Raw genomic sequence first — 115,343 nt, 5'->3', positions numbered from 1 at the left:
AAGTTAAATTAGAACGCACAGCGAAAGAAAAATCGTTTACCCTGAATTTATAATCGAGCGATAAATCCATTCCCCGAGAGCGTGCCTCGCCTACGTTTGCACCGATGCCCGATTCCAGTCCTAATGTAGTAGGCAAATTGGTACGTGGCATATAAATGTTGTAACGGTAATTGTTGTAAAACTCAGCAATCAGGCTCAGATCTTTAAAAAGTGTCGCCTCAAGTGCTACGTTAGTCTGTCTCGAAGTTTCCCAGGTTACATCTTTGTTCTCGTAATTATTAATAAAAACACCATTACGGTTGGCAGCGCCATTAAACCCGAACTGGGCATAATTTCCGCCACCGTTTAAGTTAACATCCGAAATATAGAAGAAACGCTGTGCACCAATAGCATCATTACCCACAATACCATAACTGGCCCTTAATTTTAAGCGGTTAACCACATTGGCCAGTCCACCTGTCCAGAATTTCTCGTTAGAAAGTACCCAGCCTGCACCAATGGTTGGAAAAAATCCGAAACGGTGATTCTCCGAAAACCTTTCAGATCCGTTATAACCAAAATTCGATTCTATAAAATAGCGGCTTTTATAGGAATAGGTTAAACGACCAGCCAAACCTAAGTTGCGGTAAGGAAGCGAGTTTTGCAATGAACTGGCATTGCTGTAAACCGATTGCTGTGCTGTACCAATTAAAGTACCGCTAACATTATGATTACCAAAGGCCTTATCGTAATTTAAAGAAGCCTGCGCATATAAAAAGGTATTGATATTGGTACCTCCCGGATAATATGACAAATATTCTTGCGCAATGTTAGGCGCACCACTCGTTACAGATGAGTTGAGCCAGCTTAACACATAAGTATTGCTTTGTTTATCGTACGAACCGATGTTATAATAAAATGGAGAATAAGCACGCTGCGAATCGAAATAAGAATAGCGGTTGGTACTAAAAATGGTTTTAAATGAAAGCCCTTCGGTAAAGAAATCGAGTTTCTGATTAAGCTCAAACTGAGCCGACATACGCGATTCGGACGAATTTTTATGACCGCGCAACATGGCTGCATAAGGGTTATTGTCTAAAATACTGTTTTGTCCGGATCCACCTCTGTTACCAAATAAAATGTGTTGTGCATTTTGGTTGGCGGCATCGGCAGGGTAAAATGCCGGAAAAGAAACCGGACTGGTATGCACAGCTATGTTATATAAATCGGTAGAAAAACCACCATCAGTAGCTAAAGGACCATTATATTCGCTAAAATTACCCGATAAGCGCACCACCATTTCGGTTGTTTTACTTAAATCGATATTGATGTTAGAACGTAACTGATAATTACGGAATTTGATGTTATTATCGTTGTTATTGCGCGAATCTTCTTTCAGCACACCATTATCTAAATTATACGAACCTGCAATGTAATAACGGGCAACACCGCCACCACCGCTGATACCTAAATTGGCCCGTTGTGTACTGGTACGTTTTTTAAAGAGCATATCCAGCCAATCTACCGCGGGATAAACATATTCGTTGTACCCCGGACTTTTATTTACCGTGGCTTGTGTGTTGATGATCTGGTTTGGCGTAAACATGGGATCCATGCCCCTTCCAATAGCTGCTTCATTAAATAACCTCATGTAGGTAATCGGATCGGCCAGTTCTAAATTTTGTACCGATTGGGAAGCAGATTGCTCCAGCCTGAAACTGATTTTGGCTTTCCCCTCTTTACCTGATTTGGTAGCCACCAGAATTACGCCATTTGCACCCCTTGCTCCATATAACGCAGTAGCACTGGCATCTTTCAATATCGAAAAACTCTCGATATCATCAACCTGAAGGCGGGCCAGATCTGAACTGGTTAGCTCCACATTATCAATCAAAATGAGTGGATCTCTTTTATATCCGAAAGTAGTAACCCCGCGAATAAAAAACTGCGAGTTATCCTGTCCTGGTTGTCCGCTGCGCTGGTAACCAATTACACCCGCTATCTGACCAGAAAGTGCATTGGTTAAATTGCTTGAGGGAATTTTAAGATTGCCTACTTTCACTGTGGTTACCGATCCTACCAGTGCTTCTTTGCGTTGCTTCTGACCAAGGGCAGTAATCACCACTTCTTCTGAAAGCAAATTTTCTTCTGCCAGTTTAACGTTAATCACGTTAGCTGCGCCCACAATTGCACGATGCTCGCGATAGCCCACATAAGAAAAGCGCAACTGCTCGCCCGGGGCCACATCCAGTACATATTTACCGTTGTTATCGGTTTGTGTACCCACATTTACTTTATTAACTACCGCTACGGTAACCCCCGGAAGTCCAACCCCGAGTGTATCGGTAACTTTACCGGTAATGGTTTTCTTCCCGTTTTGAGAAAAGCCTTCGAGAGGAAGAAAAACCAGAAAAAACACAAAGATTGAGCCCGTCAATAACAATGTGTTTTTTAATCTGCCAGGTACTGAAAAGCACCCGCACAACAATAATTGCTTCATTTGCCAATTAGCTTTTAATGAGTAAATTAAATAAGATCAAAAAAGGTAGATAGGGAATAAGTCTTTAATGGCCACTTGCCTCTGGCGGCATTTGAATTTTGGCAAATACTGGGAGTTGTTGCTCCATTTTGAAGTAAATTGTAAATTTTCTCATATATTTTGATTTGGTTTGGTTAGCGGAAAATCAAGGGTTAAGCAAAGCATTTTAGGAAATTGAGTGGTTGTTTATCATTTCAAAGCGCTTGTGCTTATCCGTGCTGGAATACAAACAACTAACTACCCTATCCTATACTATCCTATTTATTCTGTTTACAATGATAAACAAAATATTTTATATTCCAAATTTTCGAAAGTTGATTCGTTCAATGGTTCACTGGCCATTAGTTCAATAGTTCCATCCTCAGCCTAAATCTTTCCGCCTGCACAAATCCCGTCTGATAATTGGATGTTGGTCATTAGTTCATTTGTTCATTCGTCTAACCCACAGCCTAAATCTTTCCACTTGCACAAATCACGTCTGATAATTGATTATTGGATATTGGTTATTAGTTCAACAGTTCATTTGTTCATTGGTCTAACCCACAGCCTAAATCTTTCCACTTGCAAAATCATGTCTGATAATTAATTATTGGATATTGGTTATTAGTTCAACAGTTCATTTGTTCATTAGTCTAACCGCTTCCTAAATCTTGCTATTTGTACAAATTTCGTCTGATAATTGATTATGGAACATTGGTTATTTCGAATTGACAATTGCCAACTGTTAACTGAAAACTGCCAACTGTTAACTGAAAACTGGTAACCCCTAAGCCAGCATGTAAGAAGAGAATATAAAAAACACCAAAGCCATTAGTGCAATTAAAACCACGTGGTAGTAGTGCCTGCTGCGCCAGGGAATGATCTCGATCTGGTTATCGAGTACCAGCGTATAAGAATTTTGGTTAGGGTACAATCTGGAAATAGCCAGCATTAGTAAAATGGTGATGATAAAAATGATGGCCAGCGTGTGGAGATAATGCAGCTGAATAGAAAATACCCATTCACTCAGTACATAACAGCTAATAAAGAACAGCATCCCTATTTTAGCGGCAATTGGCGGCATCTTTTTGGTAATAAAGCCAATAAAAATGATGGTAAAAATGGGCAAACTAAAAATGGCACTGATTTTTTGCAGGTACTCGTAAAAACCATTTCTGGAAAAAATAATAAAAGGTGCAAATGCCATTGCAAACAACGATACTGAAATCTGAAACAATCTGCCGGTGCGCAACAAGCTTTTATCAGATAATAGTTTGCCCTTTTTCTCCATATAAGGTTTATACAAATTAAGGAGGAACAATGTGCTGGAGCTGTTTAAACCGGCATTAAAAGTGGTAATGGCCGCACCAAAAAGCACACAGGCCGAGAGCCCCATTAAAAGTGGCGGCAATACATCTTTAATAAGCAAGGGAAACACCTGGTTGGTATTGGTTAAAACCGGGTACAAATGCACAGCAATTAAGCCTGGTATATTGATCATTAAAGGACAAAGCAATTTGGCAAAACAGGTTAAAGCAATCCCTTTTTGTCCATCAGCTAAACTTCTGGCGGCCAGCACCTGCTGAATAATGTATTGTTCCATTCCCCAGTAGTACAGGTTGATAATGAGCATGCCAGTAAATAAAGTAGAAAATGGAACCGCATCCTTACTGTTCCCAATGGCATTGAGGTGTTCTTTTTTAGTGGAGAGTACGGTAGAAAGTCCGCCGAAGAAATCGCCGTGACCAAGGTAGCGTAAACCATAGTAAGGCAGTGCCACAATCAGGATAAGCATGCCTGCGCTTAACACCGTATCTGAAATGGTGATGGCCTTAAAGCCGCCCAGAATGGTATAAACGGAACCAATTAGCCCCATAATCCATACAAATACCCAGATACTTTCCCAGTAAGAAAGGTGCAGGGCCGACAGATCGATCAGGTTGCTGAAAGCCACTGCCCCACCATATAACACCGATGGTAAGAGGTTAATGATGTAGCTAAACAGGAAAATAACCGAAACCAGTGTTTTGGTTTGCGGATCGTAGCGCTTTTCTAAAAAATCGGGAATAGTACGAATACCCGTTTTAAAATATATGGGGATAAAAAATTCTGATACGATAATCATGGCCAGGATAGACGAAATGCCCCAGCCAATAACCGACATATTATTGATGTACACCGATTCATTTTCGCCGATAAATTGATTAGCACTGATATTACTAAAAAACAGCGATGCCCCGATGATTATAAAACCATTGCTCCTGTTGGCAAAGAAAAAACCGGTAACAGTTGAGCGCTGACTATGGCGGGTTTTAAAGTAAGAGATTGTTGCGGCCAGAACCGTAAACAAAATGAAACTGATAATTGCTGTCGTTCCCACGCCTTTGCTGCTAAAGTGAGTTTCTTCTGATCAGTTTATTCTCCATCACATGCTTAACTGGGTTTAGGCTCAATACAAATTCGGCAGCCAAACGCCCCATTTCGGCAAAGTCGATTGAAAATGTGGTAATTCCGTCGAAAATGATCTCTTTCACGTTATCATCGTTATGCGAAAGAATACCCAAATCTTTGCCCACTTTAAGGCCTTTTACTTTGGTATCTTTTAGCATTTCCCACAGTTCGAGGTTGTGGATGGTAAAGTAAACCTTATCCGGCTCAATGCTTCCCGGTTCGTAATGGTTTTTAATTACCCCGTTAATGTTAAATTCCTTAATAAAACGCTTAAATGAGGTCAGTACTTCGTTAGGTTCGGCTGATGAAGGTTTAAAAAAGAAAACAAATTCAGCAAATTCCTTAATGCGCGGTGCCAGTTCCAGAAAAGCATTGTAGGATGCGTTTTCAAACTCCTGTACAATGTAAGAGTACTCCCCTTTTAACGCCACATAGCGATCCACGATAAGCAACTTTTCTTTAGGTAATTGCTCAAGCACTTCTTTGGCCTCATTACTTTCTATCGGGGCAATTACATACAAACCATACTGGCCTTTATTGCTGTTGATGATCGATTCGAAAACACTGAAATTATTGTGGTGGAAGTATACATCAACCTGGATATTTTCGCCCAGGTGATCGCGGAAATTCTGATAAAAGGTTTCCTGAAAGGTATCGAAGGCATAAATCAACAGGCATACTTTCAGATGTTGTTCGGTATCGTCGGTCGCTACAAAATATCCTCTCCTATTTTTCGATTCAACAATCCCCCTGCTAATCAACTCTTTGTAGGCTTTACCAATCGTTTCTTTGGCATAGCCTGTTTCGCGCATCAATTCGTTAACCGATGGCAGAATATCGCCTTTAGCAATGTATTTATGGTTTAAACTGTTGATAATTCCCTGCACCAACTGTTCGTGTTTCGAAAAAGCATTGATGATGCTTAAATCTTTGATTTCGTTGAACAGTTTTTCCTTATTCATGCAGCGTTATGGAGTTGGTAATCGTTTTAGTTAGGGTAATTTTGCTCGAAATATAAAAATTTAATGGTGATTATCTATAAAATTTAATTTATCGGCGTGCAGCAAATTCGCCACGGAGGCACAGAATGCACGGAAAATCCGGTTATTATATCTATACTCAAATCTACTATCCCAATGCGTACGTATCACGGCAAACTTTATAGTATATTTGAAACGCATGAAAAAGAAAACATTTAAGATCCCGCATAAAGTAATATGGCTGAGTTCTTTTTTGCTGGGGGTATTAACCTCTATCCCCAAAATTGCCGAACATCGCTTTAATATTTACGAAGCGCTTGCCGATGCAACTGTAACCTTTCTTTTTGCCGTAATCATCTGGTATTACAATGTATTTACCCTCCCGGCCTATACCTCGCGCGATGTAGCCAGCGGTTTTTCGACCATGCGGCTCATTAAAGGACTTTTCTTCGGGATACTTTTAATGTTTTTACTGTCCTGCCTGCAGCAATATTTACTCAGCTCCATTCATTTCGGTCCGGTAATGCTCATGTTTGAAGTAAGGGGAATTCTGGTAAACATCACCTTTTACATGTTCCTGAACCTGCTTTATCAAAATTACCAGAACCAGCAGGTAGGGATCGAACTGGAGCGTACCAAAGCCGATAACCTGGGCGCCCAATATGAACTGCTCAAGCAACAGGTTAACCCGCATTTTCTGTTCAACAGCCTCAATACGCTGAAATACATGGTTGAAAGCAGCGATAAACACAGCGTAGAATTCATACTCAAACTTTCTGATTTCTACCGGTTTACGCTCGAAAGCCGCAAACATGACCTGATAAAACTTTCGGAAGAACTCGATATTTTAGCTGCTTATCTTTTCCTGTTAAAAGCCCGTTTCGAAGCAGGTATCCAGCTGAGCATTGATATTGATAAAAGCTACCAGCAATCGCTCATTCCACCTTTTACCTTACAGCTTTTAATCGAAAATTGCATTAAACATAACGTGGTTTCGCTGTACAAACCCCTGCACATTCAGTTATATGTTGAAGATGATTTTATTGTGGTAGAGAATAAAATCCAGCCCAAACGCACGCCTGAAGCATCAACCGGAATTGGTCTCGAAAACATTAATCAGCGTTACAGCCATTTGCTCAACAAAGAAATTATCATTAACAAAACAGACACCCATTTTAGTATAAAACTTCCCCTTATACATGAAGATTATCATCATTGAAGACGAGCTGAAGGCCGCGAAGTCTTTAGCCAGCCTCATTAATAAAATACGTCCGAAAGCTCAGGTAGTAGCCAACCTGCAAAGTATTGACGATGCCATACACTATTTCACTGAAAATGAGCACCCCGACCTGATATTTATGGACATCCAGCTATCAGACGGACTTTCGTTTGAAATTTTTCAATCGGTAAAAATCAGTTGCCCGGTAATTTTTTGTACCGCTTACGGCGAGTATGCCATGGATGCCATTAAAGCGAATGGTATTGATTACCTGCTAAAACCTTTTTCGCAGGAGGATTTGGAGAAGGCCTTTCAAAAAGTAGATCAGTTTCAGAATTTCTTTCAGCAAAACCAGTTGCCGGATATGGATGAACTGCTGAAAAGGATTGGCCCAAATGAGGGAAAAAAGAGTTTCCTGGTCTTTAAGCACAACAAGTACACTACAGTACCCACTGAGCAGATTGCGTTTTTTTACATCCGCAACGAATCGCCTACCATTATGACGTTGAAAGAGGAAGAATATACCCTGAACCAATCGATGGATACCATACAGGGGCAGCTTTCGGCTTTGCAGTTTTTCAGACTCAACCGCCAGTACATTGTTAATTTTAGTGCCATTAAAGAAGTAGAGCACTATTTCGATCGTAAACTATTTGTTAAACTGGTCATTCCCTCACCCGAAAAATTGCTGATTGGGAAAGAAAAAACTACTGCTTTTTTAAACTGGCTGGAGAACAGGTAATTAATTAGAAAACTGTTGTTCAAGAATATACCTAATTTCCTCCCGAACTTCCTTTTGTTCGCTGGTTTCATTGGCAATTATGGGTAAAGGGAGGCTTATTTCCCTGTTGCAGATATCGAACATTACAACCGATAATGCCGCCATGCAGCATAAGGTAACATCGGGGTTTAAAGTTAAATTGATCATTTTCTGATAAAAAAAGCGGAGGCAGATTTAAACTTCTCCCTCCGCGGTTAAAATGTTATACTAAGTTAATTTCGACCGGGATATTGCCTCTAGTGGCTTTTGAGTACGGACAAGTTTGATGTGCGGTATCGGTTAGCAATCTGGCTACCTCTGTCGATAAACCAGGTAAGCTTACATTTAACCTGGCTTGCAAACTGTAAGCACCATCAGTTACACAAAGATCAACCTCTGCATCAACTGCCAGACCGGCAGGAAGCGTAATTTTGTGTTTTGCCGCAGCCAAACCAATTGCTCCGATAAAACATGCCGACCAGCCTGCAGCAAACAGCTGTTCGGGGTTGGTGCCTTTACCGTTCGAACCTGGCGAAGAAAGTGCGATTTCTAATTTCCCATCGTTACTTTTTGCATTGCCATCTCTGCCACCAGTAGTATGTGTTTTACCTGTATAGAGTACTTTTTTGTTTGAAGCCACAGTAGGGTTTCCGTTTTGATTATTTTCCATTTTATTGTGTTATTTAAATTTGTTATTCAAAATTATTGTCTGATGAGTGATTAAACGACCTTAATCCGGCGACCTGGACAGAATAAGTGCTGAGCCGGACATTTGCCGGGTTGATTTTTTCGTTTACTCTTCTCCATCCAATTGAAAGCCATTTTTCTTTTTCCGCGATATTTCCATCACCATTTCGCACTGTTGTACATTTCTTTCGAATGGTGGAGTAAGCAGAAATAACATGGAGAGCATTGATGAAAGTGTCAGCATAAATCTGCTATGACTTTTTTGAGGGGTATTTTCCATGACGTTTAATATTTAGTGTGTTAAATTAGCATCAGTATTTTGTTCAAATCTGGTTGCTTTTGTAGCTGCCACAAGTTGTCCGGTGTTTTGATTTTGGAGCAAACCAATAATTTCCCAGTCTTTTTCGTTGTAGCCTTTTGGTAATAAAATGGAAACGGCTCCTATTCCATTGGCGCTGAGCTTTTCGCTTTGTAATTGGCGTACAATCTGCACGTGCGAGAGGGTCCTTCCTTCGTTTTCACCCCTTGCTACCCGGGTACTGGCCGCTTTTTGCACCACTGCGATTAACAGGTTACGGCCTTTTGTTGCGCCAGATGTTTGATAATGCACTTTAAAATTCTGTCCGGTTTGGTGCCATTGAAGTTTAAGTGCTGCGTTTGCCTGGATACTAAGTTGAGTTGAGATGGCATTGCGGATACGGCCTTCTTCTGAGCCAATAAATTCGTTTGTACCGTTAACAATAACCTGCGGCGTATAAATTTGCGGCAAGCCTAACCACTCGCCATATTTCGCCTGTCTTTTAGCATATTCGGGATTACCAAAGGTGTCTTTCCAGCCTAAGCGATCGAAATAATCGACATGATAAGCCAATACAAATAAATCTTTTCCAGCCGATTCTTTTTCCAGTTTAGCCAGCAGTTCATCGGCAGGCGGGCAGCTCGAACATCCTTCTGAAGTAAACAATTCGACCACGGCAAAGCCTTTTCCGGGCTTGCTAACAGCGGCATTTTTTAATGGAACTTGATACATGGCTGCGAAAGCCGTAATGGAAAGGGTAATGACGAGGAAGAAATTAGCTAACCATAAAATTTTTGTTGTTTTCATAATATTGTGTTTTTTGTTGCTCAAAATTATTTTAAAAAACGCCCCTGGCAGAGCAGAAAACAGGTTAACCGGGCGTAATCAGACTTGAAATAGGAAATGGAGGGATTGAAATGGACAGGGCGGATTTGGAGATTCTCAAATTCATCCCCCTGCCCCTTCAAAGGGGGACGAGATTAACCCGGCATCCCCAGCCGTCATGCTGAACTTCCGCCTGGCTGGTCGGACGGGTGTTTCAGCATCTCTCCTGTTACACCATAATCTCAATACACTCAATTCATCCCCAGCCGTCATGCTGAACTTGTTTCAGCATCTCTCCTGTTACACCATAATCTTAATACCACTCAATTCATCCCCCTGCCCCCTTCAAAGGGGGACGAGAATAACTCAATTCAATAAAAGCAAATATTTTTCGTTTTATTAAAAAGTTGCAACTGGAAGCTCGGCCTGTAACAACAAGAAGGTTAAGCTGTCTAAAACTTTTAACTACCAGAAAATGTTTAACTAAAAACAAAAGAAAAACGACATGGGAATTTTAAAAACAGCAATTATTGGTGCCGCGGTTTATGCAGGCGTGAAATATATTACCAAGAAAGACCCTATTACGGGCCAATCGATAGTAGACGATTTAATGAACAAAGCGCCTCAATGGGCAGATAAAGCAAAAGATTACACTCAGGATCTGAAATCGAGATTCAGTAATGCAGCCGAAGATTTGGCCAGATGAATACCGGTAAAAAGGAAGGAAACTGAACAGGTTTACCTTTTTCTTTGATCGTTAAAAAAACAAAAAGTCCCTATTAAAAACCGGGACTTTTTTCGTGATAAGCGTCAGATGGTAACATCTGACAGCACTTAAAAAAAGGATGCACACAGATATAATCCGTGTTTATCTGTGTGCATCCGTGGTTAATCGTTTTTAACTTAATAGCATTGTCTCATTACATTAAAAAGCATCAAACCACAGTTTGGTGGTTAATAAATCGGCACCCTGACTGCTTACCGCATTTTTATAATTTTGGCCGTTTAGCGATTGTTCTGTGCCCGGATAAATAAAACGTACCGGAATTTTTCCACTTAACACGGTATTTACAGAAGCAGTTAACTGTGGATAATCTAACCTGCGTTGCTCTGCCCAGGCTTCTAAGCCCTGACCAAATAAGGCTATCCATTTTTGCTCGCCGATAGATTTTTTATAGTTCGCAGCGTCATATTGCACTGCGGCTTGACTGATATAAGTATCAACTGCTGTTCCGCTGATGTTGTATTGCGCAAATGATGCCCGGATGGCTTGTTTATATAAATCTTCGGCATTTTCGGTCGTAAAACCTCTGGCAGCTGCTTCAGCGCGATCGAAAAGCAATTCGGCATAGCTAAAAATTACGGCTGGTGCTTTGGCATCAAGAAAATAAGTGCCTGGTTTAGATGAATTGGCCAAACCTATAGCACTTGCCTCTGAGTTGGTAGAACCATTGGGAATGCCCACATAAGTTTGTGGAGTGGTATTTTCCGTTTTGCTGGCATATACTGGTAATCTTGGGTCGTTTAATGCAAAAAGTTTGTCTACTATGGTTTTACTGATCCGGTAATCGTTCCGCGTTTCGAACGACGCTGCAACGGGATTTTGCTGAGGCGAAACATCGTATTTTAATTGCGCATTTTCTGCGTTGCTGCTGATGTAAGCTCCTCCTTCTGCCTGTAATTCATCAATCACCTGTTTCGCTTTGGTTGCATCCTTATCTGCAATACGTAAAGCAATACGTAATCGCAGCGCATTGGTAAATTTCTTCCACGATGCGATATTATTACCATAGATTACATCGCCGGCAATGGCTTTTGAAGCAGGATCAAGTGCTGCCTGCGCAGCTTTCAAATCGCTTAAAATGCCATAATACACATCTTTTTGTTTATCGTAAACCGGTGTAACGAATTGTTTAATTTTTCCGGCCTGCGAATAGGGTATATCGCCATAAGCATCGGTAAGCAATAAAAACACCCACGAACGCAACACCAAACCTACACCTTTATAGTTCGGATTGCCTTGCGCATCGCCCTGTTCGATAATTTTATTAAAACCTGCAATACTTTGCGCATAACCGGTAGACCATAGCGCGGTAAAGCTACTGTTAGAGAAGATAAAGCGATCTTCTTCGGTGTACTGCACTTTAGCCCACTGCTGAGCAAAAAGTAAGCTCGAATTCATGTTGTTGGTTACGCCCCAATAGGTATCAACCGTGGTTTTGGTAGTTCCGGTAAGTAAATAATCAGGTTGAGCAACTTCAGGTGCATTCGGGTTAATATTGATCTCATCGAGCTCTTTTTTGCAAGATGAAAATGCAAGGGCCAAAAAAGCCAGTATATAGAGTTTATTATTTTTCATGATGGGCATAATTAAAATTTAACATTCAGGTTAATACCATAACTGCGGGTACTTGGGTTAGAAAGGCTTTCCAATCCCTGACCATTCCCGGTATTAAAAGCCACTTCGGGATCAATATCAACGGTATTGCGGTGAATAATCCACAGGTTACGGCCAACCAGCGATACCGAAACGCCTTGTAAACTTAGCGGACGCAACCATTTGGCAGGCAGGTTATAACTGAGTTTCACTTCGCGGAGCTTAACATAAGAAGCACTGAAAATATTGGCTTCATCGATATTTCTGAATGATTTGTAATACTGCTGGGCTGGTAATATCTTGTCGTTGCGTTTGCCATCGGCCGTTACGCCATCAAAAATAATCCCGTCATCGTACACGGTTTCTCCTGCAGGAGCAGCTCCGTTTAAGCGCACGGTTCCTTTTGTTTTATCGTTGCCCGGATAATAGTATGAAATACCGCCATATTCGGCTGCCCTACCCGGCAAAGTAGAAGCTAAAACACCGGTATAGGTACCTGTGGCATAAGTACCGTTGTAAATAGAGCCGCCAATGCTGGCATCAACCAATACACCTAAACTAATACCCTTGTAAGAAAAGGTATTATACACACCACCAATCCAATCTGGCGTATATTTACCCAGTACTTGTTTGGTAAGGTTAGTGGCAGGTGCACCGGTAGCATTTACAATGATATTTCCGTTGCCATCTCTTAAAAACGCGGTACCAAATAACGAACCATAAGGTTGTCCAACAGTTGCAATTACCTGCGCCGAGTTAGAAGCAACCACATAATTGGTCAGCAATTTTTCGGCATCGAGTTCAATTACCCTGCTCCTGTTTGCGGCAAAATTGAAATCAACATCCCAGGTAAAGGCTTTTTTAACCGGCGTAATGCCCAACTGCGCTTCAATACCTTTGTTATTGATTTTTCCTGCGTTAAGCAATTTAGAACTGAAACCAGTACTCTGACTTACATCGGCAGCCAAAATCTGGTTGTAACTATTGGTATTGTAAGCACTTAAATCGAAACGCAACCTTTTGTTAAAGAATACGGCCTCAACACCCAATTCGGTAGAAGTGGTGGTTTCGGGTTTCAGGTTAGGATTCAGATCGATAGCTCCTGTATTAAGCTGCGGATTACCATAAAATGGCGCACCGAAAACATAAGTATTAATTAAACGGTAAGGATCTGCATCTTTACCAACTTTAGACCAACCGCCACGTACTTTTAGGTAGTTAAGGGCTTCACTTTTAATATCAAAAGCTTCTGTTGCTACAAAACTTCCGTTAAACGAAGGATAAAAATATGATCTGTTCTGCGCAGGCAAGGTAGATGACCAATCGTTACGGGCAGTAATGTTGGCAAAAAGGTAATTTCTGAAACCCAGTTGCCCCGACGCATATATACTATACGATTTTAAGCGCGACAGGTTATTGGATGATACCAAAGGATCGCGCGAGTTTTTAAGCGTATACAATCCGGCAATGGCCAGTTTAGGTGCACTTTGATCGTTTTGCTCGATATATTGCCTGCGGATATTTCCCCCACCCAATAACTCGAGGCTAAAATCGTCGTTCAGCTGTTTGTTAAAGTTTAAAGTTGCATCGGTATTGTTTTCGTTAACCGTAAAAGCACTTTCGGTGTACGAACCAAATGGCGTTCCGTTGGTACCGTAGGCGATACGTACTTTACGCCTGTCGTTATAATAATCTGTTCCTGACCTGAAATTTAAATCCAGTCCGTCAATAATTTTATAATTCAGGGCTAAACTACCAATAATGCGGTTCCGGTTTTGCGATACCGTATTCTCATAAGCTACCCAATATGGATTGCTGTAATAGCTGTTGTTCCAGTTAAACGTTTTTCCATTCTCATCCAAATAATTTTTAAGCTGGTTAATATCAACCTGACGGCCAAACCAGGTAAATTGCAACATGGTGCTGGTAGAACGCGAACCACCTGTTCCCGGCAGATTATCAGAATTCAGGCTGCTGTAATTGGCATTAGCAGTTAAAGTTAATTTTGGGGTGATTTTAAGGCTGGTATTCAACACAAACGAATTTTTACCCTGCCCTGAGTTAGGTACAATACCCACCTGTTTTAAATTGTTGTAAGAGATTCTGTAATCGTATTTTTCGCCGGCATCAGCCACAGATATACCATTGTTTAATGAATAACCGGTCTGGAAAAAATCGCGCACATTATCAGGGTGCGCCTCAAAAGGAACGGCCACACCTTTAGAGAAAAACTGTGGAATTAACCGTCCATCCAGTTTAGGTCCCCAGCTCTCATCTACCCCATCATTTAAACCTTTACCCGCACCATCTACGTAGCTAAACTTACCTTCAGAACCCTGACCAAAAGCATTTTGATATACCGGAAGGGTAAGCAATGTTTCTAAAACAGCATTAGAGTTCACGGCGATCCCCAATCCTTTTTTCGATTTACCGGTTTTGGTTTTAATGAGGATTACCCCTGCCGCAGCGCGGGAACCGTACAAAGCCGCTGCATTTGGCCCTTTTAATACACTCATCGATTCAATATCCTCCGGATTAATATCCGAAATGGTATTGGCATAATCTCTGGCACCGGCTGAGTTTAACTGCGAGTTATCTACCGGAATACCATCTACCACAAATAAGGGCTGGTTATTACCGGCGATAGAAGTTTCGCCCCTGATAACCACGCGCGAGGAACCCATGCTCCCCTGACTATTGGTTACCCGAACACCGGCAATTTTACCCGCAAGCGCATTTACCAGGTTCGATTCTTTGGCTTCTGCTACCCGGTCACCTTTCAATTCCTGAACGGCATAACCAAGTGATTTTTTCTCCCTTGAAATGCCGAGCGCAGTAACCACAACTTCATCAAGGGCATTATCGCTCGATTGAAGCACTACTGCAATCGGGCTGCCCTTAATAACGGGCACTTCTTGTGTTTTAAAACCTATATAGGAAAATACCAGAGTACTTTTCTCGGGGGCATTAATGCTAAAAGCACCTTTCCCATCGGTAATGGTAGCTTGTTTGGTTTCTTTGATCAAAACAGAAACGCCGGGCAGTGTTTCGCCTTCGGCCGATTTTACCGTACCGGTAACCGCCACATTTTGCGCCAGTAGCTGCTGCGCCGTAAAGAGCAGCAAAATAAAGGCTATTGATTTAATTTTCTTGAACATGTTGTGTGTAATAATTAGTTAATAGGGATAATAATTTGGGCAATACCTTTCCATCGCGGCTATAAACCGCGTTTTTTGTTAAAACAGGAAAGAATTGGTTAGCTTGGAAGCCCGTTAAAATGAATGCATCTTAACAGGGCATGCGCATTCGGAAATACGTCGTTTGGTTTAAATAAATAGGTTTTAGTACTTGTCTTTTTTTCATCTGGAAATGAGCTTTAGTAAATCAGTTATCTAAAAAAATGCGGCACAAAAAAAGCACCTCCGCCAAAGTCAGAAGTGCTCCATATGAATAAGGATAACGCAAATTGCTGACTTAACTAGCCCGGATTCATCCGGGATGGAATTAGCACCATTTCTAAAATTTAGCTGGTTGCTAAGGTTTCACAGGGCCATTCCCTCCGCCTTTCTTGATAAGCATTTTAAAATAACTGAGGCAAAGGTATAATTAAATCTAGTAATCCTATAGTTTTTATATATTTTTATGTAAATATTTTTTCTTGCCAGATAGGAGCCGTATATTTGTCGACTAATTTAGTCGATTAAATATATCCCATGAAATTGAAATTAATTTTAACAGCCGTTTTGGCCATATCAACCACAATAACCTTTGCACAAGGTGAAACCGCATTTGCAAACCATAACACAGCAAAAGCCGGAAAAGAGAAAAAACATGCTTTTGTTGCATTGGGCAGCTGGCGCGCAGTAGCCCAGGTGAAAGAAGGGCTCGAAATTCCTTTCAATTTCGAAATCAACGAAAAAAGTGGTCAGCAGAAATTATATTTCCGCAATGCCGAAGAAAGCTTTGAAGGTGGCCTGGTGAAACAAACTGCCGATTCGCTTTTTGTAAAACTGGATCAGTTTGATAACGAACTGGCCTTTGCCATAACTGGCGATCAGTTAACAGGTACTTTAAGAAAACAAGGACAGGCTGGCAAACCTTTAGCCATTGTAGCGGAACGCAAAAACTACCGTTTCGAAACCAGCGGTAAACCCGCAACTGCCGATTATTCGGGCAGCTACGATGTGGTTTTTAAATCGCCAAATGGCAAGGAAGAAAAAACCGTAGGTTTATTTAAGCAAACCGGCAATAAACTTACCGGTACTTTTTTACGCGTAACCGGCGATTCGCGTTTTCTGGAGGGTGTAGTAGAAGGTAACCAGTTTCAATTATCGAGTTTTATTGGCTCCTCTCCTGCTTATTACAAAGGTGCTTTTCAACCTGATGGTACTTTAAGCGGTGAGATTTTAGGTGCCAGGGGAAGTCAGCCTTTTACAGGTGTTAAAAATGCCAATGCTGCCCTGCCCGATGCCTATAAACTTACCTATCTTAAACCGGGCTACAAAACCCTCGATTTTAGCTTTCCGGACGTAAATGGTAAAAAGATCTCGCTTAAAGACGACAAGTATAAAAATAAGGTGGTTATTTTAACCATTACCGGCAGCTGGTGCCCTAACTGTGTAGATGAAGCTACCTTTATTGCCCCATGGTATAAAGCAAACCAAAAACGCGGTGTAGAAGTTATCGCTTTGCATTACGAACGCTCTACCGAGCCCGAATATGCTAAAAAAGTAATGAGCCGTTTCCGTGAGCGTTTCGGTATCGAATACGATCAGGTGATTGCCGGTACTGCCGATAAACAGGTTGTTTCTGAATCGCTGCCAGCTTTAGATTCATTTTTATCTTTCCCAACAACCATTATTATCGATAAACAAGGCAATGTTGCACAAATCCATACCGGTTTTAATGGTCCGGCTACCGGAAAGTTTTACGATGAATTTAAAAAAGAATTTAACGACGAGATTAACGGCTTATTAAAGAAATAAGCATAGCTTAAACCTTTGCCGGGCTACTAAGCTGTAGCCACCATCTTTTTATAATCGCGCGGGGTTACCCCTTTTGCTTCTTTAAAAAAACGGTTAAAATTAGAAAGGCTGTTAAAACCACATTCGTAAGCCAGGTTACCGATTTGCCTTTCGCCATCGGTAATCAGCTTGCAGGCATGGCCAATGCGCACTTCATTTACAAACTCAACAAAGGTTTTTTGGGTACGACTTTTAAAATAGCGACAAAAAGCCTGTTTGTTCATGTTAATCAGTGCGGCCACATCATCCAGCTGCATATCGGTAGCAAAATTTTCAAATACATATTTAAATACCTTATCCATCCTGTCGTTATCTTTTAGCTGGTAGGTGTTGGTATAGCCCTGACTGGCCAATAAATGGTATTCTTTGGTATGACTCAATACCTCGAGTATCTTAAACAAGGAAATCATTTTCGGGAAATCTTCTTCTTCTTTAACCAGCTGCACCAGTAGTTTTTTTAGCTGCGATTTGGTTTCTCCATAAAATTTCATTCCCCTGCCGGCGATCTGCAACACGGTTTTCATTTTCTGCATATTGCCCAGTTGCTCCAGCAAACCGACCAGCTTATCCGGATTAAAAAATACCGAAATAGAACGGGCGTGTTTCTGGTTCACCTTATCATCAAAATAAGCTTCACTGTTGTACCACACATGCGGAATATTAGATCCAAGCAGGATCAGTTCGCCTTTTTCGAAATTTTCAATGCTATCGCCAATAATCCGCTTCCCTTCACTCTCAACCATATAAGTAATCTGGCATTCGACATGGAAATGAAAAGCAGTAGAAAAATAAGGTTGGTCTATTACCTTCGTTTTAAAAACTTCGTTATCCAAACCTTCCAGTATTTTGGCAAAAACCGGTTTCATAGGCGTATTTTTATAGCATTTATATTTGGTTACAGGCCAATATCACGCTCAGGTGGTGATATCAAGCTTTGCTCAAATATACGCTACATTATCAAAATAAAACAATCAAACCTCAATACTTGCTAAAATAACATCAAATTTAGCAAACAGAGCTTTAGAATTTAGGTTTTCATCCGCCTAACTTTGAGTAATTACCTATACTAACCAAATCAATAAAATCTATCCTTAAGCGGAGCAGATTAAATTAAAAATATAAAATGAACGAAAATTTACACCAAAAAGTGATCCTGCTAACAGGTGGTGCCGATGGTATTGGCTGGGAATGTGCCAAAGCTTACAGCAATGCAGGCGCGATAGTTTGCATAGCCGATAAAAATCCCATTGCAGCTCAAAAATTAAGCGAGCTGGTTAAGCCCGGAACCTTTATCCAATGCGATGTAAGCCGGGAAGCAGAGGTAAAAGCCGCAATTGATACGGTGATTGCCAGATACAATCGTTTAGATGCCATCCACAACAATGCGGCTATAGCCAGTCCTTCCAAACCTTTAGACCAAACCAGCGATAACGAATGGGATTTGCTCATGAACATTAACCTGAAAAGTATTCTATTTACCACCCGTCACGGACTGCCACATTTAAAAGCCACAAAAGGAAGCATACTCAGTACAAGTTCGCTGGTGGGCAGCATTGGGCAGGATAACCATGCCGCTTATGTAGCCACCAAAGGTGCGGTAAATGCCTTAACCAAAGCCATGGCTTTAGATTACGCTCCGTTTCAGGTGCGGGTAAATGCCGTTTCGCCTGCTGCCATAAACACGCCAACATTACAGGCATGGAGCAACGAACAACCCAATAAAGCAGATTTAACACAATATCTTAACCAATTGCAACCTTTGGGTAACATGCCCAATGGCGATGTAATTGCCGATGCCTGCGTGTTTCTATTGAGCGATGCCGCGCGATTTATAACAGGTACCATTTTGCCGGTAAGTGGTGGTGCAGAATTAGGCTACAGAACCATTATTTAAAATATGATCAACAAAATTAATATCCTCGACAAAAGATTTGAACTGGCTACTGGCGCTGGTAGCGATGCCATACATAAAGATCCACAATACTCGTATGCGGTTGCCCAACTGGGCGATGAAAGTGGCCTTACCGGCAATGGACTGGCTTTTACCCTGGGCGAAGGGAACGACCTGGTTTGTAAAGCAGCATCGTTTTATGCCGATAAAATAAAAGGAAACGATATCGAAGAACTGATGGCCGATTTTGGTCAGACTTTTAAAACTTTATCCAATGAGCAGCAATTCCGCTGGTTAGGGCCGCATAAAGGCGTGGTACATTTGGGTTTAGCGGCTGTTACCAATGCCTGTTACGATTTATGGGCCAAGAAACGTGGCGTACCGCTTTGGAAGTTGCTGATTGATTTAACCCCCGAACAAATTGTAAATACACTCGATTTATCCTACCTGGAAGATGTGTTAACCAAAGCAGAAGCCATTGAGCTTTTGAGCGCTCAGGTAGATTCGAAGAAAAGCAGAGAGGGTATTTTAACTACTGGTTACGCCGGCTATGATACTTCTGTTGGCTGGTTTAATTATGATGACGAAAAAGTACGCGAAAATTGCAAAAAAGCCATCGACAATGGTTTTACGGCCATGAAATTAAAGGTAGGCTCAGCCGATCCCCAAAGAGATATCCGCAGGGCCAATATTGTGCGCGAGGTGGCTGGCGAAACTTCAAAAGTAATGCTCGATGCCAACCAGCAATGGACTTTACCTCAGGCGATTTCGATTTGTAACGAACTCAAAAACATGAATCCTTATTGGGTAGAAGAACCCACGCATCCAGATGATGTTTTGGCCCACCAAACCCTGGCCAAAACCATTGCCCCCATCAAACTGGCCCTCGGCGAACATGTACCAAACCGCATTATCTTTAAAAACTACCTGCAGACCGGCTGCGTGGGCTTTGCACAGGTAGATGCCGTACGCGTTGGTGGCGTAAGTGAGTTTATCACCATTAGTTTAATGGCCAAAAAATATGGTGTTCCGGTAGTGCCACATGTTGGCGATATGGGTCAGCTGCACCAGCACCTGGTATTGTTTAATCACATTGCCATGGGGCACAAAGCATTATTTTTAGAACATATTCCGCACCTTAAAGCACATTTCGTAAATCCGATTAAAATTGAAAACGGCGTGTATGTTACCCCTCAGGAAGCCGGATCAAGTTGCGATTTAAAATAACAGCTTATGATTAGTACTATAGATATTGTTATTACCATTGCCTACGTTCTGTTTATTGTAACCATAGGCTTATGGAGCGGACGCCGCAAAAAGGAAAAGACCGAAAGTTCATCTAACGATTACTTTTTGGCAGGTAAAACCCTGAAATGGCCCATGATTGGCCTGGCACTTTTTGCAACCAATATTTCGTGTTTGCATTTGGTAAGTTTGGCCCAAAGTGGTTTCGATAGCGGTTTGCTTAACGGTAATTTCGAATGGATGGCGGCCTTTACCCTCATTTTGCTGGCTTTATTTTTCATTCCTTTCTACATTCGCTCGGGTGTTACCACGTTACCCGATTTTTTAGAAAGGCGCTACAATAAAGCCTGTCGCGATTGGCTGGCTTTTGTTTCCATTATTTCGGCCATTATCATCCACATTGCCTTTTCTTTTCTGGCAGGAGGTATTGTGCTCGAAACCCTTTTCGGCATTAACATGTACACCAGCATTGTAATTATTGCCGCACTTACCGGGCTCTATACCATTATTGGCGGTTTGCGTGCCGTGGTGGTTACCGAATCTATCCAAAGTGTGGTGTTGATTGCGGGTGCGCTGATTATCACCTATTTCGCCTGGAACAAAGTGGGTAGCTGGGATCATTTAACCACGGTGTTGCAAAACAATCAGGCAGCTGACAAATTAAGTATGATCAGGCCTGTTGGCGATAAAAGCGGATTATCATGGGTGGCTGTATTTTTGGGTTATCCCATTCTAGGCATCTGGTACTGGTGTGCCGATCAAACCATCGTACAACGCGCTTTAGGTGCAAAAGACGAAAACCACGCCAAAGCCGGCGCACTTTTTTGTGGTTTCATTAAAATTTTACCCGTTTTTATTTTCGTGTTGCCTGGCTTGTTTGCCTACGTATTGTACGAAACCAATGCTATAGACTTAAGCAGCTTACAGCAAGCTGGAGCAAATGGGACAACCTTAAATACGAAAGGCATTTATACACTCATGATTACGCAATTATTACCGAAAGGTTTGATAGGTATCCTGGTAGCTGCCTTATTATCGGGTTTAATGAGCCAGATTGCCGGTGCATTAAACTCAATTGCTACACTGAGTAGTTTTGATCTCTATAAAAGATATCGACCAGATACCAGCGATGTCAAACTGGTAACGGTAGGTCGGCTATCGGCTGCAATTGCTTTAATGGTTTCTTTAGCATTATTGCCCTTACTTAACCAATACACCAGTTTGTTTGAAGGTATAAACGATGTAATTGCCCACATTGCCCCTCCTATTACCTGTGTATTTTTACTGGGTGTTTTCTGGAAAAAAGCTTCAGCAAAATCGGCCCAATATACTTTATGGCTGGGTTCCTTACTTGGCGTTGCTGTTTTTGCTGTCAATAAGTTCAATCCCGAAACCCTCATCGGTCAGATTCCTTTCATGATGATGGCTTTTTACCTTTTCTGCGCCTGTATGCTTATGCAGATCGGATTCTCGTACCTCTATCCTGTTCAGCACACGGCAGAAAGTAATAAACTCTACTGGAAATCGTTTTGGGAGCCCCTGCAAGTTAAGGGCTGGAGTGGCATTGGCAACTATAAAACCTTATCAGCTTTGCTGCTGGGCATTATGGCCGTATTGTACTGGGCCTTCAGGTAATTTGAAACCTAAATTAAATTGATAACAACAACCAAATATAAACCACATGAAACACACCAAATTTATTTATCTCCTGCTGTTTGGCCTGCTGAGCAATCTGGCCATTGCACAAACCAAAACTAACCCGGCCGTAATGAAAGATTTTATGGATAAGCGCTTCGGCATGTTTATCCATTGGGGGCCGGTAAGTTTACGCGGAACCGAAATTGGCTGGTCGAGAGATAAACAGGTTGAGAAAAATGACTACGATAACCTATACAAAGAGTTCGATCCTACCCTGTTTAATGCCGATGCCATTGTAAAAACCGCTAAAGATGCAGGTATGAAATACCTGACCATTACAGCCCGTCACCACGATGGTTTTTGTTTATGGCCTTCTAAATTTACGGAGTACGACATTGCCCATACTCCTTATAAAAAAGATATTGTGGGTGCTTTAAACGAAGCCTGTAAAAAACAAGGTATCAAATTCTGCATCTATTACTCGGTACTCGATTGGCATCATCCCGATTACCCCATTCATTCTTCTGCCAGCCAAACCATCGACCCCAAAGCAGATATGAGCAAATACATCAGCTACATGAAAAACCAGCTGAAAGAATTAATTACCAATTACGATCCATACATGCTTTGGTTTGATGGCCAGTGGGAAAAACCCTGGACAGATGAAATGGGCAAGGATTTATACAGCTACCTGAAAGGCTTAAAACCTGATGTAATTATTAATAATCGGCTGGGTAAAGAATTTGCCGCGATGGAAAATAAAAAAATAGACCATTCAAAAATGGTTGGCGATTATGATACCCCCGAGCAAACCGTTGGCCGTTTGAATATGGATACCCCCTGGGAAAGCTGTTTCACCATCTGTAACCAATGGGCCTGGAAACCAAACGATAAAATGAAATCACTGAAAGAATGTTTAGCCATTCTTTCCAAAACAGCTGGAGGTAACGGAAACTTGCTGCTAAATGTAGGCCCGATGCCCGATGGTCGCATTGAAGCCCGTCAAATTACACGCCTTAAAGAAATTGGCCAGTGGCTAAAAATCAATGGCGAAGCGGTATATGGTACTTTGGGTGGCCCATATCAACCTACTGATGCTTATGCAACTACCAGAAATGGGAATAAAATTTTTGTCCATGTACTTAAAACCGATGCTGGTGCCATTAGCTTAAAAAATATTGCAGGGCGAAAACCGCTAAAAGCCTATGTTTTAGGCGGAGAAAAAGTTTCGCTTGAGCCAGGTACATCAGATTTTAAGATTAACCTGCCTAAAACCCAGTCAGGAGACTTACAATATGTTATTGCGATAGAAATGGATGGTGATATTGAAAAAACAGCAGTTATTGATTAAAGATTGGCTATGAAAAATTTAAAAAAGGGATTTTTGATTATTTCAGCAGGTTTACTGTTACTTACGTCCTGCAACCAGAGTAGTAAAACGGAAACGGCTACAGCGGTTGAAACACCAAAAAATGTAAAACGTTTTGGCTCCGTAACTGGCCTAAAGCCAGACCAGATTGCCTATTACAAAAAACTGCATGCAGCGGTTTGGCCTGGTGTACAACGAAAAATAACGGAATGTAATATCCACAATTATTCTATTTATTTAAAGGAGATTGACCACAAGTTTTACCTTTTTAGCTACTTCGAATATACCGGGAAAGATTTTGAAGCCGATATGAAAAAGATGGCTTCAGATACCACTACCCAGCGTTGGTGGAAAGAAACTGCACCCACGCAGCTTCCATTACCCGATGCGGCTGCAAAAAATGAAACCTGGAGCAGTATGGAAGAGGTTTTTCATCAAAATTAAATGGATAAAACCGGAGCATGATTTCTGTACCATGCTCTGGTTTTTCTTAAGTTGTTCGACTTATTAAGGCCGCATAAGCCAAAATAACGATACATAAGCATGAAATAACGGTCCTGATGCTGTGATATAAATTCCAGGCAGGCTCGAATTTATTTCTGAGCGCACTTAATTCGTTAGCATTCATTTTCTCTAAACTGGCACCATCTAAAATATCATTTAAAGGCACATTTCCTACCATAGTTACCAGAAAAACACCACCAGCATACAACAGCGCAGCTGCCAGTAGCAAATAGAAAAGCAGAGATGTATTCTTCTCATAAAAAAGCCATGTACAAACGGGTAGCAAGATCAAAGTGCCCATAAAGCTGATAAAAAACAAGGGATTTAAGATGGCCCGGTTAATGGATTGCATGGCTTGTAAAAAGGAAAGATCGTTTAATCGGGTAAGGCCCGGTAAAACAGAACAGGAATAGGCATAAAAAAGCCCGCCAATAAGTGCGGTAGAAACGGTACTCAGCAAAAGTACCAGGTTTTTCATCGTCATAAAGCTGTTTTTAAATTATAGATAGCGTGTAGCCAATTTAAATAAATTTTGCCGGAATAGCATTCAATTCTGGATATGAATGCGACATGAAGAAAGCGGAAAGGATCAAAACCTGTCGATACCATATCTAATTAGGAGCGTTAATTTAGATATGGAAGAGCGTTAATCAGATAAAGACAGGTATAGGTAGATGTAGTATTAAACTGAACGGGAAGATATTGCCTTATTTGTTACAATATATCCCTAAGGTCGTATTCGTAAACCATTCTACAAACCAAATTACATAGATCGGTCTGTTTTCGTTACGGATAGGCTTAATTACGGGTTGGTCTCCGTTGCAATTACGACAATATCGGTAGCCCTGCAACCAACATTTCCCTTTTCCAGATTAAACTTAACCTTCGTCCCTACCTCCAGTAAAGGCTTAAATAGCCCCTTTAATTGCTGATTATCTGCATAAATCATTTCTGTGCAGCCTTCAGCAGCGATAAATCCGAACCCACGGACCGGATTGTACCACTTAACCACTCCTGTATAAATCATAAGGCATGTTTTTACAATAATTTAGTCAACTTTAATACAATCTGAAAGAAAACTGTATGAATAGTTAGATTTTCGTGATGAAAAGGTGTAATTTCGTTATATATACAAATGCTAGATTAGGAGATGATTAAGTGTATAGCTATAGATGACCAACAGAGCTCGATTACGGGTCTGGAAAAATACATAGAGGAAACACCCAATATGAGATTAATAGGGAGTTACACCGACCCGCTAACAGCTTTAAGGGAACTGAAGAAGTTAGATCAGGTTGATGTGATCTTTATGGACATTCAAATGCCACAGATTTCTGGCCTCGAACTTTCTAAGGCTGTACGCGCAAAAACCAGAAAACTGATTTTTACCACTTCGCATACCGAATATGCTTTTGAGGCTTTTGAAGCCGATGCTGATGCCTATTTATTAAAACCTTATGGTTATGCCAAGTTTGCCCTCACCTTGAACAGGCTATTTGGTGAAGAAATGGAAACGGGTAGCGAAGATGCTTATTTTCTGGTTAAGAATAAATCGGAGGAACATAAAGCTGTAATGGTGCGTTACACCGACATTATTTGCTTTGAAAGTTTTCACAACTACATTAAAATACACACCAACGATAAGGTAATTATTGCCTACCTCAGCTTAAAAGATGTAAAAGAGCAGCTGAGTATTAAAAAGGGCTTTATACAGTTGCACAGGGGTTATATCATTGCCATCGATCATATTTTGCATATTGATGGTACGCGGATTACCCTGAGCAACCACACCAGTTTTACCGTTGGTGATATTTATTACAACGATTTTAAAGCATTTTTTACAGATAAATTAATCATCAGCAGCCGCAAAAAATAACGGCTGCTGTGGGTTTAATAATTAATAGAAAGCTACACCTGACGTGCCCATGGTAAACGTTGTACCCGTTGGATCTGAGGAAGTAGATAATAATAGTTTAGTGCTATTATAATTGTTTTTTTTAAATGTAAATAGTGTCCTGGAGATCAATTTGCGTGTTTTCATATTTGTTTTTTTCGGAAAACTAGGAGCGCAAATGCCCTGTAACACCAAGCATTACATAGATGGTAATATTATCATGACAAATAGTCTAAATTGGAAAAATAGTGTAGTCAAAAATTGGCTGGCAAAAAACAGTACCCACTTCATTGCATGGACCTGTTTTATATTTTGGGAATCGGTGCTTGTTGGGTTATTTTATGGAGTATTCGGAAAACTGGGGAATTATGTTGTCCATTATATAATTAATATCGCCATCTTTTATACCCATGTTTGGGTGCTACAAAAAGCAACAGAATCAACTCGCAATTCTTATTGGAAAGTTCCGCTTTTCTTAATTCTGGAACTAATTATTTATGTTGCATTTGTTTACGGGGTCGACGACTTGCTTAAGCACTACACTGACTTTTTAACTGGAGAACAGCCGCCATTCGCAAAGCGGATGGTCAATCTTTCTTGGCGTGCATCATTTTTCATGTTGTTCTCAACAGGTTACTTTTTTTTAAAACGTTACTTAAGCGAAAAAGCCGAAAAAGAACGTATCGAAAAACAACGTTTCCAAATGCTGATTGATAAAGAAAAAATGGACAAAGAGCTGGTAATGGCCAAAAATGCATTCTTGAAAGCACAGATTAACCCCCACCTCCTCTTCAATACCTTTGAGTTTATTCACCAGAAAATAAGACAACATTCGCCCCAAGATGCACAGGTAATGGTTTACCTTTCGGATATGATGCGTTTTGCAGCGGCCACCGAACACAACGAAGGTTATGTAAAACTGAGCGACGAAATAACGCAATGCCAGAACTTAATTAAACTTCATCAGCTTACCCAGGGGCAGGTTTTTATTGATGTGGCTTTCTCGCCCGATGTTTTAGAAATCAGGTTAATTCCGCTGGTATTGTTAACCCTACTCGAAAATATGTTTAAGCACGGGCATCTTTTTGATCAGGATAACAAAGCAACGATTGATGTATACCTGGTTGATGGGATGTTGAGAATTGAAAGCAGAAATCTGCCCGGACTGGTTAAAAGCAATATTGGTTTTGGGTCAGGCTTAGACAATATCCGTACCCGCCTGGATTATACATACAGTAATGGTGCCGAGATGAATGCTTTTATGGATGAAGATGGTTTTTATTGCCTGACAATTACCATTACCCAAAAATCACTTTCAACCACATCCCCAACAATATCTTCACCCGCAACCTTCGCTTAGTAGAACAATCGGGTAAGCCCGAAGCACCTTACTACCTTTCAACAAATATCCTCAAGAGAATTAATTCAAACTTGAAGTAAAAACCATTTTGTTTTTGTTTAGCTATTATTAACTTAGCGGCAAAATACTAAACAACAACGTTTTATAACTCATTAAACTATTTAGCACTACATATGACTTAAAAACCATTTAAAAATCCAACATAAACCTCATGAAAAACAAAAATTTCTTTATCAAGCCATTATTTTACGGCTTGTTCATTACTATGGCAGCAAGTGGATGTCAGAAAAAAGACCTAGAGCCTGACGATCAAAAACAGGCAATTAGCGCAGAATCACAGCTGAGTCCTGCCGGTAAAACCCGAAAAGTGTTAATTATTGGTATTGATGGCTGCTTATGGCCGGTGTTTAGTTCTACCAATTCTCCAAACATCCAAAATCTGATCAATAAGGGATATTTTTCTTCCAATACCCTTAATGAATTACCTACCTCAAGCGGACCAAACTGGACAACCATTTTAAATGGAACCGTGGTAAACAAACACCAGGTAACTGACAACAGTTTTAGTGGAAATGCCATTGCCACCTATCCTTCTTTTTTTAATGCAATTAAAGCAAATCAGCCAGCCAAACGCAGCGTATCTTTTGTAAGCTGGGCTAGTATTAACGATTATATTGTTAATACTGGTGATGTAGCAGTAAAAGTTTCTTCAGTGGATTTAAGCGGAAAAACCAGTAACAATTCTGGATATGACGACCCCCAACTGGATGCCAACACCAAGACCAATATCGTTAACGAATTAACAAACAACAATCCGGATGTAATTTTCAGTCATTTCGACAATATGGACCACGTGGGGCACAATTCTGGCTTTTCGACTACCAATACGGAATACGTAAGCGCTATTAAGGTTATTGATACCCATATTGGCGATATCCTTACTGCTTTGCGCAAAAGGCCTAATTATGCCAACGAAGACTGGTTAATTATACTCACTACCGATCATGGTGGCGTGGGTACCACTCATGGTGGAGCGAGTTACGTTGAACGAAACTCATTTATTATCTTAAATAATGCTGCCATTAGTCCAACTTTAGTAAATGCAACACCTACCACCAGCACGCCAAACTCGGTATCAGCTTTAGGTTTTGCCGATAATATTTACGGCAAGTTGCCCACCCTATCAGGTTTTGATTTAGCCGCCACAAACAGTTTTACTATCGAATTTAGGGTTAGAGCTACGAGTGCTACAGGCGATCCCGTTATTATAGGCAACAAAGACTGGAGCAATGGTTACAACAAAGGCATCATTATTTCAAACCTGAACGGAAAAATAATGGCCAATTTTGGCGATGGTAGTAACCGGCTGGATTTGAATGGTATTGATTTAACAGACCAGAACTGGCACTACGTATCAATTGTAGTAAACAGAAGTACACAAACCGCAACCATGTACGATGCAGGCGTGCAGGTTTCACAAGCTAGTATCAGTGCTGTAGGTGATCTGGAAAGCACTTTGAATTTTTACATCGGACAAGATGCCACAACCAGTTATACCCCATATTTTAATGGTAATATTGCAGGTATACGTCTATTCAATGCAGCATTAAGCACAGCAACTATTAAAAGCAATATTTTTCAAGATATTAGCAGCACACACCCGAACTATGCGAACTTAAAATATGAAGCAAAAGGAAGAGACGGTTCTGGAATGCAATATGCCGGAAGTTTTGGAAAATCTGCCACTACAATTCTGGTTAAAAATAGTGCGACAGCAAGCTGGAATACTCAGAATGCCCCTATTTATTTAAACGATACTGATTATCACAATGCACCACATACATACGACATTGCAGCTACTGTATTAAATTTTTTAGGTATAGCCAAACCAGTCGGCTACGACGGCAATACGCTGATTAGTTTTTAATCAGACTAATGCCGACGATAATATCGGAAACAACAAAGGCTTATCTGATACGGTAAGCCTTTGTTGTTTAATCCAATACACTTAATAAAAAAATACCGGAACAAAAATGCTCCGGTACAAATCGAGACGGGTATTGATTTAAAAATTATTTTATTGGCAAGCTGGCAAGGTAGTAGACCAATCGGTACTCTCCATATTGGTTAAAGTAGCGGTGTGCCCATTGCCTGTAGCATCGGCAGCAGTAGTACCACTGGCTTCGTTAAATTTCCAGTAAGCCTCCAAACCAGTACTGTTGGTTGCGACTGAACATTTATTATTCTGAATTTGTGTTTGTGTTAATGCTGTTTTCCAAACCCTTAGCTCATCAAACAAACCATTAAACCCACGATTGGCATCGTAACTTCTCGAAATCTGGAATGTTCCGCTGGCGGAAATGGTACCCGTTGCTGATAAACTGGCATCGAGTACGCCATTAATGTAGATTTTCATGGTTGCACCATCGTAAGTAGCGGCCACATGATACCAGGTATTTGCACTCAATGTTGTTGCCGAATTGAGTTTCTTAGCGGTAGTGCCTCCTGTATTTAACACAAACTGAAGTTTATTATTGGCTAAAGAAGCATCGCCCAGACGTAGTAAAGCCACATTTGCATCACTTACTTCAATCCCCATAATGGTAGAAATGTAGGGCGAAGCACTTTTGAAGGCGTTAGGTCTTATCCAGCCCTCTAAAGTTAAACCGGTACCAGCCAGGTTAAAGCTGTTCGAATTTAAATACTCATTGGTACCATCAAATAACAAGGAAGTATTGCCATTGGCAGGCGGCGTGGTGCCATTGCCATCAATACAATTGGGTTTAACAGCCGTTGCCGAGCTATACAGCGAATTGGAAACAGACGAAAGTTTGGTTTGCGAGTTATTGGCTACATTATACACCATAACACTGGCCAGACCATTGTTTTTAACATAGTTGGCTACGGCTGTCTGATCGCTGTTACCCAAATCGGTGCCTAAACCAAGTTTAGCTTTGGGTACACCTGCATTAATGTAAGGTTGTAACCTGCCGGCGTAATTGGTAGAGAAATAAGTTTGCTCAAAAACATAATCGAGTATATCTCCCAGTTTCTGCCCATTGTAAACACTGCTAAAGTAATTGGCCTGGTTAAAGGCTGCCATGGTAATCAGTTTAGTAGTACCCAACCTGGCTCTCAAAGCTGCAGCAGCAAGTACCAACGAACCATCGTTTGCGGTACAGGTAGAATACTCATCGTCGATATCAATACCATCCAAACCGTACTGCTGTACCGCATTGGCGCATTGCACGGCGAAAGCATCGGCCTGGGCGTAGGTGGTAAAACAACCCCATCCTGCGTTTTGATGGTTTCCCAACACATCGAGCAATACATTTATACCCAGCGATTGCAGGTAAGCTACTTTACCAGAATTAAGCACATCCTGCACCTGTGGGTTAAAACTCAAGGTAGGTACCCCGTTAACTGAATTGATATTTGCCGCAAAAATTACCGAGATGCCGAACAGCTGTTTGGCCGGCGAACCATAAGTATAACAGCCAGGGTTTACAAAATTGTTGCTGTTTACTTCCACATAGGCAGTAACAAAAGGACCGGAATTCAGGGCAGAAGCATTGGTCAATGCTTTTAAATCTTTTTTAGTACTAAAGGTACTGGCTGCCTCATTTTGGGTGTTTGCTTTTTTACAGGCGTAAAAAATAGTGAAAACGGCTAGAAGCGCCATTCCCATGATCATTAGTTTTCTCATAATTTTGATGTTTTTGGTTAGAAATTGTTTTTATTGGTTACAAAAAGAAAAGGCAGACAGGGTTTTAAATCCTGTCTGCCTGCTCTTTAAAAATTGGCTTTATTAACATCCCACCATAATCTGGTTCCTCCGTTATCTGGTCCGCCAAGTAAGGTAACTGCTTTACGTACCTCATCTTTGTTGCCATTGCCATATTCTGCTGTTGGATAAGGCAATCTGCGGATTTGAGTTTGTGTATCTATTGTACCGCCGCTGTAATTGTTGGCTACAGTAAATAGTTTAGGATAACCTGTTCTGCGGAAATCGGCCCATGCCTCTGCCCCATCAGGAAAAATAGCGATCCATTTTTGTGTAATAATGCGTTCTAATTTTACTTCGTTCGATGCTGTTCCATCCCATTTAACGGTAATAGTGCTCACAGCCGCTGCGTTATTGGCCGGGTTTTTCGGATCAACATAAGCCGTTGGTTTGCTTACGGCATCGGCCAAATAAGTACCTGCAGCAACATTCCACTGTTGCATTGACGTGTTTATACCGGTTTCGTAATTGGTTTGTGCATCGCCAGCACCTGTCCAGCCACGTAAAGCAGCTTCGGCTTTTAAAAACCATACTTCGGCAGCGGTCATTAAAATTTGTGGTGCTTTCTGACCAATCGGAGCCCTTGCATTATCAGGCGTAGTAGCATTTAAACTCGAATAGGTTTTATAACCTGCTTTGCCTAAACCATTAAAAGAAGTGTTGGCTCCAGAGCGGATTCCAATGTACTGACCTGCAAATAAAGGATCGGTTGCAGGTGTACAATATACCGGCAAACGCGGATCTGAATACCCTACCAGGTACGATTGTAAGGCCGCGCCCATGGCATTATCGCCTTCGTAGTTGATGGTTACATTCCAAAGATCGTTATTTCTGTTACCCGATTGAGCCACTGCAGCATTGTCGCTGGCAGTAGTCATTAAACCACCCGTTGCAGCCATCGCTTTTTCTGCCTGTAGCTTTGCCGTAGCCGGATCAACTTTAACAATACGCATGGCCAAACGTAACCTTAACGAGTTGGCCAGTTTAAGCCATTTTGCAGCATCGCCACCGTAAACCAGGTCGCCTGAATCGAAATAGGCTTTTTTGCCCGGATTTGCAGTAATAAAAGCCTGCAGATTATTGGCTGCTGTATCAATCTGCTTGAAGAATTCAGTGTAGATTGTTTTCTGGTCATCATAAGCCTGCGAGATCAACGATTTACCAGCCTGTGTGTAGGGGATCGGGCCAAATTTATCGGTTACCCGGTCCATGGCAATTACCTGTACCAAAAGTGAGATCCCCCACGATTCAGGAGCCGTTGTTTTTAATGGAGAGATGGCAATTTTAGAAATGGGTGCCATTACATTGGTATACTGATCGTTAAAACCAGCTTCGTTCCAGCCATTGTTAAGGGCATAGTTCATGTTATTGATACCGCCTCCAAATGGTGTTGGGGCCATCATGTAACCACTGTATGCATCCGAACTCAGGTTCTGTGCAATCTGGTAATTGGAAAATATATTCTGCTGAATCGGGCCAATTGCCGATTTCAACAAAGCTAAACTTTGCTCTGTTGTAGGTAAGTTATCGTTGGTATTAAAACTTTCGAAGTTCTTTTTACAACCCGAGTTCAGGGCTGCTGTAGCCAATAAAACTAAAGATAAACCTTTAATCTTATGATATGCTGGGTGATATATCGATTTCATTTTCGTTCTGATTAAAATAAAACATTAAGGTTAAAACCAAAGCTTCTGGTAACAGGCTGGTTAAATACATCGATACCAGATAAACCATTACCGGTTGACATGGTAACTTCCGGATCGTAAGGTGCTTTTTTGTAGAAATAGAATAGGTTTCTGCCAATTAGCGATAAACGCATGCTTTTAAATGTTCCCTTTAAAGGAAGGTTATAGCCCAATGAGGCTTCGCGTAAACGCACAACAGTAGCGCTGTAAACATACTCGCCGGTTACACCATTTCTATCGCCCAGGAAAGAATAATAGCTTTGTGGGTTAATAGTTGCAGAAACTGCTTTTCCGCTGGCATCAACACCATCAATTTTAACACCACCTTGTGCCCTGGCATCGCCGGTTACTTTTGAGGCACCCGCCTGATCCATAAGTGCTTCGGTTAACGAAAGTACTTTACCACCAAACTTACCATCTACTAAAAAGCTTAAACTGAAATCTTTATAGTTAAAACTGTTGTTCCAACCCAATTGGAATCTTGGATTTGCATTGGCAATTAAACTGTAATCGGCACTTTTAATTGGAAAATATGGATTAGCTGTAGTTCCGTCGCCGCTGAATACGATACGGCCGCTGGCATCTTTTTGTAAGGTATATCCGTAAATATCACCATAAGAGCCACCTGCAGCAATGCGCGAAATGTAAGCATTGTTACCACCTCCGGTTAAATCGATTGAATTTAAACCTTGTGATGCAGCTACATCAATAATTTTGTTTCTGTTTAACGATCCGTTAATGGCGGTGTTCCAGTTCAGGCCATCGCCTTTTAACACATCGGCACCTAAAGTAAACTGTAAGCCCTGGTTCTGCACATCACCCGCATTTAAATAACCGGTTGCCACAAGGCCCGATGGTGCAGGTTTAACCGGAATGTACTGGTTTTTGGTGTTGGTTTTGTAATAGGTAAAGCTAAAGTTTAAGCGGTTAGCCAGGAAACGCATATCAGTACCAATCTCGAACGATTTTGTTCTTTCTGGTTTTAACTCGGCAAATGCCCTGTTGGTGTTAATGGTAAGTGCACCGCCGTTACCCAAAGTATTTTGAATAAAAGTTAAATAAGCTGGCACAGTGTTACCTACCTCGGCATAAGTACCCCTGATTTTAGCAAAAGTAATGGCTTCTGGTAATTTAACCATCTGCGATACGATAAACGATAAACCTACTGATGGATAGAAATAAGAAACATTAGGTGTAAAAGAAAGGTTCGACGACCAATCATTTCTACCGGTTAAGGTTAAGAAAGCCCAATCTTTGTAAGAAAGGTTGGCGTTGGCAAACACGGCCTGCAACTGACTGTGGAAAGCATCGCTGGCTTTTGTTGTACTTAAAACATCAGATGTGTAGTTACCTGCGGTTGCTACAATGGTATTGTTTGGCGTAAATAAATCAACTGCAGAAAGATCGCCAGCTAATGATAAACCTGAAGTTTTCTGATCGTTAATGCTACCACCAATTAAACCGTTAATTTTAAAGTCAGAGTTTTTCATCGGTACCGTAACATTTAAAATCGCATCGGCGTATTTCTGAACAAAAGTTTGGGTGTTTTGCGATAAATAACCTCTTCCGTTAGAGTTGAAGTTTCCGTTAATACCTGAATAACGTCTGTTTTCAAAATCATCTGTACTGCGGTCGATATTACCCCTTACCTGAAGGTTTAACCAGGATGTAAATTCATATTTTACGTTTCCACTTAATAAAAAGCGGTTTCTGATTGCTGTATTCGGATTCATATTGGTTAACCACCATGGGTTCTGGTTAATATCGGCACTTCCACCCAACCAGTTCTGACGTGCGGTACCCACATTATTTGCCAACAGGTAATTGTCTTTATATGGAGTAATATCTACACCGCGCGGGAAAAGATACAAACCTACTAAAGGATTGTTGTATAAACCAATTGAAGGGCTGTTGTTAATCCTTTGGTTGATGTAATTCACCGTTCCATCAACCGTTAATTTGTTGTTTAAAAACTTAGCGGTTTCGCGCAGGTTAATGTTATGCCTGTTTAACTTGTTACCTTCCTGAATGCCGCTTGCATAAGTATTGGCATAAGAAAAATAAGTTTGGGCAATTTCAGAGCCGCCCGAGAAATTAATGGAATTGGTAGCGTTTGTACCAGTTTGGAAAAATTGATCCAGATTATCGGTGCTGTTGTTAATGGCAGCACCCCAGCTGTCCCTTGTGGTGGTAGATGCAGGGCCATAACTATTTTGAAATTCAGGTTTGTAGGCAATTTTATCGAAAGTTAAACTCGAAGAAAAACCGATTTGTGTTTTACCTTCCTTACCTTGTTTGGTGGTAATTAAAATCACCCCATTTTGTGCCTGACTACCGTATAACGCAGCTGCCGAAGCACCTTCTAATACAGTTAAGCTCTCAATATCGTCGGGATTCAGGTTTGAAATACCATCACCGCCATCTTGTCCGCCACCAAATACACTGTTTTGCTGGGCATTGGCGTTACCATTATTGCTGATTGGCACCCCATCAATTACATACAAAGGCTGGTTGTTACCACTTACCGAACGGCTACCCCTTAATATTACCTTGGCAGAACCACCTACACCCGAAGTGCTCGGACTGATGGTCATCCCAGCCACTTTACCGTTTAAACTGTTTACCAGGTTAGGGCTTTTTACTTTATTCAGTTCTTCGCCACCAACCTGTTGCGTGGTATAGGTCAAAGATTTTTCTGAACGTTTAATACCCAGTGCGGTTACCACAACTGTTTCCAGTTCTTTCGAATCGTTAGCCAGGGTTACATCAATGGTAGTTTGCGTACCTACAGTAACTTCTTTGGTTTGGTAACCAACAAAAGTGAATACCAATACATCGCCGGTTTTGGCTGCAATTTTATACTCGCCATTGGCGTTGGTTTGCGTATTTACCTTGGTACCTTTAACGTTAACGGTTACCCCAGGCACAGTTAATCCTGTGCCATCTTTTACAATACCCTTAATCGGTTCCTGATAATGCGCACTAATCGAATTTAGCGGCAATGCATTATTTGCTGTTTCGGCGGCATATAAACCAGCCGATGCATACAGCAATAAGCATGTGAGTTGTAGTGATCTTTTCATACTCATGGTGATAAGATTTATTATTATTTGGTTAATTGTTATTTGTTATGATAATTAGTGTTAGTTAGTTCATTTATTTTAACTGGTTACAGCAAGGTTTTCCCAGCAGCTTGCTGCACCGGCAATAGCAGCCCGTTCATTTAATTCGGAGATCCGCACCGGCATTTCGATGTCGTTCGCTTTAAATTCTTTCAATACATTGGGTAGAAATTTAGCCGAGGCATTACTGATGTTACCACCAATTACAATGGCATCGGCCTGGTTATCTTGTAAAAACAGCATTAAAAAGGCTGCCAGATGCTGCGAAAATTCTTCGAATATGGTCCTGATGGTTTCGCTTTCATCATACAATCCGGTTAAACTTTTTACGTCGATCATATTTACACCAGTAAGCTGGTAATAGCGCTTTAAAAACCAGCGCGTAGAGAGATAATCTTCGGCTATGCCATCCAGAAACGAACTGCACCAAAGGTTGGCATCGCGTGTATTGCCATAAGTGGCCACAGCCGAACCCAGCCCCGTACCTAAAGTAATACCAATTACATTGGCATAATCTTTTACGGCGCCGGCAAACATTTCGCCGGCTAAGAAGCAGGCTGCATCATTTTTCATTAAAATATTAGCGGCATCAATACCCAATGCAGCAGCCAGCATATTTTTTACGTTTAAGCCATAAAATGCTTCATATTTATCGTTCCCGGCAATGTGCGAGATCCCGTTTTCATAATCGAATGGGCCCGGCATGGCAATCCCAATCTTATCCACCTCCAGCCCAGCTTTATCATAAGCCTGCTCAATTGCAGCTTTCCAGTTATTGATAATGGTTTCGGGTTTCCCATGGGCATCTATCCAGCATCGCGTGTAAGATTCTTCGATGATAAGCCTGTTTTCCATATCCACCACAGCCGCGGTAATGTGCGAGCCACCGATATCTACACCCAGAACATATTTATTTGTTGTCATTTATTGAGTTTAATGAGATAAGCAATTAAAAGTTTTAGCACCTTTGGTAAATCCTTTTACCTGTAGAGCGCCGATGTGACTTGAACGATTAGTTTGTGCTTTATACATGATTAAGAGGGGTTTATATTGGTTAAAACAGTTTTTAAGGTTAATTAACTGGTCGAAAAATATTACGGCCTTATATCAATGATCTGTTTTTCTGAAAAACTGCCTACAGGCAAATGCATTTTTTTGATAATTATTTTTATTATTACTTTTTATTTAACCAAATAGCGTTGCAGAGTTGAAAGTAGCCAAGCCAGATTTTGTTGTTTTATGGACCAGGATTTGCCTCGAAGATGATATTAAATCTTTCGAAGTGCTTTATCGCTACCTGTATAACAGCCTGCATAAGCTTGCGCTTTACTACGTGCGCGAGCAAGAGGTTGCTGAAGACATTATAGCCGAAATTTTTGTAAGGTGCTGGGAAAACCGGAAAGAAAGCACACACATACAGCAACCCGAAAGTTATTTCTTTGTGGCGGTTAGAAACCAATCGTTAAAATACCTGAAAAAAAAATCGGGTACTACCTTTATCGATCTGGCCGAAAATGAAGCCGAACATCCGGTTGAGGCTTATACGCCCGAAAGTTTACTGGCACGAAAAGAATTACACCATAAGCTGGATAATGCCATAGAAACATTGCCTGCACAAGCCAAACTGGTATTCAGGTTAATTAAAGAAAACGGTTTAAAATATAAGGAAGTGGCCGACATCCTCGAAATTAGTCCTCGGACGGTACAAACCCAGCTATTCAGGGCCATTGCCAAACTCAGGTTGGTTTTAAAAAGTGAAAAGCCAAGCGGTTTCAATGCTGAAATAGGCGAAAAGCTCATCAGTATGGTTATCTTACTGGGAATCATCACTTTTTTCAAATATGTTGTAGGCAATTTTTAAATCTTTAAGTACTATATTAATACACAAGGGGTAAAACATACAATGACAGATCAAAGATTTACAGAATTGCTTGGCAAACAACTGGCTGGAGAACTTTCACCTGAAGAATCGACTGAATTTAAATCGCTGCTGGCTGCTAATGCAGGTTACCAGCAGGAATATCAATCTTTAAGCACCTATTTTTCGAAAAAAGAAGCACCAGGCCAAAATATTGATGAAGTTTTTGAACGCATTACTACCAGGATTAGCCCTATTGAAGAAACTGAGGCACAACCCTTAAAAACCCAAGCAAATTACAGCATCTGGTTAAAAATTGCTGCTGTAATCGTATTAGCCACATGTGGATTTTTAATTTACAAAACATTTTTAACCACAAGTCAACCCGCAAATGAGTTGGTTTGGAAGCTGGCCAGTACGCCAGCAAAATCGGTTAAAAAACTAACGCTGGCCGATGGTACCACCGTAACGCTTAATGCAGTTTCCGGATTAAAATATCCCGCAAATTTTACAGGCAATACCCGCGAGGTTTATTTAAGTGGAGAAGCCTTTTTTGATGTAAAAAAAGATGCAGCGCACCCATTCATTATCCATACAGATAAGATACAGGTAAAGGTTTTAGGAACCGCTTTCGATGTGAAAGCCTACAAAAACGATGCTTTTACCGAAACAACCCTAATTAGAGGCCGTGTAGAAATTCAGCTAAAAAATAACACCAACCAGAAATTCATTTTGCAGCCTAAAGATAAATTTGTGCTGGATAACCAGAAAAATGAGGGGAGTATGCAACGACTCACTTACTACGCAGGCGAAGATCCCAATACAATTATCGAAACCTCCTGGACAAATAACAGACTCACTTTCAAAAACAGTGATTTCGGATCTATTTCCAAACAATTTGAAAGATGGTATGGCATTACAATCGCTTTCGAGAGCGAAAAGTTGAAAGATTTGAAATTTACCGGTCAGTTTACCCAGGAAAATATTACCGAGGTGTTAAATGCACTCCAAATGATTGAACATTTTAATTATAAAATAAAAGATCAAACTGTTTACATTTACCGCTAATGTTGTTAAACCAGTGGTGACAGGTTACTATGAGGCTGATTTCGAAATTATTTTTTTTATTATGCCTGTTCTTTTGCCTCAATAGTTATGCGCAAACCCGCATTAGCCTTAATGTAAAAGCGGTAAGTTTCGAAAGTATAATCGATTCTATTCAGCATCAAACCAAATACCGTTTTGTCTTCAGCGAATCGAAAATTCCGCAGCGCCTCATTACCCTAAAAGTACACGATGCCGAGGTTACCCATGTTTTAACTCAGCTATTAAAAAATACCGGCTATACCTATGCCGTATTACCCGATCAGCTGATTGTAATCAGGCAGCTCGAGAGCCGACCTGCTCTGGTCGATACTGCAACGAACCTCAAAGAGGTGGTCATAACCGCCCTCGGCATTAAAAAAGATAACCGCAAAATTGGCTATGCCGTAACTGTAGTACCCGGCGAAAGCCTCACCCAGGCGCGTGAATCTAACTTTATACTTTCGCTGCAAGGGCTTGTTGCCGGTTTAAGCATTAACAGCACTAACGGCGGCCCTTCTTCTTCGGCACGGATTTTACTGAGAGGAGCAGCCAGTATGAGTGCTGCTTCGCCCCTGTTTGTTATTAATGGTTTGCCCATCGATAACAGCATTCGTGGTAGTGCCAATGAGTACGGCGGTGCCGATTACGGCGACGGGATCAGCAACATTAACCCTGATGATATAGAAACAGTTACGATCCTGAAAGGTTCGGCAGCATCTGCATTATATGGTGCCAGGGCAGCAAACGGAGTAATCCTGATTACCTTAAAAAGCGGAAAGGAAAATGCCAATTCATCCTTTGAATACAATTCCAATCTTGCTTTCGATAGCCCTGTAAATAACACTGATTTTCAGTATGTGTATGGGCAAGGTGCACAAAACAAACGTCCGGCCGATTTTTATGGTGCTACCTCTACAGGCATTTCGAGCTGGGGCGAAAAGATGGATGGCAGGCTTTCACCACAGGTAGATGGCTCATCCAAACCTTACCTTCCTGCTAAAAACAACATCACCAATTTTTACCGCATTGCACCTGCCTTTACCAATACCCTTTCATGGGTTGGCGGCACTAAACGAAGTATTTACCGTGTTTCGGCTTCTAACCTCGACCACAGCTCAATTTTAAAAAACGGCCACCTGAACCGTAAAACCTTTAATATCTATGGTTCTTTCGATCTGTCGAAAAAGCTTACGGTAAGTTTTAACAGCAATTATATTTACGAAAACAATAAAAATAAGAGCTACCTCAGCGACGGGCCTTTAAACGCCAATTATGGTATTGCTGCACTGGCCACGAGTTTAGACGAATCGCTGCTGGCACCTGGCTACGATGAGTCTACAGGCAACGAAAGTCGCTGGAATGCCGATGAATATAAAACCAATCCCTATTTTCTGCTTAACCGCCAAGCTGATTACGCCAAACGCAACCGCTCCATTTCGTCGGGTTCGGTAAAGTACCGTTTTAATAACTGGCTGGCTGCACAAGGCCGGTTGGGTTATGATGTAAGCAGTGATCAGCTGCTCAGTATTTTACCAACCGGAACCGCTTTTTCGGTAAATCGCCAGGGCGGCATCAACAAACTCGATACTTTACATACCTCAGAATTTAATACTGACCTCTTACTTACGGCCAACCGCAGTATCAGCGAAAGCTTAGATTTAGATGTTTCGCTTGGGGCGAATTACCGCGAAAGAAACGGCTCTACGGATAAGATTGTGGGATCGCAGTTTATTATCCCATATTTGTACACACCCGAAAATCTGATCACCAAAAACAGTACACATAGCATTTCGAAAATTGTAACTGAATCAGCATACTTTACTGCCGACCTGGCCTACAAACAATTGCTAAACTTCTCTTTAACGGGCCGTTACGACGTTTACTCCACCCTTCCCACAAACAACCGGGGAATATTTGTTCCAGGTATTTCGGGCAGTTTTATCTTTTCAGACTTGCTTTCCATCAAAGGATTAAGTTTTGGTAAACTTCGCCTGGATTATGCCCGAACCAGTGGCGAGCCCACTACCCCATACACCACGCAAATTTACTACGCCTCGAACGATAATATTAATGGTGTGCCATTAGGCGATTTCGCTAAGGACTTGCCCAATTACAATTTAAAGCCCTTTACCCTGGATGAATATGAAGCAGGACTAAACCTGAAGTTTTTTGAAAGCAGGCTTACCTTCGATTTAACCTACTACCACCGGGTAACCAATAACGAAATTATCAATGCCAAACAATCGGTTACTACTGGTTTTACTTCAGCTTACGTTAACTTGGGCAAAACACGCAACAGCGGAATAGAAACGGCTATTACCTATACACCTATCCTTCAAAAAGATAAGAAGTGGGATATCGATTTTAACTTTACCTACGTTAAAAACACTTTGTTATCAATAGATGGCAATAGCAATTATACCTTAACAGGTGCTTACCGCCCTTTAAACGCTAATACGGCCCTGGTGGTTGGCAAGCCGATTACACAAATCATGGCCTATGATTATAAGAGAGATGCATCAGGTAATATTATTGTCGGCACAGATGGCATTCCCAAACGCGGCGATTTTGTTCCCATGGGTACCACTATCCCACCCTTTTATGGCGGGCTCAATAATCGTTTTACCTTCAAACAGTTTCAGCTCTCTTTCCTGATCGATTTTAGGTTTGGCAACAAGATTTTATCGGCGACAGAAAATTACTCGTATGTAAACGGCCTCAACAAAGCCACACTGCCCGGTCGCGAAACGGGTATAGTGGCCGATGGTGTTTACGAAAATGGCACCAAAAACAACACTAATGTTCCTGCTTACAGTTACTATCCCGAACTGGCCAGTAACATATCGGCCTTATCAGTATTGAATGGTAGTTTCATCAAATTCAGGCAGGCTACGCTGGGTTATGTTTTTAGCCCTAGTGCGCTGCTCAAAACCCCGTTTAAGAGCATTTCTATTGATTTAGTGGGCCGAAACCTGTTTACCTTGCTCAAATACACTAAAAATATCGATCCGGAGTCTGAATTTTCGCCTATACTGGCCTATGCGGGCATTGAAGGTGCTTCGTTACCTGCTACGCGTACATTCGGAATCAATTTTAACTTTAAATTTAAATAACAGATGAAAAATAACCTGATTTATATCGCATTTATCATCTGCTTCTGTTTTATAGGATGTTCGAAAGCACAGCTCGATGAAATTAACACCGATACCACAAAAATTCCAGAGAAAGACTATGATCCGAACGAACTGCTTTCTACTGCACAATTAAAATATGCCAATATTGGCTATTATCAGCTGGTTTACCAAAGTACCATGATGCAACTGCTGGCTTCGACCTATTTCTACTACAACAACGGAGACAAATACATTAACGTTGCCAATTTTACAGATTACCAGGGCCGTATTTTCGAAGAAGGTTATTTGCAACTCTCCGTAGTGCGCGAAATGCAACGTTTAGCGAGCCTTAAAAACCAGGAAACCAATAGCAACCTCATTAACATTGGCGATATTATGGCCATCCTGATTTTGCAGCGCATAACCGATACTTACGGCGATGTACCCTATTTTGATGCTGCTAAAGCCATGCAGGGCATTAAATATCCGCGTTACGATAAGCAGGAAGACATTTACGATGCCATGCTAACCGATCTGGAAAAAGCCATTCAAAATCTCGATCCGCAGAAACCAAAACCTACCGCCGATCTTTTTTATAAAGGTGATATCCTGAAATGGAAAAAACTGGGTTATGCTATTTTGCTGCGCATGGCCATGCGTTTAACCAAGGTTAATCCCGAAAAGGCTAAGATGTGGGCCGAAAAATGTGCTGGCAATACTTTCACCGATATTAGTGATAATGCCATTATTGTTACCGACGCGTCGTCTTTTAACAGTCAAAACGGAACTTCGCTGGCTTTAAGAACTTTTTCTGATTACCGGGAAGTGCGTTGGAGCAAAACGCTGATCGATCAGCTCCGCAAAACCAACGATCCCCGTTTAGGTGTTATTGGCGAGGTGCCCCAGCCCGGACTGGCCAATAATGCCGATCAGAAATTATCGGGCAATAGTGATCCTGCGGTTCAGTTGGGTCTGCCCAATGGCCTCGACCTGCAGGAAGGACCAACAGATGTGCGCAACTCTATCGGTTACCCGGGTGGTACGGGTACAGGAGCTGATTTTGCCCCACTGGGAAAATACTCCAGACCCAAAACAGCATTGTACCTTAAGCTGGGTGGTCCGATTTTTATCATGACCTATGCCGAAACAGAGCTTTTACTGGCCGAAGCCAAAGCAAGGGGCTGGAACATACCTGGTACGGCCACAACGCATTATGCAAATGGGGTGACAGCGGCACTACAATCGCTGGCACAGCTAGATCCTACTGGAAAAATACCACAGGGTACAATTGAAAGTTACGTTTCGCAAAATCCTTTGGATGAAAGCAATATGCAAAACAGCCTGAATGGCATTAACACTCAATATTGGCTGGCTACCGGCACCAATTTTAACTTTATCGAATCGTGGTTAAACTGGAAACGAAGTGGTTATCCAGTCCTTACACCAGTAAATTATCCAGGTAATACCACCAATGCAACCATTCCGCGGCGCATGATTTACCTCTCGACAGAGATTTTAAACAACACCAGCAACTATAAAGAAGCAGTGAGCCGTTTAAACGGAGGCGACATTTTAACCGCAAGGGTATGGTGGGATAAATAAATTTAACATTTGGGATATTAAACCATAAGGTTGTTCTGTAGTCAGACTTATTGTATTAACAGATTACCTATGGATTACATGTTAAATTGGAGCAAGCAGAAACAGGAAAATATAGCGGAGGATAGCGAAGATAAGCAGGAAAACAGTGAGTTTAAACCGATGATTATTTTTATCCTGGTGATTTCTGCTTTACTGATTGCGGGGCTTTTGTTGCGGTAAACGCCCCTGGCTTAACCCCATAAGAGAAGAAAATATAGCCTTATATATTATATCAATTCTTTCGGCGGCATACCAATGTCAACTCAAATAATATGATCGTCATTTCGACTGTAGCCAATCGGCTTTTTCCGATGGCGAAATGGAGAAATCTATCTTACAGATTTCTCGACTGCGTTGCACTCCGCTCGAAATGACGATCCCATTAGAGCTCTCAGGCATGTCGGAACACCTAATTATAATCGCTAGCTAAACGCCCAGGCTTCCGACTCCGGACATCTGACCTCCGACTTTTTCAACCACCTCAGACAGCTAAGCACACCTAAGCAACGAGCGATAAATTAAGCACCCAAACTTCCGTCTACGGACGTCGGTCCTCCGACTTTTTCCGTACCTTTCGTCCATGCCTGCTGTACCGCATTTTCCAATCCTGGATATCAATGAATTTTCGCCTGACCAAAACCTCGGGAGTGATTTGCTGTACCATTATATTGAAGGTGAAAGGCATATCGAAAAGCCCCATAAACATGATTTTTTTCTGTTTATGCTTTTTGAACAAGGGAGCGGAAACCATAGCATTGATTTTGTAGATCACCCGGTTGAGCAATACCAGTTGCACCTGCTTTTTCCGGAGCAGATACACAAATGGGATTTGGGGCCCGATACGGTTGCCCATCAGATTATGATTAACCGGCAAATGTTTGAAACGCTGGCCAGCTCGCTACGGTTTTCGTTAATGCTGTACCAAAATTATCCGGTAATTAAGCTAAGTAAGACATCATTTGAGCAGATTTTACACGAAATGATACAGGTAAAGGTCGAAATGGAAGGTTCAAACCGTTTAGCTGAGATACTTACCGCCAGGCTCAGGCTTATTGCTTTAATGATTAGTCGCGAGGCAGAAACCATTTTTAACAAGCAAACCGTTTACCAAAGCAAGCCTGTTTTGTTTAAATACCTGGGGCTGATAGATAAGCATTATAAAAGCGAAAAACTTGTTTCTTATTACGCCGACCAGCTGAACATTTCTGCCAACTATCTCAATATCCTTTGCCAAAAGCATTTTCATGTTTCTGCTACTGCATTAATACACGAAAGGCTAATTCTCGAAACCAAACGGATATTACTCACTACCGAAAAACCCATCAAGGCTTTAGCTTTTGAGCTGGGCTTTTATGATTTAGCTTATTTCTCTAAATTTTTCAAAAAACATACTCGGAGTACGCCAAAGCAGTTTAGGGAACAATAGAAAGGTAAACCCAATCACACCTTATCAATTACCAACAACCAATAAACAATTTTCAGACGGTTTTGTGAATATGTAAAATTTAGACTATGGGTGTGACCAATGAACGAATGGCTAATGAACCAATCATGAATTACACCTTACAACCTCACCAAATACACAACAAACAATCTTCAAAAGCATACACTTTTAATAAATGATACAATTTTTAAGATAAATATTACGCTAATAAAAATCAGCGGTGTGTTATGTTTGTATTTCAGATTTTAACCACTATGATTCCACAATCCATCACCCGAAAAAACTTTATTAAAAGCTCTTCTATTTTATTGGCAAGCAGCTGCTTGCTTGCTACCGGAGAAGCCGATGCTGCTGAAAATTCGCTTAGCAAACCTGCGGGTAAAAACTATACTTTAAAAAATGTAAGGCTCGAAACTGGTTTTGAATATGACGGCGAAGATGTGATTCATACCAAAACCGAATTGTTTACTATTGAGATTGAAGACGGTAAAATAAAAAATATTACACCCAACCAACCCAATGCAAAGGCTATAGATGCCAAAGGCTGGTTAATGCTACCTGCATTTAAGGATATGCACATCCACCTCGATAAAACTTATTATGGTTTAGCGTGGCAGGCTCACCTGAAGAAAAACAGAAGTGTAAAAGATATGATTGCCTTTGAGCAGCAGATCATCCCGGATTTGTTAAAAACCTCAGTTACGCGTACCGAAAAGCTGATCGAACTCCTGCAATCATACGGAACAGGTTATGCACGTTCGCACGTAAATATTGAGCCTACATCCAAGCTCGACTCTTTAAAGCACCTGCAAACGGCTCTTGAACATAAAAAAGATTCGTTTGAGACTGAGTTAGTTGCTTTTCCGCAACATGGGCTTTACTATACACAATCGACCGAACTGATGAAAGAAGCGGCCAAAATGGATATCGATTTTATTGGCGGTCTCGATCCTACCAGTATTGATGGCGGCATAGAAAAACACATGGATTTTGTGATCCAGCTGGCACTCGATCATGGTAAAGGAATTGATATCCACTTGCACGAATCGGGCGAACCAGGTATTAAAACCATCGAATACCTGATTGCCAAGGTAATGGAAAACCCGGTATTGAAAGGTAAAACCTTCGTAAGTCATGCTTTTGCTTTACGTTACCTGGATAAAGCCAAAACAGAAGAAATTGCCGAAAAACTAGGCGCAGCTAAAATGGGAATTGCTTCGACCATCCCAATGACAGGCACTCCGATGCCGATTCCAACGCTGTATAAATATGGTGTAGATGTTGTGGCGGGGAATGATTGTATTGTAGACCATTGGAGCACTTTTGGCACAGGCAGCATTTTACAAAAAGCAAATGTTGCAGCTCAGGTTTATGGTTACCGTACTGAATTTGATCTTTCGCGAATTTTAAAACTGGCTACAGGTAATATTTTGCCATTAAGCGATAAAGGTGAAAGGCAATGGCCAAAAGCAGGCGATAAAGCCAATGTAGTACTGGTAGATGCCAGTTGCTCTGCTGAAGCGGTATCAAGGGTTTCGCCTGTTAAATCGCTGATTCAGGGAGGGAAAGTGGTATTTTAGAGAAGGTCAGTTGGCAATAAACAGTTGGCAGTTAGCAATAACCAATTCACAAGTACCAATAATCAATGACTAATACTCAATAACCAATTAACAATGACCAATGAACTAATGACCAATGAACCAATGAACTAATGACCAATGACCGATAATCAATGATTAAACTAAATTTAGAGTTGGGCGTTGTGTATCAGTTAACCAGTTTAAACAATTAACCGATTAAACTAGTTAACAGTTGGCAGTTTGTAGTTAGCAATAACCAATTTACAATTACCAATAATCAAATTGCAATAACCAAATGGGTGCATATAAATAGATTGCCACGCTGGCAAAAAAGCCAGTTCGCAATGACGATGGAGGTACAAGTGTAGTGGCTTGAATGGTTTAAAGTAATAGTTGTTCGCGAGAGATTTTGATCAGCTCGAGGGCGTTTTTTACGCCGAACTTCTGCATCAGGTTTCTGCGGTGGGTTTCGATGGTTAAAGGACTTACAAAGAGTAAATCGGCCATCGCTACTGTGGTTTTACCTTCTTCAATTAGTTTTAAAATCTGTTTTTCGCGTTTGGTAATTTTGGGTCGCGTACCCAGTTCGTTAACTGATGGCTTCAGCATAATGGCTTTTACTTCTTTGCTAAAAGCCATTTCGCCTTTTAAACAATCTTTTATACCGTTAATAATCTCATCAATCGGCGCATTTTTAAGCAGATAACCAGAGGCTCCGTTTTGCAACATTTGCATCATCAGCATCCTTTCCGTATGGTTACTTAAAGCCAGCACATCACATTGTGGTAAAAGCGACTTTATTTTTAAACAGAGGTCTACCCCATTTACATCAGGTAGCGAAATATCCAGAATAACAATATCGGCCTGGTTTTGCGCTAAAAAGGCCAATCCCGCCAGGCCAGAAGCAAAAGTGCCAATTACTTCAAAATCTTCTTCCCTTGCCAACAGGCTCTCCAATCCGGCTGATACTAATGGGTGGTCATCTATAATTATAATTCTGGTCTTTCTTACAGTATCAAACATCAAGCTCTATATTAATGGTAGTGCCCTCGTTTATGGTCGATGCAATATCGAAGCGCCCATTAAAATACTCGACACGCTTTCTGATATTAGCCAATCCGAGGCCATTTTTGAGGTTACTGCTTTCCACATCAAAACCTTTGCCATTATCTTCGGCTGTGATGTAAAAACGATGTTGGTTTTCGCTGCATTGCAATAAAATTTCGGTTGCTCCGGCATGTTTTAAGATATTGGCTAGGATTTCCTGAACAATGCGGTAAATACTTATCTGTTGCGACAGGCCAATCTCTTTACTGATATTAATGGCCTGAAAATCAACTTCCAGATCGCGATCCATTACGCTTTCGCAAAGCTCTTTCAAAGCAGCTTCCAAACCATAATTTAGCAGTGTTTGCGGCATCATATTGCGTGCAATATTCCTCAGCTCGTTTACTGACCCATCTAACTGGCTGATAATGCGTTGTAATTCAAAATCCTGTGTTTCCATATTTTTATTATACTTTGCCCAGCTTAATAAATTAATTTTTACACCTGCCAGCATTCCGCCTAATCCATCATGCAAATCGCGGGCTACCCGGTTGCGCTCATTTTCTTCGGCATCCAGCATGGCACGGGTAACTTCTATCTGTTGTTTTTGTGCCAGCTCGGTAGCCTGCTGTTTCAGGTTTATTTCGCGTTGCAAGGCCAGTTTTTTATAACTCCGGTAGTAAAAGAAAATGAAACCTGTAAGCACCAGTAACAAAACAATAGCCGCCGTAAGCAACCAGTTGGCTAAACGCTGGTTTTTTAAGGTGAGCAGATTTTGTTTCTTTTCAGCACTTAAACCGGCAATTTTCTTCTGATTTTCGGCCGCATGGTATTTAATTTCGAGCGTATTGATATCGCTTTTCAGTTTACTTTCATTAATACTATCACTTAGTGCCTTACTTTTTTTAAGCCAGTTATAAGCCTCCTTCATATTACCAGTTGCCTGGTAAAAAGCAGATAGCTTATTGAACGTAATCAGCCGGTTATCGGCCAGCGCATGAATTTCTTTTTGTCCGACCAGATGCAGTAATAAGCGCTCTGCCTCTGCATATTTATGTTGGGCGAATAACACGTCGTAGCGGTTAAAGGCCAGAGACTGTAAAGTATATTGATCTTCGATTTTAGTAGCCAGTTCAGTACCCTTTTCAATATTAGTCAGCGCAGCATCGTATTGTTTGATGGCAATGAGGTGCCAGCTCAAAACTTCGTGATATTTAAGCCAGAAAATTTCCATGTTGGAATGCGAAACCACACGAGCTGATTTGTTCAGCACAGCTTTGGCCAGATCGAGGTACCTTTTTGTTTGTGCAACATTATCCAGGTGGTAATAACTTTCGGCAGTGGTGAGGTAAGCGTTTACGAGTAAGTAAAGCTGGCCTGGTGGCGTGTGCTGAAAATATTTAATACCTGCTTCCGAATACTTTGCAGCCTTATCGTACTGCTCCAGGTTCATAAAAATGGTAGAGATAGAGATATATTCGGTACCGAGCTGTATATTATCTCCTCCTTTCTCAGAGAGCGGAAGCACCCGTTTAACCAGTATTTCAAGCGTAGCTTTTAAATCGTCTTTGTGCTGCTGTAATAAGGCGTAGTTATGCCACAGCATGGCGCGTTGCTTATAAGCGCGTTTGGTAGTAAAAACAGCGAATTCTTTATCGGCTTTTAAATAGTTGCTTTCGGCTTTGGCAGGGTCTTTCGCAGCATAGTAATCGGCCAGCAGGTAATAATAACGCCCCCTTAAGTAACGATAAGGCTGCCCGTATTTAATCCCTTTATTCAGGTAAGATAGCGTTTTGATCGAATCGCGGTCAACCCAATAATCCGAAAGTGTAAAGTAAATTTCGGCCCGCACACTATCCGATTGGGTTTTAACCGCAAGCTGGTTCAGGCTATCGAGGTATTTTTTATCCTGTGCCGGTAATTGCGCAGCTAAATGGAGGCTGAAAAGCAGAAAAGCAATCAGCCAGCTTATTTTTCTCATGCGCATAAAATTGCAGCCTTTAAATGGCAAACTAAAATTTCGTTAAAAAATACAGGAATACCAGTAGAAAAAAATACTGTTTTATGTCGATTGATGTGTTTTTGCCTATTGCCTTACTTTGTATCGATAAGTATAATTACTGTAAACATTACCATTTGATTAACAATTAAAAACAAAAACCCATGAAAATCCAGAGAAAAATAACACAGTTTGCATTGGCCATGATAGCTGTAACCGTGCTATTCTCATGTAAAAAGAAAAGTGATGATCCGGCAGCAAATGGCGGTAAAAAGGCAAAAATTACCATTACCCTATCAAGTGATTTTAAAAAAGCAGAAGGCGATTATTTTGATGTAGATGTTGCCGCTGGTCGCTCAGATGGTTCATCAATTGACTGGTTGGTAAACGGAGTAACCAAAAAAGGCACCGTAATTACCGTAGGTACCGATGATTTTAACGGCGGTAAAACCATTGTATTAGAATCGGCCAGTAATTTGTTTGCCGGTAGTGTTCAGTTTGGTGGTTTCGAATTCGGTGCAACTCCTTTTACAGTTGATTATAAAATCGAAGTAGATGGTAAAGTAATCGATCAGGGAACAGAAAAAATTGTAAAAGACAGAAGCCCTGTTTATACCAAATCATACCAGCTTTAATATTTAAGCGCTTTCATATGAACCGGTTCATTAAAATGGACCGGTTTTTTTATGCCTTTTACACCAAATTTATTTTGCTAATTGTTCCAGCCGGTTAAGGATAGCCAATTTATTTCTTAAAGCCTATCCTTTCGTTTGCCTAATAATTCACATAACTTTCCTCAAAAGTTCCATCGGCAAAAAGATCAATCAGGCCATAACCCGGTGCAGTTTCCCGTCTGTTTCCCTTCCACCAGGCACCCGATACGGCTCCATTACACAAATAGGTAACTCCATTGTAAATTACTTTATCGCGCATGTGCAGGTGACCACTTAAACAAAGCTTTACATTGGGATGCTGATAAAAAAGATTAATGATTTTGGCGGTATCGGTATGCATATCTCCGCCAAGCATGGTCCACTTATTTACAATATCATCTTCTATCATCAGTAAAGCCGTAAGTATGGGGATATGCGACATCACCAACACGGGTGTTTCTTTCGGCGTAGCCTTCAGTTCTTCACTCAGCCAGTTAAACTGCTCCTCGCCCAATTTGCCAATGTACCAGGTATTGTCGATATCCAGATGGGTGCTATCTAACACAATAAACTTCCAGCCCGCTTTTAAAAAACTATAATAAGGTTTGGCCAGTTGAAGCTTATCCATTGCGTATTTCTTACCGTAAAAGGCATCACCTTTGCTGTTTTCATTCCACCAGATATCATGGTTACCCAGGCAATATTGTGTTTGGATATTCGATTCGTTCATCACGGTATCCATAAACAATCTCCACTGGTCGTTTATTGTACTGATATTCTCTTTATTCATGTCGAATACCATATCTCCCCCATTTAAAACCAGGTTTACTTTTGGCGATTGTTGCTGGAGGTGGTGCAGGCATTTGCTAAACTTTTGTGGCGCACCAAAATCATTCTTTAAATGAATATCGGTTATATGTGCTACACGTAAAACTGGTTTCTGCTCCGCTACCGTTACTGCAGTACTTATTGATGGTAATAGTAAAAGTCCTCCTATATTTCTTAATGCTGTTCTTCTTTGCATGTATGTTGTTTTTGAATGCTGCAAATTTAAGTTCCGAATGTGTATTGAATGTTAATTCGAGATCGGTTTAGGCTAAAATAGCCACGGAAGCACAGAAAAACATTATTTTGTGTGCCTGGTGCCTTTGTGGTAAAAAACTATATAGAACCACCAAGACACAAAAGCACAAAGAAATTCCACGCTTCCGTGAGCTCCGTGCATCCCCCGCCTGAACGGCTGGGCAAGCGTGGCAACCTATAAAAAAATAGCCACGGAGACTCAGAAAGCACGGAAAAACAATAATTGGTGTGCTTCGTGCCGTTTTTAACGCAAAAAAGCGTTGCAGCTTTACTTGCAACGCTTTTCTAAATAAAACTATAGTTCTATTTCAGCTGATAAGCCTTAATAATCTTATCAAAAATGGTATTGTTTGGATATACGCCCATAAAAGCTTTAGCGCCCGGGCCATAAGCAAATACAGGCACCATAATATTGGTATGATCATCGGTACTGAAATTACCCCTCACCATTCCTTTTTGGTAGGAAGCATCGAGCAACGACAACCCACCTGTTTCATGATCGGCAGTAACAATAACCAATGTTTCTCCATTCTGGTCGGCAAATTTAAGCGCCTCGCCTACTAAACGGTCAAAATCCTGTTGTTCGGTTACGGCAAACGGCAAATCGTTGGCATGACCGCCATGATCAATTTGTGCCCCTTCAGCCATAATAAAGAAACCTTTTGGGTTAGCAGCAAGCAGTTGAATGGTTTTCTGCAGTGAAGTTTGCAGCATGTTGCCTCTACCATCTAGCACTTTTCGGGTAGCCGAATCGGCCAAAAGTACCAGTTGTTTACCAGTTTTAGCAGTTGCAAATTCATCCAGTGTAGAACGGTAGCTGTATCCTTTTTGCGCCAGCTTATCCATTAACCCGGCATCGGTATTGGCAATAAAACTTCTGCGGTTAGATCCTACTAAAATATCTACATGGCTGTTTTGCAAATCGGCAGCAATCTCCTTGCTCATGGTTCTTTCTATTTGCTGTGCGTAAAAAGCAGCAGGTGTGGCATCGGTAATGTCGCCGCTGCTAATAATACCGCTTTTTATCCCAAACCTTGCCAAAGTATCCGGAATACGGGTTAGTTTACGCCCCTGGGCATCTAAACTGATGTAACGGTTATTGGTTTTATGACCGGTGGCCATCGCCGTAGCGCCCGCAGCAGAATCGGTAAAATCAGAATTCGCGGCTTCGGTACGTGAAAAACCAATATGTTTCAGGTTAACCAAATTGGATAGGCCAAAGTTAGCACTAAGCCCTGCCTGAATCTGCGCCAGCCCCATACCATCGCCAATTAAAAGGATTACATTTTTGGCCTTTTTGGATGCACCATCGCTTTTGTAGTTAGGCTGATAAGGGACATAAGCCTTAGGACTGGTGTATTCCAGTTTAGGACGGTTCTGGTAAAAAGATTTTAAAGCATCAGGATGATCGGTTCCAATCCAGTCAACCCCCATACGTTCAAGTTCTTTCCAGGTATTCGGACTATCTTTGGTATTCCAGAAGCGGAAAGGTTTACCCATTTGATGCACCTTAGCCACTACAGCAGTAAGTTTTTGCAAATCTGGTGGTGTTGGCGTGCCTTTACCATTCCAAACGGTGTAATGCGCCAGATCTTGGCTAATCATCGCTATGCGCGCCAGTTGAGCAGTATTATACGTTTTATCCGGCCGGCCATCGAAAGAAATGATTTCAGCATAATCACTAAAATGATCGGCAGCTGGTACATCACCACTAATTACCAGTTTAATGGCATCGGGGTTTTGTTGCCAATCGAACAGGTTACCGTAAGCTTTAACAATTTCGATCAGTTTACTAAGGGCATGCTCGTGGTCTTCTTTAATGTCGATTACGAGCTGAAGCCGTTTTTTTGCATCGGGATAAGGGTGATTACCATTTTCTTTGTACAATGCCGCCAGCGGATCGAGATACAATTTCTGCAAGGTACGCCCGGGTTTAATTTCCGAGCGCTCGTGTGCAACAAATAATTCGCCATCGCGATAAAAAATATCAGCCTCAATTGAGCCCATACCCGCATAATATGCAGTTAGCAAGGGGATTTGCTGTTTATAATCGTTGTGGCTGTGTGCCTGGTTAGCGGTTAGTTTTTGCTGCGCATAAAGCGGCTGAATGCTTAAACCAACCATGCCCAGCAGGCACACTAAACTAAGTCTTTTTACCATCCTGCGTTTTGTTTAATCGTTCCCGCACTGTTATCAATCTCTCTTTGCGGAACTGCCCATACATCATGCACCTGTGGATTGAAACTTCTGGCTGGCCAGATTACAGTTCCATCAAAATCGTGCAAAGGTTTGGCGTAAGTAGCCTGTGCATCGCCCCAACGTACCAAATCACGGTGACGGTCTGCCCATTCTCCGGCCAACTCATTACGTCTTTCGCGTTTCAAATCATCAATCGTCATACCCGATTTGGTAGCAAGTCCTGCCCTTAGCCTGATTTTATTCAGTTCGGTATCACCCGCACCTGCACCGCTTAAATTAATTGCGGCTTCGGCTTTAATTAAGAGTACTTCTGCATAACGCATTAAAGGTACGTTTAAATCGGTTGTTCCGTTATCACCATTCGGGTTAACGTGCGTAGGGATTGGATTGGCATAAGAGAAAGGCTCCATGTATTTTTTAAACTGGTAGTTTGACGTTGCCCCTGCATCTTTGGTAAAGCTACGTTCGCTGCCAAAAAACATAAACTTATCGCCCGGTTTTAAAATGGTAGCCTCGCGACGCTGATCGCCTGCTTCGTACGAATCGTAAAGCTCTTTGGTAGGCAGATAATACCCCCAGCCATTGTAAATACCCCAGGCTTTATTGGTTAACATTACACCAGGCAATTTACTGCCCCAACCGGTACCACCACCACTTGGTGTACAAACTACCGACCAGATATATTCTTTAGACCAGTTATTTGAGGCTTTAAATACATCAGCAAAGCCGGTCATAATTAAATCATGCTGACCTGAAGTAATAACCATATCGGCATATTTTGCGGCATTGGCATAATCTTTTTTATACAAATATACCTTCGATAAATAAGCCCATGCAGCAGTTTTATGTGCCTTACCGTAATCGGTTGCTTTCATATCTTTAAAATACGGCAGGTTATCGGCAGCTTTTAACAGGAGCCCGATAATGTAATCGTAATTTTCGTTTACATTTTTGGCGCGTGGTACGGCAACAGCCGGATCAGCATCAGGTGTTACAATTGGTACACCAGCTTTATCGTTACCGTAGTTTGCTGCCAGCTGGAAATAAACCAAACCAGCATTAAAATAAGCATCGCCGACAATCTGTTTTTTAAGCGTTTCATCCATGTTAATCCCAGGCACATTGGTAATGATATCGTTAGCCCTTTTAATAATGGCATAACGCATACTCCACTGCGATTCGGTATAGCCACCGCCTATATAACTCCGGTTAAAGTTTTTGATGTTATCGGCCTCAGGCTTGTTACGGCCGGTTACCATGTCATCGCTGGCATTGATAAACCAGAACATACCACGGCCATAATAATCTTCTTCGTTATATTTTTCGAACATGCCGGCTTCTGCTTTAATAGCATCTTCTTTGGTTTTCCAGAAGTTTTGCGCCGATGGTGAACCCTCAGGTACGATATCGAGCTGTTTGGTGCACGAGGCAAAAAGGGTTGCAGCAACTACTGCCAGGTATTTTATATTCGTTTTCATTTTTTTGTGTGAGATTAAAGATTAACACTTAAACCAAGGATAAAGCTTCTGGCTTGCGGGTAACGGCCTACATCTAAACCATTGTTGTCCATCCCGATTTCAGGGTCAAAACCTGAATAGTTGGTAATGGTAAACAGGTTATTGGCAGTTGCATATACCCTGATAGCACCTGTCCTGAGTTTACTGGTTAATTGTTTTGGCAAGCTATAACCCAGGGTTACGTTACGGATACGCAGGTACGAGCCATCTTCGATATAAAAATCAGAGGCATTAAAGTTACCATTGCTATCGCTGGTCGAGATAATTGGTACTTTGCCACCCGGGTTTTCTGGCGACCATGCATCTAAAATACCTACCAGTTTATTGTACGATGGTCCGCTGGCACTATAAGTAGTTCTTTTTACGGCGTTGAAAAGCTTATTGCCCTGAACACCTTGCGCAAAAATGTTAAAGTCGAAGTTTTTGTAGCTGGCGTTAAAGCTTAATCCATAAGAAAAATCAGGATAAGCACTACCTGCAAAATAACGGTCTTTACTATCAATTGAGCCATTACCATCTAAATCTGCAAATTTGAAATCACCAGCTTTTGCATTGGGCTGTATTTTTTGTCCGCTGGCGTTTTTATAGTTATCCGCCTCGGCCTGCGACTGGAAAATCCCTTCGGTTTTTAATACATAGTAGCTGTAAAGCGGTTGACCAACATTGATTGAAAGTGGTGCAAGCTCGTTACGGAAATTGGTACCTACTGCAATATTCTGCAATCCATCACCCAGGTTAATTACTTTGTTGTTTATTTTAGTAAGTGTTGCATTAACAGAATAGGTAAAAGCTGCATTTTTATCGCTGTTATAAGTTAAGCCTAATTCTATCCCTTTATCTCTAACTTTACCGGCATTAATGGTTTGCGTACCTAAACCCGCTGTACCCGGAAGTGTGCGGGTTAAAATCATCTTATCAATATCTTTAATAAAATAATCAGCTACTAAACTCAACCTGTTTAATACGGTAACATCCAACCCGAAGTTAGTTTGTTTACTTTCTGCCCATGTTAAGCCAGGGTTAGCCAATATGGTAGATACATAACCTGTTTGTAAGGTTGGCGTTTGTCCGAAATAACTTTGAGTTGCAGCCAGTAAAGGATTAACAGCCGATTGCGGAAGACTACCCAGATTACCTAATATGCCATAGCTACCCCTTAATTTCAATTCGTTTAACCACCCTGTATTTTTAAGAAAATCTTCTTTAGTGATTAACCATCCTGCCGAAGCAGAAACATAATTGCGGGTCCTGTTATCTTTTGATAATAAGGATACTCCATCACGGCGACCGATTAACGACAACAGGTATTTTTCGTCATAGTTATAGTTGGCCCTTAAAAACAGTGATGACACTGCATTGGCATTATAATAACTTGATGAAGGCTGGATGACAGTTGCGTTAGCCAGATAGCGGTACTGTGGCGATTCATCATCAAAACCTGCGCCCGAAGTACTCAATCCGCTATTCTTTGTTTTTTGGAAAGTATATCCACCGGTAGCATCTAAGCTGTGCTTACCGAAAGTTTCTTTATAACTCAATACCTGCTCGGTAAGAAAATCGGTCGATTGATCGCTGCTTTGCTGCAGGCTATTGCTCAAAACCGGTTTACCTACTTCAGGTCTTTTAGGCGTAAAACTCTTATAGCTGGCATCTCTTTTGGTAATGCTCAGGTTTGAACGGAAAGTTAAACCTTTGGCCAGTTTAAGGGTAGCATAAGGATTTACCACCAATACATTAACCGGGTTATTTACATCAATACGCTGTAATTCGGCAACAGGGTTAATGATATCGCCGTAATCGCCTGCATACTGACCGCCAGGTAAACCTGCAAAACTACCATCGGCATTGTAAGGCGTACCATTGGTTGGATAATAAATAGCTGATAAAAGCGCACCGGTATAATCGCTGCTGGTATTGGCACCATTACCATTGGTACTGCTGTATGATAGGTTCTCGCCCACTTTTAACCAGGATGCCAGCTCATGCTCAGAATTGATTCTAAAGTTGTAACGCTGGGTTTTGGTGTTTAACACAATACCTTCTGCGTTGCGGTAATTGAAACTCAGGTAAAAGTTCGATTTTTCATTTCCACCATTTATGGCTGCGTTATAATCCTGTAACAAGCCATCTCTAAACACTTCATCCATCCAGTTGGTACGCGTAACCTGTCCGTCAGGGTATTTACTGGCATCAAAAGCCGGTAATATAGTTGTACCACCATTTTTAGCTGCTGTTGCGGCTACCTGTGCGCGTTGCTCGGCATTTAAAGGTTCTAATTTTCTCCAGGCACTTTGCTGACCTAATTTGGCATCAAAGCTGATCTGCATTTTACCGCTCTTTCCTTTTTTTGTGGTGATTAAAACCACACCACCCGATGCGCGTGCGCCATAAATGGCAGCTGCTGCATCTTTTAATACTGAAATCGACTCGATATCATTCGGGTTAAGTTGTGGGGTACCTAGAAAGATAGATCCGTCAATTACATACAATACACTCTCCCCGTTAAGTCCGCCAGATCCTCGGATATTAATACGCGGCGTAGACGTTGGATCGCCCCCTTCGTTGGTTACAATTACGCCCGGCGATTTACCTGCAAGCACATCGCCAACACTGTTTACCGAACGTGACGATAACTTATCTAACGACACCACACTCACGGCACCGGTTAAAGTTTCTTTCTTTTGCGTACCGTAACCTACCACCACTACCTCACCAAGGTTTGATCGTTCTTCAATTAACGTAACATTAATTACCGGGTTTTCGCCTACGGTTACTTCTTTAGTGCGGTAACCAATCATAGAGAAAGAAAGCACGGTTTGCGCACTGGCTTCGATCCTGAAAGCACCATTGGCATCGGTAATGGTACCGCTTTGTGTACCTACAACTTTTACCGAAACACCCGGAAGTGTAAGCCCGGTCGAATCTTTTACCACACCGGTAATGATGCGATCGGGTTTATTAAAAGTAGTATTATTGAGGATAACGTAATCGCCCTTTTCTACTACGCTCAGGCCTAACTTATCTAAAAGTGAACGTACAGGTTCCATTTTAAATTCGCCGCTAACTAAGGTATTTCTTTCCTGAAGCAGATCGGGATTGTACACGAAACTTAAACCCGATGCGGCTTCTATTTCTTTTACAATTTCGTTAAGCCTGCGGCCTTTACTAATTTTTAGGGTTACACTACTTTTTTCGAGGCGTTGGGCCATGCCCGCCGATGCCAGCAGTGAACTGCAGAAGATGCAGATGATTGAAAATGTTAAGCATGAATATTTCATGATCCGAATAAGGGGTGATGTCCTCTTGGCTGAGGTTGTTTCCATTTGTTTGATTGATTGTATTGTTTAAAATGTGTTTTAAATTATTTCTGGCCTGAACATGGTTGCAAACCAGCATGCTGTTGGTTTTATGTATTCATTATGGATATATTTTAAATGTTTTATGGTTTTTAGCGGCACTGAACCGGATGTGGTGCAGACTGCACAGGATATCGAGGATTTCTTCGGGCCGTTGTTTGCTCGTAAAGCTGGCGCGACATTTCAACTTTTCGATAGTTTTATCGGCCAACACAATTTTAATACCGTAGATATAACCGATTTTACGTGCAACCTCAGCCAGCGTTTCGCCATCAAAGCTGATTTTGACATATTCTTCATGTTTGGCTTCGTGAATCGCCGTACTCCCATTGCTTTTATTGTATTCGAGTTGCTGCCCCTTTACCAACGTACCCAGCAACTGCTGTTGTTTACTAATGGCTACCTTACCCGTTGCCACCGTAATTTTCACCTTCGGATGATTGGCATAGGCACTTACTCTGAATGAAGTACCCAGTACCTTAACATCAAGACCAGATTTAACCTGTACGGTAAATGGCCGGTTCTCTTCGTGTGCTACCGAGAAAAAAGCTTCACCCTCTATCAGCGAAATTTTACGACTATTGCTGGCAAATTGTTTGGGATAAACCACCTTTGCCGAAGGACCTAATGTAATTTCAGAGCCATCGCTCAATAAGATTGTTTTTTGCTCGCCGGCTTTGGTGGTCATTACTACCAATGCCTGAATTGGAGGTGTATGGTTTAATTTCCAGATCCCAAAACCAATAGAAATTACTACGGCCAGCAATGCCGCTACACGCCACCACATTGTCCGGGTAAATAATTTACGGGTTTTGGTTTCGCTGTTCATAGCTGCCCTGAGGTTAAGCAGCATTTCTTCGCCAATGGCGGCTTTACGGTCAACAGGTAAACTGAGTTCTTCCTTTTGCAAAAGGTTGTACCATTCTTCTACCTGCCTGGCCTCTGCCGGATCAGCGTTTCCGTCTAAATATTTTTGCAGCAATTGCTTTGCCTGTTCTTCTGTCATTTGATTAGATGTCAATCCAAATGCAAAAGGGTACTAACCAAAGATGTTATGAGTAGGTTAAGTTTTGGTTAAGGATAGTAATCGGTTAACTGTTGAAACTGGTTAATCGGTTAATTGTAGCGTATCGAGTAAAAAGATTTGCTTTGGGATCGAACAGTTAACCAGTTTATACAATTTAAACAATTAACCCAATTAAGAAATACTGCCCAGTTAACCAGTTTAAACGATTTAAACAGTTAACCAAAGAGAAAGGCTAGAAACAAAATATAAGAAAGGTTTTTCCTTAAGATTTTCATCGCAGCCGTAATCTGGTTTTTTACGGTTTGAACGGATACATCGAGCTCGCTGGCGATTTCTTTAATGGTTTTATCTTCTTTGCGACTCATGGCAATAACCAGTCGCATGCGGTCGGGTAGCTGGGCCAGCGCCTGCTCCACTTCCCTGTCGGCATCTTGCCTGATGAGTTCCGAATCTGCTGCAGCGGTATGCTTTCCTTCCATTAAAAGTGCGAATTCTGTCTGGTGCCCGTCGCGCATGGCTACCGACCTGAAATGGTTAATCACGCGGTACTTTACTGCACCATGCAGATAAGCCCCCAATTCGCCCTGTATTTCGATGGTTTTACGGTTTTGCCAAAGGGTGATAAAAATCTCCTGAACAATATCCTGTGCGATGTCTTCATCGCCAACCCTTTTAAATGCAGCATCGAAAACCGATTCCCAATGGGCATGGTAAATCTGCTCCATGGCCTGGCGGTTATCTTCTTTCAGCGATAAGAACAGTGTATTACTCAAGGGTGCAGGTTTTACCCGGCAAAACTACCAGCCCTATATTCACTTAATATTAATAAATCTTAAACACTGCGGTTTGGTTAGTTATAGTGGTTCGTGCAGACATGCATTAAGATTGCCAGTCAAGCTGGCAATGACGGTTAGTGCTAAATAGATCGCAAAAGATGTGCTTCGTAACAGGTCGTCACCCTGAACTTCCGCCCGGCGGGTCGGACGGGTGTTTCAGCGTCTCTTATTCCCCTGTCATACTAAATAATACGCCTTTATCAAATGAGATGCTGAAACAAATTCGGTAGCTATCGGATCGGACGATCATCTTTTCTGTGCATCCCTGCCTGAACGGCTGGGCAGGTGTGGCAAAACGTATAAATCAGCCACGGAGGCTCAGAAAACACGGAAAAATGAACTTTGCTGTAAAAATTAATCACTAAGACTCCAGGAAACATTAAACCTTCCGTGGGCTCCGTGCATCCGTGGCTAAAACATATAGAGTCAGTCACAGAAGGCAAAAAAAACTTTGTGCAATTTGTGTTTTTGTGGTAAAACAAACTATTAAAATAATGATACCAACCTATAACTCATCCTATTTTGATGATAGCAGCATTATTCCAAATTTTGCCTCATCAAATTCAAAACAACATCAAAATGGAATACAGAAAATTAGGAAATACAGATTTAGCCCTATCAGCTATCGCTTACGGCGCATTTGCCATAGGTGGCACCATGTGGGGTGGTAACGAGAAAAAAGACTCTATTGAAGCCATTCATGCTGCAATTGATCAGGGCATTACCACTTTAGATACCGCCCCTTTTTACGGTTATGGCCTCAGCGAAGAACTAATTGGTGAAGCACTAAAAGGAAAAGACCGCAGCAAAGTGCAGGTTTTAACCAAATTCGGACTGGTTTGGGATGGCAGCAACAACGGAAAAGGTGAGCATTTTTTTGATATGCAGGAAGATGGCAAAACCATTCCCATCTATAAATTCTCATCCAAAGCCAATATCATTAAAGAAGTAGAAGAATCGCTTACACGCCTGAATACCGATTACATTGATCTTTTACAACAACATTGGCCTGATGCCACTACCCCGATCGACGAAACCATGGAAGCCATGGAGGCGCTGATTAAAGCAGGAAAAATCCGTGCAGCAGGTTTATCAAATGCAGCTGTTGAGTTAATGAAAGATGCCGGCAAAACATTTACTCCGGCTTCGAACCAGGTTTATTATAGCATGTTACACCGCGATATTGAGCAGGAATTGGTGCCTTATGCTATCGAAAACAAAATCGGTTTGCTGGCTTATAGCCCGATGGAACGTGGGCTTTTATCAGGAAAGTATTTCGAAAATAACCAGTTAAAAGCCGATGATCATAGAAACGGGTATTTCAGTCAGTTCGACCTTAAAAAAGTAGAAAGCTTTTTGACCGGTATCCGCCCCATTGCTGAATCGAAAAATGCCACTTTAGCACAACTGGTATTGCGCTGGACTACCTTACAAAAAGGCATTACCACCGTACTTGCAGGTGCCAGAAATGCAGAACAAGCTATAGCCAATGCACAGGCCATGCAGTTTGATCTTACAACTGAAGAGCTTGCATTTATTGCAACTGAGCTGAATAAGTTTTAATGCTGGTTACTATATAAAACAATCGTCATTGCGAGGAGGAACGACGAAGCAATCTTACAACGAACGCTAGTTGAAATGGAATTGCTGCTTTTACCTACCTAAAGTAGTAAGATTGCTTCGAACCTCGCAATGACGATCGCGAAGGTGCTGTCATTACGGGATGACAAGTTACAGGCTTATGAGTAAAGAACAGCCTTATTTTACTTTGATTTGTTGCCACCTATGGTGGGAAGCTTTCAAAGTAACTATGATTTGTTGCCACCCATGGTGGGGAGCTTTCAAAGTAACAATGATTCCTTGCCACCCATGGTGGTGAACTTTCAAAGTAACAATGATTCCCTGCCACCTATGGTGGGAAGCTTTCATTGAATTTTACTACGCATAAAAATGCCCCCGCAAAGTATTTAACTTTTTGGGGGCATTGTATTTAAGATTTGGCTCTTTGTTTTTTTATGATTTGGCTTTTGCCTTATCAATCATCATACTCAGCTCATCAACAGCGGCTTCATTGCTGCCATCAAAACCGGTTAATTTAAACCTGATGTTACCGGCAGCATCAATTACAAATTTGGCCGGGATACCGTTTACCTTATAACTGCTTACCACTTTGTTTACCTTGGTTTCGACATCTTTAACATCCATCAATACTTCGAATGAGTATTTCATGCCTTTAATGTAATCGGCAGCATCTTTAACCGGATCGGCTACTTTTTCCCAGGTATGGATGAAAAGGAATTTCACGTTTTCATCGTCTTTGAATTTGTTTACCGCCATTTGCATTGCAGGGAAAGAGGCCTTGCACGGACCGCACCAGGTTGCCCAGAAATCGAGGATTACAATTTTACCTTTATAATCGGCCAGTGAAACCTGTTTACCATTTAAGTCGGTTAAAGTAAAAGCCGGAGCTTGTTCATTCACCATATCTTTGGTCAATTGTTTACCCAGGTTTTCCAGATATGCTTTTCTGATGGCAGCTGCATACGCATCGAAACCACTTTCACTACCTTTTACTTTTACATAAAGCTTTTTGAAATCGGCAGCCATTTCCGGTGAAGCCTTACCTGCTTTAACCACTTCTTCCAGTTTATCGTAAGCTTCCTGGTTTCTGTTTAATCCCATTAAAATTTGCGCATAACGATAATTTAAGCTGGGACTTAGACTGGTTGATTTTTTATAGGCAAGTTCCGAATACTTCAATGCCTCGGCATATTTTTTCCTTTCGAATAAAATATTGGCATAGGTGCTGGTTAAGCCCGGGTAGCCTGAGGCTGAAAATTTGGCCCAGTTCTCATTGCCTTTTTTGCCATCCGTATACGAAAAGGCATTATCCATCCCTTTTTTGGCATAAATTTCAGCATTGGCTAAATCGCCGTTTTTGTAAAAGGCATTGGTAATACCCGAATAAGCATTGCCTTTCCAGAAATCAACTTCAAGCATATTGGCATATTCGTTGGCTTTGGCTACATTTTTTTCGGCGGCAAATTTACCGGCAATCATGGCCCTTTGATAATCGTAAGCCAGGCGATCGTCTACCTTGGTATTCTCATACATGGTTGGCGGAAACTTTTTAACCCAGGCTTTGTAAGCAGCTTCGGCTTCGGCAGCAGTTTTAAGCTGATAAAAATCTTTCGAAGCAGCATTTCTCGCCTGTGTACCCAAAGGGAAACGTGTAGCAATATCGCCGTAAATGGCTTCCGATTTTTTAGCATCGCCTATGCGATAATAATAATTGGCCGCTGTTATGACTTCCTTTTCGGTTTTAGCATCCGATAAATTGGCTAATTTGGCTCTTAACAAAGTTTTATCGGCCGAATCTTTAGAAGCTACCAGTTTATCCAAATATTTAACCAGGGTATCGGCTGGTTTAGTGTTTTGTGCCTGTGCTGCATTTATGGCAACTACCGATAACAGTACTGAGCAGGCAGTTTTTAATAATTTCATAAGGTTTTATATTTTAATTTTTTTTAAAAGCTAGAGATTTTCTTCTCGCAATGAGAACACGTCATTGCGAGAAGGCCTTTTCGGCCGACGAAGCAATCTTTATAGCAAGGATCGCTAGCAGTAAAGATTGCTTCGTCGTTCCTCCTCGCAATGACGTATTAATTATACCCAGGATTTTGAGTTAGTTTATTATTCAGCAAAATCTGATCAGCACCAATTGGCAGCAATTGCGCAGTGGTTTTCCAGGTTGGTTTTAAGGCCCCTAAAACGGCATCGGCAGTTCCGGTACGTTTTAAATCGAACCAGCGGTTGGCATACTCACCAAAAAGTTCGAGTTTGCGTTCTTTGGCAATAGCTGTTAACAAGGCGCTTTGCGTTGCGGCAGTCGTATTGCCCAAACCTGCACGGGTACGGATCACGTTGATATCATCCTGCGCACCGCCAATGTTCGATTGCTGTGCCCTGGCTTCTGCCCTGATCAGGTATTGTTCGCCTAAACGCAATAACACGGTATATTCGTTACCTAAGGTAGCCGCCGTTGCCGATTGTACCTTGTACTTATTAATCCGGTAGTATTTAACGGCATTAAAAGTGGTCGAATCAACCCACGAAGTTTTACGGTTATCGTTCAGTTCGAAATCTTTGGTAAAGTTGTTATACAATACATAAGTTGGTGGCGCTACGTTAGCAGCAGAACTGGTTGTGCGGTAAGTGCTAAAAGCCGATGCACCAAATAATGTTGACAATTGCAAAATGGTTTCGCTGCTGGTATTGATAAAAGCATTTGACAAAGTAGCCATACTATAAGTGCCTGAGCCGATTACTTTGGTGGCTTCGGCTTCGGCATTTGCATACTCTTTGTTGTACAGGTAAACCTTAGCCAGCAATGCTATGGCCGCCCATTTGTTTACCCTAACCTTTAATGCTGCACTACTACCCACATAAGTAGCTGGTAACAGGTTTTGTGCATCTTTTAAATCGCTAAACACCTGCGCATAAACCTCTGCAACTGTTGCCCTTGGTTTAAAAGCATTATCCAGTTCGGTTACTTCAGAAGTAATGGGCACACCACCATAAAAATTTACCAGGTTAAAATACATTAGCGCCCTGAAAAATTTAGCTTCGCCACTTAACTGGTTTTTTACGGGGGTAGTCATTCCGGTAGAACGACCAATACCATCCAGAATCAGGTTGCAATAGCGGATGGTTTGATAAGCATAGCCCCATACATTATTTGTAGCAACAGCATTGGTTGGTACCACTACATTTTGCGAGAACTGGATTAAATCGGCATTTGATTCCGTATTCTGCAACTCATCGGCCAGTAAACCACCCAATCGGGTACTAAAACGTAAATGATCAAGTGTTGAATAATAAGAGTATAGCGATAAGGTAGCGCTGGTAGCCGAATTATCGGTATTAAAAGCATCTTCTTTGGCGATAAGGTTATTGGCCAGATCGGCTTCAACAAACTTTTTGCACGATGACATTGCCATTAAAACCAAGCCCAATGCCATTATTTTTTTGAAAAATATAGAGTTAATTTTCATGATTTCCTTGATTAAAATGAACAGTTTAAACCGAATACAATGGTACGCACCTGCGGAAAAGCAATGTATTGCCCTGTACCCAAACCAGGTCCTGTGCCCGGTAAAGTAGTTTCAGGATCGTAAGTATATTTCTGTTTTGCCCAGGTATACAGGTTTTGGCCTTGTACATAAACACTCAGGTTAGACAGTTTTAATTTACTGGCCATTGCTTTAGGGAAAGTATAGTTCAGACTTACCGTTTTCAATTTTAAGTAAGATGCATCACCCCAGTTGATATCTGACGAAGTTAAGTTTCCGTAAGATGGGTCATTAACCGTAGAAGCAGCCGGAAAAAGCGCTACATCGCCCACAGCACCCCAACGATCTAATAAAGCCGTACTCATGTTGGTATAGTTAAAACCAGCCGGACTAGAACTTAAAGTAGAATTTAATACGCCGTAACGGTGATTGTACTGGAACATAAAATCGAGTGCAAAACCTTTATAACTCAAGCTGTTGTTCATACCGGCAAAGTAAGGGTGACCGTAATAGCCCACGTACCTATCGCCCGCAAAACTAATGCTGCCATCGCCGTTTAAATCCTGGTAAGTTGGCAAGCCTGTAGCCGGGTTAACTCCGGTGTATTTATAAAACTTCCGGATATCTGTTGGCTGACCGATAATGTAAGAACTGGCATAAAAAGTATTCTCCAGGTTATCAAAAGCCAGTAATTTATTGCGGCTAATGGTTAAATTCAGGTTGGTATTCCATTTGAAATCGCCGGCAATTACGTTAATGGTATTCAATTCAAATTCAAAACCTTTGGTTTGTACCGTAGCATTTAAATTGGCGGTATAACCCGTTGAACCTGTTTGCGATGGAATGGTAATGAAGTTTAACAGGTTAGAAACGCGGTTGCGGTAATAATCTGCTTTTAGCAAAATCCTGTCGTTTAAGAAACCCAATTCTACAGCAATATCCAGTTTCTTGTTGGTTTCCCACTTTAAATCGGGGTTTTGAATATTAGAAGGAATGTAGGTACTGGTACCATCGTAGTTGTAACTTGATCCAGCTGACGAATAAAGGGATAGATATCCATAATTCGGGATCTGATCGTTACCGGTAATACCATAACTCGCCCTTAATTTACCAAAGCTTAAAAAGCTCAGGTCTTTCATAAAATCTTCCTGGCTAAAAATCCACGAAGCGCCTACGGCACCAAAATCTCCAAATTTGTTGTTACCACCAAAACGTGATGAACCATCTCTTCTGTATGTTCCATCAACAATATATTTACCTTTCCAGTTATAGTTCAACCGGCTGAAAAAGGCTGTATAACTATAAGTGGCATCGGCATTGTAACTGGTAACCACAGCCGAAGCACCTGCCAACGAGTTAATCAGGTTTTCGTTATTATAGCCTGTACCGGTTAAAAAGATTCCGGTTGCTTTGGTACGCTGAAAAGTGGTACCGATTAAAGCTTCCAGGCTACCTTCACCAATTTTTGTGGTATACACTGCCTGCGGCTCAATAATGTAATTGTTGTTATCGTTATCGGTATACCTTAAAGAGCTTACCTGTGCAGTGGCCGGATTTTGCGAACTGGCCGGATTAATTTGCTGCTGCTTTAAACGGGTTGAAGTATAACCCAAATTGGCTTTAACCACCAAACCATCGATAATGCGATACGAAAGGTTTACATTACTGAACAAGTTAGTAGTTTGTGCATTGGTTGTTTTCGGGTTGTAAGAAAGTGGGCTCGTAGCTGTCCAGTTTACGCTACCGTTGGCATTGTACAAAGGATAGTTTGGTGCCAGGTTGTAAATGGTACTCAAATCAGTAGATGGCAACAGGTTCTTCATGTAGGTATAGTTTACCGAACCATCGATATTAAAACGGCCATCGCTGCTTTTATGACCAGCGTTTAATCTGCTCGAAAAGGTAGTAGAGCCAAAATCGCCTTCGAAAACGGTACTTTGCTTGCGGTAAGTTGAAGAAAACAGGAAAGAATTTTGCGCATTACCTCCCGAAACTGATCCGGTAGCATTAGTGGTATGGCCTGTATGGCCGATAAAATATTTCTGCCAATCGGTATAGGCATTTTGATCCCATACGGTTAAATCCAGGGCATTAGCTGCTGTTGGGGTAACACCGGAGCGTGCAAAGGCAGCCCTGCGGGTAGCCAGATATTCCTGCGTATTCATCATCGGAATATAATTGGCCACATTGGTTACCCCTGAGTTTACGTTGAAATTAAAAGCTGTTTTACCTTTGCTGCCTTTTTTGGTGGTAATTAATACCACACCATTCGATCCGCGCGAACCATAAATGGCCGTTGCATCGGCATCTTTCAGGATATCGATCCGCTCAATATCTTCAGGTGCAATGATACTAAAAGGACTTACGCCACCGTTTGCAGCGCTCACGCCGTTTGCATTCAGGTTGTCGGTAGCGGGCTGGGCACCATTAAACAAAGTAAAAGGCACACCATCAATAATGTATAATGGAATATAACCGGCACCAGATACGCCGGTATATGCACCGCGGATGTTCATCCGGGCACCCGCACCTGGCAAGCCGTTATCTTGCGTAACCTGTACACCGGCAATGCGGCCCTGTAAAGCCAGCAAAGGGTTTTCTACCGTTTGTTTGCCAATTTCTTCGGCAGTGATCGAACTCACAGCACCGGTATTGTTGCGTTTGGTGGTGCTGCCATAACCAATAATCTGCACCTGATCTAATGATGAAGCCGAAGGGCTTAATTTAATATCGAGCAAACTGGCTACACCGCTCTGTAACAGGCCTCGTGTTATTTTCAGTTCTTTGGTTTCGTAACCGATGTAAGAAATAACCAAGACATCATTTTCTTCCAGATCGAGCACAAAAGAGCCGGTAGATCCGCTTACGGCATACTTTTTACTGCCTTTAACGGTAATGGTTGCACCAACAAGCGGCGTATTGTTTTCGTCTACAATCCGCCCGTTAAAACGTGAGGAGGTAAAAACCGAAGCTATTTTATCGATAAATGAGCGTTCCTGCTTCTTTATCAATACCGTATTTTGCTCAATGTTATAGGTTAACTGCTGGTCTTTTAACAGGTACTCGATTACCTCTTTGAGTGGCGTATTTTTAAAGTTTACGCTCACCTTTGCTGCATCGTTCAGCGTGCTGGTGGCGTACAATACCCTGTAGTTGGTTTGCTTTTCTATTTCTTTAAAAACCTGATCTACGGTTATGTTTTTAGCCGCATAGGTAAGTTTTTGAGAGAAACTACTGGCACTAACATGCATGAGTAAAGTCGTCATGATGATGATGGTGAGTTTCATAATTAACAGGATTTTTTTAGGAAGGCACGCCAAATGCCTTCCTTGATAAAAAGGATAAATATTCATACTTTCGTTTGTTTGGGTTAATGCGTAAATGGACCTCAGAATTCGTTTTTAAAGGGTTAACTCAGATCATGGCCATGGTTGTGCTTCCAACACTTCCATGGTTTTTTCTTCTAAACCTATCGTGCTATTTAACGCTGTTCCGGTAGTGGTTTCTTCATTTTTTTCTGGTTTTTAGTTGATATTGATTTAAATTAAAACAGCGTGGTTAAGGCTGCTGGTGGTATTACTTTACGGTTACTACCTTACCGTTGATATAAAATTTAATATTTCCTGTTTCTTCGAGCATTTTAAGCACTTCAGAAATGTTGTCAAAACGCGATACCGAGCCCGAAAAAGAGGGCATTAGCTCATAACGCACATCCATTACAAACTGTACTCCATACCACCGCGATAGTTTCTGCATGATGCTGGGTAAACTTTCGTTTTTAAACCTGAACTCACCGTTTTTCCAATCGATAGCGAATGCCGGGTCTACTGCATTTACCTGAATGGTATTGCCATACAACACCGATTGCTCGCCCGGGGCAATTACTTTTTCGCCGCCAGCTCCTTTTATTTTTACCGAGCCTTCTAAAAGTGTTGTTTTGGTGCCAATATTATTATCATAGCTATCAATATTGAAATGGGTACCCAAAACTTCTACCTCCTGCTTCTTGCTTTTAACAATAAACGGATGGTTTTTATCTTTACTCACTTCAAAATAGGCTTCCCCATCCAGTTCTACCGATCTGTTTTTGCCGTTAAAATGACTAGGAAAACTGAATTTCGTTTCTGCATTCAACCACACCAGGGTACCATCGGGCAGGTTTACCTGGTATTGCCCACCTGAGGGGGTTGTGATGGTATTATTTTTTCCTTCTTCTTTTGCAACTCCGTTATCAATAACCGAAAAAACCAGCAAGCCATTTGCCGCCTTTTTAACGTTCAGTCCGTTTGTAGTAGCCAGTTCTCCGGTTTTACTGCCCGATAAATCGATCCTGCGGCCATCGGCAAGTGTTAAAATGGCACGGTTACCCCCTGGTGCTACATCGTTGGCATAACGTTCGGTACGGTCTTCAGTCCTGTTCTTTATCGCAAACAAGCCACCTATTACACACAAGGCCAGCACTGCAGCCGAAGCGGCAATAATCCACAGGCGCCGGGTAATAGTTTTAGGCTTTGCAACCCTTTCACCAGGCTCTTGCTTCTTTAATCTCTCTGCATCAATCCGGGCTTTCAATTTTTCGCCAAAAGCTGCTTTCTGTGCTTCATCTGCGGTCCAGGTGTTTTCCAATAGCTGCTGCTCTACAAAAGAATCAACCAGATGCACTTCTTTAGCCGAAGCCGTTCCATCTAAATAATGCTGTATTAATTGTTTTGCCTGTTCGGTTTTCATAGGTTTTTGAAGCGCATTGAGCGTGCCTTACAAATAGATATTCCGAAAAAGCAGTTTTGGTGGTAGATTTATTTTAAAAAAAATAAAAAAAAATTTTTCATCACTTTAAAAGGTGTAAAAATATGGCCATCATAGTAGCCGAAAGCTTGCCGTTTAAAGAATCGGCGATTATTTTGAGTGCATTGCTTACCTGTTTTTTAACTGTTCCTTCAGCAATATTTAATTTTTCGGCTATTTCGCGGTACGACAACTGTTCATCACGACTCAACAGATAAACTTCGCGCATTTTTTTCGGCAATTTGGCAATCCCCAGATCAATATTTTCCTGTAATTCTTTTAAAGAGATGCTTTCTTCAATGTTCAGGCTATTATCAACCGCTTGTTCGGTTATTTTATCTAAAAAATCGCCGGTATGGATATTTCTTTCAATATACCGTAAGCACAAATTGCGGGTACTGCGGATAAGATAAGCCCCTAAAGTACTTTTAACCGTTAAGGTTGTCCTTCTGTTCCAGAGCGATACAAAAATCTCCTGCACAATATCGGCAGCTTCCTCTTCTGATTTGGTTAACCTCACGGCATAAGATGCCATTTTTTCCCAATAGCGGTTGTAAATTTCCGTAAATGCCTGCTCCTCTTCCTGGTTTATCAGCAAGATCAGTTCAAGATCCGGTACATGGCTTAGGGATAGCATAGTTTGTAGAAACGAATATAGAAGAAAATATAAAATAATCTGCTGTAAAGATGCAATAACGTAGTTATAACGTTTACAACCTGGCCGACTACTATCTACTAAAGCTCAGGTACTCTTTTTTTAATCTCATTTTAAGATGGTATCCTTATTTTTGCCTTATGCAAAAAATTGGCATAGCTGAAGATGACCCGAAAATAGCCTCACTTTTACAAGCCGCGCTCGAAGAAAGCGGCTACGAGGTACTTACCGTAAATAATGGTAACGAGGCCCGTAACCTGTTTTTGCCGGGCGAATTCAATCTGTTTATTTTCGATATCATGATGCCGGGATTAAACGGTCTTCAGCTCTGTAAATACATTCGCGAGCAAGGCGATAATACCCCCATTTTAATGCTTACCGCTATGGGTACTGTCGAAGACCGGGTAAACGGCCTCGATACCGGTGCCGACGATTATCTGGTTAAGCCCTTTCACCTGAAAGAGCTTTTAGCCAGGGTTGCGGCACTGTTAAGGCGCCAGGGAACCAATACAGCAAAAGTAACCGAGCAGCTTTGCTTTGAAGACCTCTGCCTGGATACGCGTAGCAAAAGTGTAACCCGTGCAGGGCAACCAATAACACTAAGTGCTAAAGAATTTACCCTGCTCGAGCTGTTCCTAAATAATCCCAACCGGCTTTTATCACGTCAATACATTGCCGAAAAGGTTTGGGATATTCATTTTGAAACCGGTACCAATGTTATCGATGTGTACATTAATTTTCTCCGCAATAAAATTGAAAAAGGTTTTGAGCGCAAGCTAATCCACACCAAAATTAACATGGGCTACATCCTTAAATAATGAAAATAAAAGACCGCATTGCACTTTATTTTACACTCATCAGCACTTCGATGCTGCTGGCTGTGCTCTGCGTAATTTATTTCACCTTTATGCGGTTTTTAAAAGCCGATTTTTTTGAGCGCCTTACCGACCGCACAATGGTTACCGCCAAACTGTACCTCGAGGCCGATGAAATTAGCCGTGATGCGCTGAGCAAAGTTCGCCATCAATACTTGCAAAAACTCAACAGCGAAGTCATCAGGATTTATGACGGTAAAGACAGGGCTACTTTTATTGGCGATTCGGCACAATACTGGGCCAAACAAACCATAGAAAAGGTACGGCAACTCAAACGCCTGCAGTATACCGATGGCGAGCGCCAGGTGGTAGGCATTTATTACCGCGATAACCAGGGTAATTTTGTAATCCTGGCTTCAGCCAGGGATCAGGGCTCGCAAAACCGATTGGCCAAACTGCTCAAAATCATGATTGTTGTTTTCATTTTGATCTCGGTTATCCTCTTGTTACTGAGCAGGTGGATTGCTGAAAAAATGCTCAAACCCTTAAACAGCTTTATGCAGGAAGTGCAGCAAATTGGTTCGGGTAATATGGAAGCACGTGTGGCCACCACCGATAATAAAGACGAAATTAATCTGATTGCCCAAAGTTTTAACCACCTGATGGAAGAGCTTGAACATGCTTTTATCCTCCAAAAAACCTTTGTGGCAAATGCTTCGCATGAACTGAGAACCCCCATTACCCGGATGATGATGCGCGCCGAACTGGCGCTCTCCAAAGAAAGAACGACAGCAGATTATCAGCAAGCGCTTGCTGAAACGGTAGCGGATTCAGAAAAAATGGATCATATCATTAGTGGTTTGCTGGCTTTAGCCAAAATGGACCTCGAACTGATCAATTCGCAGCTTTCGCCTATTGCACTGGATGTTTTGCTCGATAAAATCAGCCAAGACTGGCAAAACCAGAAACAGCTTAGCCTAAGTATACAAAAAAAACTGGTCCACCAAATACAACCTGTGGTACTGGCCAATGCTGTCTTACTGCAAATTGCATTGGACAACATCATTGCCAATGCCTTTAAATTTTCGCAGGAACAGCAGGTTAAAGCTCTACTTACCGGTAGCGACGATACTTTACAGATTTACATTAGCGATAAAGGTCCTGGTATTCCACTTGCACAACAGGCAGAAATTTTTAAACCATTTTACAGCAGGGCAAAATATATGGGTCTCGAAGGCGAAGGCATGGGGCTTTATATGGCGCAAAAAATTATCGGTCTCTTTAAAGGATCTATTGAAATTGATCAGCAAACTGATCAGGGCTGTACATTTATCCTCACCCTACCTCGAATTAATCCCGTTTTAATTTCGATTTAATTCCGCTTTAATCCGGCAAAAATAGCTTTGCCGCATGAGCAGAATTTACTTGTTATTCCTTTCCTTTTGGCTGTATGCCATGCCCGTTACTTTCGCCCAAACCGATACGCTTAAACTAGACCTTAAGCAGGCAGAGCAGCGCTTTTTAAGCCAAAATTACGATTTAATTGCAGCCAATTATGAGATAGATCGTGCCCATGCCGATGTAATTACCGCACGCCTTTTTGATAACCCGGAACTGGAGTACGAAAACCTGTTTTATAACCACGAAACCAAAAAATTCTTACAAACCTCTTATCAATACGGGCAATATGCAGCCTCCTTATCACAACTTGTAAAACTTGCCGGTAAACGCAATAAAAACATTAAACTGGCACAAACAGGCACTAAACTATCAGAATTGGCCTATTTTGATTTGCTCCGCAGCCTCAAATTCGAATTGCAAAGCACCTTTTATCAAAGTTATTACGCTGCCTTATCCGTTGCCTTGTACGAGCAACAAATCCAATCGACCGGACAACTTTTAAACGCATACGAAATCCAGTTGAAAATGGGTAATGTGGCCGCTAAAGATGTAATCCGCATCAAATCTTTACTGATTGGACTGAAAGCGGAATTAGCTGCGCTTTTAAATGAGCTCGAAGACAATAACAAAGACCTCAAACTGCTTTGCGGCATTCCCGCTGCTACGCCACTTAACCTGATTTTACCAGGCGATGCAATAAAAACACCCGGCCCTGAACAGCTACCTTACAACCAGTTGCTCGATTCGGCAAGGGTAAACCGGAGCGATTTAAAACTGGCTAAAACCAATCTCGAATACAATGAGCTCAACCTTAAACTGCAAAAGGCAATGGCCGTACCTGATGTAGAAATTTCACTCAGCTACGATCTCAAAGGGAATTACCCTGAAAAATATACTGGTTTAGGCCTCAAAATCCCCATTCCACTTTTCAACCGCAACCAGGGCGAAATTAAAAAAGCCAAAGTAGGAATCGACGATGCAACCGCCAAACTCCAAAAACAGGAGCTTCAACTCGAAAATGAAGTATTTAATGCCTACCGTACCGCATTGCGCAACGAAAAACTCTATCAGGAGATTGATCCAACGTTTAGCGGTGATTTTAATACCCTCATTACCGGGCTGATTAAAAACTTTAAAGCACGGAATATTAGCTTAATCGAATTTCTGGATCTCTATGATGCTTATAAAACCAATACGCTCCAGCTCAATAAAGTACAATTAGAACGGATGAACTCCAGGGCTGAACTGAACTACGTAACCGGCAGTAACATTTTTAAATAACGTACCGATATGATGAATAAAAACTTTATAAAAGTGATCATTTTTCCGCTTTTAGGTTTAAGTATGGCTTGCAGCGAACATAAAACCGAAGCCCCGAAAGAGAAATTTACCATTACCGATTCTTTGCTTAAACGCCTGCTGATTGATACCGTACAACAAGCTAATGGCAAAACCGACCTCATTTTTTCAGCAAAGATCAGCGCCAATGAAGAACGCCGCTCGGAGCTTTTCCCGATGGTAAGCGGCACCGTAAACCAGGTAAATGTAAGGCTGGGCGACCGGGTAAGCAGCGGACAATTACTAGCCAGGGTAAACAGTGCAGAAATGGCTGGTTTTGATAAAGAAGCTGTATCGGCCGATGCCGAGTTGCGCAGTGCAAACCGCACTTTAAAACAAGCCGAACAACTTTATGCCAGTGGTTTATCATCAGCAAAAGAGCTCGAAGATGCTAAAAACGAGTTTCAGATTAAACAAGCAGAACTAAAAAGGGCCAATGCCGTACTTAGATTAAACGGTGGCAATAAAAATGGTTCCTACGCCATCAAATCACCCATAAATGGCTTTGTAATCGAAAAAAACGTAACCGAAAACATGCAGCTCCGCGGCGACAACGATAAAAGTTTATTCACCATTGCCGACCTTTCGAGCGTTTGGGCCATGATTAATATTTACGAATCAGATATTTCGCGCATACAGGCAGGCAATTTGGTTAGCCTCTCCACCCTGGCCTATCCTGAGCAGGTTTTTACCGGTAAGATCGAGAAAATATACAACCTGGTAGATCAGGATAGCAAGGTGATGAATGCCCGGGTAGTTATCGCCAATCCCGACTTTTTGTTAAAGCCTGGGATGTTGGGTACTGTTAAAGTTTCGGCCAGCTCAGTGGTAGATCTTCCCGTGGTTAATTCGCGGGGCGTTATTTTCGACGAAAACAAAAATTATGTGCTTTTGCTGGATGCAGCGAACAAAGTGCATATCCGTGAAATTGAAATCGGCCATAAAACTGCCGATAAAACCTACATCAAAAAAGGCATTAGTGCCGGCGACCGTGTAATTGCCTCAAAACAAGTCTTTCTGTTCGAAAGCCTTAAGGCACAATAAGATTTTCATCCTTTAGCTTTTCCCTAAATGAATAAACTCATTAAAAATATCATCGGCTTTGCCTTAAAAAACAAATACTTCGTTTTTTTTGCCACTTTTATCCTCATCCTGGCGGGATATTTCAGCTTTAAAAACACCACTATAGATGCATTTCCGGATGTAACCAATACCAATATCATTATTATTACCCAATGGCCTGGCCGAAGCGCGGAAGAAGTGGAAAAATTTGTAAGTCGCCCGCTCGAAATCGCCATGAACCCAACCGAAAAGCGAACCAGTATCCGCTCTTCTTCCCTGTTCGGCCTTTCGATTGTAAAAGTGAGCTTTGAAGATGATGTAGATTATGCCACAGCAAGGGTACAGGTAAACAACCATCTTGATGAAGCCGATCTACCCGATGGTATACAACCTGAAGTGCAACCACCATACGGTCCAACAGGCGAAATTTTCCGTTATACGCTCACCAGTGATAAAGCATCGGTACGGGAACTAAAAACCTTACAGGATTGGGTTGTTAAACGCGAATTGTTATCCGTTTCTGGCATTGCCGATGTGGTTAGTTTTGGTGGCGAAGTGAAAACTTACCAGATTACGGTCGACCCACAAAAAGCCATTCAATACGGTGTAAGTGCTACCGAACTTTTCGAAGCCGTTTCTAAAAGCAATATCAATGTAGGTGGAGATGTAATTGTACAAAGCGGACAAGCCTATGTGGTGCGTGGTATCGGCGTGCTGAACAATATCGATGAAATTAGAAATGTGGTGGTAGATAACATTAACGGTACGCCGGTTTATGTAAAAACGATTGCCAATGTAGCCGAATCGGCCTTACCGAGACTTGGCCAGGTAGGCCGGGATCAGGACCCGGATGTGGTAGAAGGCATTGTTGTGATGCGTAAAGGTGGTAACCCGAGCGAGGTTATTGCCAGACTTAAAGAAAAAATAAGTGACATTAACCAGAACCTGTTGCCCGGTGACGTAAAAATTAAACCCTTTTACGATCGCGAAGACCTGGTAAACTATTCGGTACATACAGTGATGGGCAATATGCTTGAGGGGATTTTGTTTGTAACCTTAATTGTATTCCTGTTCATGGCCGATTGGCGTACCACGCTAATTGTATCCATCATTATTCCGCTGGCCTTACTTTTTGCCTTTATCTGCTTAAAAATAAAAGGTATGCCGGCCAACCTGCTCTCAATGGGAGCTATCGATTTTGGGATTATTATCGATGGTGCAGTGGTAATGGTTGAGGGAATTTTTGTGGCACTGGATATGCGGGCTCAAAAAGTGGGTATGGCCCGTTTTAACAAAATGAGCAAGCTTGGTTTCATTAAAAAAGCCTGCATGGAAAATGGCAAAGGTATCCTGTTTGCCAAACTCATCATCATTACCGGCTTGCTTCCTATTTTCACTTTCGAAAAAGTAGAAGGAAAAATGTTCTCGCCATTGGCCTGGACACTCAGTTTTGCCTTACTTGGAGCATTGATCTTAACCTTTACGCTGGTACCCGCCATGGCCAGTGTGTTACTAAAGAAAAATGTAAAAGAGAAGCACAACATCTTTTTAACCTGGATGACCAAAGCCACCCTAAAGTTTTACGATGCATGTTTCGGTAAAAAACGTTTGGTATTTGCCATCTCCATTGTAGTGTTGGTGCTTGGGGCTTTTAGCTTTAAGTTTTTGGGTACCGAATTTTTACCCAGTCTGGATGAAGGCTCCATTTATGTACGGGCAACAGGTCCGCTAAGTATTTCGTTGGATGAAACCAAAAAACTCTCTAACGAGATGCGGAAAATCTTTTTAAGCTTTGAAGAAGTAAAACAAGTCATGTCGCAAACCGGCCGGCCGAATGATGGTACCGACGCAACCGGATTTTACAACATGGAGTTCCACGTAGACATTTACCCCAAAAAAGAATGGAAGCGCAAGCAAACCAAAGAACAGCTCATTGAGCGCATGCAGGAGAAGCTGAAAAGTTTCCCGGGCATTAGCCTAAATTTCTCACAGCCCATTTCAGATAATGTGGAAGAAGCCGTTTCCGGGGTAAAAGGCAGCATTGTGGTTAAACTTTTTGGCGAAAACTTCGAGTACATAGAACAGGAAGAAGAAAAAATTGAAAAGATCCTGAAAACAGTTGACGGAATTGCCGATCTGGGAATTTTGCGCAACCTCGGTCAGCCTGAATTACAGATCAACCTCGACCAAAAAAAGATGGCCCTTTACGGCGTAAGCACGGCCGATGCCAATGCGGTAATTGAAATGGCTATTGGTGGTAAAGCTGCTACGCAGATTTTTGAAGGCGAAAAGAAATTTGATCTGGTAATCCGTTATCCCGAAGATTTCAGGAACGATGAAAGTTCGATCAGCAAACTGCGTATCCCTACCCTTTCTGGTTCTAATGTACAATTGGGCGAGATTTCGAGCATCAAAAAAATCACCGGTCCCAGCATGATTTACCGCGATAAACATAAACGCTACGGCGCCATTAAATTCTCAATCCGCGGCCGCGATATGGGCAGTGTAATTGCCGAAGCTCAGGCTAAAGTAAATGCACAGATTAAATTACCCAAAACCTATCAGCTGGAGTGGGCCGGCGATTTCGAAAACCAGCAAAGAGCTGTTTCCAGGCTATCGCAGGCGGTGCCCATCAGTTTATTGCTTATCTTTTTTATCCTCTTTGTACTCTTTGGTAATATTAAAGATGCTTTGCTCGTACTAAACAATGTTCCTTTTGCCATGATTGGCGGCATATTGGCGCTTTTGGTTGCAGGGGTAAATTTCAACATTTCGGCTGGTATCGGCTTTATTGCCCTGTTTGGTATATGTGTACAAAACGGCGTGATATTGATTACCAAATTTAAAACCAATATAACCGAATTAAAGCACCACAGTAGCTGGACCTTTAATGATGCCATGCGCGATGGCATTGCCAGCAGATTCAGACCTGTATTAATGACAGCCTTGATGGCCGCAATTGGCTTAATGCCAGCGGCACTTTCTACAGGCATTGGATCTGAAGCATCTAAACCTCTGGCCATAGTGGTTATTGGCGGACTTATTACCAACACCTTGTTTAACCTCTTTGTATATCCCATAGTTTTCTACTGGGCTTATCAAAAGAAAGCGAAAGCAGAATTGTCGACAATTTCAAAGATTAATCCAATAGCTTAAAAAAAACGGCCTGGTAGAATATTTTGCCAGGCCGAACTAAAACTTTAATCAATTGTTGTTCAAAAATTCCTACATCACATAAAACTTATTGAAACACCTATAGCATTTATATCGCTTTACTGTAATAAACGGTAATATGGTTTTAAATAAAAACCCGCGTGGCACCCTATCTGTCTCAGGGTTTTTACACTTGGGGCATTTCGGACAAGTTTTTACACCTGGCAGCATTGGGAACGTGGCATTCATAATTATAAGATAATAAGGAAGTATTTGGTTGGCAAAACTAATTTATTGCGCCTTAAATATATAGAATTAAAACTACAAAAAAGATATTTTCATCTACTTTTTTCATGCTTGTAGATTTAATCATTCACTAATATTCCCTCCATTTAGCATCTTAATTTCCAACTAAATAATTAATAAAAAAATTTTACCCTATTAAATGAATGAATATTTATTTATTTTTGTAGCCACATGAGATTAAGAGATACAGAAAAAGTACAGCTTGTAAAACAAAAAGCCATCGAACTGATTGTAAAAGACGGTTTAGAAGGTTTTAGCATGAATAAACTGGCCAAAGCCTGCCAGATATCAGTCGCTACGCTATACATTTATTACAAAGACCGCGACGATCTGATTGTTAAAATCACCATCGAAGAACTCGAATCGATGACGCAGGGCATCATGAAAGATTTTAGTCCTGAAATGTCTTTCGAACAAGGGCTTCATCAACAATGGGAAAACCGTTATACATTTGCCAAAAATCATCCGCAAATGAACCTGTTTTTTGATCAGCTACGGAGTTCCAGCTACCAATCAACACTTCTATCTGATTCTATTAGCGCGTTTAAAATGACCATGGGCCAGTTTATGACCAATGCCATTGAACGGGGAGAAATTGAGGAGATGCCCCTTGATGTATACTGGTCTATTGCTTTTGCCCCCTTATACAACCTCATCCGTCTCGATCAGGAAGGTAAAAGTTTAGATGGCAGCCCTTTCAAAGTAACCGATGCTGTATTCTGGAAAACTTTTGATCTCGTGGTAAAAGCACTTAAAAAATAAGATTATGGACCCCGAAAATTTCAATCACATTCTGTTGTTCAAAACCAATATCACTTCAGAGATGGCAAATCCATCGCTATGCAGCTTATTGAACAACAACCCGGGCATTAATTCCTGGACGGTAGACCACGAGGATATAGACCGCGTACTTCGCATTGTATCTTATACCCTCTCGCATGCCGAAATTATTCATCTACTTACCAGCCATGGCTACGAATGCTGTGAGCTTACTTAACAAAACATGGAAAATACGCCAAAGGCAGCCCTAAGCGGCTACCAGAAACTCGTTATATTTTTACTGGCCGTTACCCAATTTACGGTCATACTCGATTTTATGGTGATGTCGCCGCTTGGCGATATCCTGATGAAATCGCTTAACCTTAAACCTGCCAATTTCGGTATTGCAGTTTCGGCCTATGCCTTCAGTGCAGGTATTTCGGGCCTGCTTACTGCCGGTTTTGCCGATAAATTTGACCGCAAGAAACTCTTACTGTTTTTTTACATCGGTTTTATTATAGGTACCGTTTTCTGCGGATTGGCTCATACCTATGCCCTATTGGTTGCTGCACGCATCATTACCGGCCTGTTCGGCGGCGTAATCGGTTCTATATCTATGGCCATTATTACCGATATCTTTTCTTTGCAGCAACGTGGCCGGGTAATGGGTTTTATACAGATTGGCTTTGGTGCCAGCCAGGTACTGGGCATCCCGATTGGTCTTTATCTTGCCGATGCCTGGGGCTGGGAAGCACCGTTCTGGATGATTGCAGCTTTAAGTATCGGTATTGCATTGCTCATTGCCGCTAAACTCCGTCCATTAACCCAACATTTACTGGTACAAACGGATAAATCGCCTATTAAACATTTGTTGCATACCGTTACTAAGGCCGATTACCGCATTGGTTTTACGGCTACTGCACTGCTTTCTATTGGTGGCTTTATGATGATGCCTTTTGGGAGTGCATTTGCAGTAAATAACCTCAAACTTACCGCACAACAACTGCCGTTGCTATTTATGGTATCGGGCGTTTGTGCTTTAATTATTATGCCGCTGGTTGGAAGACTGAGTGACAAGATTGATAAGTTTAAAATCTTTGCGGGAGCTTCTGCGTGGATGATGATCATGTGTGTAGTTTATACCAATTTAGGTCCTACGCCTTTTTATCTGGTTATATTTTACAACGTATTACTGATGATGGGGGTAATGAGCCGCATGATTCCCTCTTCGGCCTTAACCAGCGCTATACCTGATATGGCCGATCGCGGAGCTTTTATGAGTATCAATTCTTCGTTGCAACAAATTGCCGGAGGGATTGCTGCCGGTGTAGCCGGATTGATTGTAACGCAGCCTGCCAAAGGTGCACCGCTGCAAAATTACAATGTTATTGGCTATCTCATTGTGGTCATCTCTATCATTGGTATTATTTTAATGTCGAGAGTGAGCAACCTGGCAAAAAAGAAAGCTAAAATAACCACAGCTCCTGTTGCCGATGAACCCATACTGCACGAAATGGCTTAAAAAGAAAAAAAAGCAAATACGGTAACGATTTTATACTATGTTAAATTGATCTGATACAAGTATTTGCATTTTTTGGTATATTTAATATCTTTTTCTCGCTCTGATATGATGATTACCATAATTAGCGTTGAATAGATAATGGAAAACAAATATGCAGTCACTTTAAGCTTACTTGTTCCTATTGGGCTCCATACGTATGGATCATTTTTTCTGGGAACAGACCGCAGGGAGGCCAAGAATATTTTCGGCATGCTCAAAGGAAAAACTGAACCCATTCAGGGCTGCTGCATCCAGATGGAACTTTGCGAAGAAATTAGTGGCATTTCCATATCCATAGCGGTATTGCATTGCTGCAGCGAAAATCTTAAAGATAATATTGCGGTTATTTCCAGAGAAGTTTTCAGGATTTCGCAACTGGAGCGTGGCCATGGTTAACCCTTAAATCAATACTGGCAAAGCACCAGGCAAGCCATCCTCAATTTTAAAAAGGTAAAAATAACAGTTTGTCATTGCAATACTATAATGAGCTATATTAGGCCAGTTGAGTCTGATATATGCCCCTCACCATACCGATTGCATTTCTAAAATTATTGCGACAGCGCAAAAGGTAATCCAGATCTTCAACATCATCTGATAATGTCTGCTGAACCACGCTGTCTGTTGCCGTTCCATTAAAGATTACGATCTCCAAATCTCGCTCAGGAAGATCAGCAGCGTTCGCTAAATTTGGGTAGTTTTCCATGTTCTCCTAAAATTACACTAATTTACCCATTTGATTCCAGTTACAGATAAACTCAATATTAAATTTCGATAAGCAACAAATTATTTACATTTAGCTTTTCAGAAAAGTAAGCCTGCCTTTTTTTATTCTGTTCATCATACCTGTTCTCGTTTTTTGCTTTGGTATTTGTTTTTTATTACTTTTAAACTGGTAATGAACTACTTAAATGAAAAGAAAATTATTAGTTTTTTGCAGTTTCCTGCTTTTGCTCTCAAAAATTGGTTATGCACAGGTTATTACAGGTGCCGATCGCGATAAGCATGGCTGTATCGGTTCGGCCGGTTATACCTACTCCCAGCTTAAAAAGGATTGCATCAGGGTTTTTGAGCAAAAAATCAAACTACATCAGGTCGATTCTACAGCAAATTACAAAGCCATTGCTGCTGTTATTTTTAGTGCCGATAATAGAAAAGCCGAAGTTTTTTTAGCCAGTTATCCGGAAAGCCTGATTTTGATCAGAACCCTAAAAAAGGGAAAATACATCTGGAAAAAAGGAAAATTCGAACTCAGTAACCAGAATGGCTATAAGCTTAAAGAAGCAAAAAAGCTGATTTATAGCTCGTAACCTATAAAAAACATTCAAAAGCAATTTGTAACACACTTGATAGTACAATAATTGCTGATTTTAAACACATCTGGGTATATTTGCCGTGTGAATAAAATCTGTCTGATTTTTCTTTTACCAATATTGATTTTTAATTCCTCTTTTAGCGAGGTATTGAAGGTACCTCAACTGGTTTCACATTTTATTAAACACAAGGAGCTAAATGCCAATATTGGTTTTGTAACCTTTATTGAAATGCATTACCTCGGAAAAGACATTAACGATAACGACCAGGAAGAAGACATGAAACTCCCCTTCAAAAAAATTGACGGGCATCACATGTTCTCACTCGGCGTACCACAAGGCAAAACCAGGCTGATTGCGGCACCCGCTAAAAAAATATCTTCCAAACAGGTATTTCGTTACCAGTTATTTGTTCCAAATCCTTACACCACCAGCCTGTTGCGCCCCCCTACCGCATAATAGCGTTTTAAATTTTATTGTTTTTTTTTGGTTGCGCTTTTCTGCTGCAACTAAATTTTCTTGTCGATCCTTTTTAAATAAGATATTATGTTAAATAAGATTATCGGCTTTTCCATCAGGAATAAGCTGATTGTTGCTTTGTTTGTATTCGCCCTTATTGGCTGGGGTACTTACGAAGTAACGAAACTACCCATTGATGCCCTGCCCGATATTACCGATAACCAGGTGCAGGTAATTACCGTTTCACCCTCATTAGGCGCTCCGGATATTGAGCGTTTAATCACCTTCCCTATCGAGCAGGCTTGCAGCAGCATTTCGGGGATGAAACAAATCAGAAGCTTTTCCCGCTTTGGACTTTCTTTGGTTACCATCGTTTTTAACGAAGAAACCGATGTGTACTGGGCCAGGCAGCAAATTGCCGAACGCCTGCAACAGGTACAGCAGGAAATACCAGAAGGGATTGGTGCACCGCAAATGGCTCCCGTTTCTACTGGTTTGGGCGAAATTTACCAGTACGTAGTCCGCCCTAAAAAAGGCTATGAAGGTAAGTATGATGAGCAGGAATTGCGTACCATGCAGGATTGGATTGTACGCCGTCAGTTATTAGGAACTCCAGGTGTAGCCGAAGTATCAAGTTTTGGCGGTAAACTTAAACAGTATGAAATTGCGGTTAGGCAAGATCAGCTTAAATCGTTTGGTTTAACCATTTCTGATATTTTCGACGCGCTCGAAAAAAATAACGAAAACACTGGTGGCGCCTATATCGAAAAAGGCCCTACTGTGCTTTATATCCGAAGTGAAGGTTTAACCACCAGTCCCGAAGATATTAAAAAGATTGTGGTTAAAACCCTTGGCAACGGTATGCCTGTATTAATGGCTCAGGTTGCCGATGTGCGTTATGGCTCAGCGATCCGTTATGGTGCCATGACTTACAACGACCAGGGTGAAGTAGCCGGTGCGGTGGTAATGATGCTCAAAGGCGAAAACTCGTCCGTAGTGGTCAAACGGGTAAAAGATAAAATTGCCAAAATACAGGAAATGTTACCTGAAGGGGTGGTTATTGAACCTTTCCTCGATCGTACCAAAATGGTTGATAATGCGATTAGCACGGTAGAAACCAATTTAATGGAGGGTGCGCTTATTGTAATCTTCGTATTGGTATTTTTCCTGGGTAATCTGCGTGCTGGTTTAATCGTATCGTCGGTTATTCCGCTATCCATGTTATTCGCCATAATTTTAATGAATAAATTTGGTGTGGGTGGTAACCTGATGTCGCTAGGTGCGATAGATTTTGGTTTGATTGTAGATGGATCTGTGATTGTAGTCGAAGCAATTTTACACCGCTTTTCGCATTCTAAAAAATTCAGGAGCCTGAGCCAGGTCAATCAGAACCAGATGGATGAGGAAGTAGAAAAATCGTCGGGATCGATGATTAAATCTGCCGTTTTCAGTCAGATTATCATTCTCATTGTTTACCTGCCTATTCTCTCGCTTGAAGGTATTGAAGGAAAAATGTTTAAACCTATGGCCTTTACCATTGCATTTGCCATTTTGGGTGCCTTTATCCTTTCTATTACTTACGTACCGATGATGTCGGCCCTGTTCCTGAACAAAAAACTATCGCATAAGAAAACCATTACAGACAGATTTGTGATCTGGCTGGAGCGTAGGTATCTGCCGCTGCTTAACCGGGTGTTACAATTTCCAAAATCTATTTTAGCTGTTACCCTTTCGCTTTTTGCAATAGCCGTTTTGGTAATGAGTACTTTAGGTGGCGAATTTATTCCGCAGCTGGAAGAGGGAGATTTTGCTGTAGAAACGCGTTTGCTAACCGGTAGTAACCTGAACAACACGATTGAAACCACGCAGAAAGCATCTAAAATCCTGTTGGATAGCTTCCCGGAAGTGCAGAAAATTGTAACCAAAATTGGTAGTGCAGAAATCCCTACCGATCCAATGCCGTTTGAAGCAGGTGATATGATGGTGATTTTGAAGCCCAAAAAAGAATGGGTTTCGGCCAAATCATTCCCTGAATTAAGTGCCAAGATGACCAAAGCTGTTGAGGTAATCCCCGGTATTACCGTGGGCTTCCAGTTTCCGGTACAAATGCGTTTCAACGAGCTGATGACGGGTGCCAGACAAGATGTAGTGTGTAAGATTTTTGGCGAAGACCTTGATTCGCTGGCCAGCTATGCGAAAAAACTCGGAGGCATTATTGGTACGGTAAAAGGCGCCATTAACGTTTACGAAGAGCAGGTTACCGGTATGCCACAGGTGGTAATTAGCTATAACCGCGATGGCATGGCCAAGTACGGGCTAAACGTTACCGATATTAACCGCGTGGTAAATACAGCCTTTGCCGGGCAGGTAGCCGGACAGGTTTACGAAGGTGAAAAACGTTTCGATATGGTGGTGAGACTATCAGAAGATGCCCGCAAAAACATCAAAAATGTGCAGGATTTAATGATTGCTACGCCTGCAGGAAACCAGATTCCGTTAAGCATGGTGGCCAATATCAGCGAGGTGGAAGGTGTAAACCAGATTCAACGCGAAGATACCCGCCGTAGGATAATTGTAGGTTTTAACGTAAAAGACCGCGATGTTCAATCAATAGTAGAAGAATTGCAACAGAAAACTGGAAAAAACCTTCAGCTGGCAAAAGGTTATACCATTTCTTACGGTGGCTCTTTCGAAAACATGACTGCGGCAAAATCGCGTCTGGCTATTGTTGTGCCGATTGCCCTGCTCCTTATTTTCCTGCTGCTTTATTTCGCTTTCAGCTCGGTAAAACAAGGTTTACTCATTTACACTGCCATCCCCCTATCGGCAATTGGCGGCATATTTGCCTTGTGGATGCGCGATTTACCTTTCAGTATTTCTGCTGGGGTTGGTTTTATTGCCCTCTTCGGCGTTGCGGTACTAAACGGCATCTTACTCGTTTCTGAATTTAACCGTTTAAAAAAAGAAGGCTGGACAGATGTGAAACGCATTGTAATCCACGCCACCAAATCAAAACTACGCGCGGTTTTAATGACAGCCCTGGTGCCTTCGCTGGGCTTTATTCCTATGGCCATTAGTACAGGCGCCGGTGGTGCTGTACAGAAGCCTCTGGCTACTGTAGTAATCGGCGGTCTAATCTTTTCTACCCTCTTAACCCTTTTTGTATTGCCTATGCTTTATATCCTTTTCGAAAAAGGTTTCGGTTATTTTAAACCTAAAAAAATGCTTGCTGCAATGGTGTTGCTAACTGGCCTTGCCGCGACAAGTGCTCAGGCACAGGAAAAAATAACCTTACAGGCAGCCCTTGATACGGCCGTTAAAAACAGCTATACCCTACAGCTGGCGCGAACTGATGTGAATTACAACAAGGCAATAAGCAAAACCAGTTTCGATTTGCCAAAAACAGATGTAAACTTCGAGTATGGTAAATTTAACAGCCTGGCCAACGACAATAAAATTTCGGTAAGTCAGGGGTTGGAGTTCCCTACGGTTTATGCCAAACAATCGGCAGTTTACAAAACGGCCATACGCATAAGCGAAATGCAGCTGCAAGGCAAGGAAATTGATATCCGTTATCAGGTAAAAACCAACTATTTTGGTTTGTTAATCCTGGCCGAAAAGCGGAATTTATTGTTAAAAGCCGATAGCATGTATACTGCTTTTCTGGAAAAATCAAAGTTGCGTTTTAAATCTGGCGATGTGGATGTTTTGGAGCTCAGAACTGCTGAGAACCAGAAGCAACAAATCGGCAACCAGCTGCAGTTTTTGGAAACCGATTATACCCTGGCTTTAAACCGTTTCAATCTCCTGTTAAACAGCAGCAATCGGATGGTCCCGGCGGGTGGGGCTGTTTATCAGTCTACAGTTTCTTTACTTGATGGCACAGCCGAGCACCCGGTTTTGAAGCAGAAAGCAGAAGAAATCACGCTGGCGGCCAACGAAAAATCGTTAGCGCAAAGCAAATTATTGCCTACCCTCAATTTCGGTTACAACAATTCGAGCATCATTGGCTGGCAAACCAATGCCTTGGGTACCGATCAGTATTTCGATAAATCCAAACGTTTTTCTTCGGTAAATATTGGTTTGGGCATTCCCCTGTTTTTTGGCGCACAACAATCGCGCATTAAAGCCGCAGGCTTAGCTGCTGTACAAAAACAAACCGAACTGGAACAGACTAAAAAAGAGCTGAACAGTGCTTACGAAAATGCACTTCAAAGTTACAACCGGTACAATAAGCTGGTTAACAATTACCGGCAAACCTTGCTGCCCAATGCAGATGACATTATCCATACTTCGACCTTAAAGCTCAATGCAGGCGAAATTGGTTATCTGGACTGGGTAATCCTGATCAACCAATCGGTACAACTTAAAAGCGAGTATTTCGATCAGGTAGAACGGTATAACGAATCACTTTTCGAAATAGAAAGATTAAAGGGAATTAAATAAATAGCAACAATGAAAATCAATCAAAATAGTATAATCATAGCCCTTTTTTCAGTCTTCTGCCTGGGATGTGGAGGTCAAAAGCAGGAAACTGAAGCAAGTACAGCCAAAAAAGAAAACGTTGAAGCTACTGATCAAGTGAGCTTAAGTGATGCGCAACTTAAAAATGCAGGCATTGTGGTTGGCAGCCCCGAAACTAAAAGCATGTATAAAACCCTGAATGTAAATGGTGTAATAGATGTACCACCCGAAAACATTTACTCGGTTAGCGTACCTATGGGCGGTTACATTTCCAGAATGAACCTGATTCCAGGTATGCTCGTTAAAAAAGGAAGCGTGCTGGCTAGTGTTGAAGATCAGCAATATATCCAGCTTCAACAGGATTATCTGACCGCTAAAAACCGTTTAAAATTTTCGGAAGCTGATTATGTGCGCCAAAAAATGTTAAACCAAACCAAGGCTACGAGCGATAAAATTTTTCAGCAAACCGAAAGCGAGTTTAACAACCAAAAAGTACTGGTAAGTGCTTTGGCCGAAAAACTACGTTTAATCGGGTTAAATCCAGCCAGATTAAACGAAAGCAACATTTCCAAAACTATTCACATTTATGCACCAATTAGTGGCTACCTTTCAAAAGTAAATGTAAATACCGGTAAATATGTAAATGCTACCGATGTGCTTTTCGAACTGATTAACCCGGGTGCCCTGCATGTAAGTTTAACGGTTTTTGAGCAGGATGCAGCCAGCCTGAAAATCGGGCAAAAAATTGTGTGTACCACCAGCAGCAATCCCGATAAAAAGTATAATGCTACGATTCATCTCATCACTCCGAATATTGAGAACGACAGGACTACCAGCGTACATTGCGATCTGGAAAACTTTGATCAGAACCTGTTGCCAGGTACCTTTTTAAATGCAGCCATCCAGTTAAACGGTGCTGAAGTACAGGCTGTACCCGATGATGCGATTGTGAAATGGGAAAACCAGTATTATGTTTTTGAAGAAAAAGCAAAAGGCCAGTTTAAAATGATTGGCGTAGAAACCGGCGCCAGTTTAAATGGCTTTACGGCAATAAAACCCAAATCAACCCTTCAAAATATTGTAGTTAAAAATGCCTATGCGGTTTTAATGAAACTTAAAAACAGTGGTGATGAGGGTTAACAACTAACCAAACCCTATCATTTTACTTGTGAGGGAGCCGGAGTTTTAAAACCGGCTCCCTTTTTGTTTAACTGCCTGACATAAAAAGAAAGCATTGTCACACTAAAAAATGACCAGTATCACTTTTTGAAACCTGCGGGTTACGTTATTTTGTTGTTAAAACAAATCATGCCGCATACCTTCCATATTCCCGTTCTAGGCCTCGCCTACTCTGTTGATACCCCTTTAAAAGTTGCCCAGTTTGGCATCTCTTCTGTTGTTTCAATCGTTGATGATGAACTTTGTGAACGGATGCGTAAATACCACTGTGAACTAAACTACTTACCTTATACATCCATCGATAAAACCGTAATTGATAGTCGCGCAAAGCGGATTACCGCATACCTTAATTTAATGCAGCAACTGATTCATAGCCAGATTGCAAACCTGAAAAACCAGGTCTTTGAAGCAGGCACAATGATAAGCCGCTATTTTGAATTACAATGTGAAAGCAGCCCGCTAAGCAAAACTTACAAAGAAATGCTTAAAAACCCTGCAGGCAGAAAAAGAACAATGCTGGAAAGTCAATTGAGGAAGGCGGTTGAAGCAGGTAACATTGACGTAAATATTATGGCCAAGGTAGATAAGGTAAATTTTGTTGATGATCTGGATCTGGGTAATGAAAATACCGATGCATTGGCGGCATTAAGGGGTTTTGCAAATAGCAGGCTCAAATCGGCTGTGGTTATTTCGGCCGGACTTAACCCGCGCTTGTTTACCTACCTCGAAAACTTTGCTGGTTTTTATCCCGATGAGAACGGGCATTTCAGTAAAAAAATCATTTTAAAAGTGAGCGATTACCGCTCGGCTATGGTACAGGCCAAAATGCTGGCAAAAAAAGGCCTATGGGTAGCTGAGTTCAGGATCGAATCGGGTTTAAACTGTGGCGGACATGCTTTTGCCACGGAGGGCTTTTTACTTGGCCCCATTTTGCACGAATTTAAAGCAAACCGCCTTGCACTCAGCGAAGAACTCTGGGCGATTTATACCGCAGCCTTGCAACAGAAAAACATTTACTGTGCCACTAAACCTATCCAAAAAATAACCGCTCAGGGTGGTATCGGTACTGCTGCCGAGCACAACCATTTATTACAGTCCTATGGTTTAGACGCTGCTGGCTGGGGAAGTCCGTTTTTACTCGTTGAAGAAGCCACCAACGTAGATAGCGAAACCTTAAAAAACCTAACTGAGGCCACCGAAAGTGATTTTTATTTGAGTAATGCTTCTCCCCTGGGTGTTCCATTCAATAATTTCAGAAAAAGTACAGCCGAGCAGGAAAGGCTCCATCGCATTGCAAAAAGCAGGCCAGGCAGTCCCTGCACTAAGAAATACCTGTGTACCAATACCGAATTTACCGAACAGCCCATTTGCACCGCTTCCAGGCAATATCAGCATTTAAAAATCAGGGAAATAAAGGCTTCTGCTACTTCGCCTGAGGAACAAAAAAAACAGATTGATGCGGTAACAGAAAAGACCTGTTTATGCGAAGGGCTTTGCGCTTCGGTTTACCTTAAAGACGAGATCCTGAAACCGAAAGAAAGCAAAGCAGTAAGCATTTGCCCTGGACCAAATCTGGCCTATTTTTCTAAAAAATACAATTTAAAAGAAATGGTCGATCATATTTATGGCAAGGTAAATCTGCTCGAAGGTGTAAACCGGCCCAATTTATTTGTAAAAGAACTTGGCCTTTACATCGATTATTTTAAAAAAGAGCTGCAGCATTTTAACGAAGATTTCAAAACAAATGTTCAGCAGCTGCACCAGAAGAAACAGGTTTACCTTACCAGATTCTACAATCAGTTATTAAATGGTGTTGAATTTTACCGTACAGGTTTCCAGAAAGCCGATGCCGATTTAAAGATTTGGGGTAAAGAACAGATTGAACTTTTCGAAAAAGCTGTACTAAATATCCAAAGCATAAACACACAATCGTTAAATTTAGGTGCAAAAGTTTAGGTCAAAATCGTACCTAAATGATTAATATTACCAGATTGGTTTATGGAAAGAGCAAAATTACTGAGCGCCATCATCGAAAATGCGATAGATGGTATTATTACGATAGATGACAAGGGCATTATTGAGCATGTTAATCCGGCTGCTTTAAAGCTTTTTGGTTTTGAAAGCCATGAACTGGTTGGACGGAACGTGTCGGTATTAATGCCCGAGCCTGATAAAACACAGCACGATACTTACATTAAAAACTATCACGATACTGGCAGAAAGCGCATTATTGGTATCGGCCGCGAGGTAATTGGCCAGCGTAAAGATGGCTCAACCTTCCCTTTCAGGCTTGGGGTAAGTGAAGTAAAATTCAGCGACCGGAAAATCTACACCGGTTTTATCCACGATCTGAGCAAACTTAAAGAAGATGAAGCCCGCATTAAAAGTTATACCGAAGAACTGGAAGATAAAATCAGAGAGCGTACCCGCGATCTGGTGAAACTGGTTGGAGAATTAGAATCGGCAAAGGAACATGTAAACGCCCTGTTCATCAAAGAAAAAGAACTCAATCAGCTTAAAACCCGGTTTGTTTCTATGGCTTCGCACGAATTCAGAACACCACTGAGCTCCATTCAGCTGTCGGCCACTTTAATTGATAAATACACCCCAAAACACGATACCGAAAATATCGAAAAGCATACCGGCAAGATTAAAAATGCCGTAGGTAACCTCACTACTATATTAAACGATTTCCTCTCGCTCGAAAAACTCGAAGCCGGCAAGGTTGAAGTCACCCCCAGCTGGTTTAATATTGTAACTTTTGCAGAAGAGATTGTTGAAGAAATGCAACTCATCAGCAAGCAGGATCAGCACATTATTTACGAGCACCAGGGAGTTTCGGCACAGGTGTACCTCGACATGAACTTACTTAAAAACAGTATCATTAACCTCATTTCTAATGCGGTAAAATATTCGGGAGAGAATACCATGATCCAGTTTAACAGCATTTTAAAAGATGATGAGCTGATTATTGAGATTAAGGATAACGGAATCGGCATTCCTGAAACCGACCAGCATAATCTTTTCGAGCCTTTTTTCAGGGCACATAATACCGGCAGTATTCCCGGAACCGGCCTTGGACTCAACATTGTGAAGCGTTATGCCAGTTTAATGAATGGTACCGTATCATGCGAAAGCGCCCAAAATGTGGGTACCACTTTCCTGCTAAAATTTCCCTTTACCCCTTAACCTATTCCCCTACGCATGAAAAAGAAAGTATTGATTATTGAAGATAATGACGATATCCGCGAAAGCACAGCAGAAATTCTCTCGCTAGCCGATTACGAAACTTTTACTGCAAGCAATGGAAAAATCGGGGTAGAGCTGGCCATTAAACATCATCCACATCTGATTTTGTGTGATATTATGATGCCTGAACTGGATGGTTACGGCGTGCTTTACCTCTTGCATAAAAATCCACAAACGGCTTCCATCCCTTTTATTTTTATTACCGCCAAAAGCGAACGTGCCGATATGCGTAAAGGCATGGAAATGGGTGCCGACGATTACCTCACCAAACCTTTTGATGACATAGAACTGCTTAATGCCATAGAAGGCCGACTCAAAAAAAGCAAAACCAGCGGTAATTTTAACGGAACAGATATCGATACGCAATCACTGTTTACCGAATTGATTAAAAAAGGGAAAAGTCGCGTACTGGCTAACAAACAGCTTATTTATGTAGAGGAAGATGAGCCAAACCATGTGTATTACCTGAAAAAAGGACAGGTTAAAACCTACAAACGTTTTAAAGATGGCCGCGAACTTTCTTCGGCACTTTACCAGGCAGGCGACTTTTTTGGTTATGAAAGCCTTTTTACGGAACGTACCTACGAAGATAATGCGGCAACCCTTGCCGATTGTGAACTCATTTTAATCCCCAAATCAGCATTTACAGATTACCTTTACCAACACCAGCCGCTGTCTGCAGCTTTTATCCGTTTACTATCGGGCAGTGTTCGCGATAAGGAGAACCAGATGCTCCAACTCGCCTATTTTTCGGTACGCAAACGCGTGGCTGATGCCTTGATACAGGTTGCAGAAAAATTCAGTACAATCGAGAATGACAGCGCCACAATTAAAATTTCGCGCGATGACCTCGCCGCCATGGTAGGTACTGCCAGCGAAACCGTAAGCCGTATGCTGGCTGATTTTAAAGAAGAAAAACTAATTGAAAAAAGCGGTAATGCGATAAAGATTACGGCTGTATCTAAACTAAAAAATATTAAGCAATAATACTGTTGTCGCCATGGCTGCCATGGTCAGTGTCTGCACTGACCATCAGATTTTGGTTTTATGCTTGCGCGGGTTTCAAACGCGTGCTTAAATAGCCAAACGATTGTATCGTTTTAGCCGCCATGGTCAGTGTCTACACTGACCATTAAAAACACCGCTATTGTTTCACAAAGTCAGGTGTTACCACCTGACTTCACAAAAAAATATTCCGTGTTTGCCGTACCTCCGTGGCAAACCAACACAACCGCCATGGTCTGTGTCTGCACTGACCATTATTCAACTCCTGACTTCACGAAAAGAGATTCTTCACTGCGTTCAGAATGACAGGATAACCATGGTCTGTGTCTGCACTGAACATCATAAACTCATATTCAGTGTGCTTCTCTTTCCTGATCAAAATCATTTTTTCAGCTGACTAACCTCATCTGCCCCGCCATTAACAAATGATAGTTTTGAGCACTAAAAATTTGTTTATGAAAGCCATTGCTTACAACATTAAGCCCGACGAAAAAGAATGCCTGGTTCTGGCCAATCACAAAAAGCACGATATTACCATTATCGCCAACAGTCTCTCGGCCGAAACTATTGCTTTCGCTGCCGGGAAGGAAACTTTACTTGTTTTCAATAACGATACGGTAGATCAGTCGCTCATTCAGCAGCTCAAAGCACTCGGGGTAAAATACATCGCGACTTCTTCCTTTGAAACCAGTCATCTCGATTTAAAATCGGCGGCAACCGCAGGTTTTAAAATTGCCAATGTGCCCTTAAAAGAAGGCCAAAGCGCTTTAGACCGTATGCTGCAGGTAATTAAAAATCTCGATAACTGGGCAGCTGGTAAATGCGTGGGCAGTGCCTGTTGCTGCCAGAACAACTGCTCCGTTCCGAAAACCTTAAATAAAGCCTGATGGATACCTTAAACCTGCTTAAAAAGTACAATGTAGCTGCCCCAAGGTACACCAGCTATCCTACCGTACCATTTTGGGAAACCGATCGTTTTGATGAAGCACAATGGCTGCTTTCGGTAAAAAATACCTTTACCGATTATCAGAGCGAAGGCATTAGCCTCTACATTCACCTGCCCTTTTGCGAGAGCCTGTGCACCTACTGTGGCTGCAATACCCGCATTACCAAAAACCATCAGGTAGAAGAACCTTACCTGGATGCGGTGCTTAAGGAATGGGAACTGTACCTGCAGGTTTTAGGCAACAAGCCCAAAATAAGAGAATTGCACCTCGGCGGTGGTACCCCCACTTTTTTCAGTGCCCACAACCTCGAAAAACTGATTAACGGAATCATGCGCAAATGTGAACCCGCCATTGATGCTGAGTTTTCGTTTGAGGCACATCCTGATAATACCACTGAAGCGCATTTAACCACCCTTTTTAATCTGGGCTTTAAACGCCTGAGTTTGGGTATCCAGGATTTCGATCCGAAAGTACAGTTAATGATTAACCGCTTTCAAACACCAGTGCAGGTAGCAGAAATTACGGGACTGGCCAGAAAAATCGGCTATACTTCAGTTAATTTCGATCTGATTTATGGGTTGCCTTTTCAAACTGCTGGAGGTTTAAGCGAAACGCTGCAGGAAGTAATCAGGATCAATCCAGATAGAATTGCCTTTTACAGTTACGCGCATGTGCCCTGGCTAAAACCCGGACAGCGCCGGTACACCGAAAAAGATTTGCCACAAAGCGAAGCTAAATTCGCTTTATACCAGTTAGGGAAAGAAGCTTTGCTTGCAGCGGGATATGATGATATTGGTATGGATCACTTCGCCAGAAGGCACGATAGCCTGTACCTGGCCGCGCAACAAAACAACCTTCACCGAAACTTTATGGGCTATACCCACCAGCATACCCAATTGCTTATCGGACTGGGCGTTTCTGCAATCAGCGACAGTTACACGGCATTTGCTCAGAATGTAAAAACTGTTGAAGCATACCTTGAAGCAATTAACAACGGTCAATTTGCGATTGAAAAAGGACATATTCTGTCGCGCAAAGATTTAAAAATCCGCAGACACATCCGCAATATTATGTGCGATGGCAAGAGTCTTTTTCTGGATGGCATCCCTAAGCCAGCCTATTATAAACTGGCTACATTGATTGATGACGGATTGATCTCCGTATCCGAAAACCAGTTAAAGGTTAATCCTGCCGGAAAACCTTTTCTAAGAAATATATGCATGGCCTTTGATGAGCGCCTTTGGGCAAAAACACCCGACAGCCAGATGTTCAGCTATGCCATATAAGGTACGCCTCATCAAACAATAATTTATCAATAAACAATTACGGTTATGGAAAATCAAAATGAAACCGCTGCAGCAACACTTTGTTACCACTGCGGTGAGCCATTAGAACAGATTAAGTTTACTTACAATGGTCACGATTTTTGCTGTACCGGCTGCAAGAGTGTTTATAAAATCCTTTCTGAAAACAACCTTTGCAATTATTATACCTACAACCATTCGCCAGGAAAAAGGGCTGAACAGCACAGCCATTTCGAATACCTCGATGAACCGGCCATTATCAGTCAATTGCTCGATTACCAGCACGAGAAGGCCAGCATTGTAACCTTTTACATTCCGGCTATCCATTGCAGTTCATGCATTTGGCTTTTAGAGCATCTGTATAAAATTCATCCTGCCATTTTCTCGTCTCGGATCGATTTTCTAAAACGTCAGGTTACCATCAGTTTCAGGCATGAAGAAGTTTCGTTGCGCAAACTGGTCGAAATTTTAAACGAAATTGGTTATGCCCCCTTAATCAGCCTGCAGGATGTGGTGAAAGAAAACAGCCATTCGGTTAACAAACAACTGATTCAAAAAATTGCAGTCGCCGGTTTTTTAATGGGCAATGTGATGCTCTTCAGTTTTCCTGAATACTTCGGATTAGCTGGTTTCGAGAAACAATTTCAGCAGTTATTTAGCTGGTTAAACCTCACCTTCTGTATCCCCGCAGCGTTTTATTGTGGTAAAGATTATTTTGTTTCGGCAATAACCAGTTTAAAACACAAACAAATTAACCTGGATACGCCGCTGGCATTGATTATTGCCATGCTTTTTCTCCGTACCGCCTACGATATTCTTTCGGGCACTGGCCCAGGCTTTGCCGATACGCTTACCGGACTGGTTTTCCTGCTTCTGATGGGCAAATGGATTAAGCAGCGTACCTACCACCACATCTCTTTCGACCGTGATTACCGATCCTATTTCCCCATTGCCGTTACCAAATTAATTGCGGGTAAGGAAAAACCTACTGCAATAGCCGATATTGCCATTGGCGACAGGCTTTGGATCAGAAACGGTGAAATTGTACCGGCCGATGCCATTTTAATGAAGGGCGATGCCTGGATGGACATGAGTTTTGTAACTGGCGAAGCCGAACCGGTACACAAAGTACTGGGCGAAATTATTTATGCCGGAGGTCGGCAAACTGCCGAGGCCATTGAGCTTGAAGTAATCAAACCAGTATCACAAAGCTACCTCACAGGCTTGTGGAACAATGAAAATTACCAGACCGATTTAAAAAAGCAGAATTTTAACGACCGCGTCGCTAAATACTTTAGTCTGGGTGTTTTTGTTTTAGCCTTTTCTGCTGCAATTTACTGGCTGCTGCAGCACGAAAATAGCAAAGCCTGGGCTGCCTTTACTGCGGTGGTAATTGTGGCCTGCCCTTGTGTGCTATCGCTAAGTACACCCTTTACGCTTTCGGCTATCCTCTCTATTTTTGATAAAAAAGGTTTCTACGTTAAAAATACCGATGCTGTTGAAGCGCTGGCAGCCTGCGATACAGTCATTTTCGATAAAACCGGAACTTTAACCAGCACCGAAAATGCCAGTCTTATTTTTGAAGGTCAGCTCGATTATCATGAACAACGTTTAATTGCTTCGCTGGTACGCAACTCTTCACATCCTTTGAGTCGCCACATTTTAAAATACCTGCGTTGTGATGAATTTATGCCTGTTAGCCATTATGCCGAACGTATTGGCAAAGGTATTTCTGGTCAGGTAAACCGACAGCAGGTTTATCTGGGGAGCAGCGCCATGATGCCCGATAACATCAATATCCCGATCAGCAATGGTGTGCATATAGTAATCGATAATCAATACAAAGGCCGTTTCCAAACCGAACAACAATGGCGTGGTGGGTTAAACCAGCTCATTCAAAAACTTGCTAAAAAATTCCAAATGCATGTGCTATCGGGCGATACCGACCGTGAATACAGTACGTTAAAAAATATGTTCCCGCCAGATACCAAAATCAATTTCAGGCAGAGCCCGCACCAAAAATTAGATTATGTGTTGCAGCAACAAAAAGCAAAGCACAAAGTAATGATGCTGGGCGATGGCTTGAACGATGCCGGAGCTTTAAAACAAAGTGATTTTGGCGTAGCCATTACCGATAACATCAACAACTTTACCCCCGGTTGCGATGCCATTTTAACCGGAAACAGTCTTAACCTGATGCCCAATTTTGTAGCCTTAAGCCGCGATGGGCTCAAAGTGGTTAAAATTAGTTTTGCCATCGCCATTGCCTACAACTGTATCGGACTTTATTTTGCTGTTCAGGGCACTTTGTACCCCTTAATTGCCGCGGTATTAATGCCCATCAGCACCATCACCATTATCTCATTTACCTCTATTGCCACACACTTTTTTGCACGTAAAAATAAGCTATGAACATCCTGTATTTTTTAGTGGGTTGCAGCGTATTAATGGCCTTGGTTTTTCTGGCGGCATTTTTCTGGGCTTCTAAAACGGGCCAGCATGATGATGTATACACCCCCGCCATGCGCATCCTTTTTGACGACGAGCCCAAAAGTGACGACAATCACATTTCAAACCAACCCACATCATAATTGGGCACAGCTACCCTGAATACATTTGCTGAACAAAAACTAACAAATTTCTTAATTATATGCAGTTAGAAAAATTTACTTACGACAATAAGATTGTCCGCAACTTTGGTATTGCTACCATTGTTTGGGGCGTAATCGGCATGACAGTGGGGCTCCTCATCGCCATGCAGTTATTTAAACCCGGCATGAACATGGGCAGCCAATACACCACATTTGGCCGTATCCGTCCGCTGCACACCAATGCTGTAATTTTTGCCTTTGTAGGTAATGCCATTTTTATGGGTGTTTATTATTCGCTGCAACGCCTGCTTAAAGCCCGTATGTTTAACGATGCGTTAAGTGCCATACATTTCTGGGGCTGGCAGCTCATCATTCTTTCGGCAGTAATTACCTTGCCTTTGGGTTTTACCACCTCGCACGAATACGCGGAGCTGGAATGGCCGATTGATATTGCCATTACGCTGATCTGGGTGGTATTTGGAATCAACATGTTTGGTACCATTTTTAAAAGAAGAGAACGCCACCTTTATGTAGCCATCTGGTTTTACATTGCCACGTTTGTTACCATTGCGGTATTGCACATTGTTAACTCTTTTGAGCTGCCGGTTTCGTTTATGAAAAGCTATTACTGGTATGCCGGTGTGCAGGATGCGCTGGTCCAATGGTGGTACGGGCACAATGCAGTAGCATTTTTCTTAACTACGCCTTACCTGGGTATGATGTATTATTTCTTACCCAAAATGGCTAACAGACCGGTTTACTCCTATAAACTGAGTATCCTGCATTTCTGGTCGCTTATTTTTATCTACATCTGGGCCGGGCCGCACCATTTACTCTACTCATCTTTACCGGGCTGGGCACAATCCTTAGGTATTGTTTTCTCTATTATGCTTATTGCACCAAGCTGGGGTGGTATGATTAACGGTTTGCTAACTTTACGAGGCGCCTGGGATAAAGTGCGCGAAGATGTAACGCTGAAATTTATGGTTGTAGCCTTAACCTGCTATGGTATGGCTACTTTTGAAGGCCCTTTGCTTTCCATCAAACAAATTAACGGTGTTGCACATTTTACCGACTGGATTGTAGCGCACGTACACGTAGGTGCTTTAGGTTGGAACGGTTTTTTAACCTTTGGCGTATTATACTGGTTAATCCCGAGAATTTATAAAACCGAACTCTACTCCAAAAAATTAGCCGGTTTCCACTTCTGGATTGGTACACTGGGAATCCTTTTCTACGCTGTACCCATGTACTGGGCTGGTTTTACCCAGGGCTTAATGTGGAAAGAGTTTACTGCCGAGGGGCTTTTAAAATACCCTAACTTTTTAGCTGTAACGCTTCAGATTATTCCGATGCATGTTTTCCGTGCTGTTGGTGGTGGTTTCTATTTATTGGGTGCAATTGTAATGACTTTTAACCTGGCTAAAACCATGCTGAAAGGAAGCCTGCAAGCCAACGAAGCAGCCGAAGCCATGCCTTTGGCCCCGGTACTGGTAGAAACCAACCCGATGGATCAGAAATGGCACCGTGTACTGGAACGCAAACCAATGAAATTCATGGTGTTTTCGCTCATTATCATTTTAATTGGCGGTATGGTAGAAATGATGCCAACTTTCACCATTCAATCTAATGTACCAACCATTTCGAGTGTAAAACCTTATACCGCTCTCGAGCTCCAGGGACGTGATTTGTACATCCGCGAAGGTTGTGTAAACTGCCATTCGCAAATGGTCAGACCGTTCCGTTCAGAGACAGAACGTTACGGCGAATACAGCAAAGCCGGCGAATTTGTGTACGATCACCCGTTTTTGTGGGGCAGTAAACGTACCGGACCAGATTTACACCGCGAAGGTGGCAAATATTCGCATGCCTGGCATTTTAACCATTTACTCGATCCAACTTCCATGTCGCCGGGCAGTATTATGCCGCCATACCCCTGGTTAATTGATCAAAAACTCGATATCAGTACAACGCCAGCGAAAATCAGGGCTATGCAAACGTTAGGTGTTCCTTACCCTGAAGGATTTGATAAAACGGCCAACGATGAACTGAAAAAACAGGCAGCAGAAATTACAGCCGACTTGAAACAGAACAATATCAAGGTAAAAAGCGACCGCGAAATTGTGGCCATCATCGCTTACCTTCAGCGCCTGGGTACTGATATTAAAGCCAATAAAGAAACTATCCCTTCAAACCAATAACCATGTTCGAACAACTTAAAAACTTAGCAGGCCGCGAATATTACCTGATTAGTTCGCTGCTCTTATTTATGGTCTTTTTTATCATCGTGAGTATCTACCTCATTAAGCTGAGCAAAAACCACATCAGTAACATGAGCGAGTTACCCTTAAAAGATTAGCATTTATACCCTCATTAAGGAATTGCTTTAATGAGGGAAAAACAAATACAAAACATAAGGATGAAAAAATTTAACATCACCCTCCTATTGCTATTACCAGCCATAGCTGCCCTGGCTGCCGATGATAAAGCTGAAGCAGCCACAGTTAGTTCGGAACCAAGTTTATTAGGTCTAAGTCAGGCCGAAACACTCCTGCTCATCATGCTTTTATTTGTACTGGTATTGCTGGTTGTATCCATTACGCTGCTAAATGCCTTCAAGGTTATGTACCGCGAGCAGCTTAATCCTACGCCTTACCTGGCACCGGTAAAAGAAGCGCCGCTTGATTACGACAGCTGGTTAAAAACCAAAAAGCACAAGCCTTCCATCTGGAGTAAAATACTGGGGCTAAAACCAATTGAAGCAGAAAAAGATATCGTAATTGAGCATGCTTACGATGGTATTCAGGAACTCAACAACCCGGTTCCGGCGTGGTTTAACTTCTTGTTTTATGGCACCATCCTGTTTGGTGCAGCCTATCTTTTCTATTATTACATTGGTGGCTACGGCTTAAATCAGGACCAGCTGTACGCGGCCGAAATGACGCGTTCGGCTGAAGAGAAAGCCATTTACCTGCAAAAATCGGCCAATGCGGTTGATGAAAACACAGTAAAAGCCGATAACACTGCGCCTGTAATCGAATCGGGTAAAACCATCTTCTCGGCCAACTGCGCCGTTTGCCATGGCCCGGCCGGGGGCGGTTTAATTGGGCCTAACCTTACCGATGAGTTCTGGCTGCATGGCGGTGGAATTAATAACATTTTTAAAACCATTAAATACGGCGTTCCGGCCAAAGGGATGGTAAGCTGGGAAAAAACGCTTAGCCCGAAACAGATCAGTGAAGTAGCCAATTATATTTTATCGCTCGAAGGAAGCAAACCCGCTGGTGCCAAAGCACCACAAGGTGAAAAATATGAACCCAACAATGAGGTAAAAGATGCCGGCAAAAAATAAAACCAATAAGCAAGGCAAGGGCCGTAATTTTCTTTATCCGAAGAAACCCGCCGGCAGGTTATACACCTACCGCAAATGGGTAAGTTATGCGCTTTTGCTTTGCCTGTTCAGTTTTCCGTTTGTACAGTTTAAAGGCGAGCAACTGGTATTGCTCAACTTCATTAGCCGTAAATTTGTTTTCTTCGGACTGATTTTTACGCCGCAGGATTTTTATCTCTTCGCTTTTGCAATGCTGATTTTTATCCTCTTTGTAATTTGCTTTACCGTGGTACTGGGCAGACTTTGGTGCGGCTGGGCCTGTCCGCAAACCATATTTATGGAAATGGTTTTCCGCCGGATTGAATACTGGATAGAAGGTGATGCATTACACCAGAAAAAACTGGATGCCCAGCCCTGGACAGCGGAAAAAATCTTCAAAAAAACAGTTAAGCACTTTCTTTTTCTCCTCATCTCTTTTGGCATTGCTAATACTTTCCTCGCCTATCTTATCGGTAGCGATGTACTGTATAAAATCATTACCGAACCGGTATCGGCGCACATTTCGGGCTTTATCTCCATTTGTATTTTTACAGCTGTTTTCTACACCGTTTTTGCTTACGTTCGCGAAATTGTGTGCACAGTTATTTGTCCGTATGGCCGTTTACAAGGGGTTTTACTCGATAACCAGAGTTTAATTGTGGCTTATGATGAAACCCGTGGCGAACCCCGTGGTAAACTTGTAAAAGATGCAGGCCATTTAAAAGGCGACTGTGTAGATTGTGGCCTTTGTGTACAGGTCTGCCCTACCGGGATCGATATTCGCAAAGGCACCCAGCTCGAGTGTATCAATTGTACAGCTTGCATCGATGCCTGCGATGAAGTGATGCTCAAAATCAACAAACCCGAAAGGCTCATTGGCTTCTACAACAACGATTTTATTCAGGCACGTAAACCTTTCAGGGCCGGTTTTAAAGCTTACGGTTATGCGGCTGTATTGCTGGTAGCCATGATCTTGTTTTCATCGCTCATTTACAACAGGCAAAATGTAGAAACCACCGTATTGAGGGCAAGTGGTACACTGTTTCAAACCCGAGCCGATGGAAGCATCAGTAACCTTTACAATGCCGAGCTGATTAACAAAACGAACCGCGATATCCGTTTCAGTTTTAAATCGGCCAATAGTACCGATAGCATCTTATTTATCCAGCAGGAAAAGCTCCTGCCCAAAGAAGGAACGGTGCATTTAACCTTTTTCCTGATCAGGAAACCGGCACAGATAAAAAGTTATAAAACTGAGGTCACTTTTGAAGTGGTAACCGATAAAAAAACGATCAGCACGGCTACCACAAGCTTTTTTGCCAATCCAAATTAAAAGATAAACGATATGAACTGGGGAAAAAAAATTATCATCACCATGGCTGCATTTATGCTTTTTATATTGGCTCTGGGTGCTTACATGCTCAGTAAACAGGGTAACGATACGCTGGTAGAAAGCAATTATTACGAAAAAGGCCTCCGTTACGATGAAGAGTACAAACAGAAGGCAAATACCTTTGCAGACCATGCTGAACCCGTTATTACCGTAAACCCTAGCCAGGTAATTATCCGTTTAAAAGACAGCGCCAGTTATACCCTGGTGCTGATGCGGCCATCCAATGCGCGGGCCGATAAAAAGCAAAACGGCAATACCCTGGGCAACAGTCACCTGATTTTAGTAGACCGTAAACCTGCCGATAAAGGCCTTTGGTACCTCGATTTAAAATGGAAAAGCAATCAGAAACAATATCAGTATAAAAAAAGTATTACGCTGTAATGAACAACCTGCCACTTGCATTTTTAATGGGGCTACTCGGCAGCCTGCACTGTGCGGTAATGTGCGGTCCGTTGATGCTGGCTATGCCTTTCGAAAAGAACAGCAGCTGGCAAACGGGCTGGGCTTTGTTGCTCTATCAATCGGGCCGGGTTTTCACCTATAGCCTGATGGGGGCTCTAGCTGGTTGGCTCGGCAGTACTTTTAACCTGGTAGCCAACCAGAAAATACTGAGTATAACCATAGGTTTGCTTTTAATTGTGTTTACCCTCTTGCAAATGCGGACAACTTATAGCCATCGGCTTAGTGCACTACAGTTTAAGCTGATTAACCCCATTGCTAAACTGATGGGCAAACTGATGGGCTTCCCCTTATGGCAATTTGTGGCCGGCATGCTCAATGGTATCATTCCTTGTGGCATGGTGTACCTGGCACTGGCCACAGCTGTAAATGGCGCATCTGCAAATAGCGGATTGCAGTTTATGTTCCTTTTTGGTTTAGGCACTTCGCCGTTGTTGATGATGATCTCGATGGGTGGTATTTACCTCAAAAAGTACATTCGTTTTAATACCAAAAGGCTTATCCCCTGGTTTATGCTTTTTATGGGCGTATTGCTTTTGCTCCGTTCGGCCGAGCTTGGTATCCCGTTTATTTCGCCCAATATGGGTACGCATTTTAACGGCACAGTACTTTGCCGCTAATCAGTTAAATGAGTGCCTGAATGCCAGTGGCGATTGATTGGTTTTACTCTTAAATAATTTGCTGAATGACTGAGGATGTTCGAAACCCAGTGCATAAGCGATTTCGCTCACCGATAAACTGGTAATGCTCAACTTTTCTTTCGCTTTTTCAATCAGCTTTTCGTGAATATGCTGCTGTGCATTTTGTCCGGTAAGCGAGCGTAGCATATCGCTTAAATAGCGGGGCGAAAGATGCAGCTGATCTGCCAGGTACTCAACTGTGGGTAAGCCTTTGTTCAAACCATTTTCGGTTTCGAAATAATCGTGCAGCAATTGTTCCATCTTCGAAAGCAGATCGTGGTTAATGGCCTTTCGCGTAATAAACTGGCGTTTGTAAAAACGGTTACTGTAATTTAACAGCACTTCGATATAGGCAATAATTACATCCTGGCTAAAATCATCGATCGGGTTATTCAGTTCGCGGTCTATATGCGCCAGAACCTCTAAAATGGTTGTTCGCTCCTTTTCTGCCAAATGTAGCGCCTCATTGGTTTCGTACGAGAAGAAACCGTATTGTTTAATGTTTTTGGCCAAAGGGTAATGGCGGATAAAATCGGGATGGATTAATAAAGTAGAGCCATAAAACTCGGCTTCGGCATCAATAGAAATAATTTGATGAGGGGCCGTAAATACCAGACCACCCTCATCAAAATCGTAATAACCCTGCCCGTAACCTATGCGGCCCTTGAGCAGTTTTTTAAAGGAAATTTTATAGAAGCTTAATAAAAAAGTTTCAGGAAGTTGATCTACCAGCGCCGCAATCTTCGTATTATCAACCAGGCTTACCAAAGGATGCAGCGGACCAGGCAGGCCCAGCATGCGGTGTAAATCCGAAATGGTATCTATTTTATGCGGTGCGGCGGCAACTCTTTTCATCAGGCTAATTTAAGTATTTATGATCCAAAAATGTTTTTACGCATCTCTTTTCTGAATGCTTCGTAACCTATTTCGGTGCGTTGGGCATACAAGGCTTTGGCATCTTCGCCGGCTACATAGCGCACCTGGTCTTTACCATCGGTTGCGGCTTCGTACACCACTGCTGCAATTTGTGCTGCTGTTGAGAAATTGTCGGCATTAAATAGTCCCCAGAGTTTTTGGTTGGCTTCTTCATAAGCCGGGTGCGAAGGTGCATCGATAGAACGCCCCATAAAATCGGTAGCAATACCGCCCGGGGCTACGGTTTTCACACTGATATTGAAAAGACCAAGCTCTAACGAGAGACTTTCGCTCCAGCCTTCCAAAGCAAATTTGGTAGCGTGGTAAACCGAACCCAGCGGGAAAGCAAACAATCCGCCCATAGAGGTTGTGGTAATAAATGTACCAGCGCCTTTTTCTCTGAAATAGGGAATAAAAGCCTGCGTTACGCGCAACACGCCCAATAGGTTGGTATTTAACTGTCTCACCATTTGTTCATCAGAAATGGCTTCCATTGGCCCAACCAAACCATAACCGGCATTGTTAAACACCACGTCTACGCTTTGTTGTATAGCCAAATCTACAGTGCTCTTTACTTGTTTTTCGTTGGTTACATCGAGTGGCAAAAGGGTTACATGCTCCAATTGTCCAAGTACAGTTTCTGCTTCGGGATTACGCATGGTAGCGATTACTTTCCATCCATTTTGCTGAAATAATATGGCGGTGGCCCGGCCTAATCCGGTTGAAGCACCGGTAATAAAAATTGTTTTCATATTGTTTTTCTTTTAACAATACAAAATTCGTCTCCCGGCAGCTCCTCTGCGTTGCCAAAATGCAGCTATTTGTAGCCGAAATGACGTTGCACAACCACTGGCGCAAGTCTTAGCGCTCCAGGCGAGATTCATACTTCTTTTTTATAAAGCGAGGATAGCATTTTTCAATTAATAAAATTAAGTCTTTATCTTTCGACAGCGTATTATCATTTAAAATAAAAGTCGCCAAAGAAGAAGCGGTTAAAATCTGAATCTCTTGCCCTTGTCGTTCTTTTTTAGTTTGCATGTAAACACCCTCGTCCAAAATTTTATTCAAAAATGGAGATATTGAATATAGTGGTAATAAATCTTCATCATTACCCCATCCTTTTTGAATGAAGTAGTAATTAATTTTCAATATAATCCTCGCTGTCGCTTTATTTAGCTGTTTATTATGTCTGAAAGTATTCAGATCACAATCAAAAATTGCTTGACTAACACGGGTTTTAAAATGATATTCTAAAGTCTTACTTGTATCCAAATTTAATGTATCTGCAAAAATCATTAAATCTGATAAACAATTTACTTTTCTTGAATCTGTTTTTTTATTAGTACAATGAATAAATGTAACAATTACCAAAATAAAGGAAACTGCAATTTTAAGGTTTCTGAACATAGCCTTGCTGTTTAATTTTATTTTCTAATTCCCATTGTTGGCGCACCCCCTACTGGCCCTACTGGCGCAAGTCTTAGCGCTCCGGACCTGTGCAATGGCCTGACTTGTGCCCTAGCCAATGAGCCTATGCAACAGATTGAATGCCGTTTCATTAAACCAATATCAATCAATCCTTTACAACCTTACTGGCTTTAAAAGCACAAGTCAACCAACAACGCTATCCTCCTCGCTAAGACTTGCGCTAGTAATACTGACTTGTGCCCTCGCCAATGAGCTTATGCCACTGACTGAATACCGATTCATTAAACCAATAAATCAATCTCAATCAATCCTTTACCACCTTCATAATCGATAGCACTGCTATACAAATAGTCTGACGCATTTGTCACCCACCCAGCCTTAACCGGATTATTATGCAGGTAATCAATTCGTTCTTCGAACATATTTAAATGAGGATCTAATTCGATGGGATGATTATCCTGCCGCCAAAACTGAAAGTTTTTATTGTTGCTATTCTGTTGTCCAGCCTTAGCAAACAAATAAAGCATCCATTCTTTTCTGCTTTCAATCGTGCTCTCTCTTATCTCCTTTACTATCCTAAATGATGAATATTTCTTTAAGTCGCGCATAATATCAGATAATAAATAACCCTCTCTGCTACTCACAATTAAATGAACATGGTTACTCATGATTACCCAGGCATGTAAGTTAAGGCCTTTTTCTTTTCTACAATAAGTTAAACTTTCCAATAAAATATCGCTATAAACGCTGCGCGTAAAAACATCTATCCATCCTACAACAGCAAAAGAGACAAAATATATTGCACCAGGGTCATGAAATTTATATTTTATGCTCATTTATAAATATAGATGGATTAGAGCAGATAATCAATTTGGTTGTTAGTTTTAAAAGCACAAGTCAACCAACAACGCTATCCTCCCCGCTAAGACTTGCGCTAGTAATGCGCAGCGAAGCATCTCTTATAAAAGATTGCTTTACGCCATATCACCAATCCAGCCCTACAGTTCGCAATGACGATCTTCTTTCTTTAAGTATCAACAAAAAGGCTATCTAAAAAATCAGATAGCCTTTAATAAGTAAGTCTGATTTCACCAGATTTAGAATGCTTGCGATTCTTCGTAATTAGGACCGTACAACGATGGTACTTTATTTCCGGTTGCCCTGAGGTGCGAAATCAGCTCACCACGATGATGGTACAAATGGTTGTAAAGAAATCCTCTGATGACCTGAATCTTTGGCATGGCCGGCATTAATGCATTGCCCCCTGCAGACATTATCCAGTTGTTCATATACTTAGATTCATCAGAGTTTTCGATTACCGTTTTTGCCTTCGAAACATTTTCTTCAAACCTGGCCAGGATATTAGCGGCCTTACTGATATCGCCTTTATCGTATTTATATGAACCCATATCAAAATCATCCAGATCGAATGTTGGTTCGTACCAGTTGTATACCTCGGCAATGTGCGAAGCGAGCTGGCCTACCGACCAAAGGTGTGGTTGCGGACGGTATTCCAATGCACTATCCGGAATCATGGATAATAATTTTCTGGTGTTTTCAGCTTCATGCATGAACTCACCAATTAATGCTTGTTTCATCATTTTTATATTGTTTTGTCATATATAAAAATAAGGAATATTTAGGATTGAAACAGGTTTCTGAGTGTACAACAGATAAAAATATTTGCCTGTCCAAACCTCATCAAAAACCCTTTAAAATGCCTGTAGTGGCACACTGCTTACTGCAATCACTTTCCAATCCTGAGCATGTAATTTCCACACTCTGGTGAACTTCAGCTTACTTTCAAACAGCTGATTCAGGTAGCTTCCTTTAATTTCTTTTGTAACTACAACCACTGCGGTATCTCCGAACAAATGCAAGTGCCGGTCTGAAATTGCTAAACTGTTAATTTTTAAATCGTGGCTGATATGTGGAGCCAGATCTTCTGCTTTAGTTAGCGTCATCCCCAGGTGATTAACAAATACGAGTTTATCGTGAAGTAATTTATCCAATACTGCTACATCGCTATTTAAGATGGCGGCAACAAGCTGTTCTTCTAATTTTAGCACTTTACTTTCCATAACTGTTTTTTGCTAAAGATATAAAAGCGAAACAGATGAACCTAAATTATTTGCCCAGTTTTCCACCACCTTAGACAGCTAAGACACCTTAGATGATCTGTCATGCTGAGCGTAGCGAAGTATCTCTAAAAGATTAAATACCAGCTGTGTTACAAATCCAGATCGACGAAGAGACTCTATTATAAATCTTTATTTTTCTTAAAGTTTGTCACGTTGAGCCTGTCGAAACGCTGCACTCAGTGTTAGGTCAGATCCTTCGACAGGCTCAGGATGACAATTCTATTCTTATTATACTAATCCTACTACCGCAAGTCTTAACGCTAAATCACAGCATTTACACAAAAACAAAAAAAGCCTCTAAATCTTAAATTTAAAGGCTTTATTCTATGTCGGGATGAGAAGATTCGAACTTCCGACCTCCAGCACCCCATGCTGGCGCGATACCTGGCTACGCTACATCCCGTTAATCAATCTGATCTGAAAAACGAACAAAGATAACATCCGCAACGAAAATCTCAAGAGCAGCTGCCAGATATTTTATTTTTTTATTTCCGCAACATATTCCGGTATTCGGAGGGTTTCATGCCTTTTATCGCTTTAAAAAACTTATTAAAATTGGTGGGATTATTAAAGCCGCTGGCATAACATACATCGGTTATGCTGTTATCTTCACTTTGCAAGAGCTTGCAGGCGTGACCAATCCTGATTTCGTTGATAAACTGGGTGAGCGATTTTTGGGCACGCATTTTAAAGAAGCGGCAAAAAGAATTGGGTGTCATATTGCATAATTCGGCTACTTCTTCGAGGTGGATATCGTTATGAAAGTTTTTCATTAAAAACTGGTAAACCTTATTAATACGGTTACTGTCTTTCTCGTCGTAATGATTTTTAAATGTAGCGCTCGACAGGTAACGGTAATCTTTCGATCTGGCCAGTATTTTAATGATTTCGATTACCGAGATGATATTACCGAAACCATCATTATTGGCCAGGCTCAGTAAAATGGGTTTTACCTTACTGGTAGTTTCCTGATCAAATACCATCCCCCGTGCTGCTCTCGAAGCCAGATCGGCTACCTGTAGCAAAACCTCCTGGTCATCCGTCAAAGTGGCAAAGAAATCTGCACTGAAATAAACCACTACCGATTTTACGGTTTCATCGTCGTGATCTTCGTAGCGTTTATCATTTTGCCAGATATGTGGCAGGTTAGGCCCCATCAGCACCAGGTCATCGTCTTCAAAATTGCCGATATGATCGCCCACGATCCTTTTACCCTGGCTCCGCTCAATCCACACCAGCTCGCATAAATCATGAAAATGAAAAGACGATATAAGCCGGTTATTATCAATGTGTTTGATGTGGATGGATTTATCGCCCGAATGGTTGACATTGATCAGTTCTGATCTCATACTTTTTGGTTAAAAACGCCTGTTTAATAAACTAAATTAATGATAAATAGACAAATACACTCAATTAAGGTAAAAAAGTTTAGGTTTTTACAATTATAGTTTTACAAAAACCATGTACACCTCCCTAATTTTAGTATTAATAAACATTTGATAGCCAACGTAAACTATCCCTGCACTATTGAATGTTTTTTTAACCAAAAAATAAACTTTATGACAAGAAAATCCACCTTTTTTAGGCCGGGCCACTTTGGCTGTTCATCTCTTTCTTTTACACCGGATAAAAATAGGATGACCGAGGCCGCAACGCGCTCAGGCAACATTGATTAAAACTAAATCAACAACTTTAAAACAACATCCCTTTTAACTAATCAAAAAAACAATTTCAAAAATCATGAAGAAAATTTTACTTCTGCAGTTTTTGCTGTTGTTCTCGTTCTATGCCTTTTCTCAAGAAAGAAAAACAATTAATGGAACGGTCAAGAGCGACGACAAAAAACCGCTTCAGGGCGTAACAGTTACAGCCATTGGACAAAACCGCACAACGGTTACCGATGCCAGCGGTAATTTCAAAATCGAAGTAGCCAATCCTGCCGGCACTAAACTTCGTTTTACTTTTGTGGGTTTTAAAACGGCCGAAGTAATGGCCAATAACCCTTCTTTTAACATTACCCTTACCGAAGAAGGCAACACTCTCGATAATGTAGTGGTAGTGGGTTTTGGTACCACCAATGTCCGTAAAAATTCTACATCAGTTTCTACGCTTAATCCGGCAACCATTAAACAATTGCCTATTGGCGATATGGGATCGGCTTTACAGGGTCGCATACCGGGTTTAATTGTACAGCAAGGTTCTGCCGAACCCGGACAAAACGGCGCAAGTATCTCTATCCGTGGTAATGGGGAGCCGCTATATGTTATTGATGGTTTCATTTCCAACCGCCAGCGTTTTTTAACCTTGAACAAAGAGGACATTAAATCGCTAACTACCCTGAACGATGCCGCTTCAACAGCTGTATATGGTATGAATGCAGGTAACGGGGTAATTGTAGTTACCACCAAGCAGGGAGAGGCCGGTGATATGCAATTCAATTACCAGAGTAACTTTGGATTTAACACCCCTTCGTATGCACCGGTACGTATGAATGCTTACGAATTTGCAACAGCTATAAACAAACTGAACCAGGCACTGGGGCAAGGTGTAAATGCTTTTAAAACACCGGCCGAGATGACCGACATCCAAAACAACCTATCAAGCTATACCAACTGGGAAAAGGAATTGTTGCGTAATTATGCGCCTCAAAATGAGCATACGCTTTCGGTAAATGGTGGCAGCGAAAAATTAAAGTTTTTTGGCAGCTTAAGCAGCTTAGGACAAAAAGGTATTTACAAGTTTAACTCGCTGGATTATAACCGCTACAACTATCGCTCGAACGTGAGCACTAACTTTGATAAAATTGGCCTCAGTTTCGATTTTATGCTAAACGGATCGCTTCAGGATGAGAAATACCCACCAGCAGGTGCAGGTACCATCTTTTCGCGTTTAAAAGACCGTACACCTTTTGAAAAACCGTTTACCTCTGCAGGTTTGGTATCTAACCAGTTCGATAACCCTGCCCTGCAATTACTAAGTCCGGGGTATATTAAACTGCGTACGGTTTACAACCAGCTGTCGGGTATGTTAAAATGGAATGTTCCCGGTGTAAAAGGCTTAACCCTTGGTTTTAACGGAAACTATAACATTGCTACTCAAGACCGCGTAGATTGGATTGAAACGGCTACTTATTATGATGACCAGGGAAATGCAACCAAAGAACTTCCGGCAAATATTGGCGTTTCGAGATCATCATACATGACCAGCCAGTACGATGTAAATGCCCGTGCCGATTATAAAACATCAATTGCAGGTGCCCATAACATAGAGGCAACCGTTGTACAAACCATGCAGCATTATTACTCTAATACCCTGGCAGGTAGCTCACGGGGCTTTACTACTACAGAGATTAAACAAATTCAAAAAGGCGATGCCTCGCTGATAACAGCCGCTAATACCGAAGGCGAACAGGCCTGGATGGGTTATGTAGGGCGTTTCCACTACGATTTCAAAAACCGTTATATCCTAGAGTTTGCCGGCCGTTACGATGGTTCAGATAACTTTCCGGATGGCAAGCGTTGGGGTTTCTTCCCATCTGTTTCAGGTGGCTGGGCCATTTCAGAAGAAAAGTTCTTTGAGGGCATAAAAGACAAAAACGTACTGAGCTACCTTAAAATAAGAGGTTCTTATGGCCAAATCGGGGTAAACAATATCGATCACTGGGCTTACTCCTATCTTCCAACCTATGCTTATAACACCAATGCTTATGTAGTAAACGGTCAATTGGTTAATACGGTTACACCGGGTCCTACGCCAAGCGTAAACATCACCTGGTTCGACCGCACCAAGTACGATCTGGGGCTCGACTTTTTCCTTTTCAAAAACAAACTGGAAGGTAAAGTGGATTACTTTTTCGAAAAAACCAAAGGCTTTCTGGCCGCTGATGCTTCACGCTATGTTGATCCGATAGGCTATTCACTTCCATTAATCGTTTCGAGAGCCGAAGACCGTATTGAGGGTTTAGATGGCTCGCTCGATTACAAAACGAAATTCGGGCAGGTAAATTTCAATGCAGGTTTCAACTTTACCTATTACCGTTCGCTCGCATTCAGAACCAACGAAGATAGCGTAACGCTGGCTAATCCGCGTTTAAGGGCACAAGGTAATGAGAAATATTATGTGGCTACCGGTTATATTGGCGCAAAGGTGTATACCAATCCACAGGATATCTTAAACAATCCTAAGCGGATCACCTCAAGAGATTTAAGGCCTGGCGACTTACAATATCTGGATGTAAACAATGATGGAAAAATTGATGGACAAGACCAGGCCAGATTCGGACATAACACCTCACCTACTTTTGTTTTTGGTATAAACCTGGGGGCAAGCTACAAAGGTGCCAGTATTGCTGCTACTTTACAAGGTACAGGCTCACGCCAAACCTACATGAGCAATGTGGCCATGGGTTCGGAAGGAGAACGCCGGCTGGATTTTGCCTACCAGCTTGATACCTGGACGCCGGAAAATCAGGGTGCCACATTCCCAAGGGCTGGAAATGCTTCCTTAAACGATAATAACAACTATGCCTCATCCGACTTTTGGGTGCGCAACTCTACTTATGTGCGTTTAAAATCGCTTACGCTTTCATACGATTTTAAATATGCGATACTTAACAAACAAAACTGGCTACGCAACTTAACGGTATATGCCTCTGGTATCAACCTGTTTGCTGTTGGCCCATCTGTTAAATATGGCGATCCTGAAGCCAATTCTTTTGATGGCTATGCATACCCGATGATGAGAACTTATTCTTTTGGATTTCAACTTGGTTTTTAAGCTTAAAATGATGAAACATTATAAATCGATATTTATTCTTGCACTGGTGGTCTTAATGGGCTCATCGTGCAAAAAATTTCTGGAAACAAAGCCCTATGATAAGATTACGGGCGAGCAAACCTGGAGCAGTGAGAACTTAACCACTGCTTTTATTTATCAGGTTTATGCGGATGTACTTGGAGAAGGCTCGTGGATGGCCTCTTACGCCAACGGCAACTCTGCCAGATCAGAGAGCAGTACCAAAAATGCCATGACGGGTACCCTAAACTCTTCTTATTGGTCGAAGGAAAGAGCCGAACTGATGACCAATAACGACAATTATGGCTGGCTGAGCTACCCTATTCTCTGGCGCATCCACACGGCAATGAAAAATATACAGGCCAGTACTGCATTTTCGCAAGCTTATAAAGACCGTTCATTAGGCGAACTTTATTTTCTTCGTGCTGCCCACTATTTTGTATATGCCAAGCAATACGGCGGCTTACAAATCATCGATCGTGAACTTTCTCCTGATGATAACCTTCAGATCCCGAGAGCAAGCATTAAAGAAACTTATGATTTCATTTTAGCCGACTTAACCAAAGCCAGTACTTTATTGCCTGCCACAGCTGAAAGAGGCCGTGCAAATGCGAAGGCTGCACATGCCTTAATCATGCGTGTAGGTCTACAAGCTGCAGCCTATGTAGACGGTGGTTTGCCCAACAGCATTTATTACGATAAAGTGATCGCATCTGGCACAGCCCTGGGACTTTCACAATCGGGTGCACAGCTAAGCCCTTATTATAGCCTGTTCAGAAGATACGAAACTGCTACTGCCGCGACAGAAAATATCCTCACCCGCGAACGCAACAAAACAAATTCGTCACTGTACGATACTCCAATGCAATACCAGGGTTTATGGTCGACTGGAAAGTTTTCTACCTATGCCAAACAAAACTTCCCGATTAACGTAACTATGAATTTTTGGGGTATGGATGGCGGGGCCTGGCCAACACAAGACCTGGTAGATGATTACCTCGTAAAAGATGTTGATGGCCGCATTAAATTCTGGGGCGATGCCTCCTACGTAAGTACGGGTGCAAACGTGGATGAAAAAATGTATTTCAGTGCCACTAAAAAACGCGACCAAAGGTTTTATGCAACCGTGCTTTACGATAGTTGCCTGTACTTTAACAACCAGGTGAGGGTATTTTTCAGACGTGATGGTAATGTAAGCAATGCCAACAGTAAAATTAATGAAGGTTCTTTTCAGGAGTATGGTTATAATGCCGGCAACACCGAAAACTATAACTCTTCAACAGGTTATTCGATGCTCAAATATTTTTATGATCAGGTGCTTAGCTTACCTTCTCCATCCGATCAAAGGTTAGATTATTCATTTTCGGTACTGCGTTACGGAGAGGCTTACTTAAACATGGCCGAAGCTTACCTGATGAAAGGTGATTTTGCCAATGCGAAACTTTACATGAGCCCAACCATGGTTAAACACGCTGGCTTTGATGATGCTTCGGTAACCGCATACCTGGCACCACTTACGGGTAACCAGATTGGCAATTCGCTTTTCGAGGCTTATAAAAGGGAAAGAAATGTAGAAATGGTATATGAAAATAACGACCGGTATTGGTCGCTGCTGCGCTGGGGTATGCGTGCTTCGGGCGGCATACGTAATGGCGAGTATGTTTCAAGCGGCTATGTAATCCCCGAAATGCAGGGTTCACTTCGTGGCATCCGGATATCGCGCGATGGTAAAACTTATAGTTTCTTTACCGATAACAATGCAGTGGGCGAAGCCAGGTTTTCACCTAAACGTTATTTATTGCCCATTAACCAGGCTTTCCGCTTAAGGTCGGGGGTAAAACAGAATCCAGGTTGGGAATAATTTCAATTACAATTTTAACAGAATGAAAACAACGATAAAAACAATTATGCTAAGCTCCCTGATAGGCTATATGGCTATCAGTTCGGGTTGCCTGAAGAAAGGTCTTGATGATTTGCAAAATTCGGCAGCCAAAGAAATGACAACGGTTGATTATACCTATAGATTTTTGTACACCGATACCATCCAAAAAGGTACGCCTAAAGAAGAAATAGAGAAAGACCGCGTTTGCGAAGTGTTGTTTAAAAAGCAAACCACCAAACTGACTGAGAATGGTGTTGATGTTTTTCAAACTACAATCAGTTACGATGTGAACTCGGTTTTAAAGGCTGGCCCTACGGGATCGGTTACCAAGAACCAGTTGTATGCCCAGTTTCAAAAACTGATTCAGGTAGACCAGTTGAGTAAATTATGGGTATATACTACTGTTTCGGATGTATCGATAGTTACACCCTTAAATGGTGCACCAAAACTGGGTAGTCCGGGTAATTTTTCTAAAGATGCCATGTACGAAGTAAAGGCTGCCAATGGCAGCACCAAAAATTATATCCTGCGAACGATTAAAGGTTTTTAGGTTTAGTTAGTTTAGTTAGAGGGCCCGGCGGTAGAAACTGTCCGGGCTTTTTTACATTTAATCAATGACGCAGTTTATTGAATAGACCCGTATAAAACTAGCACCTGCAAGCATAAAACTAACGTCTGCAAGTATAGAACTGCCACCTGCAAGCATAGAACTGCCTCCTGCAAGCATAGAACTAACACCTGCAAGCATAAAACTGCCTCCTGCAAGCATAGAACTGCCTCCTGCAAGCATAAAACTACCACCTGCAAGCATAAAACT

At 41.7% G+C, this 115,343-nt stretch carries 88 protein-coding genes, 1 tRNA gene and 1 riboswitch (1 of these 90 running past the window's edge); of the genes, 50 read left to right on the top strand and 39 right to left on the bottom strand.

Annotated features, from left to right (window positions below; all coding sequences use genetic code 11):
• The 3 genes from OC25_RS12630 to OC25_RS12620 form a co-directional block, all read right to left on the bottom strand.
• On the bottom strand, positions 1-2,416 hold the 5' portion of the coding sequence (locus OC25_RS12630) for a SusC/RagA family TonB-linked outer membrane protein (RefSeq protein WP_245221985.1). The gene continues 770 nt to the left of window position 1, outside the view; 2,416 of the gene's 3,186 nt are visible here — the first part of the coding sequence; its start codon is at positions 2,414-2,416; its stop codon lies beyond the left edge, outside the window.
• An 868-nt stretch (positions 2,417-3,284) separates the two neighbouring features.
• Positions 3,285-4,877, bottom strand: coding sequence for a solute:sodium symporter family transporter (locus OC25_RS12625; protein ID WP_039476562.1), 1,593 nt, complete (start codon positions 4,875-4,877; stop codon positions 3,285-3,287).
• Positions 4,878-4,887: 10 nt separating this feature from the next.
• Positions 4,888-5,910: a GntR family transcriptional regulator gene (locus tag OC25_RS12620; RefSeq protein ID WP_039476560.1), complete on the bottom strand. Its 1,023-nt coding sequence runs from the start codon at positions 5,908-5,910 to the stop codon at positions 4,888-4,890.
• 217 nt (positions 5,911-6,127) lie between these two features.
• On the opposite strand from OC25_RS12620, the gene OC25_RS12615 reads away from it, so the two are divergent.
• On the top strand, positions 6,128-7,147 hold the full coding sequence (locus OC25_RS12615) for a sensor histidine kinase (protein ID WP_039476557.1): 1,020 nt from the start codon (positions 6,128-6,130) through the stop codon (positions 7,145-7,147).
• Positions 7,128-7,889 carry a LytR/AlgR family response regulator transcription factor gene (locus OC25_RS12610; RefSeq protein WP_039476554.1) on the top strand — a complete coding sequence of 254 codons (762 nt, stop codon included), beginning with the start codon at positions 7,128-7,130 and terminating at the stop codon, positions 7,887-7,889. Before OC25_RS12615 ends, OC25_RS12610 begins: the two co-directional genes overlap by 20 nt.
• On the opposite strand, the gene OC25_RS12605 is transcribed toward OC25_RS12610, so the two are convergent.
• From OC25_RS12605 to OC25_RS12595, 4 genes are all read right to left on the bottom strand, one after another.
• Complete coding sequence (locus OC25_RS12605) at positions 7,890-8,075, bottom strand: hypothetical protein (RefSeq protein ID WP_039476552.1); 186 nt, start codon at positions 8,073-8,075, stop codon at positions 7,890-7,892.
• A gap of 55 nt (positions 8,076-8,130) precedes the next feature.
• Positions 8,131-8,577: an organic hydroperoxide resistance protein gene (locus OC25_RS12600; RefSeq protein WP_209435590.1), complete on the bottom strand. Its 447-nt coding sequence runs from the start codon at positions 8,575-8,577 to the stop codon at positions 8,131-8,133.
• Positions 8,578-8,700: 123 nt separating this feature from the next.
• The gene (locus tag OC25_RS27905; protein ID WP_156131464.1) at positions 8,701-8,874 is read right to left on the bottom strand and encodes a hypothetical protein; all 174 of its coding nucleotides are present in this window, start codon (positions 8,872-8,874) and stop codon (positions 8,701-8,703) included.
• Positions 8,875-8,886: 12 nt separating this feature from the next.
• On the bottom strand, positions 8,887-9,699 hold the full coding sequence (locus OC25_RS12595) for a DUF1223 domain-containing protein (protein ID WP_039476549.1): 813 nt from the start codon (positions 9,697-9,699) through the stop codon (positions 8,887-8,889).
• A gap of 523 nt (positions 9,700-10,222) precedes the next feature.
• Between OC25_RS12595 and OC25_RS12590 the strand changes: the two genes are divergently transcribed.
• Complete coding sequence (locus OC25_RS12590) at positions 10,223-10,423, top strand: hypothetical protein (protein ID WP_039476547.1); 201 nt, start codon at positions 10,223-10,225, stop codon at positions 10,421-10,423.
• A 219-nt stretch (positions 10,424-10,642) separates the two neighbouring features.
• On the opposite strand, the gene OC25_RS12585 is transcribed toward OC25_RS12590, so the two are convergent.
• On the bottom strand, positions 10,643-12,076 hold the full coding sequence (locus OC25_RS12585) for a SusD/RagB family nutrient-binding outer membrane lipoprotein (RefSeq protein ID WP_039476601.1): 1,434 nt from the start codon (positions 12,074-12,076) through the stop codon (positions 10,643-10,645).
• Positions 12,077-12,087: 11 nt separating this feature from the next.
• Positions 12,088-15,252, bottom strand: a complete 3,165-nt coding sequence (locus OC25_RS12580; RefSeq protein ID WP_039476545.1) for a SusC/RagA family TonB-linked outer membrane protein — start codon at positions 15,250-15,252, stop codon at positions 12,088-12,090.
• Between the two features lie 313 nt (positions 15,253-15,565).
• Positions 15,566-15,672, bottom strand: a riboswitch (SAM riboswitch).
• Between the two features lie 135 nt (positions 15,673-15,807).
• Here OC25_RS12580 and OC25_RS12575 point away from each other — a divergent pair.
• Positions 15,808-17,079 (top strand): peroxiredoxin family protein, encoded by a 1,272-nt coding sequence (locus OC25_RS12575; protein WP_052266183.1) that lies wholly within the window; start codon positions 15,808-15,810, stop codon positions 17,077-17,079.
• Positions 17,080-17,105: 26 nt separating this feature from the next.
• Here OC25_RS12575 and OC25_RS12570 read toward each other — a convergent pair whose 3' ends face one another.
• Positions 17,106-17,984: an AraC family transcriptional regulator gene (locus tag OC25_RS12570; protein WP_039476542.1), complete on the bottom strand. Its 879-nt coding sequence runs from the start codon at positions 17,982-17,984 to the stop codon at positions 17,106-17,108.
• Positions 17,985-18,241: 257 nt separating this feature from the next.
• On the opposite strand from OC25_RS12570, the gene OC25_RS12565 reads away from it, so the two are divergent.
• The 5 genes from OC25_RS12565 to OC25_RS12545 are packed head-to-tail and all read left to right on the top strand — an operon-like array spanning position 18,242 to position 23,705.
• Positions 18,242-19,012 carry an SDR family NAD(P)-dependent oxidoreductase gene (locus OC25_RS12565; RefSeq protein ID WP_039476541.1) on the top strand — a complete coding sequence of 257 codons (771 nt, stop codon included), beginning with the start codon at positions 18,242-18,244 and terminating at the stop codon, positions 19,010-19,012.
• A gap of 3 nt (positions 19,013-19,015) precedes the next feature.
• The gene (locus OC25_RS12560; protein ID WP_039476540.1) at positions 19,016-20,236 is read left to right on the top strand and encodes an enolase C-terminal domain-like protein; all 1,221 of its coding nucleotides are present in this window, start codon (positions 19,016-19,018) and stop codon (positions 20,234-20,236) included.
• A gap of 6 nt (positions 20,237-20,242) precedes the next feature.
• On the top strand, positions 20,243-21,889 hold the full coding sequence (locus OC25_RS12555) for a sodium:solute symporter (RefSeq protein WP_039476538.1): 1,647 nt from the start codon (positions 20,243-20,245) through the stop codon (positions 21,887-21,889).
• 46 nt (positions 21,890-21,935) lie between these two features.
• Positions 21,936-23,243 carry an alpha-L-fucosidase gene (locus OC25_RS12550; protein WP_052266182.1) on the top strand — a complete coding sequence of 436 codons (1,308 nt, stop codon included), beginning with the start codon at positions 21,936-21,938 and terminating at the stop codon, positions 23,241-23,243.
• Positions 23,244-23,252: 9 nt separating this feature from the next.
• Positions 23,253-23,705, top strand: a complete 453-nt coding sequence (locus OC25_RS12545; RefSeq protein ID WP_039476535.1) for an L-rhamnose mutarotase — start codon at positions 23,253-23,255, stop codon at positions 23,703-23,705.
• Between the two features lie 46 nt (positions 23,706-23,751).
• On the opposite strand, the gene OC25_RS12540 is transcribed toward OC25_RS12545, so the two are convergent.
• Positions 23,752-24,249, bottom strand: coding sequence for an anthrone oxygenase family protein (locus OC25_RS12540; RefSeq protein ID WP_039476533.1), 498 nt, complete (start codon positions 24,247-24,249; stop codon positions 23,752-23,754).
• Between the two features lie 318 nt (positions 24,250-24,567).
• Positions 24,568-24,792, bottom strand: a complete 225-nt coding sequence (locus OC25_RS12535) for a cold-shock protein (RefSeq protein ID WP_039476531.1) — start codon at positions 24,790-24,792, stop codon at positions 24,568-24,570.
• A gap of 123 nt (positions 24,793-24,915) precedes the next feature.
• On the opposite strand from OC25_RS12535, the gene OC25_RS12530 reads away from it, so the two are divergent.
• The 3 genes from OC25_RS12530 to OC25_RS12520 all read left to right on the top strand — a co-directional run bounded on the left by OC25_RS12530 (position 24,916) and on the right by OC25_RS12520 (position 28,946).
• Positions 24,916-25,641, top strand: coding sequence for a LytR/AlgR family response regulator transcription factor (locus OC25_RS12530; protein WP_039476529.1), 726 nt, complete (start codon positions 24,916-24,918; stop codon positions 25,639-25,641).
• A 601-nt stretch (positions 25,642-26,242) separates the two neighbouring features.
• The gene (locus tag OC25_RS12525; protein ID WP_167335396.1) at positions 26,243-27,019 is read left to right on the top strand and encodes a histidine kinase; all 777 of its coding nucleotides are present in this window, start codon (positions 26,243-26,245) and stop codon (positions 27,017-27,019) included.
• Positions 27,020-27,230: 211 nt separating this feature from the next.
• Positions 27,231-28,946, top strand: a complete 1,716-nt coding sequence (locus OC25_RS12520; protein WP_052266181.1) for an alkaline phosphatase family protein — start codon at positions 27,231-27,233, stop codon at positions 28,944-28,946.
• Between the two features lie 150 nt (positions 28,947-29,096).
• Here OC25_RS12520 and OC25_RS26940 read toward each other — a convergent pair whose 3' ends face one another.
• The 4 genes from OC25_RS26940 to OC25_RS12500 form a co-directional block, all read right to left on the bottom strand.
• The gene (locus tag OC25_RS26940) at positions 29,097-30,725 is read right to left on the bottom strand and encodes a LamG-like jellyroll fold domain-containing protein (RefSeq protein ID WP_082018590.1); all 1,629 of its coding nucleotides are present in this window, start codon (positions 30,723-30,725) and stop codon (positions 29,097-29,099) included.
• Positions 30,726-30,811: 86 nt separating this feature from the next.
• The gene (locus OC25_RS12510; protein WP_039476524.1) at positions 30,812-32,449 is read right to left on the bottom strand and encodes a SusD/RagB family nutrient-binding outer membrane lipoprotein; all 1,638 of its coding nucleotides are present in this window, start codon (positions 32,447-32,449) and stop codon (positions 30,812-30,814) included.
• An 11-nt stretch (positions 32,450-32,460) separates the two neighbouring features.
• Positions 32,461-35,571, bottom strand: a complete 3,111-nt coding sequence (locus OC25_RS12505) for a SusC/RagA family TonB-linked outer membrane protein (protein WP_039476521.1) — start codon at positions 35,569-35,571, stop codon at positions 32,461-32,463.
• A gap of 78 nt (positions 35,572-35,649) precedes the next feature.
• Positions 35,650-36,534, bottom strand: a complete 885-nt coding sequence (locus OC25_RS12500) for an ROK family protein (RefSeq protein WP_039476520.1) — start codon at positions 36,532-36,534, stop codon at positions 35,650-35,652.
• A gap of 283 nt (positions 36,535-36,817) precedes the next feature.
• On the opposite strand from OC25_RS12500, the gene OC25_RS12495 reads away from it, so the two are divergent.
• From OC25_RS12495 to OC25_RS12470, 7 genes are all read left to right on the top strand, one after another.
• Positions 36,818-37,471, top strand: coding sequence for an RNA polymerase sigma-70 factor (locus OC25_RS12495; RefSeq protein ID WP_052266179.1), 654 nt, complete (start codon positions 36,818-36,820; stop codon positions 37,469-37,471).
• Positions 37,472-37,513: 42 nt separating this feature from the next.
• Positions 37,514-38,536, top strand: coding sequence for a FecR family protein (locus tag OC25_RS26935; RefSeq protein WP_052266178.1), 1,023 nt, complete (start codon positions 37,514-37,516; stop codon positions 38,534-38,536).
• A gap of 29 nt (positions 38,537-38,565) precedes the next feature.
• On the top strand, positions 38,566-41,667 hold the full coding sequence (locus OC25_RS12485; RefSeq protein WP_039476519.1) for a SusC/RagA family TonB-linked outer membrane protein: 3,102 nt from the start codon (positions 38,566-38,568) through the stop codon (positions 41,665-41,667).
• Between the two features lie 3 nt (positions 41,668-41,670).
• On the top strand, positions 41,671-43,269 hold the full coding sequence (locus OC25_RS12480) for a SusD/RagB family nutrient-binding outer membrane lipoprotein (RefSeq protein WP_039476516.1): 1,599 nt from the start codon (positions 41,671-41,673) through the stop codon (positions 43,267-43,269).
• 69 nt (positions 43,270-43,338) lie between these two features.
• A complete protein-coding gene (locus tag OC25_RS27900; RefSeq protein ID WP_156131463.1) occupies positions 43,339-43,488 on the top strand; it encodes a hypothetical protein in 150 nt (49 codons plus the stop codon).
• Positions 43,489-43,888: 400 nt separating this feature from the next.
• On the top strand, positions 43,889-44,734 hold the full coding sequence (locus tag OC25_RS12475) for an AraC family transcriptional regulator (protein WP_039476514.1): 846 nt from the start codon (positions 43,889-43,891) through the stop codon (positions 44,732-44,734).
• Positions 44,735-44,979: 245 nt separating this feature from the next.
• Complete coding sequence (locus OC25_RS12470; RefSeq protein WP_245221983.1) at positions 44,980-46,332, top strand: amidohydrolase; 1,353 nt, start codon at positions 44,980-44,982, stop codon at positions 46,330-46,332.
• A gap of 381 nt (positions 46,333-46,713) precedes the next feature.
• On the opposite strand, the gene OC25_RS12465 is transcribed toward OC25_RS12470, so the two are convergent.
• Both OC25_RS12465 and OC25_RS26930 read right to left on the bottom strand, forming a co-directional pair.
• Positions 46,714-47,355, bottom strand: coding sequence for a response regulator (locus tag OC25_RS12465; protein ID WP_039476512.1), 642 nt, complete (start codon positions 47,353-47,355; stop codon positions 46,714-46,716).
• The gene (locus OC25_RS26930; protein WP_167335395.1) at positions 47,348-49,360 is read right to left on the bottom strand and encodes a sensor histidine kinase; all 2,013 of its coding nucleotides are present in this window, start codon (positions 49,358-49,360) and stop codon (positions 47,348-47,350) included. Before OC25_RS26930 ends, OC25_RS12465 begins: the two co-directional genes overlap by 8 nt.
• Positions 49,361-49,542: 182 nt before the next feature.
• Between OC25_RS26930 and OC25_RS12455 the strand changes: the two genes are divergently transcribed.
• On the top strand, positions 49,543-50,013 hold the full coding sequence (locus OC25_RS12455) for a hypothetical protein (protein WP_039476510.1): 471 nt from the start codon (positions 49,543-49,545) through the stop codon (positions 50,011-50,013).
• A gap of 139 nt (positions 50,014-50,152) precedes the next feature.
• Here the strand turns inward: OC25_RS12455 and OC25_RS12450 are convergent, their stop codons facing one another.
• The 6 genes from OC25_RS12450 to OC25_RS12425 all read right to left on the bottom strand — a co-directional run bounded on the left by OC25_RS12450 (position 50,153) and on the right by OC25_RS12425 (position 59,986).
• Positions 50,153-51,055 carry a metallophosphoesterase family protein gene (locus OC25_RS12450; protein WP_039476509.1) on the bottom strand — a complete coding sequence of 301 codons (903 nt, stop codon included), beginning with the start codon at positions 51,053-51,055 and terminating at the stop codon, positions 50,153-50,155.
• Positions 51,056-51,417: 362 nt separating this feature from the next.
• Entirely contained in the window at positions 51,418-53,274 is a 1,857-nt protein-coding gene (locus OC25_RS12445; protein ID WP_039476508.1) for an alkaline phosphatase, read from the bottom strand.
• On the bottom strand, positions 53,268-54,791 hold the full coding sequence (locus OC25_RS12440; protein ID WP_039476506.1) for a RagB/SusD family nutrient uptake outer membrane protein: 1,524 nt from the start codon (positions 54,789-54,791) through the stop codon (positions 53,268-53,270). The genes OC25_RS12445 and OC25_RS12440 overlap by 7 nt, the downstream gene beginning before the upstream one ends.
• 14 nt (positions 54,792-54,805) lie before the next feature.
• Positions 54,806-58,108 carry a SusC/RagA family TonB-linked outer membrane protein gene (locus OC25_RS12435; protein WP_245221981.1) on the bottom strand — a complete coding sequence of 1,101 codons (3,303 nt, stop codon included), beginning with the start codon at positions 58,106-58,108 and terminating at the stop codon, positions 54,806-54,808.
• Positions 58,109-58,247: 139 nt separating this feature from the next.
• Positions 58,248-59,192, bottom strand: a complete 945-nt coding sequence (locus OC25_RS12430) for a FecR family protein (RefSeq protein WP_039476504.1) — start codon at positions 59,190-59,192, stop codon at positions 58,248-58,250.
• A gap of 236 nt (positions 59,193-59,428) precedes the next feature.
• Positions 59,429-59,986 (bottom strand): RNA polymerase sigma-70 factor, encoded by a 558-nt coding sequence (locus OC25_RS12425; RefSeq protein WP_039476501.1) that lies wholly within the window; start codon positions 59,984-59,986, stop codon positions 59,429-59,431.
• Between the two features lie 642 nt (positions 59,987-60,628).
• Here OC25_RS12425 and OC25_RS12420 point away from each other — a divergent pair.
• Entirely contained in the window at positions 60,629-61,612 is a 984-nt protein-coding gene (locus OC25_RS12420; protein WP_039476500.1) for an aldo/keto reductase, read from the top strand.
• 450 nt (positions 61,613-62,062) lie between these two features.
• On the opposite strand, the gene OC25_RS26925 is transcribed toward OC25_RS12420, so the two are convergent.
• The 5 genes from OC25_RS26925 to OC25_RS12395 all read right to left on the bottom strand — a co-directional run bounded on the left by OC25_RS26925 (position 62,063) and on the right by OC25_RS12395 (position 70,543).
• Positions 62,063-63,553 carry a redoxin domain-containing protein gene (locus OC25_RS26925; protein WP_052266176.1) on the bottom strand — a complete coding sequence of 497 codons (1,491 nt, stop codon included), beginning with the start codon at positions 63,551-63,553 and terminating at the stop codon, positions 62,063-62,065.
• A 158-nt stretch (positions 63,554-63,711) separates the two neighbouring features.
• Positions 63,712-65,103, bottom strand: a complete 1,392-nt coding sequence (locus OC25_RS12410) for a RagB/SusD family nutrient uptake outer membrane protein (RefSeq protein WP_052266175.1) — start codon at positions 65,101-65,103, stop codon at positions 63,712-63,714.
• Positions 65,104-65,114: 11 nt separating this feature from the next.
• Positions 65,115-68,408: a SusC/RagA family TonB-linked outer membrane protein gene (locus tag OC25_RS12405; protein WP_167335394.1), complete on the bottom strand. Its 3,294-nt coding sequence runs from the start codon at positions 68,406-68,408 to the stop codon at positions 65,115-65,117.
• Positions 68,409-68,697: 289 nt separating this feature from the next.
• The gene (locus OC25_RS12400; RefSeq protein ID WP_039476499.1) at positions 68,698-69,849 is read right to left on the bottom strand and encodes a FecR family protein; all 1,152 of its coding nucleotides are present in this window, start codon (positions 69,847-69,849) and stop codon (positions 68,698-68,700) included.
• 100 nt (positions 69,850-69,949) lie between these two features.
• Positions 69,950-70,543, bottom strand: coding sequence for an RNA polymerase sigma factor (locus OC25_RS12395; RefSeq protein WP_039476497.1), 594 nt, complete (start codon positions 70,541-70,543; stop codon positions 69,950-69,952).
• Positions 70,544-70,701: 158 nt separating this feature from the next.
• Here OC25_RS12395 and OC25_RS12390 point away from each other — a divergent pair, with 158 nt between their 5' ends.
• The 9 genes from OC25_RS12390 to OC25_RS12350 all read left to right on the top strand — a co-directional run bounded on the left by OC25_RS12390 (position 70,702) and on the right by OC25_RS12350 (position 81,352).
• The gene (locus OC25_RS12390; protein ID WP_039476496.1) at positions 70,702-71,379 is read left to right on the top strand and encodes a response regulator transcription factor; all 678 of its coding nucleotides are present in this window, start codon (positions 70,702-70,704) and stop codon (positions 71,377-71,379) included.
• Positions 71,379-72,752, top strand: coding sequence for a sensor histidine kinase (locus OC25_RS12385; RefSeq protein ID WP_039476494.1), 1,374 nt, complete (start codon positions 71,379-71,381; stop codon positions 72,750-72,752). Before OC25_RS12390 ends, OC25_RS12385 begins: the two co-directional genes overlap by 1 nt.
• A gap of 34 nt (positions 72,753-72,786) precedes the next feature.
• Complete coding sequence (locus OC25_RS12380) at positions 72,787-74,058, top strand: TolC family protein (protein ID WP_039476491.1); 1,272 nt, start codon at positions 72,787-72,789, stop codon at positions 74,056-74,058.
• 9 nt (positions 74,059-74,067) lie between these two features.
• A complete protein-coding gene (locus OC25_RS12375; RefSeq protein ID WP_039476488.1) occupies positions 74,068-75,159 on the top strand; it encodes an efflux RND transporter periplasmic adaptor subunit in 1,092 nt (363 codons plus the stop codon).
• A 27-nt stretch (positions 75,160-75,186) separates the two neighbouring features.
• Positions 75,187-78,333: an efflux RND transporter permease subunit gene (locus OC25_RS12370; RefSeq protein ID WP_039476486.1), complete on the top strand. Its 3,147-nt coding sequence runs from the start codon at positions 75,187-75,189 to the stop codon at positions 78,331-78,333.
• A 474-nt stretch (positions 78,334-78,807) separates the two neighbouring features.
• A complete protein-coding gene (locus OC25_RS12365) occupies positions 78,808-79,398 on the top strand; it encodes a TetR/AcrR family transcriptional regulator (RefSeq protein WP_039476482.1) in 591 nt (196 codons plus the stop codon).
• A 4-nt stretch (positions 79,399-79,402) separates the two neighbouring features.
• Positions 79,403-79,633 carry a hypothetical protein gene (locus tag OC25_RS12360; RefSeq protein WP_039476480.1) on the top strand — a complete coding sequence of 77 codons (231 nt, stop codon included), beginning with the start codon at positions 79,403-79,405 and terminating at the stop codon, positions 79,631-79,633.
• Positions 79,634-79,639: 6 nt separating this feature from the next.
• Positions 79,640-80,917: an MFS transporter gene (locus tag OC25_RS12355; protein WP_039476477.1), complete on the top strand. Its 1,278-nt coding sequence runs from the start codon at positions 79,640-79,642 to the stop codon at positions 80,915-80,917.
• A 138-nt stretch (positions 80,918-81,055) separates the two neighbouring features.
• The gene (locus OC25_RS12350; RefSeq protein WP_039476474.1) at positions 81,056-81,352 is read left to right on the top strand and encodes a hypothetical protein; all 297 of its coding nucleotides are present in this window, start codon (positions 81,056-81,058) and stop codon (positions 81,350-81,352) included.
• A 97-nt stretch (positions 81,353-81,449) separates the two neighbouring features.
• On the opposite strand, the gene OC25_RS12345 is transcribed toward OC25_RS12350, so the two are convergent.
• Positions 81,450-81,659, bottom strand: a complete 210-nt coding sequence (locus tag OC25_RS12345; RefSeq protein ID WP_039476472.1) for a hypothetical protein — start codon at positions 81,657-81,659, stop codon at positions 81,450-81,452.
• Between the two features lie 205 nt (positions 81,660-81,864).
• On the opposite strand from OC25_RS12345, the gene OC25_RS12340 reads away from it, so the two are divergent.
• The 17 genes from OC25_RS12340 to OC25_RS12265 all read left to right on the top strand — a co-directional run bounded on the left by OC25_RS12340 (position 81,865) and on the right by OC25_RS12265 (position 103,306).
• Complete coding sequence (locus tag OC25_RS12340; RefSeq protein WP_039476470.1) at positions 81,865-82,263, top strand: hypothetical protein; 399 nt, start codon at positions 81,865-81,867, stop codon at positions 82,261-82,263.
• A gap of 123 nt (positions 82,264-82,386) precedes the next feature.
• Positions 82,387-82,725, top strand: coding sequence for a hypothetical protein (locus OC25_RS26920; RefSeq protein ID WP_052266173.1), 339 nt, complete (start codon positions 82,387-82,389; stop codon positions 82,723-82,725).
• Between the two features lie 87 nt (positions 82,726-82,812).
• On the top strand, positions 82,813-87,171 hold the full coding sequence (locus OC25_RS12330; RefSeq protein WP_039476467.1) for a CusA/CzcA family heavy metal efflux RND transporter: 4,359 nt from the start codon (positions 82,813-82,815) through the stop codon (positions 87,169-87,171).
• A 9-nt stretch (positions 87,172-87,180) separates the two neighbouring features.
• Entirely contained in the window at positions 87,181-88,329 is a 1,149-nt protein-coding gene (locus OC25_RS12325) for an efflux RND transporter periplasmic adaptor subunit (RefSeq protein ID WP_039476463.1), read from the top strand.
• 168 nt (positions 88,330-88,497) lie between these two features.
• On the top strand, positions 88,498-90,324 hold the full coding sequence (locus OC25_RS12320; protein ID WP_039476460.1) for a hypothetical protein: 1,827 nt from the start codon (positions 88,498-88,500) through the stop codon (positions 90,322-90,324).
• A gap of 42 nt (positions 90,325-90,366) precedes the next feature.
• Entirely contained in the window at positions 90,367-91,557 is a 1,191-nt protein-coding gene (locus OC25_RS12315) for a PAS domain-containing sensor histidine kinase (RefSeq protein WP_039476457.1), read from the top strand.
• Between the two features lie 15 nt (positions 91,558-91,572).
• Positions 91,573-92,604, top strand: coding sequence for a response regulator (locus tag OC25_RS12310; RefSeq protein ID WP_039476455.1), 1,032 nt, complete (start codon positions 91,573-91,575; stop codon positions 92,602-92,604).
• Positions 92,605-93,077: 473 nt separating this feature from the next.
• On the top strand, positions 93,078-93,509 hold the full coding sequence (locus OC25_RS12305) for a Rossmann-fold NAD(P)-binding domain-containing protein (RefSeq protein WP_039476452.1): 432 nt from the start codon (positions 93,078-93,080) through the stop codon (positions 93,507-93,509).
• Positions 93,509-94,855 (top strand): oxygen-independent coproporphyrinogen III oxidase, encoded by a 1,347-nt coding sequence (gene hemN, locus OC25_RS12300; protein ID WP_039476450.1) that lies wholly within the window; start codon positions 93,509-93,511, stop codon positions 94,853-94,855. The genes OC25_RS12305 and hemN overlap by 1 nt, the downstream gene beginning before the upstream one ends.
• Before the next feature lie 45 nt (positions 94,856-94,900).
• Positions 94,901-97,285: a heavy metal translocating P-type ATPase gene (locus OC25_RS12295; RefSeq protein ID WP_039476447.1), complete on the top strand. Its 2,385-nt coding sequence runs from the start codon at positions 94,901-94,903 to the stop codon at positions 97,283-97,285.
• Positions 97,282-97,464: a cbb3-type cytochrome oxidase assembly protein CcoS gene (ccoS, locus tag OC25_RS12290; protein WP_039476444.1), complete on the top strand. Its 183-nt coding sequence runs from the start codon at positions 97,282-97,284 to the stop codon at positions 97,462-97,464. The genes OC25_RS12295 and ccoS overlap by 4 nt, the downstream gene beginning before the upstream one ends.
• 59 nt (positions 97,465-97,523) lie before the next feature.
• Entirely contained in the window at positions 97,524-99,665 is a 2,142-nt protein-coding gene (ccoN, locus tag OC25_RS12285) for a cytochrome-c oxidase, cbb3-type subunit I (protein WP_039476441.1), read from the top strand.
• A 2-nt stretch (positions 99,666-99,667) separates the two neighbouring features.
• Entirely contained in the window at positions 99,668-99,823 is a 156-nt protein-coding gene (locus OC25_RS28125) for a hypothetical protein (protein ID WP_167335393.1), read from the top strand.
• Positions 99,824-99,883: 60 nt separating this feature from the next.
• Complete coding sequence (locus tag OC25_RS12280) at positions 99,884-100,816, top strand: cbb3-type cytochrome c oxidase N-terminal domain-containing protein (RefSeq protein ID WP_082018588.1); 933 nt, start codon at positions 99,884-99,886, stop codon at positions 100,814-100,816.
• Positions 100,800-102,167 carry a cytochrome c oxidase accessory protein CcoG gene (gene ccoG, locus OC25_RS12275; RefSeq protein ID WP_039476438.1) on the top strand — a complete coding sequence of 456 codons (1,368 nt, stop codon included), beginning with the start codon at positions 100,800-100,802 and terminating at the stop codon, positions 102,165-102,167. The genes OC25_RS12280 and ccoG overlap by 17 nt, the downstream gene beginning before the upstream one ends.
• Positions 102,168-102,179: 12 nt before the next feature.
• Positions 102,180-102,608, top strand: coding sequence for a FixH family protein (locus OC25_RS12270; protein ID WP_039476435.1), 429 nt, complete (start codon positions 102,180-102,182; stop codon positions 102,606-102,608).
• Complete coding sequence (locus OC25_RS12265; RefSeq protein WP_039476432.1) at positions 102,608-103,306, top strand: sulfite exporter TauE/SafE family protein; 699 nt, start codon at positions 102,608-102,610, stop codon at positions 103,304-103,306. The genes OC25_RS12270 and OC25_RS12265 overlap by 1 nt, the downstream gene beginning before the upstream one ends.
• On the opposite strand, the gene OC25_RS12260 is transcribed toward OC25_RS12265, so the two are convergent.
• From OC25_RS12260 to OC25_RS12225, 8 genes are all read right to left on the bottom strand, one after another.
• On the bottom strand, positions 103,307-104,221 hold the full coding sequence (locus tag OC25_RS12260) for a helix-turn-helix domain-containing protein (RefSeq protein WP_039476429.1): 915 nt from the start codon (positions 104,219-104,221) through the stop codon (positions 103,307-103,309). It lies immediately after the preceding gene.
• A 17-nt stretch (positions 104,222-104,238) separates the two neighbouring features.
• Positions 104,239-105,033, bottom strand: coding sequence for an SDR family oxidoreductase (locus OC25_RS12255; protein WP_039476426.1), 795 nt, complete (start codon positions 105,031-105,033; stop codon positions 104,239-104,241).
• A 109-nt stretch (positions 105,034-105,142) separates the two neighbouring features.
• The gene (locus OC25_RS12250) at positions 105,143-105,688 is read right to left on the bottom strand and encodes a hypothetical protein (protein WP_039476423.1); all 546 of its coding nucleotides are present in this window, start codon (positions 105,686-105,688) and stop codon (positions 105,143-105,145) included.
• 302 nt (positions 105,689-105,990) lie between these two features.
• The gene (locus tag OC25_RS12245) at positions 105,991-106,545 is read right to left on the bottom strand and encodes an REP-associated tyrosine transposase (protein ID WP_039476420.1); all 555 of its coding nucleotides are present in this window, start codon (positions 106,543-106,545) and stop codon (positions 105,991-105,993) included.
• A gap of 261 nt (positions 106,546-106,806) precedes the next feature.
• A complete protein-coding gene (locus OC25_RS12240) occupies positions 106,807-107,310 on the bottom strand; it encodes a DinB family protein (protein ID WP_039476417.1) in 504 nt (167 codons plus the stop codon).
• 111 nt (positions 107,311-107,421) lie between these two features.
• Positions 107,422-107,790, bottom strand: a complete 369-nt coding sequence (locus tag OC25_RS12235) for a nuclear transport factor 2 family protein (protein ID WP_039476414.1) — start codon at positions 107,788-107,790, stop codon at positions 107,422-107,424.
• A 389-nt stretch (positions 107,791-108,179) separates the two neighbouring features.
• Positions 108,180-108,253 (bottom strand) — tRNA-Pro (locus tag OC25_RS12230).
• An 82-nt stretch (positions 108,254-108,335) separates the two neighbouring features.
• The gene (locus OC25_RS12225) at positions 108,336-109,199 is read right to left on the bottom strand and encodes an AraC family transcriptional regulator (protein ID WP_039476411.1); all 864 of its coding nucleotides are present in this window, start codon (positions 109,197-109,199) and stop codon (positions 108,336-108,338) included.
• Between the two features lie 391 nt (positions 109,200-109,590).
• Here OC25_RS12225 and OC25_RS12220 point away from each other — a divergent pair, with 391 nt between their 5' ends.
• From OC25_RS12220 to OC25_RS12210, 3 genes are read left to right on the top strand one after another with little or no spacing between them, the layout of a single operon-like run.
• Complete coding sequence (locus OC25_RS12220; protein ID WP_052266172.1) at positions 109,591-112,626, top strand: SusC/RagA family TonB-linked outer membrane protein; 3,036 nt, start codon at positions 109,591-109,593, stop codon at positions 112,624-112,626.
• Between the two features lie 7 nt (positions 112,627-112,633).
• The gene (locus OC25_RS12215) at positions 112,634-114,505 is read left to right on the top strand and encodes a RagB/SusD family nutrient uptake outer membrane protein (RefSeq protein ID WP_039476577.1); all 1,872 of its coding nucleotides are present in this window, start codon (positions 112,634-112,636) and stop codon (positions 114,503-114,505) included.
• A gap of 22 nt (positions 114,506-114,527) precedes the next feature.
• A complete protein-coding gene (locus OC25_RS12210; RefSeq protein ID WP_156131462.1) occupies positions 114,528-115,076 on the top strand; it encodes a DUF5018-related domain-containing protein in 549 nt (182 codons plus the stop codon).
• A 57-nt stretch (positions 115,077-115,133) separates the two neighbouring features.
• On the opposite strand, the gene OC25_RS28120 is transcribed toward OC25_RS12210, so the two are convergent.
• Positions 115,134-115,343 (bottom strand): hypothetical protein (locus tag OC25_RS28120; RefSeq protein WP_039476407.1); only part of this gene is annotated, 210 nt, incomplete at its 5' end.

Source organism: Pedobacter kyungheensis, from assembly GCF_000812965.1.
In the GTDB taxonomy this organism is placed as follows: Bacteria; Bacteroidota; Bacteroidia; order Sphingobacteriales; family Sphingobacteriaceae; genus Pedobacter; species Pedobacter kyungheensis.
Note: the sequence above shows the minus strand (reverse complement) of the source record. Positions and strands in the feature narration are given on the sequence as shown.

Bases quoted from the DNA above. Each gene is read 5' to 3' on its own strand.
- OC25_RS12240 (WP_039476417.1), bottom strand. From the start codon at position 107,310: ATGATGAAACAAGCATTAATTGGTGAGTTCATGCATGAAGCTGAAAAC.
- OC25_RS12410 (WP_052266175.1), bottom strand. From the start codon at position 65,103: ATGAAAATTAACTCTATATTTTTCAAAAAAATAATGGCATTGGGCTTG.
- OC25_RS12210 (WP_156131462.1), top strand. From the start codon at position 114,528: ATGAAAACAACGATAAAAACAATTATGCTAAGCTCCCTGATAGGCTAT.
- OC25_RS12510 (WP_039476524.1), bottom strand. From the start codon at position 32,449: ATGAAATCGATATATCACCCAGCATATCATAAGATTAAAGGTTTATCT.
- OC25_RS12540 (WP_039476533.1), bottom strand. From the start codon at position 24,249: ATGACGATGAAAAACCTGGTACTTTTGCTGAGTACCGTTTCTACCGCA.
- OC25_RS12340 (WP_039476470.1), top strand. From the start codon at position 81,865: ATGAAAAGAAAATTATTAGTTTTTTGCAGTTTCCTGCTTTTGCTCTCA.
- OC25_RS12295 (WP_039476447.1), top strand. From the start codon at position 94,901: ATGGAAAATCAAAATGAAACCGCTGCAGCAACACTTTGTTACCACTGC.
- OC25_RS12310 (WP_039476455.1), top strand. From the start codon at position 91,573: ATGAAAAAGAAAGTATTGATTATTGAAGATAATGACGATATCCGCGAA.
- OC25_RS12480 (WP_039476516.1), top strand. From the start codon at position 41,671: ATGAAAAATAACCTGATTTATATCGCATTTATCATCTGCTTCTGTTTT.
- ccoG (WP_039476438.1), top strand. From the start codon at position 100,800: ATGCCGGCAAAAAATAAAACCAATAAGCAAGGCAAGGGCCGTAATTTT.
- OC25_RS12550 (WP_052266182.1), top strand. From the start codon at position 21,936: ATGAAACACACCAAATTTATTTATCTCCTGCTGTTTGGCCTGCTGAGC.
- OC25_RS12215 (WP_039476577.1), top strand. From the start codon at position 112,634: ATGATGAAACATTATAAATCGATATTTATTCTTGCACTGGTGGTCTTA.
- OC25_RS12345 (WP_039476472.1), bottom strand. From the start codon at position 81,659: ATGGAAAACTACCCAAATTTAGCGAACGCTGCTGATCTTCCTGAGCGA.
- OC25_RS26935 (WP_052266178.1), top strand. From the start codon at position 37,514: ATGACAGATCAAAGATTTACAGAATTGCTTGGCAAACAACTGGCTGGA.
- OC25_RS12225 (WP_039476411.1), bottom strand. From the start codon at position 109,199: ATGAGATCAGAACTGATCAATGTCAACCATTCGGGCGATAAATCCATC.
- OC25_RS12270 (WP_039476435.1), top strand. From the start codon at position 102,180: ATGAACTGGGGAAAAAAAATTATCATCACCATGGCTGCATTTATGCTT.
- OC25_RS12440 (WP_039476506.1), bottom strand. From the start codon at position 54,791: ATGAAAACGAATATAAAATACCTGGCAGTAGTTGCTGCAACCCTTTTT.
- OC25_RS12220 (WP_052266172.1), top strand. From the start codon at position 109,591: ATGAAGAAAATTTTACTTCTGCAGTTTTTGCTGTTGTTCTCGTTCTAT.
- OC25_RS12235 (WP_039476414.1), bottom strand. From the start codon at position 107,790: ATGGAAAGTAAAGTGCTAAAATTAGAAGAACAGCTTGTTGCCGCCATC.
- OC25_RS26925 (WP_052266176.1), bottom strand. From the start codon at position 63,553: ATGAAATTATTAAAAACTGCCTGCTCAGTACTGTTATCGGTAGTTGCC.
- OC25_RS12615 (WP_039476557.1), top strand. From the start codon at position 6,128: ATGAAAAAGAAAACATTTAAGATCCCGCATAAAGTAATATGGCTGAGT.
- OC25_RS12520 (WP_052266181.1), top strand. From the start codon at position 27,231: ATGAAAAACAAAAATTTCTTTATCAAGCCATTATTTTACGGCTTGTTC.
- OC25_RS12575 (WP_052266183.1), top strand. From the start codon at position 15,808: ATGAAATTGAAATTAATTTTAACAGCCGTTTTGGCCATATCAACCACA.
- OC25_RS12435 (WP_245221981.1), bottom strand. From the start codon at position 58,108: ATGAAATATTCATGCTTAACATTTTCAATCATCTGCATCTTCTGCAGT.
- OC25_RS12500 (WP_039476520.1), bottom strand. From the start codon at position 36,534: ATGACAACAAATAAATATGTTCTGGGTGTAGATATCGGTGGCTCGCAC.
- OC25_RS12400 (WP_039476499.1), bottom strand. From the start codon at position 69,849: ATGAAAACCGAACAGGCAAAACAATTAATACAGCATTATTTAGATGGA.
- OC25_RS12245 (WP_039476420.1), bottom strand. From the start codon at position 106,545: ATGAGCATAAAATATAAATTTCATGACCCTGGTGCAATATATTTTGTC.
- OC25_RS12355 (WP_039476477.1), top strand. From the start codon at position 79,640: ATGGAAAATACGCCAAAGGCAGCCCTAAGCGGCTACCAGAAACTCGTT.
- ccoS (WP_039476444.1), top strand. From the start codon at position 97,282: ATGAACATCCTGTATTTTTTAGTGGGTTGCAGCGTATTAATGGCCTTG.
- OC25_RS12250 (WP_039476423.1), bottom strand. From the start codon at position 105,688: ATGTTCAGAAACCTTAAAATTGCAGTTTCCTTTATTTTGGTAATTGTT.
- OC25_RS26930 (WP_167335395.1), bottom strand. From the start codon at position 49,360: ATGAGAAAAATAAGCTGGCTGATTGCTTTTCTGCTTTTCAGCCTCCAT.
- OC25_RS12320 (WP_039476460.1), top strand. From the start codon at position 88,498: ATGCCGCATACCTTCCATATTCCCGTTCTAGGCCTCGCCTACTCTGTT.
- OC25_RS12475 (WP_039476514.1), top strand. From the start codon at position 43,889: ATGCCTGCTGTACCGCATTTTCCAATCCTGGATATCAATGAATTTTCG.
- OC25_RS12380 (WP_039476491.1), top strand. From the start codon at position 72,787: ATGAGCAGAATTTACTTGTTATTCCTTTCCTTTTGGCTGTATGCCATG.
- OC25_RS27900 (WP_156131463.1), top strand. From the start codon at position 43,339: ATGGATTACATGTTAAATTGGAGCAAGCAGAAACAGGAAAATATAGCG.
- OC25_RS28125 (WP_167335393.1), top strand. From the start codon at position 99,668: ATGTTCGAACAACTTAAAAACTTAGCAGGCCGCGAATATTACCTGATT.
- OC25_RS12470 (WP_245221983.1), top strand. From the start codon at position 44,980: ATGTTTGTATTTCAGATTTTAACCACTATGATTCCACAATCCATCACC.
- OC25_RS12505 (WP_039476521.1), bottom strand. From the start codon at position 35,571: ATGAAAAGATCACTACAACTCACATGCTTATTGCTGTATGCATCGGCT.
- OC25_RS12405 (WP_167335394.1), bottom strand. From the start codon at position 68,408: ATGAAACTCACCATCATCATCATGACGACTTTACTCATGCATGTTAGT.
- OC25_RS12385 (WP_039476494.1), top strand. From the start codon at position 71,379: ATGAAAATAAAAGACCGCATTGCACTTTATTTTACACTCATCAGCACT.
- OC25_RS12585 (WP_039476601.1), bottom strand. From the start codon at position 12,076: ATGAAAAATAATAAACTCTATATACTGGCTTTTTTGGCCCTTGCATTT.
- OC25_RS12450 (WP_039476509.1), bottom strand. From the start codon at position 51,055: ATGCAAAGAAGAACAGCATTAAGAAATATAGGAGGACTTTTACTATTA.
- OC25_RS12620 (WP_039476560.1), bottom strand. From the start codon at position 5,910: ATGAATAAGGAAAAACTGTTCAACGAAATCAAAGATTTAAGCATCATC.
- OC25_RS12570 (WP_039476542.1), bottom strand. From the start codon at position 17,984: ATGAAACCGGTTTTTGCCAAAATACTGGAAGGTTTGGATAACGAAGTT.
- OC25_RS12445 (WP_039476508.1), bottom strand. From the start codon at position 53,274: ATGGTAAAAAGACTTAGTTTAGTGTGCCTGCTGGGCATGGTTGGTTTA.
- OC25_RS12260 (WP_039476429.1), bottom strand. From the start codon at position 104,221: ATGAAAAGAGTTGCCGCCGCACCGCATAAAATAGATACCATTTCGGAT.
- OC25_RS12330 (WP_039476467.1), top strand. From the start codon at position 82,813: ATGTTAAATAAGATTATCGGCTTTTCCATCAGGAATAAGCTGATTGTT.
- OC25_RS12555 (WP_039476538.1), top strand. From the start codon at position 20,243: ATGATTAGTACTATAGATATTGTTATTACCATTGCCTACGTTCTGTTT.
- OC25_RS12485 (WP_039476519.1), top strand. From the start codon at position 38,566: ATGAGGCTGATTTCGAAATTATTTTTTTTATTATGCCTGTTCTTTTGC.
- OC25_RS12560 (WP_039476540.1), top strand. From the start codon at position 19,016: ATGATCAACAAAATTAATATCCTCGACAAAAGATTTGAACTGGCTACT.
- OC25_RS12350 (WP_039476474.1), top strand. From the start codon at position 81,056: ATGGAAAACAAATATGCAGTCACTTTAAGCTTACTTGTTCCTATTGGG.
- OC25_RS12325 (WP_039476463.1), top strand. From the start codon at position 87,181: ATGAAAATCAATCAAAATAGTATAATCATAGCCCTTTTTTCAGTCTTC.
- OC25_RS12395 (WP_039476497.1), bottom strand. From the start codon at position 70,543: ATGCTATCCCTAAGCCATGTACCGGATCTTGAACTGATCTTGCTGATA.
- OC25_RS12545 (WP_039476535.1), top strand. From the start codon at position 23,253: ATGAAAAATTTAAAAAAGGGATTTTTGATTATTTCAGCAGGTTTACTG.
- OC25_RS12365 (WP_039476482.1), top strand. From the start codon at position 78,808: ATGAGATTAAGAGATACAGAAAAAGTACAGCTTGTAAAACAAAAAGCC.
- OC25_RS12590 (WP_039476547.1), top strand. From the start codon at position 10,223: ATGGGAATTTTAAAAACAGCAATTATTGGTGCCGCGGTTTATGCAGGC.
- OC25_RS12580 (WP_039476545.1), bottom strand. From the start codon at position 15,252: ATGTTCAAGAAAATTAAATCAATAGCCTTTATTTTGCTGCTCTTTACG.
- OC25_RS12265 (WP_039476432.1), top strand. From the start codon at position 102,608: ATGAACAACCTGCCACTTGCATTTTTAATGGGGCTACTCGGCAGCCTG.
- OC25_RS12605 (WP_039476552.1), bottom strand. From the start codon at position 8,075: ATGATCAATTTAACTTTAAACCCCGATGTTACCTTATGCTGCATGGCG.
- OC25_RS12525 (WP_167335396.1), top strand. From the start codon at position 26,243: ATGGTCAATCTTTCTTGGCGTGCATCATTTTTCATGTTGTTCTCAACA.
- OC25_RS12315 (WP_039476457.1), top strand. From the start codon at position 90,367: ATGGAAAGAGCAAAATTACTGAGCGCCATCATCGAAAATGCGATAGAT.
- OC25_RS12280 (WP_082018588.1), top strand. From the start codon at position 99,884: ATGAAAAAATTTAACATCACCCTCCTATTGCTATTACCAGCCATAGCT.
- OC25_RS12455 (WP_039476510.1), top strand. From the start codon at position 49,543: ATGAAAATCCAGAGAAAAATAACACAGTTTGCATTGGCCATGATAGCT.
- OC25_RS12565 (WP_039476541.1), top strand. From the start codon at position 18,242: ATGAACGAAAATTTACACCAAAAAGTGATCCTGCTAACAGGTGGTGCC.
- OC25_RS12375 (WP_039476488.1), top strand. From the start codon at position 74,068: ATGATGAATAAAAACTTTATAAAAGTGATCATTTTTCCGCTTTTAGGT.
- OC25_RS26940 (WP_082018590.1), bottom strand. From the start codon at position 30,725: ATGAGAAAACTAATGATCATGGGAATGGCGCTTCTAGCCGTTTTCACT.
- OC25_RS12360 (WP_039476480.1), top strand. From the start codon at position 79,403: ATGGACCCCGAAAATTTCAATCACATTCTGTTGTTCAAAACCAATATC.
- OC25_RS12610 (WP_039476554.1), top strand. From the start codon at position 7,128: ATGAAGATTATCATCATTGAAGACGAGCTGAAGGCCGCGAAGTCTTTA.
- OC25_RS27905 (WP_156131464.1), bottom strand. From the start codon at position 8,874: ATGGAAAATACCCCTCAAAAAAGTCATAGCAGATTTATGCTGACACTT.
- OC25_RS12600 (WP_209435590.1), bottom strand. From the start codon at position 8,577: ATGGAAAATAATCAAAACGGAAACCCTACTGTGGCTTCAAACAAAAAA.
- OC25_RS12535 (WP_039476531.1), bottom strand. From the start codon at position 24,792: ATGATTTATACAGGAGTGGTTAAGTGGTACAATCCGGTCCGTGGGTTC.
- OC25_RS12430 (WP_039476504.1), bottom strand. From the start codon at position 59,192: ATGACAGAAGAACAGGCAAAGCAATTGCTGCAAAAATATTTAGACGGA.
- OC25_RS12390 (WP_039476496.1), top strand. From the start codon at position 70,702: ATGCAAAAAATTGGCATAGCTGAAGATGACCCGAAAATAGCCTCACTT.
- hemN (WP_039476450.1), top strand. From the start codon at position 93,509: ATGGATACCTTAAACCTGCTTAAAAAGTACAATGTAGCTGCCCCAAGG.
- OC25_RS12465 (WP_039476512.1), bottom strand. From the start codon at position 47,355: ATGTTTGATACTGTAAGAAAGACCAGAATTATAATTATAGATGACCAC.
- ccoN (WP_039476441.1), top strand. From the start codon at position 97,524: ATGCAGTTAGAAAAATTTACTTACGACAATAAGATTGTCCGCAACTTT.
- OC25_RS12595 (WP_039476549.1), bottom strand. From the start codon at position 9,699: ATGAAAACAACAAAAATTTTATGGTTAGCTAATTTCTTCCTCGTCATT.
- OC25_RS12420 (WP_039476500.1), top strand. From the start codon at position 60,629: ATGGAATACAGAAAATTAGGAAATACAGATTTAGCCCTATCAGCTATC.
- OC25_RS12305 (WP_039476452.1), top strand. From the start codon at position 93,078: ATGAAAGCCATTGCTTACAACATTAAGCCCGACGAAAAAGAATGCCTG.
- OC25_RS12255 (WP_039476426.1), bottom strand. From the start codon at position 105,033: ATGAAAACAATTTTTATTACCGGTGCTTCAACCGGATTAGGCCGGGCC.
- OC25_RS12530 (WP_039476529.1), top strand. From the start codon at position 24,916: ATGATTAAGTGTATAGCTATAGATGACCAACAGAGCTCGATTACGGGT.
- OC25_RS12370 (WP_039476486.1), top strand. From the start codon at position 75,187: ATGAATAAACTCATTAAAAATATCATCGGCTTTGCCTTAAAAAACAAA.